A 115,343-nucleotide genomic window follows, 5' to 3' on the forward strand; every position below is an offset into this window, starting at 1 on the left:
CAACCCATCAATAATTCAAAAACTTGGCCTACGTTCATCCTACTTGGAACGCCTAGAGGATTCAGAACAATGTCCACAGGCGTTCCATCAGGTAAATAAGGCATATCTTCTCTTGGTAAGATTCTGCTAATTATCCCTTTATTACCATGCCTCCCAGCCATTTTGTCACCTACTTGAATTTTCCTTCTCTGAGCCACATAAACTCTAACAACCATATTGGCTCCTGGAGGTAATTCATCACCTTGTTCTCTAGTATAAATGCGAACATCCAAAACCCTTCCCTTTTCAGTTTTAGGTACTCTGAGGGAATTGTCTCTCACATCTCGAGCCTTTTCACCAAAAATAGCTCTTAACAGTTTTTCTTCAGGTGGTTGGTCTGATTCTCCTTTTGGAGTAACTTTTCCTACAAGAATATCTCCACTCTCCACATAAGCACCAACCCTAATAATTCCCATCTCATCAAGATTATTCAAGCTTTCTTCAGAGATATTGGGAATCTCTCTTGTTATTTCTTCAGGTCCTAGCTTCGTTTGCCTTGCTTCAATTTCATATTTTTCAATATGTACTGAAGTATATAAATCATCAGTTACCATCCTCTCGCTTACAAGTATTGCATCTTCGTAGTTGTATCCCTCCCATGGCATGTAAGCTATTAAAACGTTTTGACCAAGGGCTATTTCACCTCCTTCACATGCGGATCCATCTGCTAAAACCTGACCAGATATCACTCTATCTCCAATTTTCACTATAGGTCTTTGGTTAAGGCAGGTATCTTGGTTTGATCTTTGATATTTCTGAAGATAATGAAAATGTTCGTTACCGTCCTCATCTTTAACGACAATCTCATTAGCATCTACGTAAGAAATAGTTCCATTAACTTTTGTTATGGGAACCATTCCTGAATCCCTAGCAACTTGAGATTCTAAACCTGTACCAACTAAAGGACGTTCTGGCCTAAGCAATGGAACGGCTTGGCGTTGCATATTTGAGCCCATGAGAGCTCTATTAGCATCATCATGTTCCAAGAAAGGAATAAGTGAAGTAGCGACTGAAATTACCTGAACCGGAGAAAGCTGAACGTAATCAACTTGATGAGGAGGAACTTTTTCGAAATCCTGTCTGTATCTTACTGGTATTAGATTTGCAATTATATTGCCGTCCTTGTCAGTTGCGACGTCTCCTGGAGCTACCCTACACTCATCCTCTAAATCAGCAGAAAGATAAACAGGATTTCCTTCTTTATTAACTTTACCGTTATTAACTTCCCAAAAAGGTGTTTCAATAAAACCATACTCATTAACTCTTGCATGGGTAGCTAAAGAATTTATAAGCCCTGCATTAGGGCCTTCAGGAGTCTCGATAGGACATAATCTTCCGTAATGTGAAGGGTGTATGTCTCTTACCGCAAAGCCTGCTCTTTCTCTAGTTAAACCTCCTGGACCTAATGCTGAGATTCTTCTCTTGTGTGTTAATTCAGCCAAAGGATTAGTTTGATCCATGAACTGACTTAGTTGACTGGACCCAAAAAATTCCTTTATGGCAGCAACCAAAGGTTTGGGATTGACTAGTTGAGCAGGAGTTAAAGAATCTGTTTCTCCTACAGTCATTCTTTCTTTGATAATTCTTTCTAAACGATTAAGTCCAACCCTAACTTGATTTTGAAGAAGTTCTCCTACAGATCTAACCCTTCTATTACCAAGGTGGTCAATATCATCCAAACTTGCTCCTCCAATATCCAATTCTAGATTAATTAAATAGTCAATTGTAGAAAGAACATCTTCATGGGTAAGTGTTCTCACATCATCTGGTACGGTAAGTCTCAATTTTTTATTTATTTTATATCTACCAACTCGGCCTAAATCATATCTTTTGGGATCAAAAAATCTACTATATAATAGCTGTTGTCCTCCTGAAACAGAGGGTGGCTCACCAGGACGAAGCTTCTTGTAAAGCTCAAGCAATGCCTGGTCTTCTGAGTTTATGCCCTCGTCATTAGCTGACTCAATTGAGTTTTGATAAAACTCAGGATGCCTAAGTTTATCGACAACATCATTATCGGATAGACCCATCGCTCTCATAAGAACATGAGCATTAATTTTTCGAGTTTTATCAACTCTCACATATAGTAAATTATTTTTGTCAGTCTCGAATTTTAACCATGCACCTCTATTAGGAATAACGCTAGCGTTGTAAGTTCTTCGACCATTTTTATCCAGTTCATCTTTAAAATATACTCCAGGGCTTCGAACAATTTGATTAACAATAACTCTTTCTGCACCGTTAATGATGAAAGTTCCTCTTTCAGTCATTAATGGTAATTCGCCAATAAATACTTCTTGTTCTTTAATTTCCCCTGTCTCTTTATTAATTAACCTGCAAGTTACATACATTTGAGATGCGAAAGTAGCATCTCTTCTTTTGGCTTCCTCAACATCATGTCTTGGTCTTTTTAATCTGTACTCTTCCCCGATGAAATGTAATTCTAATTTACCCGTGTAATCAGAAATGGGAGAAAAATTTTGTAGTTCTTCTATTAAACCCTTTTCCAAAAACCATTTAAAGCTTGCTCTTTGTACTTCAACTAAATCTGGTAGATAAGTATCTGTTTTTGCTACCTGTAAAGCGCTACTGCTCATCCAAGAAAACCTGCGATTTTGTGAGATTTACCATTTACTTTTAATCTACTCAATATTTAGTTCTTTAACTTCCCATTTAATATGAGATCAACCATTAAATCTCGATTTCAACAAAAATGAATTTAGAATAAATTTTATTTATTGTTGATAAATCATTAACTGTTTAAGTTAAAGTTAAAAAATTGAGAAAAATTTCCAGTAATTCCTAATATTAACAGCTGCTAGGTCAAATTAACAAGTCAAATTTAAACAAATCTTCAGCATTCTTAGATGACTCTCTAGCAATTGTGATTAGTTCAGTAGATCTTAATTCTGCCATAAAATTGGCAACATTTTCAACAAATGCAGGTTCATTTCTTTTACCCCTATGAGGGACAGGAGCTAAAAATGGCGAGTCAGTTTCAATTAGATATTTATCATTTGGGACTATTTTGGCACACTCTTGAATTTCATATGCTTTTGGGAAAGTTACTATTCCACTAAAACTTATGTAAAATCCAAGATCCAAGAATTGCTCCATTTCTTTAGGGGTTCCTGTCCAACAATGCAGTACACCACTAGGACATTTTCCTTTTTTTGCGAGATCACTACATATCTCAATCATTTCATTTGCAGCATCTCTACAATGGATAATTACAGGTAATTGAAGCTCATATGCTAACTCCATTTGCGGAATAAGTGCTTCAATTTGCTGATTTTTATTTTCATTTTTAAAAAAATCCAAACCTAATTCCCCAATAGCTACTACTCTTCTGTCTTCTTGTACTGATTGTCTTAAAAGAGATTTTGAGCTTTCTTCCCATTTTTTTGCTTCTAGCGGATGCAAACCAACTGAATAGTAAATTTCATTAAATTCATGAGATATTTGCTTCAACTTTGGAATTTCTTTTAATTCACAACAAGCATGAACTAATTTTTTTACACCTTTAGAACGTAATCTTAGTACAACATCTTCAAGATCTTTTTCGAAATTTTCAAATATTAAATGACAGTGGGAGTCTATGAGTTCAATATCGCTCATTATTATGATCTGCTCTTTATTTTATGGTAAATGTAGTTTTTACAAAATTGTTGATTTTCGATTTTTTATTAGCACCGTTATTCTTATGAAGAACATTTTTTTTAACTGCTTTATCAATTAAACTAAAAGCTTTATTAAGACTCGTTTTCACTAAATTTTTATTATCCTCATTAGGATTTTTTTTATATTTTTCGCAATTCTCTAAGGTTTTTTTGGTTAAAGTCCTAACAGTAGATTTATATGACTTATTTATTAAACGATTTCTTTCGGCAATTTGTATTCTCTTTTTTGCTGATTTGTTATTGGCCACAGAGGGTACTTAAATATTAGATTATTATCATAACAAATAAATCGACTCCTAATCAATCATATATAATTCAGAAAGCTATTAAATTGGGTTTTGAGCCTTTCAATTTGAAAAAATAAACATATGAAGATTATAAGTAATAAAAAAGAAGCTATTGAAGAATTAAAAAGGATTTCTAGCCGAACTAATTCTGAAAACAATAATAAGATAAATACAATTGTTGAAAAAATTCTTCAAGAGGTCAAAATCTCTGGAGATAAAGCAGTAGAAAAATATACAAAAAAATTTGATGGTTTCGACCCTTACCCTATGCAAGTGAGTGCGGATCAAATAAAAAATGCATGGGATGAAATTGATAATAATTTGAAGCGCTCACTTGAGTTAGCTCATAAAAGAATTCATAAATTCCATGAAAAAGAAATTCCTCAATCTTTCACTATAAAAGGCGAATATGGTGATATAGTCCAAAGAAAATGGAGACCCGTTAAAAATGCAGGTATTTATATTCCTGGAGGTAGAGCTGCTTATCCCAGTACTGTATTAATGAATGCAATACCTGCAAAAGTAGCAGGAGTTGAAGAGATTATAATGGTATCTCCTGGGAATAAAGAAGGAGAAATAAACAAAACTGTTTTAGCGGCAGCTCACTTATCAGGGATCAATAAAGTTTTTAGAATTGGAGGAGCTCAAGCAATCGGTGCTTTAGCATTTGGCACAAATCAAATCAATAAAGTTGATGTTATTTCAGGTCCAGGAAATATATATGTCACAACTGCGAAAAAACTCATTTATGGCTCCACTGGGATTGATTCTTTAGCTGGTCCAAGTGAAATATTAATCATTGCAGATGAAACAGCTCAAAGCACTCATATATCATCTGATCTACTAGCGCAAGCAGAACATGATCCTTTAGCTTCATCAATACTTCTAACTACATCAAAGTACCAGGCAAAAGAAGTTCTAGAAGAACTTTATAAAAAAATAGATAATCATCCAAGAAAAGAAATTTGCATGCAATCAATAAAAAATTGGGGATTAATTGTGATTTGCGAGAATTATGAATCATGTGTTGAACTAAGCAATAATTTCGCCCCTGAACACCTAGAAATTCTTACTATAGATTCAAAAAAAATTCTTGCAGGCATAGAAAATGCAGGAGCGATATTTTTAGGGAAATGGACCCCAGAAGCTGTTGGAGATTATCTTGCTGGACCGAATCATACTTTACCCACATCAGGAAATTCTAGATTTAGCGGTTCTTTGGGGGTTGAAACTTTTATGAAAAATACTTCAATAATAGAATTTAATGAAGAAAGTCTAAAAGTTAATAGCCTTGATATTATTAATCTTGCTAAAAGTGAGGGCTTACATAGCCACGCTAACTCAGTACAAATAAGATTTGAAGATTAGCTAGCTCTTGAGGGCGAGTAAACAACTGGAACGTCATTTTCAATCTTACCAACTAATACTTTGTCTGTAAGATCAACGAATAATCCATTTTCTAATACTCCTGGAATATTATTAATCTTCATTTCAATGTTTTTTGGATTCTTAATACCATCATTAAATAAAACATCTAAGATAAGATTGCCTTGGTCAGTAACAACTGGGCCTGCTTTTTTAGTAGCCATTCTTAAAACAGAACTGCCATTCATTTCTGAAATAACTTCCTGAACTTGCTTCCAAGCATTTGGAAGTACTTCTACAGGTAAAGGAAAAGATTGATTTAGGTTTTGTACGAGTTTAGTTTCATCAACTACAATCAACAATTTATCAGCTTTAGATGCCACTAACTTTTCTCTAACATGGCATGCTCCTCCTCCTTTTATTAATTGAAATCCTGGATCAACTTCATCTGCTCCATCAATAGCTAAATCAATTTGAGATACAGAAGCTAAATCAATAAGAGGGATATCCAGTTCAAGCGCTAAAACTTCTGATTGAAAAGAAGTTGCAACACCTATTATGTTTTGAAGTTTCCCAAAACGAATTTCATCGGCGAGGCTTTTTATCATTAATGCAGCTGTAGATCCAGATCCCAATCCCAGGATCATGCCACTCTTTACTTCCTTAATTGCTGCATCAGCAACAATTTTTTTCATTTGAGTTTGTGAATCCAAAATCTTTTTCTCTAATGGTTATAGATTATTAAATTTCAATGGGTGATTTATGTCAAACCTGGAAGACGTTCTGGTTTAATATTTATCTGTATCTCTTTATTATCTCTCAAAATATTTAAAAGGAATACTTTTCCAATTTGAGCTTTTTCCACTTCATCAAGTAAAGCTTTAGGTTCTTTTATAGAGATATTTTCCGCTGCTATTACTAAATCTCCTCTTCTTAAACCAGCTTTTTCAGCGGGGCTATTGGGGATTACTGATTGAATTAGAGCTCCATTCCTTTCAGGTAATTGAACTATCGAATTAGGGTCTCGATTATGTTCTTTAGCAATTCTAGGATTTAAAGAAATCAATTGAACCCCTAAATATGGATGAATAACTTCACCATTTTTAAGAAGCTGATCAGAAACACTTTTAGCTAGATTGATAGGAATCGCAAAACCTAAACCAGCTCCAGGGCCGCTTCTTACTAATGTATTAATCCCTATTACTTCGCCGTTGGAATTTATGAGTGGTCCGCCAGAATTTCCTGGATTTATTGCCGCATCAGTTTGAATAAGATCCAGCCTTTTATCTGAAAATCCTAAACTATTAATATCTCTATGCAGGCTGCTAACAATCCCCAAGGTAACTGTTTTTTCAAGACCATAAGGAGTACCAAGAGCTATTGCCCAATCCCCAACTTCAAGATCTTCAGAATTTCCAAGTGGAGCAAAACCAGAGTAAGTATCTTCATCGATTTTTACTAAAGCTAGATCAGTTACTGCATCTGTGCCCAAAACATGACCATCACAAATAGATCCGTCTGCCAAAGTAACTGAAACATTATCGACTCTTTCTACAACATGAGCGTTTGTAAGAACCAAACCATTCTGATCAATGATTACACCAGAACCTTGACCCCTCTCTCTCTCAGGGGCAATTACTCCTTGCTCACCGAGTAAATCCCTCAATAAAGGATCTAGTAAAGTAGGATCAAATTGTTGTCTCTCTACCAATCTCTCAGTATCAATTTTTACAACTGCAGGGCCAACATTTTTCACTGCAGATGATACGAAATTATGGTTTTCAAAAGAAGTTAAAGCTAAAACTTCAGTATTTTGAAAAAAATTGACTAAACAAAAACAAATAATAATGAAAATATGGATTAAATTGATAAATTTAATCTTGAGAAACTTCATTTAACTAATTAATAGTTTTTGACTTTATTCAATAAATCTAATTGAAGAAATAAATTATTGTTGTTTTTTTGTTTACATCCATAAAATACAAATTTTTAAATTTTTCTATAGAAAAAACTTCTTTATATGTGACAATAATCTTAGATAAATTTATAAATAATTTGAATAAAGAAAACAAAAATAAACTAGAGGCTTTATTAGAAAAAGTTGCTAATGAAAGAGATTTAGAAATAGCAGATTTAAATATACAAACTAATCAAACTCCAATTGTTATTGAAATTATTATAAAAAAAACTAATGGAGATGACATTTCCTTAGATGATTGTGCGCTATTTAATTCCCCCGCATCTGACGAAATAGAAAAGTCAAATCTTTTAAATTGTTCATATGTGTTAGAAATTAGTAGTCAAGGGGTCAGTGATGAATTAACCTCAGAGAGAGACTTCAAAACTTTTAAGGGTTTTCCAGTTAATGTTGAGTTAAACCAAAAGAATTCAAAAATAAAATTCCTGAATGGTTTACTTTATGAAAAGTCTAATGATTATTTAGCCATTAACATTAAAGGTAGGATAAAAAAAATCCCTTTTGATGAAGTATTTAAAATTAATCTTTGTACCTTAAAAGATTAATTATTTTTCAACCATTATTCAATCTTCCCATCATAGATGGCATTAGTTATTCTCCCAGGTTTAAACAATCTTATTGAAGACATTAGTGAGGAAAAAAAGCTACCTCCTAATATCGTTGAAGCAGCCTTGCGCGAAGCTTTGTTAAAGGGATATGAAAAATATAGAAAAACTTTTTACATTGGAATTAACCAAGATCCATTTGATGAAGAATACTTTAGTAATTTTGATGTTGGACTGGATCTAGATGAAGAGGGTTATAGGATATTATCTAGTAAAATTATCGTTGAAGAAGTTGAGAGCGAGGATCATCAAATATCTTTAGTAGAAGTTAAACAAGTTGCTGATGATGCTCAAATAGGTGACACAGTTGTATTAGACGTCACTCCTGAAAAAGAGGATTTTGGGCGAATGGCGGCTTCAACAACAAAGCAAGTTTTAGCACAAAAATTAAGGGATCAACAACGAAAAATGATCCAAGAAGAATTTGCCGATTTAGAGGATCCTGTTTTAACTGCAAGAGTTATCAGATTTGAAAGGCAATCAGTAATTATGGGTGTTAGTTCGGGAATCGGTAGACCTGAGGTTGAAGCAGAACTTCCCAAGAGAGATCAATTACCGAATGATAACTATAGAGCAAATGCAACTTTCAAAGTATTTTTGAAAGAAGTTAGCGAAATAGCTAGAAAAGGGCCACAACTTTTTGTGAGTAGAGCTAATGCTGGTTTAGTTGTTTATTTATTTGAAAATGAAGTGCCAGAAATTCAAGAGGGTACAGTAAAAATTGTCGCTGTATCAAGAGAAGCGAATCCTCCTTCAAGAGCTGTTGGGCCAAGAACAAAAGTAGCTGTTGATAGCGTCGAACAAGAAGTTGACCCTGTAGGTGCCTGTATTGGAGCGAGAGGAGCAAGAATACAACAAGTAGTAAATGAATTAAGAGGAGAAAAAATTGATGTTATTAAGTGGTCATCAGACCCAATTCAGTATATTTTAAACTCTTTAAGTCCTGCGAAAGTCGATCTAGTGAGACTTGTTGATCCAGAAGGTCAACACGCGCACGTATTAGTTCCTCCTGATCAATTGAGTCTCGCAATTGGTAGAGAAGGACAAAATGTAAGACTTGCAGCAAGATTAACTGGTTGGAAGATAGATGTTAAAAACTCACATGAATATGATCAGGAAGCAGAAGATGCTGCAGTCTCTGAATTAATCATTCAAAGGGAAGATGAAGAGAATCTCCAGCGAGAAGCTGAGCTTAGATTAGAAGCAGAGCAAGCTGAACGTGCTGCCGAAGATGCAAGATTAAGAGAGCTTTATCCCCTTCCAGAAGATGATGATGAATATGGACAAGAAATATATGAAGAAGAGACCTTCTCTGAAAGTGATCAATTAGAGACTGTTCAAGATGGTGAAATTTCCGCCAAAGAGGAGAGAAAACGGTGATACGACAAATCCCTGTTATGCGTATATGCATTTCATGTAGAAAAACATATGACAGGAAACATCTTATAAAGATCACTAAAGATCATAAGCAAGGTATTTTGTTTCAAAAGGGGATGGGGCGATCAGCTTACATTTGCAAGTCAAAAAAATGTTACTCAGATTCCAAAATAAAAAAAAAGCTTCAAAAAGCTTTAAAAACATCTTTAGAACCTGAATTTATTGATATTTTTGAAAAAGAAATTACAAGCTATAATGACAATCCCAATAAGGGAATATAATTAAATTAAATCCTCTTTAATTTCCAAAAAGAGTACAAATCAGATTAAATGACTATCAGCGATAAAATCAGAATTTACGAACTTTCCAGAGACTTAAACCTGGAAAATAAGGATATATTGGATGCCGCTCAAAAACTTTCAATTTCAGTAAAAAGCCATAGCAGTTCAATAAGTACTGAAGAAGCAAAAAAAATAAAAAATCTTATTACTCAAAAAAATTCAGATAAAAAAATACTTTCTATTAAGAAACCTCCAATAAAAAAAGATAATTACAAACAAAGCGAAGAAGATAAATCTTCTGTTATCTCTTCTGTGAAAGGTAATCCTCTTAAAGATACTTCAAACAAAAAGCCATTGTTGATGAAACCTCTTAAAACTGAGAGTCAAAAAATAATCTCAAATAAACCTATAAATCTCAATAAACCCACAATTACTAATAGTTCGCAATCGCAAAAAAATCATACAAATCAAAATATAAATAGTAAAATTTCACAAAATATCAATCAAGATAAAAAAACTTTTCGAAATAACACAATCCCACCTGTAAAAAGTCCTGCAAAACCTCCTATTCAACTAATTGCGAAGCCTAAAAATATTAATAATAATATAAAATCTAATGATTCTTCCAAGAAGAACATCTCCAGTTCAGAAGAAAAAAGACAAATATCAAACAAAAGTGACCAATATTTGAACAAATCAAAAACAAAAAATATTAATAACAGAATGTCTCGCCCTGAGCTCGTAGGAGCTCCAATAAGAAGAGAGGGACCCAATCAGCAAAATAATAAGCAAAACATTTCTTTTAAACAAACTCTCCCCAAGGGGCCTGGTATGCCCAATAGGCCTGGATTAAGAAACAAACAATCAGATCAAGGCAGACCTGGATCTTTTAATAGACAAGCAAATACTACAAATAGGCCTGGTGCTCCCAACAGACCTGGCATGCCCAATAGGCCTGGATTAAGAAACAAACAATCAGATCAAGGCAGGCCTGGATCTTTTAATAGACAAGCAAATACTACAAATAGGCCTGGTGCTCCCAATAGACCTGGCATGCCCAATAGACCTGGCATGCCCAATAGACCTGGCATGCCCAATAGGCCTGGGCCCAGATTCAATGGTCAAAAGTCACCTGGGATTAGAAAGCCAGTATCACCTAATGAACTTTTACAACTTCAAAAAACTAACAAATCTGAGAATGACAAAAAATTAATAAATAATAAAGAAAAACAAAATATTGAGACAACGAAACAAAAGGCGAAAGCTCCTAATAATCGTCCACATACAGCCCCTAATTCAAAAAAAACACCCAATAGAACATTTTCAAATAATTCTAAAAAATCAGGAAGGACAGACTGGGACGATAGCGCAAAACTTGAAGCATTAAGAAGCAAAAATCCCCAAAAACAAAGACAGAAAGTTCATATTATCGGTGAGAATGATGATTCATTAACATCTGAAACCAGTGGATATTCAGGCGAAAAAATTTCAATCTTATCAGCTAGTTTGGCGCGTCCAAAGAAAGACAAGTCTGATGAATCCAAATCTCAAAAAACTATAAAGCAATTTAAGAAGAAGAAAAAAGAGAGTACTAGGCAAAGACAGAAAAGAAGAGCTATGGAGTTAAAGGCTGCTAAAGAAGCTAAACAAATAAGACCTGAAATGATAATCGTACCCGAAGATAATTTAACAGTTCAAGAATTAGCTGATAAATTGAGTCTTGAAAGTTCTGAGATAATCAAATCACTTTTTTTTAAAGGAATAACTGCAACTGTTACTCAATCACTCGACTTAGCAACTATTGAAACAGTAGCAGAAGAATTTGGAGTACCTGTTTTGCAAGATGATATCCAAGAAGCCGCTGAGAAAACAGTAAATATGATTGAATCTGAAGATATTGATAATTTAATAAGAAGACCACCTGTTATTACAGTTATGGGGCATGTAGATCATGGAAAAACAAGTCTTCTAGATTCCATTAGAGAATCAAGAGTAGCTTCGGGGGAAGCAGGCGGCATCACTCAACACATAGGAGCTTATCAAGTTGAATTTGAACATGAATCTAAAAAGAAAAAATTAACTTTTCTTGATACCCCTGGTCATGAAGCCTTCACTGCAATGAGAGCAAGGGGCACAAAGGTTACAGATGTTGCTGTTCTTGTAGTTGCTGCAGATGATGGTTGCAGACCTCAAACACTTGAGGCTATCAGTCATGCAAGAGCAGCAAAAGTGCCAATTGTAGTTGCAATAAATAAAATTGACAAAGAAGGGGCATCTCCAGACAGAGTAAAGCAGGAACTATCAGAAAAAGATTTAATTGCCGAAGATTGGGGAGGAGATACAGTGATGGTTCCAGTAAGTGCTATCAAAAAACAAAACATTGAGAAATTGCTCGAAATGATTTTATTAGTTTCCGAGGTAGAAGATCTGCAAGCTAACCCTGATAGATTTGCAAAAGGGACTGTAATTGAAGCCCACCTGGACAAAGCTAAAGGGCCTGTGGCTACTTTGTTAGTGCAAAATGGTACCTTAAAATCTGGAGATGTTTTAGCTGCGGGTTCAGTCCTCGGAAAAATTAGAGCAATGGTTGATGAACATGGCAATAGAATCAAAGAAGCAGGACCATCATTCCCGGTAGAAGCGCTAGGATTCAGTGAAGTTCCCACAGCAGGAGATGAATTCGAAGTCTACCCTGATGAAAAAACTGCTCGTTCCATTGTAGGAGAAAGGGCAACAGATGCTAGGGCCACAAAATTAGCTCAGCAAATGGCGTCTAGGAGAGTCAGCTTATCATCCTTATCAACTCAAGCAAATGATGGGGAACTAAAAGAGTTAAACTTAATTCTCAAAGCTGATGTGCAAGGTAGTGTTGAAGCGATATTAGGATCACTCGAACAATTACCTAAAAATGAAGTTCAAGTCAGAGTTCTACTCTCTGCTCCTGGAGAAATAACTGAGACAGATATAGATCTCGCTGCCGCATCTGGGTCAGTAATCATTGGATTTAACACCTCATTGGCATCTGGGGCAAAGCGAGCAGCTGATGCAAATGACGTTGATATAAGAGAATATGAAGTAATCTATAAACTCTTAGAAGATATCCAGTTGGCAATGGAAGGGCTACTTGAACCTGATCTGGTTGAAGAATCTTTAGGAAAAGCCGAAGTTCGAGCAACTTTCTCTGTTGGTAAGGGAGCTATAGCAGGCTGTTATATACAAACTGGTAAATTACAACGGAATTGTTCGCTTAGAGTTATTCGATCAGATAAAGTAATTTTTGAAGGTATTTTAGACTCACTAAAAAGGTCTAAAGATGATGTAAAAGAAGTAAATACAGGTTTTGAATGTGGAGTTGGTTGCGATAAATTCTCTTCTTGGATTGATGGAGACATAATCGAAGCATTCAAATTTGTCACCAAAAAGAGGACACTTACTCAATAATAAAATATTAAACTTATCAATCCTTATTCCTATCAAAGAACAATAAGGTGGGGAAAAGTATACAAGCACCAAATTGTATAAACAGATTATTTTGCTGTAATTCACCACCACTCGCAATTTTGGAAAGCATTATTAAGAGACCTAAAAATGCTGAACCACTAAAAGCTATCCACAATATTCTCCTTAACCCCTTGAAGGGAGACTGGGACTCTTTCAATAATTTCCTTTTTAATTCAGGATCTATTTTTGACATTTATAAACTAAATTATAAAATTAATTTTATATGAAAATATCAATATTACAGTATTGCCGATATAGCTCAGCGGTAGAGCAACTGTCTCGTAAACAGTAGGTCGTTGGTTCAATTCCAATTATCGGCATTTTAAAAGCAAATTAAATTCAACAATGTTTAATAGAATCTCAAAATTTAAATATCTTTTTAAAATAATTATTTTTATTCCTCTCATATTTTATTTTGGCAAAAGAAGTTATATTGCTTTTGATGAAGGATTTTATGCTCTACAAGCTAGATGGATACTAGATAAAGGCAACTGGACAATTCCTCTTTGGTGGGATGAATACGTATTAGATAGAACAATAGGATTGCAGTTTTTGATAGCAAAGTCCCAAGACCTCTTTGGAAGAAATATTTTTATTGCATATCTACCCACAACAGTTGCATCAATATTGATGCTATTCGTAACTTATAAATTACATGAAGAATTATTTAATAAAAAATATGCAATTATATCTCCACTAATACTCTCTACTACATATCTATGGTTTGACTACTCACACTTAGCCACTCAAGATATTATTTATTCATGTTTAGTAACTATTGGACTACTCTCTTTAGTCAAAATAAAAAGTAAAGAAAACAAATTCTATATTCTACTTTTTGGAATTTGGATTGGTTTAGCCTTTATAATGAAAACTTTTTTAGTATTTGTACCATTAATATCACTCGTACCCTATTTTTTCATTAAAAAGAATATTTTACTCAGTAAATTTTTTTGGTTTGGACTACTAATTGGATTTATTCCTTATTTATTTTGGACTTTTTCTATCAACCCTTATCTAGAAAAAAATATTATTTTTTACTTAGTCGAAAAATTTAACTTTCTATCTAATAATAATACTTTTACAAATCCTTTCTATTATTATTTTTGGAATATTCCCGCAACTTTTTTGCCATGGAGTTTTTTCGCAATTATTGGCACAATATGCAACATATCCGAAACTAAAGAGAATAAATATATACTTACTTTTTTTCCCTTAATATTAATACTAACACTGAGTATTTTCTCTACGAAAACGCCATACTATACCCTGCAAATTTCATCTATTTTTTCATTAAATGCTTATGTAGGAATAAAATATTTATTCAATTCTCAAAATTATCGCAAAATTTTTTTATTTCTAACTTCAAAAATAATTCCATTATTTATATTTGCTCTAACTTTCATATATTATTTTTTCTTGAAAAATACTATTAACTTTAGCTCTAAAGAAAATACATTTCTAATTCTAGGATTATTATTTTTCGGAGTATCTTGGTCTTTAATAAAATATAACAACTCATTCAAAGAAATATTAATAATTCTAATTATTGGACCTTACCTATTAACTTCATTTCTTTTGCAATCAGGATTATTCACTGATAGATCCAGAGAACTAAGAGAAAAAATGGAATACTTATCATCTTTTGATATAGTAAAAAATCAACCAATACAGGTTGATAAATCAGGGATCACGAATTCTCTATCCCAATCAAAAATCATAAGAATTTCTTTATTAACTCCTCAATTAGGTGAAGGATTAGAAAGTATTGATCAGCTAAAAAAATCTGAATTAGCATGGACAACTGGTCCTAAAAAGATAAAAAGCAATGATTATTCTTTTGAGGTGTTATATGAAAATGAAATTTTAAACCCATGGAAATTAATATTAAAAAAGTAATTAATATATAATGAGATGTCGTCTGTAATCTTTAATAATGAAATCTGTTAATAGTTGGAATTTAACTAATAATAAACTTCATCAATTATTCAAAGATAATAACGAATTTATTTCCATTAAAGTCCGTGGTAATACTTGGGAGCCAATTACAAGGTGGCTAAAATTAGATTCAAGAATTTTTAGAGAAACTACTAGCAAAGCAAGAATAACTTTATGCGATATTGAATCTCTAGCAGAAATTTATAACTACAGATCAATTAGATGGAAAGCAAAAAAACTAACTCCTTTGCCCACTAAGCTAATTCCAAAATCTCTAAAAAATATTTTTCGGAAGGTTCCAATTATAAAGCAACTTGCCTACGAACTAGAAATAGTATTTTATAAATATAGTGAAAATATTTCTGAACATTTAATATCGATAGTAATTCCTGCAAGAAATGAAGCTGGTAATAAAGAACTTTTAATTAATGCTTTAAATAAATTCAAAAATATACCCAATAAATTAGAAATTATTTTCGTTGAAGGCAATAGCAATGATAATACATATGACATTTTGAAAGAGTTAAAAGAAAATTTCTCAAATTTCTTCAAGATATCTCTTTTAAAACAAACCTCTAAAGGAAAAAAAAATGCAGTTGTAGAGGGATTTAATATTTCTTCAGGTGAGACCCTCGCAATAATTGATAGTGATTTTACTGTAGATATTGATGACAGTATTTCAGCAATTATAGAATCAACCAAAAATAAAAATATCCTAATTAATTGCGCCCGCACAACTTTTCCAATGGAAAAAGATGCGATGAGATGGGCAAATTATATAGGAAATAGACTCTTTGCAATATTTCTATCAATTCTCATAAATAAGCCTGTCTCAGATTCACTCTGTGGAACAAAAGTTTTTTCAAGAAAATTCTTTAAACTTATGAAACAAAATGGAAGCTGGGATTCAAAGGCTGACCCATTTGGAGACTTTACGATAATATTTGAAGCTGCTAATAATAATATTAAAATATTAAATTATCCTGTTAGATATTATGCTAGAAAATCTGGAGCACCAAATATATCTAGATGGATAGATGGACTAAAACTGCTCAAAGTATGCTGGATTTATATGATTTCTGATATCTGAATGAAATAAAATTTTCATGAGTATTTTCATAGAATTTTTAATTTCTCCAAATTAGTAATAAAGTAGTTAGATTCTTAAAGAAAATAATTTGATTAAATTTCATAACATGAATTTTAATTTGAAGTTTGAAAAATTAAATAAAAAAAATCACCACAGAAGGCACTACGGAAAAATCCTTACGGTAAGACTACCATGTAATCCAATATTTCCAATAGGACCTATTTATTTAGCAGACCATATTCATAAATGTTTCCCAGAGATAGAGCAGCAATTCATCGATTTAGCAATAATTCCATCAAATAAAGTTTCCCAAAATTTATCTAGAAAAATTGATCAATTTAGACCTCATCTAATCATTTTTTCATGGAGAGATATACAAATTTATGCACCTGTTGATGGCAGAAGTGGAAATCCACTACAAAACTCTTTTGAAGTTTTCTACTCAAAAAATATTTTAAAAAAAATTAGAGGTTCTTGGGGAGGATTAAAATTAATTGCATCTCATTATGGAGAAATATATAGAAATACTTCTTTAGTCAAGATGGGACTAAAAAGAGCACAAAAATACAACAAAGACGTAAAAGTAATTTTGGGAGGAGGGGCTGTTAGTGTCTTCTATGAACAGTTAGGTAATCTACTTCCAAAAGGAACTGTTATTTCTGTTGGAGAGGGAGAAAATCTAATAGAGAAAATCATTAGGGGAGATTCTATAGAGGAAGAAAGATGTTATTCTGCTGGACAAAAACCTCGGAACAAATTAATACATGAACAACCTTCAGGCACCATTAAAACTGCCTGCGACTATCGATATATTAAATCAATATGGCCTGAATTCAATTGGTATATAGAAGGAGGTGATTACTATGTAGGGGTTCAAACGAAAAGAGGTTGTCCTCATAATTGTTGTTTCTGTGTTTATACAGTTGTGGAGGGAAAGCAGGTTCGCGTTAATCCTGTTAACGAAGTAATCAAAGAAATGAAGCAACTATATGATCTTGGAGTAAGAGGATTTTGGTTCACTGATGCACAATTTATTCCGGCTAAAAAACATATTGAAGATGCAAAAACACTTTTGCAAGCCATCAAGGATCAAGGTTGGGACGATATCAATTGGGCTGCATACATTAGAGCAGATAATATTGATGCTGAGCTAGCTCAGCTTATGGTTGATACGGGTATGAGCTATTTTGAAATAGGTATCACTTCGGGATCTCAAGAACTTGTTAGAAAAATGAGATTAGCTTATGACCTTGAAACTGTATTGAATAATTGCAGAATGCTAGTCCAATCAGGTTTCAAGAACCATGTTTCAGTCAATTATTCATTTAATGTTTTTGATGAAACGCCAAGTACCATAAGACAAACGATTGCTTACCATAGGGAATTAGAAAATATTTTTGGTAGGGGCTTAGTTGATCCAGCTATATTCTTTATAGGTTTGCAACCTCATACTCTTCTTGAAAAGTACGCCTTGGAGCATAAAATTTTGAAGCCTAATTATAATCCAATGAGCATGATGCCCTGGACAGCGAGAAAACTTCTATGGAATCCAGGCTCATTAGGGAAAAAACTTGGTCAGGTTTGCTTAGAAGCTTTTGATAATCCAGAAGATGAATTTGGCAAAACAGTTATTAACATTCTTGAAAGAGAATATGGAAAATCTTCCCTAAGAGAATCCTTAAAAGTCCGTCCCTTATCTGAAAGGAAATTAGTTCAAGCCAAAAAATAAATTAAACCTTAATTAATCATCTTTCTCAATTGAACTAGAAATGCCCTTCGATTTTAATGATTCTGAATAGAATTCTGCTGGCTCTAAATCACAAACAATCACCAAACCTACACCCGTGTTGTGTGCCTCTAGCATTATGGCTATAGCATCTTGTTCGCTTAATTGCGGCACAACTTCTCTTAGTGAAATAGTGACATACTCCATAGAATTAACTGGGTCATTATGAAGTAAAACCTTATATTTTGGAGATTTATTTTTTAATTCAGCAGGTTTCTTTTCAATAACTGCGGAATTATTACTTACACTTTGTTCTAACTTTATAGATAGCATTAAAATTTTTGAATCTCAATAGTACCGATAATTATATACTAATTATTCTTTCCATTGCATTAATGACGTTTGATCGTGAGTTAAATGCTGACAAACGAAAATAACCTTCTCCTGATAATCCAAACCCGCTCCCAGGTGTTCCAACTACACTAACTTTTTCGAGAAGGAAATCAAAAAAGTCCCAGGATGTCATTCGATCAGGAACTTTAATCCAGATATAAGGTGCATTGTCCCCGCCATAAACTTTATATCCTGCATTCTGCAGTTTATTTTTCATGATTTTTGCATTTTCCATATAAAAATCAATTAAACCTCTTACCTCTTTCTTCCCTTCAGGAGAATAAACAGCCTCTGCTCCTCTCTGAACCACATAACTTACTCCATTGAACTTTGTAGATTGTCGCCTATTCCAAAGAGGCCATAAGTTTATTTCTTCATTTTTTGAACTCAAACCTTTGAGATTTTTAGGTATTACTGTAAAAGCACATCTAACACCAGTGAATCCTGCATTCTTTGAAAAAGATCTAAATTCAATTGCACAATCCTTTGCTCCCTCAATCTCATATATTGAATGTGGAATATCATTATCTTGAATAAATGCTTCATAAGCTGCATCAAAAAGTATTAGAGATTTGTTTTGAAGTGCATAATCAACCCACTTTTTCAATTCTTTTTTATTAATCGTTGCTCCAGTGGGATTATTAGGAAAACAAAGATATAAAATATCAACTTTTTTTTCAGGTAGTTCTGGCAAAAAATTATTCCCCTCGTTTATTGCAAGATATGTCAATCCTTGATAAATACCATTTTCAAGAGCATCTCCAGTTCTTCCTGTCATAACGTTACTATCTACATAAACAGGATAAACAGGGTCTGTTACAGCAATCGAATTATCTTTGCCAAGAATATCTAAAATATTGCTACTATCACATTTAGAGCCATCTGAAACAAATATTTCTTCAGGATCAATTTGACAGCCTCTCGAAATAAAATCATGCTCTGATATTTTTTCTCTGAGCCAATAATAACCTTGCTCTGGTCCATAACCTCTAAAACCATCTTTTGTTCCCATATCATCTAAAGCTTTACCCATAGCCTTTATGCATGCTCTAGGTAATGGTTCTGTAACATCTCCTATACCAAGCTTAATAATTTCATCATTCATATTTGATTGAGAATATATTTTTACCCTTTTTGCAATTTCAGGAAATAAATAGCCTGCTTTGAGTTTTAAATAATTTTCGTTTACTTGAACCACTTTAGATTAAAAAATTTTCACCAATATTAGAATAATGTATCAACGTGCTTTAGTGGTGATTAGATGTTAATATTATCTTAGTTATGATCAATTCAAGAGATAATCATAGCTATGAATTCAATTTCAATTAATTTGAAAATCGTTTAAAGCTCTATAAATAGCAGAATTCAATCACTATTAACTTTAAAAAGTAAACAATAATAGCTATAAAAAATTGCTTTATTAAAAGATAAAATCTAATTATTTAATTTAGATGATTTTCAAAATCCAAATCATTCAGAATCAAATATATGTCTCAGCAAATTATCATCGCTGAGCAGTCTCGAATTGCAGCACTACTCACAGATGATCGAGTTGATGAATTAATCGTCGCACAAGGTCAATATCAAATTGGCGATATTTTTTTAGGGACAGTTGAAAATGTTCTTCCTGGCATTGATGCCGCTTTCATAAATATTGGGGAAAGTGAGAAAAATGGATTTATCCATGTTTCAGATTTAGGTCCACTGAGACTCAAAAAAGGGACATTTGGAATAACTGAATTATTAGAACCAAAACAAAAAGTTCTCGTACAGGTAATAAAAGAACCCACAGGATCTAAAGGGCCGAGACTAAGCGGAAGTATTTCAATCCCAGGGAAATACTTAGTATTACAGCCATATGGCCAAGGAGTAAATATTTCAAGAAAAATAAATACAGAAACAGAACGAAGCCGTTTAAAAGCTCTTGGTGTTTTAATAAAACCACCTAGCACAGGCTTGTTATTTAGAACTGAAGCCGAAAAGATAAAAGAAGAACTTCTAATTGAAGATCTAGAAGATTTAATTCAACAATGGGAAAATATTCTAAAAGTTTCTGAAGCTTCTGATCCGCCAAACCTAGTAAAAAGAGATGATGATTTCTCTCTTAAGATTCTAAGAGATCATATTAAAGAATCGACTAAAAGTATAATTATCGATAGTAAATTTTCAGTTGAAAGGGCAAAAGATTTTTTAATAAATTATGAATCAGATATTGAAATTAAATTTCACGATAACAGTTTAAACCAACATATTTTCGAGAAATACGAAATTAAGAAAACAATTCAAAAAGCTCTCCAGCCAAGAGTAGATCTTCCTTCGGGGGGCTACATTATTATTGAACCTACTGAAGCTTTAACTGTAATCGATGTAAACTCTGGATCATTTACAAGATCCGCCAACTCAAGACAAACCGTTTTGTGGACCAACTGCGAAGCAGCAGTAGAAATCTCAAGACAAATGAAATTAAGAAATATTGGTGGAGTTATAGTAGTAGATTTTATTGATATGGAATCTAGAAGAGATCAATTTCAGTTACTAGAGCACTTTACCTCAGCAATAAAAGATGATTCTGCGAGGCCTCAAATAGCTCAGCTTACTGAATTAGGCTTAGTGGAGTTAACCAGAAAAAGACAGGGTCAAAATATATATGAATTATTCGGTAAAAAATGTTCTACATGCGATGGTACAGGACATGTAGAAAATATATTAAATCACGAAATTTCTAACTTAAAAATTAAAAATGTTGAAAATAAATCTAATCAATCAAACAACTTAAAATCTTTAGATATAGATACTTCCCAATCGACTGATGAACAGCAAAAATTTGAAAAAGAAATACTTAACTCCAAAGAACTAAGTAAAGAGAATTATTCTAATAAGAAAGAAAATGAAAATGATAATTTGAACCAATCAAATTCAAAAGAAAAAAATATAATCACAGTTTGTCTTACTAATGAAGAAAAAATTGTTTTCAGTCAATTAGGTATTAATCCACTTATAAAGTTAGGTAAAGAATATCTAACCAGCAATAATTTTGTACATTTAAAAGACAGTAACCAGAAAATCGAAAAAACCTTAGATAATAAAAAAACAAAAGAAAAACAAATAAAAAAAATATCAAAATCGGGAGAAGAAAAAATTCAAACTGAAGCAGATGCAAATTCTCAATATAAATTAACAAATGAAAATAATGAAGTTGTATTTAAAGATAAAAAGGACGAAATTGAACTTACACATGAGCTAAACAATTCAAGAAAAAAGAGAAGAAGATCTTCAGCAAGCATTGAATAAAGTATTCGAAGTTGGAATAGATGAAGTGGGAAGGGGGGCAATTTTTGGGCCAGTTTTTTCAGCAGTTATAGTATTAACTGAAAAAAATAAAAATATTTTAAAGCAATTTGGAGTAACAGATAGTAAAAAATTAACTCCCAAAAAAAGAAAATTACTTTTACCAAAAATTTTATTACTCTCTACAGATTATGGAATTGGGCAATCTTCGACTCGAGAAATAGATAAGTTAGGTATCAGAGTTGCGACAGAACTTTCAATGATAAGAGCTTTAAAAAAATTAAAAGAGATGCCAGCTGAATTATTAATTGATGGCCCCTTATTATTAAGGCCATGGGAAGGAATTCAGAAAAACATAGTATCTGGAGATTCAAAGTTTATCTCGATAGCTTCAGCAAGCATAATTGCTAAAGTTTCTCGCGACAATCTAATGGAGAGGTTAGAACAAAAATACTCAGGATACTTGATATTTAAAAATAAAGGTTATGGAACCAGAGAGCATTTTTCATTAATCAAAAAAAATGGAATAACTAAACTTCATAGAAAAAGTTTTTTAAAAAAAATCAAATCTTATTGAATTCAGACCAATCCAAAAAATCTTTTACTAGTTGCTGTTGAACCCTTGACTTTATACCCAAGAGAATCCCATTTAATACCGAATGACCAGTAGATTCCAAAATTTTCTTTGGTACCAGCTTCAGTAGGGGGGGTTGGCTTACAGATACCCCAAGAAGGGCCTCACCTTCTAACCCAATATCAGTTGCTTCCAAATTCGCTTTCAAAATTAGATTAAAATCATCTATCATCCCCAAGCCATCCAATTTACTTTCAAGGGCACTCATTTTTAAAATTCCATCTTTATTTTCTACCGCAATTGAGACAACAGGGTTAATATCTAATTGAAAAACCTTAAAACTTGTTACTGTATACTTATATCTACCTGCTCCTTCTGGTACTAATTTTTTGGAGTCAAGCATTGCTCCAACAACTCTTTCTTCTTCCAAAAGATATTTAGAAAGATATTCTTTATTACGTGTTACAGAAAGTTTTAGTTTCTGTTTAGCATCAAAAGACAATAACATTCTCTATATACCTCCAATGCTTATTTGATCTCTTTTTTTTTTACGATTAATCATGCGCAGACAAGTTGCATATTTAGGTCCTAAGGGAACATATGCAGAAAAAGCAGCTCATATATTATCAAAGCTTGCCAATTTTCAGACACCTATATTTGTACCATGTAATGGGTTACATTCGGTCATTAAATCAATAGCGTACAACAATTGTGATGCTGCTGTTGTCCCTATAGAAAATTCCGTAGAAGGGGGAGTTACCGCTACTCTAGATGCCCTTTGGAAATTTCCTGAAATTTTTATAAATAAAGCAATTGTTTTACCTATAAAACATGCATTAATTAGTGAAGGAGAACTTTCAAATATTTCAGAAGTATTATCTCATCCTCAAGCCTTAGCTCAATGTTCAGAATGGTTATCTGAAAATCTTCCAAATGCAATTACTCTTCCAACAAATTCAACATCAGAAGCTGTCAATATGGTTAAGGGAAGTAAATTCAGAGCTGCTATCGGTTCAAAATCATTAATTCATATCGAAGGACTTAAAGAATTAGCCTTCCCTATTAATGATGTTCCAGGTAATTGCACTAGATTTGTCTTATTGAGTAAGGAATCAAATTCTAATTTAGCTAATATTGCCAGTTTTGCTTTCTCATTAATATCAAATAAACCTGGTGCTTTGCTTAAAGCCATAAATAATATTGCAGATTTTGGATTTAATATGAGTAAGATTGAATCTAGACCTTCAAAAAGAGAATTAGGTGAATATATAATTTACATTGATTTAGAAATAAATAATCAAACTAACATTAAAAATTTTCTTGAATTAAAAAATATACTAAAGCCACTTTGCAAGAATTTTGTAGATTTTGGAAATTATATTTCTGAAAAAGTTGAACTAGATTAATTTATCCTCTACATTTATAAACACCAAACTCCATTAAACCTTTTCTAAATGCCCAATTCATTAGAAGTATTGTGGGAACTTCTCTAATCGACTTTACTAACGCAAATGGGCCAAGTGACAAAATTGAGAGGGGCTTTCGAATCCCTTCAATAATGGAGTCATACCATGAAGGGTTTGTATAAGAATTCCAATTTTCAGAAATAACTCTACCTGAACTATTTTTGTTAGTTCTCAGAATATTACCGAATTTTTTAATACTAATAAAATTAGGATGTACCCATTGTTCAAGTAATTGATTAAGAACTAACTTCTCAAAAAATGATGGGGGGTATTCTTCGAGGTCTCTTGAGTTCCAATCAGCCAATGCCAAATAACCTCCAGGTCTTAGAGTTCTCAGCATTTCATCTGCAAACCTATTTTTATCATTCATGTGTGCACCAGCCTCAACACTCCAGACCGCATCAAATGATCCATCTTCAAATGTTAAATCCAAAGCATCCATAACTTGGAAGTTGCAATTTAGACCATGAGGAGTAAGTTCTCTTGCTCGTTTAACTTGCGCCGGACTAATTGTAATGCCAGTGACATTATACCCATAATATTTTGCAAGAATCCTAGAACTTCCCCCTATTCCACAACCTACATCGAGTATTCTGGATCCCTTTGGCAATTTATCTAAACCACTCCATTTGACTAATTCATGAACAAACTGAACTTTAGCCTTTCTAAAATCAATATTTTTTTTCCCTGAGGGATAAAAACCCAAATGTATATGTTCTCCCCACAATCTCTCAAGTAATTTATCCTGTGTCCAAGCATCATATGCAGAAGCCACTGTACCTGAAGAAATATATTTTCTAGCATTAATTCTCCAGATTATGAATAGGACTAGAAAGAATAAAACTAGTAGAAAAAAAGGGGATAATAATTCAAACATTTAATTTTCTTTTGTATCAGGAAAACTTTCTTTCAAAGCTGTTCTTGCTGCAAGTTGTTTTCTTGTGTGGTCAAGCATTTCATATTCTCTTTGCAAACGGATAAAAGTATTTCTTTCTTCAAGAAGTCGTTGCTGCTCCTCTGCAACAGGACCGCCCAAATGAGCACCTATCCAAAATGATAAATCTATTGGGTTTTCAGGTAATTTATCAGGTAGATTCCTCTTAGTATTAGTCAATTTACTTGTTAAATTAATAACATCATTTAGTGCTTCTCTGACTGAATCTTTTAGAGAATCTAATTTTTGAAAGTCATCAATATTATCATCACTAATCCAACTAACCATAGCGGAACAAAATGGTGTCGAACGCATAATTTCTAAGACTTGAAATCTTTGTTGTCCGAGAGTAATAATATTACTTCTCCCATCTTCTGCAGTTTGATGTTTTATAATTTGTGCGCAACATCCCACGTTAGCCATACTTTTAGTTGCTGGATCCCATTTGATAACTCCAAACATAGAATCACTCTCAAGAACAGATTGGAGCATAATCCTATATCTCGATTCAAAAATATGCAAAGGCAATACTTCTTGAGGAAAAAGAACTACTTCTGACAAAGGAAATAAAGGTAATTCCCTTACTGAGAGTTCGCCCATTTAATCGTCATATCATTGCTTTTATATTAATCAATTTAGGGCTATTTCGGGTTTAATTAAAGTTTAACTTCTATATCTACACCACTTGGAAGATCTAGTTTCATTAAAGCATCAATAGTTTTTGCGGAAGGGCTGTAGATATCTATTATTCTTCGATGCGTTCTTGTTTCAAAATGCTCTCTAGAATCTTTATCTACATGTGGTGATCTTAGGACACAATAAATCTTCCTTTTTGTAGGTAAAGGGATTGGTCCTATTGCTGAGGCAGAAGTAGTATCAGCAGTTTGGATTATTTTATCGCAAGATAAATCCAGCATTCTTCTATCAAATGCTTTCAATCTTATTCTTATTTTTTGTTGTGCAATTGATGCGGTCATAGTTTCAAATAACTTCTAGTAAAGGGTCATTAATTAAATGACCCTTATCCATATACCTATATTAGATGATTGAGGTTAAATTTTTAAAATTCAAATATATTATTTGAGTATTTTAGAAACAACTCCAGCACCGATAGTACGTCCACCTTCACGGATTGCAAATCGCATACCTTGTTCAATCGCTACTGGACAGATTAATTCTCCAGTCATCTTGATTCTGTCTCCTGGCATAACCATTTCAACATTAGAACCATCATCAGAAGTAAACGCGGTTATTTGACCTGTAACATCAGTTGTTCTGATATAAAACTGAGGTCTATATCCTGCGAAGAAAGGAGTATGTCTTCCGCCCTCTTCTTTTTTAAGAACATAAACTTCTCCTTCGAACTGGGTATGAGGGGTAATAGATCCTTTCTTAACAAGTACCATTCCTCTCTCAATATCTTCTTTTTGGACACCACGTAAAAGTAAACCTACATTATCGCCAGCCATACCTTCATCAAGAAGTTTACGGAACATTTCAACTCCAGTAACAGTTGTTATTCTTGTGTCTCTTATTCCAACTATTTCTACTTCTTCTCCAACCTTAACTTTACCTCTCTCAATTCTTCCAGTAGCAACAGTTCCTCTACCAGTAATCGAGAAAACGTCTTCAACTGCCATCAAGAATGGTTTGTCAACTTCTCTTTCAGGCTCTGGAATGCTAGCATCAACTGCTTTCATTAATTCTTCAATCTTTGATTCCCAAGTTGAATCTCCTTCAAGAGCTTTTAAACCAGAAACTTGAACTATGGGAATATCATCTCCAGGGAAGTCATAACTATCTAATAGTTCCCTAATTTCCATTTCAACAAGTTCAATAATTTCTTCATCATCGACCATATCGCACTTATTAAGAGCAACTACAAGAGCTGGAACTCCAACCTGTTTAGCTAGAAGAATATGCTCTTTAGTTTGTGCCATTGGGCCATCTGTAGCTGCACAAACTAGAATAGCTCCGTCCATCTGGGCGGCCCCTGTAATCATGTTTTTTACATAATCAGCATGGCCTGGGCAATCGACATGAGCATAATGTCTGCCTTCAGTTTCATACTCGACGTGAGCTGTATTAATTGTAATACCACGCTCTCTTTCTTCGGGAGCACCATCAATGTCTCCATAGTCTTGAGCTTGAGCTTGACCTTTTTTGGCTAATACATTTGTAATAGCAGCAGTTAGTGTTGTTTTTCCATGATCAACATGGCCAATAGTACCTATGTTGACATGTGGTTTGTTCCTTTCGAACTTCTCGCGAGCCATTTTGAATTAAAGAATCGAGGGTTTAAGAGTGTTTTGGTTTAGAGATCAGGAGTTGCCCTGATTCTTGGAAATGATAGCTTCAGCAACATTACGAGGAACTTCCTCATAATTTGCGAACTCCATTGAAAATATACCCCGACCTTGAGTCATTGATCGGAGTTGAGTGGCATAACCGAACATTTCGGCTAAGGGCACTTTGGCCTGTACCTTAGACAATCCGTCATCAACAGACTGTCCTTCTACTTGACCTCTTCTAGAAGAGAGATCACCAATTACAGATCCAAGAAAGTCGTCAGGACTTTCGACCTCAACTTTCATCATAGGCTCTAGGAGGACAGGATTGCATTTTTTAACCCCATCTTTAAAAGCCATGGAACCTGCAATTTTGAAGGCCATTTCAGATGAGTCTACATCGTGGAATGAACCATCGACTAGTGTTACTTTTACATCAATAAGTGGATAACCGGCAAGAACACCGGATTCACAAGTTTCTTTCATCCCATTAGATGCAGGACCTATGTACTCTTTTGGTACAGCTCCGCCAACAATTTTGTTGACAAATTCGAAACCTTTACCAACCTCAGCAGGCTCCATTTCAATTATTACATGACCATATTGACCTTTACCTCCAGTCTGTCTTGCATATTTACCCTCACCTTTAGAACTTGACCTAATAGTTTCTCTGTATGAAACCTGAGGGGCTCCAATATTAGCTTCAACTTTAAATTCCCTTAACATTCTATCAACGAGGATTTCCAGGTGCAGTTCACCCATACCTGCAATAACAGTTTGATTTGTCTCAGGATCTGTACTTACTCTAAAGGTTGGATCTTCTTCAGACAAAGCAACTAAAGCTTTTGATAATTTTTCCATATCCCCTTTGGTTTTTGGCTCTACAGCCACTGAGATAACTGGTTCAGGGATAAACAATGTCTCCAAAACTATGGGATCTTCTGTGTTACAAAGAGTGTCACCTGTTGTTGTGTTCTTAAGACCTAATACAGCTCCTAAATCTCCTGCCCTCAATTCATCTACCTCCTCTCTTTCATCAGCCTTCAGAATTACTAATCTAGAAATTCTCTCTTTAGCGTCTTTTGTAGAATTCATGACATAGCTTCCCTTCGAAAGAACACCTGAATACATCCTTACAAAGGTTAATTTCCCATAAGGATCTGACATCACTTTGAAAGCTAATGCACTGAAAGGAGCATTATCATCTGAAGGCCTGACGTCTTCTTTACCACTGGGTAGAACACCTTGTATTGGTTTCACATCAACTGGAGCTGGCAAGTAATCAACGACAGCATCTAGTACAAGTTGGACACCTTTATTCTTAAAAGCTGAACCACACAGTACAGGGACTAATCCATGTTTTAAAACACCTTCCCTTATACCTTTTTTAAGTTGTTCTTCAGATAATTCTCCTGTATCGAGGAATATTTCAATTAACTCTTCATCATTTTCTGCTACGCTCTCCATCAACTTAAATCTCCACTCAGCAGCCTCTTCCTGCATCTCAGTTGGGATAGGAGCTTCTTCAATATCAGTACCAAGATCATTTTTGTAGAGATAAGCTTTATTAGCAACTAAATCAATAATGCCAGTGAGATCTCCTTCAGCTCCAATTGGTAATTGTATAGGAAATGCATTTGCCTTAAGTCGATCTTTTATCTGCTCATTAACTTTTAAGAAATCTGCTCCAGTTCTGTCCATTTTATTTACAAAAACCATTCTTGGAACAGAGTATCTATCAGCTTGACGCCAAACTGTTTCAGATTGAGGCTGAACTCCTCCAACAGCGCAAAATACAGCAATAACTCCGTCCAAAACTCTCATCGATCTTTCAACTTCAATAGTGAAGTCAACGTGTCCTGGAGTATCGATAATATTGATTCTATGATCTTGCCAACTAGTAGATATTGCAGCAGCTGTAATTGTTATTCCTCTTTCTCTTTCTTGAGCCATCCAATCAGTTACTGCAGCGCCATCATGAACCTCTCCTATTTTGTGGACCACACCTGAATAAAACAAGATTCTTTCAGTTGTTGTTGTCTTCCCTGCATCAATATGAGCGGCTATACCTATGTTCCTTACTCGTTCTAGGGGAAAGTCGCGTGCCAATTTTAAAGCTCCAAATAAAATAAATTTTGATAATTTTAGTTCACCAAAAGCAAACTCTTAATAATAATAAACTACTTGAGTACCTTTTTGACGAAATTAATATCTGTAATGTGCAAAAGCTTTATTAGCTTCAGCCATTTTGTGGGTATCTTCTCTTTTTTTAACAGAACTACCGGTTTCATTTGCAGCGTCCATTAACTCACCAGCAAGTTTTTGAGACATACTTTTGCCATTTCTCGCCCGTGAGAATGTGACAAGCCATCTTAATGCCATAGCTGTACCCCTCTCTTGGCGTACTTCCATAGGCACTTGATATGTGGCACCACCAACCCTTCTAGCTCTTACCTCAACAAGAGGCGTAGCATTTTTAACTGCTGTTTCAAATAATTCAACTGCATTCCCGCCAGTTCTCTCACTTATTAAAGAGAAAGCATCAGACAATATTTTTTGAGCTGTAGATTTTTTTCCATGTTTCATCAATCGAGAAATCATCATAGAAGCTAAACGGCTATTAAATTGAGGATCTGGGAGAACTGGTCTTTTTACTGCTGCATTACGACGTGACATGTTTTTAAAGAGTACTGTTTACAAATTAATCTTTTGGAGCTTTTGCTCCATACTTAGATCTGGATTGACGTCTATCTTTGACTCCAGCCGTATCTAAAGTTCCTCTTATTATATGATATCTAACCCCAGGTAAGTCCTTAACTCTTCCACCCCTAAGAAGTACTACAGAGTGTTCTTGTAAATTATGTCCAATTCCAGGAATATAAGCCGTTACTTCAAAACCAGAAGTTAATCTAACCCTTGCAACTTTTCTAAGAGCTGAATTAGGTTTTTTAGGTGTTGATGTATAAACTCTAGTACATACCCCTCTTCTTTCAGGGCAAGCCTTTAAAGCTGGGGATTTTGTTTTTCTTGTCAGACGTTTTCTTTCTGAACCTATTAATTGTGAGATGGTTGGCATCTATTATATTTTGAAAAAATAAACATTTAAATATCATAACCTTTTACGAGCACCAACTAAAAGTTTTTAAAGATATTTTTCTAAAAATTTGTGAAATTAAAATTCTTTGGTAAATATTCATTATCTTTAGATTTATTTTCGTATTTATTTTTATAATAGGAATACATAAATAACTTATATAGAATTAAATAATCCATGGGAGAGAGTATCAAAAGAATCGTTGGGCCATATCAAGATAGTTATTCCCCAAATGGAATAATTGGTGAAAAAGATGCGTGTGGAGTTGGTTTCATAGCAAATATTAATGGGATAGAAAGCAACTGGATCTTAAAACAATCCCTCAAAGGCCTTAATTGCATGGAGCATAGAGGAGGTTGTGGAGGGGATAGTGACTCAGGAGATGGGGCGGGCATTTTGTGTTCAATCCCATGGAATTACTTAGAAAAAGAAGTTAATTTTGAAAATAAAAAAGACTTTGATAAAGGTTTAGGTATGATTTTTATGCCTAATAAAAAAGAGAAAATTGAAGAATGTAAATCAATATGCGAGGAGGAAGCAGAAAAATTAAGAATCAACAAAACATCTTGGAGAACAGTACCTGTTAATAATGAAATCTTAGGTCCTTTAGCCAAAGCAAATGCTCCATTCATCTGTCAGTGGATTTTATTAATAGATAAAAAAAACCATCAGGATATTGAGAGAATTTTATTCCAACTAAGAAAAAGAATTGAAAAAAAAATAAGAGATAGTTTTAAAAACCATGTTGGGGATTGTGAATTTTATTTTGCCTCGCTAAGTTCTCAAACAGTTGTTTACAAAGGAATGGTGCGTTCTGAAATATTATCTGAGTTTTATCAAGATCTAAAAGAAAAGAGTTTTGAGGTCTCATTTTCTGTTTATCATCGGAGATTTAGTACCAATACACTTCCAAAATGGCCGCTAGCTCAACCCATGAGATTTTTAGGTCATAATGGTGAAATAAATACCCTCTTAGGTAATATCAATTGGGCTAAAGCTTCAGAAACACATATAGATGATTTTTGGGGAGATTTATCTAATGAACTAAAGCCGATTGTAGATGTTAATAAAAGCGATTCATCAAATCTTGATGCAACCCTTGAGATTAATATTCGCTCAGGCCAACCAATAACTGATTCATTATTAAAACTTGTTCCTGAAGCATTTAGAGATCAGCCAGAACTTACTCAAAGGGAGGATATTAAAGCATTTTATGAGTATTCAGCGAGCTCACAGGAAGCTTGGGATGGTCCTGCCCTTCTTGTATTTGCAGATGGAAATTTTGTAGGAGCAACGCTTGATAGAAACGGTCTCAGACCAGCAAGATATTCAATCACAAATGATGGTTTTGTAATAATGGGTTCAGAAACAGGAGTAGTAGAAATTGAAGAGGAAAGAGTAATAGAGAAAGGTCGATTAGGACCTGGACAAATGTTAGCGGTTGATTTTCATCAGAATAGAATCCTCCGAAATTGGGAAGTCAAATCAGAAGCAGCTCAAAGGCATGATTATAAAAATCTCCTTAGTAAGAGAACTATAAAAATTAAAAATATTGAATGGCTCAAAGACTGCAAACTAAAGGACCTTGAGTTGTTACAACAACAAACTGCGTACGGTTTTTCAGCAGAAGATAATGATCTTATATTGGATTCAATGGCTTCATTAGCTAAAGAGCCAACTTATTGCATGGGAGATGATATTCCATTAGCAGTGCTTTCTTCAAAACCACATATTTTATATGACTATTTCAAGCAAAGATTTGCGCAAGTTACAAATCCTCCTATCGACCCTCTGAGAGAAAAACTTGTAATGAGTTTAGAGATGCATATTGGAGAAAGATGTACACCATTTGAGATTAAAGATCCTAAACCTTTTGTTCATTTAAAAAGTCCAATTCTGAATGAAGAAGAAATCATTTCCATTAAAAACTCAAAAATTAAATCTCAAACAATTTCAAGTTTGTTTGATATAGAGGAAGGTATCCAAGGCTTAGAAAACCAATTGAAAGCAATTTGCGAACAGAGTGAGCTCTCTATAAAAGAAGGTTGCTCTTTAATTATCATTTCTGACAAGGGAATTAATCCTAAAAAAACTTTTATTCCTCCTTTACTTGCTGTTGGGGCAGTTCATCATTATCTTTTAAAAAAAGAAATAAGGCTAAAAGCTTCTCTAATTATTGAAACTGGTCAATGTTGGAGCACTCATCACTTGGCTTGTTTGATTGGTTATGGCGCGAGTGCAGTTTGCCCTTGGTTGACTTTCGAAGCGGGAAGGCACTGGTTAAAACATCCAAAAACACAAAAACTCATTGATAGCAAAAAAATAAATCCATTATCAATAATTGATGTTCAAGAAAATATTAAAAAAGCTCTAGAAGACGGTCTAAGAAAAATTCTTTCGAAAATTGGTATCTCACTTTTATCTAGTTACCATGGCGCACAAATTTTTGAAGCTGTAGGCCTTGGATCTGACTTAATAAAAATTGCTTTTGATGGTACAACAAGCCGTATCGCTGGCATAACCTTAAAAGAATTAACTAATGAAACACTTTCGATACATACGAAGGCCTATCCAGAGATCGATTTAAAAAAATTAGAATTTTTAGGATTTGTACAATATAGAAATAATGGAGAATATCACTCAAATAATCCTGAGATGTCCAAAGTTTTACATTCAGCTGTAAAACAAGGACCAGGATACGATCATTTTGAAACTTACAAAAAACTCATTAGTAATAGACCCACTACATCTCTAAGAGATTTACTAACAATTAATTCAAAAAGAAAAAGCATTCCATTAGAGGAAGTTGAAAGTGTTGAATCAATTTGTAAAAGGTTCTGTACTGGAGGTATGAGTTTGGGTGCTTTATCAAGAGAAGCACATGAAGTATTAGCAGTTGCGATGAATAGAATCGGTGGGAAAAGTAATAGCGGAGAGGGGGGAGAAGATCCAGCTCGTTTTAATGTTTTAAATGATATCGATGAAAATACCCAATCTGCGACGTTGCCATTTATTAAAGGTCTAGAAAATGGAGACACCGCATGCTCAGCTATTAAACAAATAGCATCAGGTAGATTTGGAGTTACACCTGAATATCTAAGAAGTGGGAAACAACTCGAAATTAAAATGGCTCAAGGTGCAAAACCTGGAGAAGGGGGACAATTGCCTGGTCCCAAAGTTGATTCCTACATCGCAAAACTAAGAAATAGTAAACCTGGAGTAGCTCTAATATCTCCTCCTCCGCATCATGATATTTATTCAATTGAAGATTTAGCTCAACTTATCCATGACTTACACCAAGTTCATCCAAAAGCGAAAGTGAGCGTTAAACTTGTTTCTGAAATTGGTATAGGCACTATTGCGGCTGGAGTAAGCAAAGCTAATGCAGATGTAATTCAAATTTCAGGCCATGACGGAGGTACAGGTGCTTCACCCTTAAGTTCTATTAAACATGCAGGTTTACCATGGGAACTAGGTGTTGCTGAGGTTCATAAATCTCTATTAGAAAATAACTTACGAGAACGAGTCATTTTAAGAACTGATGGAGGTCTGAAAACAGGCTGGGATGTGGTTATTGCAGCTTTACTAGGCGCTCAAGAATACGGTTTCGGTTCTGTAGCGATGATTGCTGAAGGATGCATAATGGCTCGGGTTTGTCATACAAACAAGTGTCCTGTTGGAGTTGCAACTCAAAAAGAAGAATTAAGAAAAAGATTTAAAGGTATTCCAGAAAATGTTGTCAATTTTTTCTTGTATATTGCTGAAGAAGTAAGACAGATAATGAGTAGTATTGGTGTTTCTAATTTGGAAGAACTGATTGGTAATCAAGAATTTCTTTCTGCAAGAAATATCGGTCTTCCAAAAACTTCTAATATCGATCTTTCTTCTTTAGTAAATAATGAACACTCAACCACTGACAGATCATGGTTAAAACATTCAAAAAATGCCCATAGTAATGGTTCTGTACTAGAAGACAAGTTTTTGTCTGATACTGAATTTATAGATTCAATTAAAAATCACGAAAAATTAACAAAAGAAATTGAGATAAAAAATACAGATAGAAGTGTTTGTGCGAAAATATCAGGCGAAATTGCAGAACTTCATGGAAACACAGGCTTCAATGGCGAACTCAACTTAAATTTCAAAGGGTATGCAGGACAAAGCTTTGGTGCCTTTTTATTGAAGGGAATGAATGTTCAATTAATCGGAGAAGCTAATGATTATGTCTGTAAAGGAATGAATGGAGGAATTCTCACAATAATTCCACCAAAAATAGATAAAATCTCCTCTGAACAAGTCATACTGGGAAATACTTGCCTTTACGGAGCTACAGGTGGGAAATTATTTGCATTAGGAAAATCGGGAGAAAGATTTGCAGTAAGAAATAGTGGTGCAATAGCAGTAACAGAAGGAGCAGGTGATCATTGTTGTGAATACATGACTGGCGGGAAAGTAGTGATTCTAGGTTCCACTGGAAGGAATATTGGTGCTGGCATGACTGGTGGAATAGCTTTTATAATCGATGAGAATAATGATTTAAGTAATAAAGTTAATAAAGAAATAGTTAGCATTCATAAAATAACTTCATCAAAGCAGGAAGATATTTTATTGGAAATTATTAGAGAATATCGAGCAAAAACAAATAGCTTAAAGGCTGCCGAAATAATTAAAAATTGGTCTAATTTTAAAAGTAATTTCAAATTAATTGTTCCTCCAAGCGAAGAAGAGATGCTTGGCATAAAGAAAATGTAAATGCCTTTCTTTGTAAAGACTGAAATTATAAAAAAAGAATATTTAATTAACAATGATTTAAAACGAAAAATAATTAAAGAACATATTGATTGGATAAAAAAATTAAAAAAAGAGGGAATTAATATAAAAAGTGGTTTTTTAGTAGATGAATTAAATAGGCCAGGTGACGGAGGATTACTCATTCTTGAAATGAATAATTATAAAAATGCACTAAAAATAATTAAGAATGATCCAATGATTAAGAATAATCTTGTTGAATGGAAATTAAATGAGTGGGTAGATTCGAACTAAATGAAAAAACTATCTTGGATACTTTTTCATAAGTTTTTGAATCTCTTCAGCATGGTAACTACTTCGAGTTAAAGGAGAACTAACTACTTGCATAAAGTCCAAATCTTTTTCCCCGAAAACTTTAAAGTAATTAAATTTTGAGGGACTCACAAATCTTTGAACAGGTAAATGCTTAGGGCCAGGAGATAAATATTGGCCAATAGTAACAATATCAACGAAATTACTTTTTAAATCCTTAAGAAGACTTAAGACCTCCTCATCTTTTTCCCCTAAACCAAGCATAAAGCCTGACTTTGTATAAACTTTTGAAGAATATTCTCTGGTTCTTTTAAGTAACTCAAGAGTTCTATCATATTTACCCTGAGGTCTTACTTTTTTATATAGTGAAGGTACAGTCTCAATATTGTGATTTAAAACGTTTGGATTTGAATCAAGAACTTTTTCAAGAGCTTTCCAGTTGCCACAAAAATCAGGAATTAAAAGCTCAATGGAAGTTTCAGGAGATTTTTTTCTTACTTGATAAACACATTCAAAGAATTGAGATGCGCCACCATCCTCAAGATCGTCTCTATTGACTGATGTGATTACAACATGTTTGAGGTTCATTCTATAAACGGCTTCAGCTAAACGATATGGTTCTGTTGGATCTAGTTCTCTTTTAGATCTATCAAAATCAATATCGCAATATGGACATGCCCTAGTACAGCCAGGGCCCATTATTAGGAAAGTGGCTGTTCCACTAGCAAAACATTCACCAATATTTGGACAGCTTGCTTCTTGACATACAGTATTGAGATTTAAATCATTTAACAAATTTGCAGTATTCCCAATTCTCTCAACTTGAGGAGCTTTTACTCTTAACCAATCAGGTTTTGAAATTAAACTATTAGAATTATTAGTCAATTTAAATGTTTCTGGCCTGTAAACTTATTTTACTAAAAACAATTTGAATTAACTATTAATAATTTTAAAAATGAAGTCTATTTAATAGAAGTAAAAAAATAAATAAATTCAAGTAGTCCATCGATAATTAAAAACATACCAATTAAATGTACTAGTTACATAATATTTTTGTTTCATCAACTTAAATTGAAACAGTATTAAGAACGTTATTTTTAACACAGATATCAGAACATATTAATTGCATCATAATTAACTAAAAAGTTTTTATATTAAGAATTTTTTGTACTAAAAAGTGTTTTTTTATTTATTTATTGATACAGTAAAAAATATATCTAATAAAACATTGAGTTTTAAATTTAAAAGAAAGCGTCTTTTACTATCCGAAAAATATAAAAGCTCTAAAGCAATAGGTTATGCTAGAGCTACTAATAATGAATATGAATATTTAGAAGAGCAAATAAAATTTTTAAAGGAAAAGGGTTGTAGTTTAGTTTTCTCGGAATTTATAAGTTTAGATGAAGAAATCAAACCCCAACTCAATCAAGCTATAAATTGTTTATCTGAAGGCGATCAATTAATAATGACTCAGCTTGATCGAGCATTTAAAAATAAAAAAGAATGTTTGCGGACAATAAATAAACTTATTAGTAAGGATATTAAATTGCAAACTTTGGCTGGTTTTTTTGCTGATAATCAATCCTCTAAAGCAAATTCTTCAATTTTTAAGATTTTATATGAATTAGATAATTTAGAAGAGAAAAGTTTAGTTGAAAGAAAAAAAGAAAAACTATTACGCAGAAAATTATCTGGAAATAATCTGGGAGGAAGGCCCAAAATTAGTCCTTTAAAAGAGTCTTTAGTAATCAGATTGCGTAATGAGGGATATTCGTATCGATCAATCAGATCACAAACAGGAATTGCATTGTCAACAATAAGAAGAGTGATTATGGAAGGAGAATTAATATAAAATGAAGAAGAAAGAAATTGAAAATTTAATTAAAGAAAACTTTAAAGATACAGCATTGCGTATTTATGAATTAAATAATGAAGATAGAAAAAGTTTGTTAGCAGAATATAGAGAGTGGATTATGAATGATTTAAATATTAAAGAGGTAATGATGTTACCTTATGAAGCCTATACTAATGAATTAGATTCTAATTACTTAGACGATGCACTTTAGCCTTTAATTTTATAACTCTTATTAAATTCATATACTTCTTTGGCTATTAAGGGTAAGAATGAAGTATCTTTAGCATATTTTTCTCCATTACAAAAAACAACTAACAAAGTGTGTAGTGATTGACTATTAGTCCACCAAGCTGAATCATGTCTAACTTCAGACATTAAGCCTGCTTTACTCCAAAGATTAATGTTTTCTGGTAATCCTTCACCCAAAAAACCATCTATTTGATTAAGAGAATCGTTTGTAAGCACAACTTTATTTAAATTTCTTTTTAAAAAACTTCGTAAATTCAAGTCGTTTTTTTTATAGTTAATATGAATCATAATTTCCTCCAAAACCCTTGCAGCTGAATCAGAATTCATAGCGTTTCTATTTTTATTATCATGTCCATAAAATTCTTTTTCACGACCAAATGGGCCATCATCCCAGGTCTTCTGACAGCAATTTATCCCACGCAATTCCTCCCATTTTAAATCATGTAGCCAATCGTTTATTATGTTTCTTTGATATTTCCAATTTTCCCATAATTCGCCTTCAATACAAGGTCCACTTGTTGTTCCAGTAAGTAAATCAATTAAGAAGCTTGTTGCATTATTACTCGAGAAAGATAACATTTTACTTACAGCATCATTAAGTTCGTCTGATAAAAATAAACTACCTTTTTTAACCCAATAATATGCAGCAAGGCTATAAACCAACTTGACTATGCTGGCAGGGTAAACCATTTTTTTATTATTAATACCAGCTCCAAAACCTTTATATACACTTTTATTATCGCTTTTATAATTAATCCAAGTTATGGCAATATCTTCTCTTGAAAAATCTTTATTATAAGAGCATGCTTTACCTAAAATATTATTTAAGGCTAGACCCATCTCTTTACTTAAATAGTAAAAGGACATTGTATGGAAAATTATAAAAAGCCTATCTCACTATTTAAACAAACTAATTTTTCAAAAACTATTTGGTGGAAATTAAAAGTTAATATTTCTGGATATCAAAATGAAACAGAAGATAAATTAGTGACTGAAATATTTAAAAATAGAATTTTTAAGCTACTTTATCCAAACATTTATCAACATAACCATAAATTTTCAAGAATACTAGTTCAACTATATGAAGATGGTTACGTATGTTGGATAAATTTAGATGGATTAATTATTGAGAAATACGAATTGGGAAAAACTGAAGATACAAAAAAAGAACACTTCTTTATAAAAGATAAAGTTAAATCAATTTTAAAATGGATCAAGGATCAATCTGAGTTAACTAATGAATACCTATGGGGAGGCACATTAGGGCCCAACTTTGATTGTTCCGGGTTAATTCAGACCGCTTTTTTAAAACATCATATTTATATACCACGAGACTCTTATCAAATAAAAAGTTTTTGTAAACACCTTTTTTATTTCAACGAATCTTATGCAGCTCTTCAACCAGGCGATCTTTTATTTTTTGGGAATGAAGAAAAATGTGATCATATTGGAATCTACAAAGGAAATGGATACTATTACCATTGCTCAGGAAAGGATTTCGGAAGAAATGGAATAGGATTAGATACCCTAAAACAGACTAATGATAAAATCTCATTGCATTATAAATCGAAACTAATTTCCGCAGGAAGAGTAGTTAGAAGTTATAGATGGGACAGAACAATACGTTAGTGAGTAGAGCTCACCGTTTAATTTAAAATATTACTTATTCTTTCTTTAGGAATTAAGAATTAACCAGCAGTCCAAATATTTTTAATGATTGGCATTATGGTATCTAAGTGTAATGTCCCAACAAGTAACCAAGCAAAAACAGCTCCTCCACAGCCTCCTAACCAAAATCCACTTGTAAAATCAGCCCAACCAGCTCTTGTAAATAAGTCCTTTGGAGGATTATTAACAGTCGCATCTGGAGGTTGCACATTAGGTGCTTTACCGGGTGCATTGTATAGAACAAAAAGTGCTGTCAAAATATGAACAGCTCCAATAGTAGCTAGAAGTCCAGCAGTTAAAGCAAATTCAGAATTTCTTAATGGGCCAGTCATTGTGAAAGGTCCGTAAAGAAGATATCCAAAAGCTGCTCCAGTTTCTAAACCTCTAAAATTAGGGGAAATACCTTCTCTGTAAAAAGGTAAATTATTTATAAAGGCTTTTGTAAAATAACCACTATTAACTGGAGTAGCTAAATTGCCAACAAAAGGATCAGCAACTGTTTTTACTGCCCATTGTTCTGCTACGCCAATATCATTTGGTTTTACAGAAGTATCTATGTATTTCTCATCAAACTTAATAGAACTTGTTGATTCTGAGAAAGATTTTTGAAAGTCGCTCATTTTTTTAAAAATTTAGTGTTTGATAATTTATTCAGTTGCTGTAATTAATCTTCCAATCAATACGATAAAAACAGCAGGCATTGCTATACCAATTAATGGAACAAAAATTGAGGGTAAAAGGCTTGGTAAATCAGATGGCATAGTTCTTTAAACATCTTTAAACACTTTAGTATTTATCTGCGAAATAGTGTTAATTTTATTACTGGATGATATAAAAATTATTAACTTTTTACATGATAAATTTTTTCGCAATTGTACTTATTATTTTTATAGGAATATTACTTCTAGTTTTTAAAAAAAGAAGATTTAAAAAGTTAATAAATAAAAGCAGTTTATATTCTATAAAATTAAATAAAAATAATAAATTTTCATCTAATAAAAATAGTTTTTTATTAGATGACGAAGAAAAAAAGTACTCAGTATTTTATAAAAATTCTCAAAGAAATAAAATGTTTAGTCTTTTTCAGGGTAGTACAGAAAATAAATTAAAGGCATTAAAAATTGCGGAAGAATTGGCTGATAAATCAACATTACCAATTTTACGAAAAGGCCTAAGAGATATTTCTCCTGAAGTCGTTGAAATTTCAGCTTTATTAATAAGAAAGTTCAAGTAAACAATCAATTTTTATTAGTACTGCTTATTGATCTAATTCTGTAAATTGGACGACTTTGACTTTCATGATAAGTCCTAATTAAAAGTTCGCTCAATAATCCAAAGCTAAATAATTGAACACCAGCAATTCCTAATATTAATGCAAACATTAGCAATGGACGATTTCCAATATCCTCACCCATTATTTTTAAACCTATCAAATAAGAACTCATCGCAAGGCTTATGAAAATACTTATAATTCCAACAAAACCAAATCCATACATTGGTCTTGTTAAAAATTTAGTCATAAACCAAACAGTTAGTAAATCCATTAAAACTCTAAAAGTTCTATCAATTCCATATTTACTAGATCCATATTGCCTGCTTCTATGATTTACTTTAATTTCTTTGATTCTTGCACCTTCAATATTTGCTAAAACGGGCAGAAACCTGTGAAGTTCACCATACAACTTAATATCATCTATTATTTCTTTCTTAAAAGCTTTTAATGAGCATCCGTAGTCATGCAACTTCAAACCTGTTACGTGAGCTATTAATTTATTCGCTATTTTTGATGGTATCTTTCTATTAATTAATTTATCTTTTCTATCAAACCTCCACCCACAAATTAAATCATACCCATCATTAATTTCGGAAATTAATTTAGGAATATCATTTGGATCATTCTGTAAATCACCATCCAAAGTAATGATAATATCACCTTTAGAATAATCAAAGCCAGCTGACATTGCTGCAGTTTGCCCATAATTTTTTCGAAGGGAAATTACTGACAATTCTTTAATTTTGAGAGTTAATTCTTTCAATACTTGATAAGTATTATCTTTAGAACCATCATTGACAACAATCAATTCAAAACTTAATTCATGAAATGACATTACATTTATAACTTCATCCAATAAAAAACCAATACTCTCACTTTCGTTGTAAACAGGGATAATAATAGAAATTAATTGTTTTATATCTAACATTTATATTTGATATTATTTATATAATTTTAACTTAATTTAGAACATTAAAATTAAACAAAAAAAAATCACCACAAATGTGGTGATTTAGATTATTTAAGAAAAATTTAACCAAACTTACCTGAAGTTGATGCAATAACAAATGCACCGAATGTAAGAATGTTTCCAATCGTGAAATGTGCTAGTCCAACTAATCTAGCTTGAACAATTGACAGTGCAACTGGCTTGTCTCTCCAGCCAACAAGATTAGCTATTGGAGTACGCTGATGTGCCCAAACTAATGTTTCAATTAATTCTTGCCAATAACCACGCCATGATATTAGGAACATGAAACCAGTAGCCCAAACTAAGTGACCGAATAGGAACATCCAAGCCCAAGGAGATAAAGAGTTTACTCCAAATGGATTATATCCGTTAATAAGTTGAGCAGAGTTTAACCAGAGATAATCTCTAAACCAACCCATTAGATAAGTTCCTGATTCATTAAATTGTGCTACATTGCCCTGCCATATTGCTAGGTGTTTCCAATGCCAGTAGAAAGTTACCCATGCTAGTAAATTTAATGCCCAGAACATAGCTAAGTACATAGCATCCCAAGATGAACTATCACAAGTACCTCCACGTCCAGGTCCATCACAAGGGAATGCATAACCTAAATCTTTCTTGTCAGGAATTAATTTTGTTCCTCTAGCATCAAGTGCACCTTTGATAAGAATTAAAGCGGTTGTATGAAGACCTAAAGCGATAGCATGGTGAACTAAGAAATCTGCAGGACCAATAGGTAAGAAAGCACTTAATGCATCTTGTCTATTTATCAAATCCATCCAGTAATGATTACCTGGTAATGAATTAGCAGCGAGAGTTGCTGAACTTGTAGGATCAGACAATAGAGCATTGAAGCCATACATCATCTTACCTTGAGCAGCTTGAACAAATTGAGCAAATACTGGCTCAATTAGAATTTGCTTTTCAGGATTACCAAAAGCTACAACAACGTCGTTATGAACATAAATTCCAAGAGTATGGAATCCTAGCAACATTGTTACCCAGCTAAGATGACTTATTAAAGCTTCCTTTGTCCCAAGAACTCTTGCCAATACATTATCTTTATTTAATTCTGGATCGTAATCTCTTACAAAGAAAATGGCTCCATGTGCAAATGCACCAACCATCAAGAACATTGCTATGTACTGATGATGACTATATAAAGCAGATTGTGTAGTGTAATCCCTCGCAATAAAAGCGTAAGAGGGAAGTGCACCCATATGTTGCGCTACAAGAGAAGTTGCTACACCAAGTGATGCTAATGCTAGTCCAAGTTGGAAATGTAATGAATTATTTACAGTTTCATATATTCCATCATGGTTAATTCCGAAACTACCTTTATGAGGATCATTAGGGTGTCTTGTATTATGAGCTTCTGTAATTTCTTTGAGGCTATGACCAATACCAAAAGTATTTCTATACATATGACCTGCAATTACAAAAACTGTACCAATCGCAATATGGTGATGCGCAATATCGGTAAGCCATAATGCTTCGCTTTGAGGATGAAGACCACCTAAAAAAGTAAAGATTGCTGTTCCAGCTCCTTCAGCTGTTCCAAATACTTGATCTAAAGAATCAGGATTTTGGGCATAAGCTCCCCAGTTTAAAGTAAAGAAAGGAGCTAATCCTGCAGGGTGTGGAAGCACTGTTAACCAGTTATCCCAACCTACATGCTGTCCTCTTGATTCAGGTATAGCAACATGAACCAAATGACCTGTCCAAGCGATACTACTAAAACCAAATAAGACAGCTAAATGATGATTTAATCTTGACTCTGCATTTTTAAACCAAGCAAGAGAAGGTCTGAATTTTGGCTGTAAGTGTAACCAACCAGCAAATAGAGTCCAACAAGCCAAAATACTCATGAAAATTGAAGCTTGGAAGAGTTGCTCATTAGTTCTCATTCCAATTGTGTACCACCAATGGTAGAGGCCTGAGTAAGCTATGTTTACTGGACCATTAGCTCCAGCTTGTGTCATTGCTTCTGTGATACCAGATCCAAAATGAGGATCCCAAATAGCATGAGCAATAGGACGAACGTGAGTTGGATCAAGTACAAACTGCTCGAAGTTACCTTGCCAAGCAATATGAAATAAGTTACCAGCTACCCAGAGGGCGATTATTGCTAGATGACCAAAATGCGTAGAGAAAAGCTTCTGATAAAGCTTTTCTTCGGTCATACCATCATGACTTTCAAAGTCATGAGCGGTAGCTATTCCGTACCATATTCGTCGGGTTGTAGGGTCCTGAGCTAGACCCTGGTTAAATGATGGAAATTTTGTTGCCATTGAATTAAAAAGGTGAAGTTCAGGTAGTTAGCCCAGGCCGAAAAGGCGAGCATGGAAGAAAGCCCATGTGGTAGCAATACCACCGACAAGGAAGTGTGTTACACCTACTGCTCTACCCTGAGTGATAGATAAAGCTCTTGGTTGAATGGTTGGAGCAACTTTAAGTTTGTTATGCGCCCAAACAATTGATTCAAATAATTCTTGCCAATATCCACGTCCACTAAAGAGGAACATTAAACTAAATGCCCATATGAAGTGAGCTCCTAAGAACATCAAACCGTACATGCTTATGGATTGGCCATAACTTGTTAATACTTGAGAAGCTTGCGCCCAAAGGAAATCTCTTAACCAACCATTAATAGTAATGGCGCTTTGTGCGAAATTACCTCCAGTAAGTCCCCAAACATCACTCTGCATTTTCCAAGAGAAGTGGAAAATAACTATTGATAAACAGTTATACATCCAGAAAAGAGCCAAGAACACGTGATCCCATGAAGAAACTTGACATGTACCACCTCTTCCAGGTCCATCACAAGGGAATCTAAACCCTAAAGAAGCTTTATCAGGGATCAACCTTGAACTTCTTGCGTAAAGTACTCCTTTGAGAAGTATCAAAACAGTTACGTGAATTTGGAAAGCATGAATATGATGAATCATTAAATCAGCTGTACCTAATGGAATTGGAGCTATAGCAACCTTTCCACCAACCTCTACTAAACTTCCATTAAAAACTTCGCTTAAAGCTTTGTGAGGTAAAGCTTCAGCAGTACCTGCTAAAAGAGAAGTTCCCACAGCAGATGCTTGGATGTTCTGTACCCATTGAGCAAAAATTGGCTGAAGTTGGATTGCAGAATCACTAAACATATCTTGGGGTCTACCCAAAGCTCTCATAGTATCGTTGTGAATATAGAGTCCAAAACTATGGAATCCTAACCACATACATACCCAGTTCAAATGACTGATTAAGGCATCTCTTGCTTTAAGGATTCTGTCTAATACATTATCAATATGTTTTGCTGGATCGTAGTCTCTAACCATTGCAATTCCTGCATGCGCGCCTGCACCTACTATGAATAATCCACCTATCCACATGTGATGAGTAAATAATCCAAGAACTGTCATGTAGTCAGTAGCTATGTATGGATATGGAGGCATCGCATACATGTGATGAGATACAAGTATACTTATTGATCCAAGCATTGCTAGGTTTACCGCAAGCTGGGCATGTCTACTTTCTGCCATGAACTCAAAAAGACCTTGATGACCTTTAGGAGCAGGGAATAATATTGGGTCTCCTTGCTGTGAATCTAATATTTCTTTCATACTATGACCAATACCGTAATTGGTTCTGTACATATGACCACCAATAATTGCTATAACGCCAAAAGCTAAATGATGATGTGAAACATCAGTCATCCATAAGCTTCCTGTCACAGGGTTAAGTCCACCTTTGAAAGTAAGGAAATCTGAGAAAGCTAACCAGTTTAAACTGAAGAAATTACCTGTACCACTTGCTAATCCTGGAAATATCTGACCGATAATTTGAGGATCACAGAGTTGATGCGGCATAGGCATATCTGCAATAGTTGCTATTTCTTTACCATTGATGACTAAAGGAGAGCCTGCGTCAATGGCATCTAAGAGAGCTGCAGTAGGAGCTCCGATATGAATACAATGACCAGCCCATGCTAAAGAACCTAGTCCTACTAAACCAGCTATATGATGGTTAAGCATAGACTCAATATCTTGGAACCACTCCATTTTTGGAGCTGCTTTGTGATAATGAAAAATTCCAGCATGAAGCATAAGTGCAGCCATTACTACAGCACCTATTGCTAAAGCCATCAGTTCACTCTCATTGGTAATTCCCCATGCTCGCCACATATGGAATATTCCTGAACTGATTTGAATACCGTTGTAGTTAGCACCAAGATCAGCATTAAGCATTTCTTGACCAACAATTGCCCATACTTGCTGAGCTCCGGGTTTGACATGAGTTGGATCAGCTAACCAACCTGAATAATTAGAAAATCTTGCTCCATGGAAAAATGCAGCACTCATCCATATGAAAATAACTGCAAGATGTCCAAAATGAGCTGAAAAGATTTTTCTTGTTGCTTCTTCAGCATCGCCTGTATGCACATCGAAATCATGTGCATCAGCATGCAAATTCCAGATCCAAGTTGTAGTTTTTGGACCTTTAGATAATTTACTTGACCAGAAACCTGGCTTATCTAATTTGGCAAAATCAATAGGTCTTGGATCGGCCTTAACAGGATCCTCCAAAACTTTTTTGTTTTTTTCTCCACTTTCTGGTGGGCTGATGGTCATCTAGCACCTCGAAAATAATTGACATTAAAGCCGATTGATCGGATCTTGAAACTATTTTTAAATAATAATGTTCAAGAAAACGAATGCTTCGGAACTTTAAATATTCGTTTCAAAAATAATAAGGCAAAGATTCTTTCGTTATGCATTAACGTAACAAATGTTCTAATGATTGTTACTATATGAATATTTTGTTAAATTCTAGTCTATGACACAATTATGAGTATTTTTACTCAAATTTTATGTAAATTTCTTAAATTTTTTTTTATATTTCAAAGAAAATTTTTTAAATCCAGCGACAGGATATAATTTCAACATAACTATCAATAATTTCTGATTTGAAAGGAATTGCTATAGGTCTATCTAATAATTCAAAAGAAATTTTAAAAAGGCTTAAAAAAACCGAATTTGTCAAAGATATATATATTGCAGGTTCTTCAAAAGATGATGGAGAGAAAAATGAACTTATTGAAGTACAAAAACCTAGAGAAATCTTACTTAAAAAATGGCAGGAGATAGATTTAATAATTTTTATAGGCTCAATTGCTGCATCAATACGCATAATAAATTCTTTTTTAACCTCTAAAGATCAAGATCCAGGTGTAATCGTTATAGATAAAAAATGTTCTAAAATAATTCCTTTAATTGGCTTACATCAGTCAAATACACAAAATATTGCATGTCAAATTGCTAATTTACTTGGTGGCGAAATAATAGAAACTAATAATTCCAATGATCAAAGCTTCTTAAATCTTGATGCATTTGGGGATCAATGGGGTTGGAAAAGATCTGGCAACATAAAGGATTGGTCAAAACTAGTAATTAAACAAGCTAAGAACGAAGAAATATTTTGCAAACAATTATCTGGTAATAGCTTATGGAAAACTTCAAAATCAGGGGAGATTATTAATCAAATTAATGAAAAAGAAATTGAAAAACCAGATTCAACATTTCATGTGAGTATATTCGAAAATAATCAAAGAAATTGGCATCCTCCCGTATTATGGATTGGCATAGGATGTGAAAGAAATACAAGCAAAGAATTAATAGCAAATTCTTTAAATAATTTTTTGAAGTCAGGAAATTTATCACAGCAATCAATTGCGGGATTTGCAACTATTGATATTAAAAAAGATGAGAAAGGAATTTTAGAACTTTCTGAAGAAAAAAACTTGCCTATAAAGTTTTTTAGTAAAGAAGATCTTTCAACAATAATTGTTCCAAATCCATCAAAAGTCGTGCAAAAGGAAATTGGCACACCTTCCGTAGCAGAAGCCTCTTGCTTACTAGCAGCAGGAGAAGAATCAAAATTATTAAAAGAAAAAAGAATTTTTAAAAATCAATCTGGGGCAGTAACTATCGCTGTAGCAGAATCAAAAAATCAATATAATCCAACCAATGGCGAAATACATATTATTGGAAGTGGGCCTGGCGATATCTCCTTCTTAACCAGTAATGCAAAAAAAGCACTTTCAAGATGTACTGTTTGGATCGGATACAAAATGTATTTAGATTTAATTAAGCCCTTAAAAAGGAGTGACCAAGTTTTAATTGAAAGTAAACTTACTGAAGAAAAAGAGAGGTGTAGTAAAGCAATTAAACTAGCCGAGGAAGGAATAAAAGTGGCTTTAATTTCTTCAGGTGAGTCTGGATTTTATGGCATGGCTGGTTTACTTTTAGAATTGCTTCAAAAAATCAACAAAGAATATAGACCTTACTTTAACGTACATCCAGGTATAAGTAGTGTGCAATTAGCCGCTGCGATTAGTGGTGCTCCACTAATGAATGACTTTTGTTCAATAAGCTTAAGCGATAAATTAACTCCATGGTCTTTAATAAAAAAAAGAATTGAAGGAGCTCTTATGGGTGATTTTGTAATAGCTTTATTTAATCCTCAATCCATTGAAAGAAATTGGCAGCTAAAAAGTACAATTGATCTATGTTTAAAAACCAGGAAAGGGGATACTCCCGTTTTAATAGCTAGACAGGTAGGGAGAGAAAATCAATCTAAAAACTTTTCCACTTTAAACACAATTCCTTTTGAAGAAATTGATATGTTATCAATAATTATTATTGGTAATTCTCAAACCACGTTAATAGATGAAATATTTCTTACTCCAAGAGGATATTTACAAAATTAAGTTTAGATAATTCATTATTAAGGAGAAAATATCTTTTTTGCTTTTTTCTGATAAGAATACTAATCTTTTATAAAAGAATTAAGAAAATTAATTGAAAAATATTTGTTTAATTTTGTTTGATATAGATGGGGTAATCCGGAGCGTAGAAAATAGTTATAGGCTTTCATTAAAAAAAACAGTTTACAAATTTTCTGGATGGGAGCCAAGTTATTTAGATATTGATAATGCAAAAAATGAGGGGATATGGAATAATGATTGGGATTTAAGTTTAGAGCTTATAAAAAGAAGAATAAAAAAAGAGAACTTAAACCTTAAAATCCCTTCAAGAGAAGAAATAGTAAAATGTTTTGGAGAGCTTTACTTTGGTGGAGATCCAAACAAAGATAGTAAATATTGGTCTGGATACATAACAAATGAGGAGTTATTAGTTGATAAAAAGTTTTTTGATTTAATTCAAGGCAATGGAATAATTTGGGGTTTTGTAAGTGGTGCAGAGTCTGCTTCTGCAAAATTTGTTTTAGAAAAAAGACTTGGACTAAAATCGCCACCATTAATTTCTATGGGAGATGCCCCTGACAAGCCTGATCCTAAAGGTTTTATTAACTTATCAAAAAAGCTTCTAGCAAATAAACTCGGCGAATCAAATATTCCTATTGCATACGTAGGAGATACTATTGCAGATATAAATACAGTTATAAATGCCAGAAAAGAAATACCATCTCAGAAATTCATAAGTATCGGCATAGCTCCCCCTCATTTACATTTAAATTCTCGATTAAAAGAACGTAATTCTTACGAAACAAGTCTTAGAAATGCAGGAGCTGACTTGATTTTAAATTCTATTTATGACCTAAAAGATATTAATCTTGACTTGTTTTAAAACAAGTATTAATTAAAAAATTTCTTAATTAATTACGGAGAGGGATGAGTTTAGAGTGAATCTAAATGGAAGTATATGGAACTATATGGAAGCATAAAAAAGAAAAAAGGAAGATTTCCTACCCTGAATCCTACCCTCTATGTTTTTACTGCAATTTAACCCTCTAATTTCAAAGATTTATGGAGACTAACATTCGCCCAATAGGAAAGAAATCAAAAAAACTAAATTTTTTTTACGATTGCTCTAATTTAGATATTCTTTATATTTATGGTTAGTTGAAGTAAAGCTTACAATCTCAATTAGCTAGATAGCTAGAGTTCTAATAAAATAGTAGACTAAAACTAGTTAATTTTTGTTTTTGAAAGTTCAAATCAATATTCCTGGAAAAATTTTCAAATTACTTAGATATAAAAGTAATTTGAAATTTCTTTTTATTTTTAATGTTTTGATATCTGTTTTTATATTTGACCTCGTCGAGGCAGGCAATAATAATGCAACTTTGAATAGTAATGAAGAGCTCGCAATAGATAATTTAGATTCAAGAAGTAAATTAGAAGACCTCAATCTTGATTCCGAAACTATTGAACTAATTCTGAAAAATGCAAAAAATAGAACTGAGATTGATATTAATTATTTAAATCCAAAAAATGAATTAGAAGATTATATTGTTGATACTGGAGATTCTCTTTTAATTGAATTTAAAAATAAACCAAGAGGTATAGGATTAATTGAATTGGAATATGATCCAGAAAATATATCCTATTTAAACCCTAGAAATGATTTGAGCAATTATAAATTAGATGAGGGCGATGTCCTAGATATTAAATTTACCTATATTCCTGAATTTAATCGCCAATATCCCATTGATCAAGAGGGAGAAATATATTTACCTGAATTAGGTTCAGTATATGTAAAAGGACTAAATATTTACCAAGCAAAAGATCTACTTGAGAAAAAATATGAAAAATATTTAAAATTTACTGATATGGAAATAAGAATAAATCAATTTAGATTTATGGATTCTGGAATATATTCAATTAATAACGAAGGAGAGCTTATGCTCCCACTCCTTAAAGAAACTTACGTTAGGGGGTTAACAACAAGTGAGATATCTAATTTATTAAGTAAAAAATATTTAAATTCGGAAAATATTTATACAGAAGTAGAAATTAGAATAGCTAGCTTTAAACCTCAAAGAATCTTAGTATCAGGCGAAATCAGAAATCCTGGAATCTATAAATTCCCAGGTTTTAGTTCTGGAGAGTTTCTTGCAATAGAAAATATAGAAGATGATACTTCTCAAAAAGGAGAAATAAAAAATGATGCTGAAGAATCTATTTCAAAAGAAATTTATGGCGATAATATGACTAAAGGGCAATTGAATAGAAGGGAATCTAATAGATCTTTAAATCAAAATCCACAGAATAATACTGCAAGGCAAAATTTCCAAATAAAAAGACCATCCGAAAATTTCACCACTATTTCTAATGTACTTAGAAAAGCTGGAGGAATAACTTCTAAAACTGATTTGTCTCGCATCGAAATAATAAGAGATATTCCCATTGGGAAAGGAGGTGGGAAACAAAGAGCAGTAGTCGATTTTACTTCTTTTATAAATGAAAGTGATCCTACTAACGATATTAGATTATTTGACGGAGATAGAATATTTTTACCAAAGCTCGCATCAGCCTCATTAGATATCATCCCAAAATCAATCCTAAGCGGTCTTTCTCCAAGATTTATAACAGTAGATATATTTGGTAGAGTCGAAAATCCTGGAAGTATAAAATTACCCCTAGAGGCTACCTTATCAGATGCAATTGATTTGACTGGACCAATAAGACCTTTATCAGGAAAAATTGTTTTGATAAGGTATAACAAAGATGGGACGGTTTTAAAGAAAAATATTTCTTATTCTGCTAGAGCAAAAAGAGGTTCTAGAAGGAATCCTTTTGTAAAAGAAGGAGATCTAATATCTGTTAAAAATAGTTTTTTAGGAAAAAGTACAGGCGTTATTCAAGAATTTACAGCTCCATTCATTGGGATTTATTCAACCAAAGAAATAATTGAAAGTTTTAATGATTAATTCATCCTTTTGTAGTCATATCTGTCGGGTGGTTTTTTCATGATGCAGGTATAACTTGTAAAGAATTGGATTTCGCAAAAAATTCCCTACACTCTGCACTTTATATTCCTACCCCATTTCCTACCCCCAAACATGAAATTCAGTGATACTCTGTGAATGTCTCTAATTTTCCTATTTCTGCAAAAGTATTAGTATCACTAGTTTCAGGAACATTATGAACTTCCATGCTCTACCAAAAACACGGAGAGGGAGGGATTCGAACCCTCGACAAAAGTTACCTCCTGTAACTCCTTAGCAGGGAGCCGCTTTCAACCACTCAGCCACCTCTCCAGTTCTTATACATTATCAATTTTTTTGCAAACATTCAAAATTTTTTATTTAATCGAAATGTCTAATCAATTTGAACTCTAGGTAATCTATTTTTAAAAGAACAAAGAATTTCCCACGGGATAGTATTAGATTTTCTTGCCCATTCAAGAGGAGAAATTGTTTTGTCTCCATCAGATCCTAGTAATATCATCGTACTACCAATTCTAATTTCATTTGAGCCTGTTATGTCCACCATCATTTGATCCATAGTTATGGATCCAACTTGGGGATAAAGTTTATTATTATATATAACGTTTATCTTGCCTGAAAGGTTTCTTGGAACTCCATCTGCGTAACCAATACTTAAAATAGCTAACTTAGTTTTTCTACTAGTTACAAACTTTCCTCCATAACTTACACCAACACCTGAATCAAGAGTTCTAATAAAAGCTACTTTAACTTTCAAAAATAAAGCTGGTTTAAGTAATAAATTTTTTTCTATTTTGTCTAAAGGACTGTATCCATACATAGAAAGCCCAACACGTACCATGTGAAAATGAAAATCTTTTTTAAGAAGCATTCCTGCAGAGTTAGCCAAATGAATCTTAATTTCATGATTTTTTTGAAGATTAATTTGCTTTAATAATTGATTAAACTTGAGTCTTTGTAATTGTGTAATACTTTTAGGATCTAATGCATTATCTTCATCTGCAGACGATAAATGACTATATATTCCTTCTATTGAAATGTTCTCAAAAGATTTTATTTTTTCAAATTGCTGAACAAATTTATTAGATTCAAATCCTAATCTTGACATACCAGTATCAACCTTAAGATGCAAAGAAAATTTGAAGCCAAAGTGTTTCCCGATATTATTGCAAATTAAACACTCTCTTATACTACTGATAGTTGGCATAAGATCATTTCTAAAGGATATTATTAAATCTCTTTTTGTATATAGATTTCCGAGAATGAGAATTGGTTTTTTAACTCCAAAAGAACGTAGTTTAATCCCTTCTTTTAAAGTGGCAACGCCTAATTGAGAAGCTCCACCTTTTATAGCGAAATCAGATACCACTTTTGCATCATGTCCATATCCATCAGCTTTGACAACCGCCATAAATTGACAAAATTTACTTAGTTTAGTTCTTAACTGCCTTACATTTGTCTCTATTGCTTTGCCTTTAACTTCTATCCATGCTCTTTGTTTTGGATCTATATCTTTTTTAAAAGTTGGATATTGATCAAAATTAAATCCCTGATCTTTTTGCTGAATTTGCATTAACTTTGCACAACTATATGCGCTTATTGAAATATACAGTTAGCATGACATGTAAATTGTATTTTGGCATGGGCCAGACTCTAGTTTTAAATGCATCTTATGAACCTTTAAACATCACTTCTTGGCGAAGGGCTGTTATTTTAATGATCAAAGGTAAAGCAGAAAGTTTAGAGGAGGATAACTCATATTCAATACATAGCGGAAGAAAATTGCCGACAGTTATAAGACTTCGTTACTACGTGAAGGTGCCTTTTAGAGAGGTTTCTTTAACAAGAAAAAATATTCTTCTGAGAGATAATAATGCTTGCCAATACTGCAATTATAGAGGTGGCGACTTATCAATAGATCATGTTTTACCAAGAAGCAGAGGTGGGACAGATAACTGGGAAAACGTGACTACAGCATGTCTCAGATGTAATGTACAAAAAGGTAACCGAACCCCAGAAGAGGCGAATATGCCTTTAATGCGCAAGCCTTATCGTCCGCTTAGTAATCTCAATTTTGAGGCCACAAGACAAATTGACTCTGGCAGACATAAAGAATGGAGTAAATACGTAATAGGAATTTCAATCTAATAAAAATTAAATCTTAATTTACTTCGTTATTAAAATCTTCCATCATTCTTTTTTGTTCTTGGGCAATGCATGCATCAATCACTTCATCCAATTGACCAGCAAGAATTGGCTCTAATGAAAAATTGGAACCTAATCTATGATCAGTTGTCCTGTTATCTTTAAAATTGTAAGTTCTAATTTTTTCACTCCTATCACCTGTTCCAACCTGGGAAAGTCTTTGTGATCTTTCTTTAGCATTAGCTTCTTTTAATTGAATTTCATATAATTTAGCTCTTAAAATTTCCATTGCTCGTTCGCGATTTTGCAATTGTGATCTCTCTTGAGTACAAAAAACTCTTATTCCTGTAGGCTTATGGAGAAGATCAATAGCTGTCTCTACTTTATTAACATTTTGTCCCCCTGCACCTCCTGATCTTGCTGTACCAACTTCTAAATCAGTTGGCTCAATCTTAACTTCAACAGGATCAGCCTCAGGCATGACCGCCACTGTAGCAGTAGAGGTGTGGACTCTACCTTGCGATTCAGTAGCTGGAACTCTTTGGACTCTATGCACACCAGCCTCAAATTTAAGTTGACTATATACAGAATCTCCCTTAACGGAGATAACTAACTCCTTAAATCCTCCCATATCTGACTCGGAAGCACTAACAGGTTTTACAGACCATCCAATTTTTTGTCCATATCTTTCATACATTCTTGCTAAATCACCCGCCCAGATACAAGCCTCGTTACCTCCAGCACCGGCTCTGATTTCTAACATTACACTTCTCTCATCTCTTGGATCTTTTGGTAATAAAGCGATTGTGGTTTTTTGAATCAGTTCATTCTTACATTCCTCTAAAATTATTAACTCTTCATTAATCAAAGATTCCATTTCTTTATCATTTCTATTCTCTCTAAGTAGATTTTTTGAATCTTCAATTTCTTTATCAGTTTCAAGCAACTTATTAAAATCAATCACCAAAGGTTCCAGTTTTGACCTTTCTCTTGCTATTGATTCTAATTTTTTGGGATCATTAGCTATATCTGGATCTGCAAGCTGCACTTCCAAATTTTCAAAACTTTCTGAAGCAGTTTTCAACCTTGCAATTAATGTTGAGTATTCCAATTGAAATTATGCTTTATTTTTGAAAATTCTATTTTTTAGAATCTTTTTCTTCTTTTTCCTCTTTTGATGTAGCCGTATTAGCTGAACCCATTCCATATTTTTTCATAAACCTATCTACCCTACCTTCTGTATCAAGAATCTTTTGAGTTCCAGTGAAGAAAGGATGATTACCACTCCATACATCAACATGTAATTCAGGCTGCGTGGAGCCAGTCGTCATTACAACTTCACCATTACAAATAACTTTTGCATCTGGATACCATTTTGGGTGTATTTCTGATTTTGGCATAATTAAAATTCCTTTAACGTTTGGAGAATTGAGGAGCTTTTCTTGCTTTTTTAAGACCATATTTTCTTCTTTCCTTCGCTCTAGGATCTCTACTGAGATGGCCTTCAGTTTTTAGCGGTTTCCTATTGTCAGGAGATAATTCGCAAAGTGCTCTAGCTGCTCCTTGCTTGATAGCATCTGCTTGACCTGTCAACCCACCACCAAAAACATTTACCAGAATATCATAAGAATTTTCAAGGCCTAATGTTTGCAAAGGTGATTTTATTGAATTTAAGTGCAGAGGATTAAAGTTTAAGTAATCATCTCCAGAACGACCATTAATTTTGATTAGTCCATTTCCTGGAATCAAACGAACTCTAGCTACTGAAGTTTTTCTTCTCCCAGTTCCCCAATACACAGCTTTGTTTTTTATTTGACTATTCATTTTAATAAATTAACTATTTAATAATACAGGATTCTGAGCAGCATGAGGATGATCAGCACCTTTATAAACTTTTAGTTTTTTAAATTGCTGTCTTCCTAAAGAGTTATGTGGCAGCATACCCTTAACAGCTTGCTCAATGATTCTTTCAGGAATTCTTTCTTGGAGAGACTCAAATTTTTCAATTTTCATTCCTCCTGGTCTTCCAGAATGTCTCCTATACAACTTCTGAGATGCTTTTTTACCTGTTACCTCAACTTTTTCGGCATTTACTACAATGACAAAATCTCCAGTATCTAGATGAGGTGTAAATGTTGGTTTATTCTTACCTCTCAATACAGTTGCAATTTCTGTAGCAAGTCTCCCAAGTGTCTTATCTTTTGCGTCAACTAAAAACCAATTTCTTTCGATGGTTTCTAAAGATGGAGTAATTGTTTTATTCATTTACCAAATTTATGCAAATAAATTTATAGTTGGTTCTAAATTCTACCTTATTGAATGAATATTAAACAACAGTTTTGAATGATTTACACAAAAAATTCGCTTACTTAAACTTTACTTAAGAAAAACCCTTAATTAAAAATACAGGGAAAAAATCATTGTTATTAATCTTTTTAAAGACATTTTTTTCATAAACTGCATTGACAAAACATAACCCCTTAGCTGGAGCAGATTCTTTAACATCATTTTTCTTTTTGTTTACCCATCTATCTGTAAAAATTTCTGGCGATATTTTTTTTTCTCCAACTAAAACTAATTGACCAATAATTAAACGGACCATTCCATATAGAAAACCAGTAGCTTTAATATCAACTAAAATCAAATCTTCTACTCTTTTAATATCTATATTTTTTATTTTTGTAATAGCGTCTGTTCTATTACTACCACTTTTCTGAAAAGCAAAAAAATCATGTTCCCCTACCATTGTCTTGGATGCATTTAACATTAAAACTTCATCTAATACTTTTTGATATCTATGCCATGACCAATTATTGATAAACAAGTTAGGGAATTTACTGTTATTAATGACATATCGATAATGTCTATACATTGCTGAATAGCATGCATGCCAATTATCTTTAACCTCAACTGATTCCAAGATCCTAATTGTTGAAGGTAAAACTCTATTTAAGACATCAGAATAGCTATTTCCTGGAATAACATAATCAACATCAAAGTGTACTACTTGACCTGATGCATGAACCCCAGCATCAGTCCTGCCTGCTGCAAAAGTCTTTACTATATGATTTGTAATCTTTAAAAGAGCTCTTTCTAAAATTTCTTGAACAGTAGTTGCATTTTTTTGTTTTTGCCAACCTGAATAATGAGATCCATCATATTGAATTAGTAAAGCTACTCTTTTCAAAAGTTATTTTTTAGCAAAAGCTCCTTTATTAACTAACTTAAACAAGCTCGATTATGGCCATCTGAGCGTTATCGCCTTTTCTAGATACAGTTCTGACTATGCGTGTATATCCACCATTTCTGTCTCCATATCTTTCCTTTGCTTTTTCAAATAATGAATGAACTAATTTTTTATCATAAATATATCCAATAGCCCTTCTCCTGGAAGCTAAACTTCCCTCTTTGGCGAGTGAAATCATTCTTTCAGCTTCATTTCTTAAAGCTTTTGCCCTAGCTTTTGTTGTCGTTACTCTACCTTCCCTAATTAATTGTGTAGTTAAACCTCTTAGGAGTGCTTTCCTCTGGTCAGCAGGTTTACTTAATAATGGAATTCTAAGTTGATGTCTCATAATCTTAAAAATTTGTTAAACAGATGTTCTACTTTGTGGAATAGAAATACCTATGCGCTCTAGAGCCTCAATAACCTCATCTGCAGATTTAGAGCCAAAGTTCTTAATTTCAAGAAGATCTTCATAGCTGAAACCCATTAAATCCGAAACTGAGTTAACTTGAGCCCGTTTCAAACAATTATATGCTCTAACGGACAAGTTTAGTTCCTCGAGAGGAATTTGAGCTTCAGGAGATGGTTCAGGTTCCTCAGGAATTTCCTCAACCATTGTGACAGTAGCAAGAGGTTGAAAGAGTTCTATTAATTGATTTGCAGCTTCAGCAATAGCATCGTCAGGACTTGTTGAGCCATCTGTTACTACTTCCATTTTTAATCTTTCTCTTCCTGTTCCGCCTTCTGCAACAGCGGTTTCATCAATCGTAAAATTCACTCTCTTCACAGGCATAAATACAGCATCTATTTGAAGCAAATCAATAGCAGTTGTCTCTTCACTCTTTCGGTCGACGGGTCTATATCCAACACCTCTTTCAACGTGGATTTCCAACTCTAAGTTATGACCCTCCTGGATAGTTGCGATCGGTTTTTCGCCATCAACAATTTCAACTTGAGAAGAGAATTGGATGTCATTCGCCTTCACTTCCATTGGACCACTCGCTACTAGTCTGCCGATTTCAAGCTCTGGATTAGAGCTATTTATTGATAGTTGCTTGCAATTGAGAAGAATATCTAAAACGTCTTCTCTAACTCCAGGAATAGTGGCATATTCATGATTAATTCCTGCTATTCTTACGGCAGTGACTGCACTCCCTTCAAGTCCTCCCATAAGGACTCTTCTTAGAGAATTACCCAAAGTTGTAGCTTGTCCCCTTTCTAGAGGGCCAATTAAAAAAGTTCCTGTTTGGGAGCGATCATCTGCTATTTGATGGTCGATTCTGTCAATCTGGTATTGCAACACGGAAAATAATGAGGTTAAGAGTTTTTTTTGGGGGGGGGGGTTGAGAATGATTAAGACCTAAACGCGTCTCCGTTTAGGTCTTCTACATCCATTATGAGGTAATGGGGTTACATCTCTTATTAGAGTTATTTCTAATCCAGCCACTTGTAAAGCTCTTATGGCCGTTTCCCTACCTGCGCCAGGCCCTCTAACTAGTACTTCTATTTGTCTCATTCCTTGATCAAGTGCTCTTCTAGCTGCAGCTTCAGCAGCAGTTTGAGCAGCAAATGGCGTGCCTTTCCGAGCGCCTTTAAATCCACTTGCACCTGCAGAAGACCAAGAAATTACGTGACCAGAGGTATCAGTAATTGAGACAATAGTATTATTAAATGTGCTTTGAATGTGTACCACACCATTAGGTACATTACGTTTAGATTTCTTTGAACCTGTTTTTTTTACTGTGGCTGCCATGATGGTTTAATTTAATACTTCAATTTGTAGATAGATTTAGTTAATTATTTTTTTCTTCCAGCAACTGTTTTCCTAGAACCCCGTCTTGTTCTTGCATTGGTTCTAGTTCTTTGACCTCTTACTGGAAGACTCATTCTGTGTCTTCTTCCTCTTACACATCCTATATCTTGTAGACGTTTTAAAGCCATTCCCTCTTTTCTTCTCAAATCCCCTTCTAAAGTGAATTCTTCTGTGGCACCTCTAAGTTTTTGCACATCAGAATCTGAAAGGTCTTTGACACGAGTATCTGGGTTTACACCCGTATTAGCAAGAATTAGCTTTGATCTCGTTAAACCAATTCCATAGACGTATGTAAGTGCAATTTCAACTCGCTTTTCGCGAGGTATGTCAATTCCTGCAATCCTGGCCACGTGTTTTGAATAAGTAAAAGTTTGAATTTAAGGGTTGAAATTTAACCCTGACGCTGTTTATTGCGAGGTCTTTTCTTGTTGATAACATAGATTTTACCTCTTCTCCTCACGATCTGATCGTCAGGACTAATTTTTTTGACTGAAGATCTGACCTTCATAGGTGTTTAACAAATAAAACGTTAATACTATATTCTACATCATCATCAAGCCATTTTTTGTTTGATATCAGAGGAAATGGTTTTTAAATCTCTATCAGCATCAATATATTCTAACAATGATAGAGCTTTAAAATATTGAATCAATGGTTCTGTAGTTTTTTTATAAATATCAACTCTTGTTCTAATTGTCTCTTCTGTATCATCTTTTCTCCCTCTTAAAAGCAAACGTTTAATTAGCGCTTCTTCTGGAATATCTAAATAAAAAACCACTTCTAAAGGTTGATTTATTTCAGTTAAGACTTCATTCAATGAATTTGCTTGAGATAAATTTCTTGGGTAACCATCTAGAATCCAACCTTTATTATCCTTAATTAGATTATGTCTTACTATCTTTAATACGAGTTCATCATTAACAAGTTCCCCTCGATTCATAATATCTTTTACCTGGATACCAAGGGAGGTATTCATTTCGATTTCTTTTCTTAATAATTCACCAGTAGAAAGGTGTAAGTAAGAATTAGTTTGACTTAGCAATTCCGCTTGAGTCCCTTTCCCTGCTCCAGGAGCTCCTAAAAATAGTAAATGTTTCTTCATTAATTGTTAATTAGTCCCTCATACCTTTGTGAAATAACATAAGTTTGAATTTGCTTAGCAGTATCTATAGCAACACCCACAAGAATTAGTAATGAAGTTGCTCCTAAACCTTGAAAGGTCTGAACATTTGTGGCTCTTTCTACTGCAGCTGGGATTATAGCTACTGAACCAAGAAATAATCCTCCCAAGAATGTCAACCTATTTTGTATACCTGATAGGTAGTTTGCTGTATTAGTTCCTGGTCTAACTCCTGGTATCGCTACTCCTCCTTTTTTTAAATTTGAAGCTACATCAACTGGATTGATAGTAAGAGATGCATAAAAATAGGAAAACCCCAAAATCAAAGAGAAGAATGTAAGAGCATATGGCCATGGATTAGAAGATCCTGGATTTAAACTACTGGCTAACTTGATTAAGACTGGATTGCCCGTGACATTTGCAATAGTTATAGGTAAAAATATTAAAGCAGATGCAAATATAATCGGCATGACTCCTCCTGCATTTAATTTCAAAGGTAAATAACTTTGCCTTGTAGGTAGTAGTGTTGAATTTCCTATCTGCCTTTTTGCGCTAACAATAGGAATGCGTCTTGCTCCCTCTTGGACAAAAATTATCCCAACAATTGTCAGTAAAAATACTCCAAGTAAAACTGCTATACCTAAAACATCTGCTCTATCGCCAGTTTGAGCTTTTTCAATGGTTGAACTTAGAGCCTTAGGTAAAGTGGAAACAATATTCAAAAAAATTACCAGTGAAGCCCCTTGACCTATCCCTTTCTCCGTAATAATTTCACTAAACCACATTACTAACATTGAGCCAGTAACCAAGGCAATTGAGGTTTGCAAGACAAATGTTGTTTCACTTATCCCCTGAATAGCATATTGTCTGAGAATTAAGGAAAAAATTATACTTTGCAAAAAACCCCATCCTAATGAAACATATCTAGTTATTTGAGCAATTTTTCTTCTTCCCGCTTCTCCTTCATTTTTTTGTAAATCTTCAAGCACAGGCAATGAAGCTGTGAGGAGCTGAATAATAATTGATGCGTTGATAAAGGGAAGTATGCCTAATGCGAATATTCCTAAGGTTGAAATTCCTCCTCCAGTAAAAATATCTAAAAAACCTATTAATTGCCCCCCTTGATCTATAAAACTTTTAAAAGCAACCCTATCAATACCAGGCATAGGGATATATATACCAAGTCTTACTAAAAGTAGAAGACCTAAAGTAGTTAAAACTCTACTCCTTAGCTCTTTATTTAAAAATAATTGGGAAAGTATTTCAGAAGAGCTAGGATTTCTACTTTTGTTGACAAACATTTTGAAGCTTTCCTAAATTTTTAGTAAATTTATTTATTATTTATAAGCTCGCAGGATCCACCTGCGTCCTCAATTTTTTGTTTTGCAACTTTTGTAAATGCATGAGCTTGGACATTTAACTTTACATTAAGTTTTCCATTACCAAGAATTTTTAAAGGAAATTTTGGCTTGAAAATTAATCCTTTTTTGACTAGTGAATCTAGGTTAACAGTTTCATTTTCTTTGAAATCGTTTAATTTTTCTAAATTAATTATGGAAAAGTTCTTTTGATTAATTATTTCAAAGTGCTTTAATTTTGGAACTCTTCTATATAGAGGCATTTGGCCACCTTCAAAACCTGGACGTGTGGGTCTTCCAGAACGTGACTTTTGTCCTCTCATTCCGAAACCACATGATGCACCCTGACCGGCTGCAATACCTCTACCCTTTCTTAATTTTTTCTTTCTCGAGCCAGAGTTTGATTTAAGTGTATTTAATGTTGAAGTCATAATTTTCAAGAATAGAGCTGTTCAAGTGAGATGCCTCTTTCCCTTGAGGCAGATTTGTGTGTTCTTAATTGAGAAAGAGCTACCATAGCAGCTCTTGCATTATTCAAAGGTGTTTTACTACCCAATCTTTTAGCTAAGACATTTTTTATGCCGGCTAATTCTAAAACTGTTCTTATTGAACCACCAGCAATTACACCTGTACCTGGGGCAGCTGGTCTGATTAGTACATTAGCAGCACCATCTCGACCTTTAGATAAAGTCGGTATTGAATTATTTGGGGTTAAGGGAACCCTAACAAGATTCTTTTTACCATCTGAAACTCCCTTTCTCACCGCACCAATGACATCTCCTGCTTTACCAACTCCAACTCCAACTTGACCTTTCTCATTACCTACAACAACAATTGCTCTAAAACTCATTTTTTTTCCACCCTTAACAGTCTTAGAAACGCGTCGAATTTGAACAACTCTTTCTTGCCAATCAGAATCTCTCTCTAGATTTTTTGAATCACCTCTTCTATTTCTTTTTCGATCATTACGATTATTCTTTTTTTGTTCTACAGGAATAGCTCCAGGAACGTTATCGTTCATGGATTGAATTTCTTTTTTTGTTGGAGTGTCAGTCATAGTAAAAAATTAACAGTTAGAATTCTAGGCCAGCTTCACGAGCAGCGTCTGCAAGTGCCTTTACTCTGCCGTGATATAAATTACCTCCACGGTCAAAAATTACTTGCTTAATCCCTTTTTTAATCGCTCTCTTTGCTAATAATTTTCCAACAATGGAAGAAGAATTACAATCAGAAGATAATTTCTCAGATTTTTCTCTTAGTTCCTTATCAACAGTTGAAGCTGAGCAAATAGTTGTTTGAGCACTATCATCAATAACCTGGGCATAAATATGGTTATTAGAGCGAAAAACAGACAATCTTGGACGCGTTGCATCTCCAATTAAGAATCTCCTTAATCTTCTATGTCTTTTTTGGGTTTGTAATTTCCTGGAAAGTTTGGTCATTTTTTTAATTGGAATTATTTTTTGCCAGATTTACCAGCTTTTCTGAGAATTCTCTCATCATGGTATTTAATTCCTTTTCCTTTATAAGGCTCTGGAGGTCTAATTGATCTGATTTTTGCTGCTTCATTGCCAACAATTTCCTTATCAATTCCAGATACAGTAACGTTTGTATTACTCTCAACTTTGTATGTTATACCATCAGGGGGGATCATTTCTACAGGATGACTATATCCTGCACTAACAACTAGATTTTTACCTTTTACTTGCGCTCTGGATCCAACGCCTACAATTTCAAGTTTTTTTGAAAAACCTTGACTAACCCCTTCAACCATATTTGCAATTAAGGCTCTGCATAAACCATGTCTTTGCCTTGAGAATATTTTGGTAGTAGTGGGACTTACGACAACAGTATTATCTTTTTTATCAAAACTAACTCCCTCTGGCATCTGACGTTTTAACTCACCTTTAGGGCCTTTAACTGTAACTGTTAATCCATCAAAATCAACAGTTACTTTATCTGGTATTAGTACTGGTGTTTTTCCAATTCTTGACATGATTAATCCTCCTTAATAAACATAGCAAAGTACTTCACCACCTATACCTTGCTTCCTAGCATCACGATCACTCATGACACCTTTAGAAGTAGATATAATAGCAACTCCAAGACCTCCAAGAACTTTTGGTAAACCTCTAGTATTTTTATATATTCTCAAACCAGGTTTACTAACTCTTTGCATAGATCGAATAGTAGGAAATTTATTTTTTCCACTATATTTGAGGCCGAGTATTATTTGTGATTTATAACCTTCACCTTCCTCATTAATATCAGAAATGAACCCCTCTTTTTGAAGTACTTTAGCGATACTTAAGGACATTTTTGAACCTGGGATTGTTGTGGTTGTATGCTTTTTTTGACTCGCATTTCTAATTCGAGTTAGCATATCTGAAATAGGATCGTGATTTGACATAGTTTTAATTTAATTCTTACTAAAAGGCATTCCTAACTCCTGCAAAAGAGCTTTACCTTCTTGATCTGATTTTGCACTAGTGACAATAGTTATATCCATACCTCTTATTGAATCTATTTTATCAAAAGAGATTTCAGGAAAAATCAATTGCTCTTTCACGCCAACGGTGTAATTACCTCTCCCATCAAAACTTTTTGGATTAACTCCTCTAAAGTCTCTTATTCTTGGTAAAGCTAGATTTATAAATCTCTCCAAAAAAGAATACATCCTGTCTCCTCTCAAAGTTACAGTACAACCAATAGGCATGCCCTCACGAATTTTAAAACCCGCAATAGCTTTTTTGGCCCTAGTTACTAAAGCCTTTTGTCCTGTAATTGTTGCCATTTCATTTAAAGAGGCTTCAAGAGCTTTCGAATTCGAAGCTGCTTCACCAAGACCTCTGTTAACGTTGACTTTGACAACTTTAGGTACTTGATGAATATTTTTAAGACCAAGGTCCTTTAAAAGTTTTGGTCTTATTGATTCTTTGTAGCGATTTTTTAGAGTCATAATTTCTTGTTAATTCTGGTCTTTGTCAGAATTGATAAATTAGAAAAAGTTGAAATCTGGTTTCTGATGAAAAATTAATCAATTACTTCACCAGTTTTCTTCAATCTTCTTTTCTTAACCCCCTCTTTATCAATAAAGTATTCAATCTTACTTGTAAGATTTTTTTCCTTTGAAAAAAACATTACATTTGATGCATGTAAAGATGCTTCTTCTGTAAGAATTCTTCCAGTTTCTCCTTCCTGAGTTGGTTTTACATGTTTGGTCCTAAGGTTAATTCCCTTTACAACTACTCTATTTTCAAGAGGGATAGTTTTTAAAACTTCACCAGTTTTCCCTTTGTCCTTGCCATTAATTACTTTTACCAAATCTCCAGTTTTGATTCTCATTTTTATTCTCTGGAAATTTTTCTTTTGCTTTAATGAATCCAACATTTAAATCACCTCCGGAGCAAGAGAAACAATCTTTGTATAATTTTTATCCCGCAGTTCTCTAGCTACAGGACCAAAGACTCTAGTACCTTTTGGATTCTTATCTTCATTAATCAATACTGCCGCGTTGTCATCAAATCTGATTGAATTACCAGTATTTCTTCTTAATGTTGCTTTAGTTCTGACGATAACAGCTTTAACAACTTCAGATTTCTTAACTCCCATGTTAGGAAGAGCATCTTTTACAGTTGCTACGATTACATCCCCGACATGTGCATACCTTCTATTAGAACCTAAAACCCTAATACATTGGAGTCTTTTTGCTCCGCTATTATCGGCAACTGTTAAATAAGTTTCTTGTTGAATCATTTTTGAACCTCATTAGCCTGACTTGTTTTATTGAGAATCTCTTCTATGGCCCATCTTTTATGAGCACTAAGCGGTCTAGTTTCTCTAATTTTAACTCGATCACCTAAAACGCATGTATTTTCTGGATCATGCGCCTTATATCGAGTAGTTCTACTTACAATTTTTTTATAAGTGGGATGTGGATATCTGTTAATAACAGCAACAACAACTGTTTTATCCATTTTGTCGCTGACAACAGTACCAATTCTTTCTTTAAGTGCCATAACTAATAATTAATCAGAAGTTGTTTTAGAAGCAGATTGACTCTTACTGAGAGTGAGTAATTGCGCAACTTGTTTCTTGATAATTTTAAATTTATGAGTTTCATTCAGCTGTCTTGTAGCTTGCTTGAATCTCAAGTCAAAAAGATCTTTTCGTAATTGGTCAATCTTTTCAGTAATTTGTTCAGAATTTAATTTTTTAAATTCCTTTAGTGACTCTGAGTTTTTCATTGTTTAACCTCCTCTTGAGATTTTTTACTATTTTTTGTATTTTCTTGGGAGGAATTTTCTAGATTTTTATCAATGGAGATAAATTTAGTTTTTACAGGAAGTTTGTATTGAGCCAGACGCATAGCTTCTTTTGCAGTTTCCTCAGTGATATCCTCACCACCCATTTCAAAAAGTATTCTTCCAGGTTTTACAACTGCGACCCAAAACTCTGGATTACCTTTACCAGAACCCATTCTGGTTTCGGCAGGTCTCATGGTTACTGGTTTATCAGGAAATATTCTTATCCAGATTTGACCACCACGTTTGATATATCTAGTCATAGCTCTTCTGCTTGCTTCAATCTGACGTGCAGTTACCCAGCCACAGTCTTGAGCTTGGAGAGCAAATTGACCGAATGCAATAGTATTACCCTTTGAGGCTACACCCCTCATTCTGCCTCTATGTTGTTTACGGAATTTAGTACGTTTTGGACTAAGCATTTTTATACCTCCTATGAATTCTCATTTGAACGATCCTCAAATTGCTGAGGTCTTCTACTAGCTTTCCTCTTAGGGCTCGCACCCACAGGGATAGTTTGTTCTTCTTTAGGGAGAACTTCACCTTTGAAAACCCAAACTTTAATGCCTAGAACACCGTAAGTTGTATTAGCTTCACGTGTTGCGTAGTCAATTTCAGCTCTCAAAGTATGTAAAGGTACTCTACCTTCTCTAGTCCATTCAGTTCTAGCTATTTCAGCACCATTCAACCTTCCCCCTACTTGAATTTTAAGACCTAGAACTCCAGCCCTTTGAGCCCTTTGTAAGGCCATCCTAATAGTTCTTCTAAAGGCGACTCTTTTTTCTAGTTGTTGAGCAATATATTCAGCTAGTAAAAAAGCATCAGCGTCTACGCGTTCAACTTCAACAACGTTTATTCTGACTTGCCTTGTTCTATCACCTATAGTTTTTTGAATGCCAGATCTTAATTCTTCAATACCACTTCCTTGTCTTCCAACTATAACTCCTGGTCTTGCTGTTTTTAATTCAAGTTCCAGTTGGTCAGCTTTTCTTGCTATTAAGACATCGCTAATTCCTGCTGCTCCATATTTTTTTTGTATAAAGGTACGAATTTTAAAATCTTCTTGGAGAAGAATTGGATATGTTTTAGAAGTAGCAAACCACTTAGAGCGATGCTCTTGTGTAATCCCTAATCTTAGTCCAGAAGGATGTATTTTATGTCCCATTAGTTTTGTACCTCCGCATTAGTTTGAGTAGGAGCAGACTCTACAGAAATACTGATGTGGCAAGTCTGTTTTTTAATTGAAAAAGCTCGACCTTGAGCTCTGGGTCTATACCTTTTCATTACTGGACCACTATTAGCCCATGCAGAGGAAATAACTAGGGTAGATGGATCCATTCCAAGGTTATGTTCTGCATTAGCAACAGCAGATCTTAGAACTTTAGTAATGGGGTCTGTTGATCTGTAAGGCATAAATTCCAACATAATCAATGCATCTCTATAAGATCTACCCCTTATCTGATCCAAAACTCTTCTCACTTTAGAGGCTGATCCGCGAACATAATTCCCATGAGCAATTGCTGTTTTTGTTGTTTCAGGTGTTTTTGTCATGATTTTGCTCCTTTCTTATCTCTTATATGACCTCGGTAAGTGCGTGTAGGAGCAAATTCCCCGAGTTTATGACCAATCATTTGTTCAGTAATAAATACTGGAATGTGAGTCTTGCCATTATGTACAGCGATTGTGTGACCGATCATTAAAGGTAAAATCGTAGAGGATCTTGACCAAGTTTTGATAACAGACTTGTCATTATCGGTATTTTGTTTTTCTACCTTCTTGAGCAGGCTATCTGCTATAAAAGGTCCTTTTTTTAGTGAACGTCCCATGATTATGTAATAGAAATTGAAATAATAAATGAAGTAATCAAGAGTCTCTTCCTCCTCTACTCCTCTTAGAAACGCGACGGCGTCTTCGAACAACTAATTTATTACTTGGTTTGTTCTTTTTACGTGTCTTTAGTCCAAGAGCTGGCTTACCCCATGGAGTAACTGGGCCTGCTCTACCAATTGGTGCTTTTCCCTCTCCTCCTCCATGTGGATGATCACATGGGTTCATTACACTACCTCTTACTTGAGGCCTTCTTCCAAGCCATCTTCTTCTTCCTGCTTTACCTAAGCTAGTATTTCTTATTTCAGAATTACCTACTTCACCAAGAGTTGCGTAGCATTCTTTTCTTACAAGTCTTACCTCAGTAGATGGGAGTTTTAAAGCAACATAATCTCCCTCTTTTGCCATAACTTGAGCACTAGCTCCTGCGGATCTAACCATTTGAGCACCCCTACCTGCGTATAACTCAACACAATGAACACTAGATCCTAATGGCATAACAGAAAGCGGCATTGCATTTCCATCTTCAATTGGAACACTTTCTCCAGAAATGACATTTTGTCCGACTTTTACTCCTGCTGGAGCGATAATATATCTTTTCTCTCCATCTTCGTAAAATAAAAGTGCCAACCTTGCATTTCTATGAGGATCGTAGTGTATAGCTGCAACTTTAGCGTTGATATTTCTTTTATCTCTTCTAAAGTCGACCAATCTATATTGCCTTTTGTGACCACCTCCACGATGACGACAAGTGATAACTCCACGATTATTCCTGCCTTTAACTCTATGTTTTGAAACTATTAGTGATCTTTCAGGTTTTGCACTTGTGATTTCACTAAAGTCAGTAACTACTCTCTGCCTAGTGCCAGGTGTATAAGGTTTAAATTTACGTATTGCCATGATTAAAACTCCTTAAGATTCTGGAAATAGTTGGATTTTGTCTCCTTCAGCAAGACGTACAATTGCCTTCTTGACCTGAGAACGTTTACCGGAAAATTTCCCGACTCTTCTTGTTCTCCTAGGAGGATTCATAGTGTTAACTCCTATGACTTTAACACTGAACAAGGCTTGAATAGCTGCCTTTATTTGTGGTTTAGCCGCTCTATGATCTACTTCGAAAGTATATTGGTTAAGATCTAGTGCATTTGTAGCTTTTTCAGTAATAACTGGCTTTCGTATTACATCGGCTAAACGAGAATCGAATAATTTACTCATGATTCATAAACCTCCTGAATTTTATCTATCGCTGATTGACCTATTACCAATTTATTGGCATTGAGGATATCAAATACATTTAATTGATCGGCGGCGATTAATTTTACTTTCTCAATATTATTAATGGATTTTTTTATAATGTCGGAAGGGCTATCAAGAATAACCAAAACTTTTTCAGTTTTTTGTATACCTAATCGAGCAAGGCCATTGATGATATCACTTGTTTTAGGCTGCTTTAAAGTAGATCCAAAATCTTCAACAGCCTTCATATCAGATACTCTGGACATAAGAGCTGTTCTAAGAGCTAATCTACGTTCCTTACGATTCATATCAAGATTATAAGAACGTGGCTTCGGTCCAAAAATAATTCCGCCACCAGGTCTTAAGGGTGTCCTTATTGATCCTTGACGAGCTCTTCCTGTACCTTTTTGTTTGTATGGCTTTCTACCTCCCCCGCGCACTTCAGATCTTGTCAAAGTTGATGCTGTCCCTTGTCTTTTATTTGCTAGCTGTCTAAGGACTGCTCTATGGATTAAGTCTGCCGAAGAAGTTTCTTTAGCAACTGCTAAATCAAGAGTAACTTTGCCTGATTTTTTACCATCCCACTTTAAAGTTTCAAGTGTTGTCATGATTTTTCACCTCCTTTTTTGCCTACAACATTATTTGGCTTAATGTTGACAATTGAGCCGGGCTTACCTGGAACAGAACCCTTTACTACAAGCAAATTATTCTGATCATCAATTTTTAGAACTAACAATCCTTTGGTAGTTATCTGTTTTCCTCCATATCTTCCTGCCATTCTTTTCCCTGGATAAATTCTACCCGGAGTTGTTCCTGCTCCTGTAGATCCTGGTGCTCTATGATTTTTTGAACCATGACTCATAGGACCTCTGCTAAAACCATGTCTTTTCTGGTAACCTGCAAAACCTCTACCCATAGATTTGCCACTGATATCAACTTTTTGACCAACCTCAAAGTTTTTTACAGTTATTTGTTTTCCGATTTCATAAGATGAAGTTTCTTCAACCCTATATTCTTTCAAATGCTTTAAAAGTTCTTCACCTGATTTCAATAAGTGTCCCTTTTCAGGTTTGCTTAAATGCTTCTCTTTGGACAAGCCATAGCCTATCTGAACGGCGGTATAACCATCCAACGCAGTTGTTTTCAATTGAGTGACGCGGCACGGACCAGCCTCTATAAGAGTAACTGGTACCGAGTTACCTTTATCATCGAAAAGTTGGGACATGCCCAATTTCTTTCCTAAAATTCCGATAGACATAAGACTAAATTAGGCTAGCTCGTAATAATTTTTCAATTATCTAAACCTTTCAGTTATTAAGGTGAAGTTAATAAAAAAACAATTAGTAAGGTCGAGACTTATCTGAAATAATAGATAGTTTCTCTCGGGATAAACCCACCTGAGTTTTTTAACGAAACGCTAAAAAATGTGAAATTTTCAGAGGCTCGGCTAGCTTGCGAGCTTAAAAATTCACTGAGTTACAATTGTACATCATCAAGTACCATAAAATAAAATAAAATAGAAATAAAGGAAATTTTTATGCCATTACTTCTCTCAGGGAAAAAGTTTCATAACGATTTAAAAACTAACAAATGTCTCGCAATATTTGCTCCTCTTGAAGGTGGTTATGAAACTCGTCTTTTGAGGAGAATGAGGGCCAAAGGCTTTAAAACTTTTATAACTTCAGCAAGAGGGCTTGGAGATCCAGAAGTTTTCTTGCTCAAATTGCATGGCGTTAGACCACCTCACCTTGGTCATCAAAGTGTAGGAAGAAACGGAGCGCTTGGGGAAGTTCAACAAGTAATCCCACAAGCTTCTGAGTTATTTAATGAAAATGATAAAAATAAATTACTTTGGTTATTAGAAGGTCAAGTATTATCTCAATCTGAATTAGAGAGCTTAATAGAGATTTGCACTAACGATAATAAACTAACAATAGTTGTTGAAATGGGAGGTTCAAGAAAACTTGAATGGAAACCATTAAGTAATTATATTTTGGATGAATTTGAAAGTTAAATTGTTTGATTAAAACCAAGAATAAAAAAGATAAATGGATTAAGTTAATTTGTGGTGCCAGTAATGAAGATATTGTTGCCATAGAAGATTTATGTGCAATTTATACTGCTGCTGGTGTCGACTACATAGATGTTGCAGCAGAAGAATCTATAGTTTATGCAGCAAAAAAAGGAATCGATTGGGCAAAAAAAGTCTTTAAAAACTCCCCTGGATTAATGATAAGTATTAGTGATGGTAATGATATCCACTTTCGAAAAGCAAAATTTGATCCTTTAAAATGTCCCCCTAGTTGTCCAAGACCATGCGAAAAAGTATGCCCCACCTTTGCAATTGATAATTTCGGAATTAAAGAGAGTAAATGTTATGGATGTGGAAGATGTTTAAATAGTTGTCCTCTAAATCTAATTAGTGAATATGAATATAATTTGTCAAAAAATGATTTAGCATCAACACTTCAAAAAATAAGGCCTAATGCAGTAGAAATTCATACAGAAATCAATCGCCTAGATTCTTTTACAAAAGTTGTAAGTATCCTTAAAAGTTCTGGAATGAAATTAGACAAGATATCTATTAGTTGTGGATTAAATCAATCTTTCAAAAAAGCCCAAGAGCCCGAAGATCTTTTGAAAGCTCTTTGGGAAAGATATGAAATTCTGAATGAGCTAGATATTCCCCTTATTTGGCAACTAGATGGAAGGCCAATGTCTGGAGATCTTGCTCCTACAACAAGTAGAGATGCTGTTAAGTTGTTTGAAAAAATCGGTTCAGATCTTCCACCAGGATTAATTCAATTAGCAGGAGGAACAAATGAAAAAACTCATGAATTGTTGAATTCAAACAATCTCCCAGACGGAATAGCATTTGGAAGTGCTGCAAGAAAAATTATGCAGCCCCATATTGAATTTGCTCACAAAAATAACAAAAAACTTTATGAGTATCCTGAAAAAATGGCTTTAGCGATCAAAAAAGCTCAGAAATTTCTAGAGCCATGGAAATCGAGCTCGTTCAAATAATATTTTTATTTTTCAAAACTAGCGCCATGTTTATAAAAACTTTGTATTTTTTGGATAGAAAAAAATCTTTTCATGTATTAAAATAGAAATTCATTGGGCCGTCGCCAAGTGGTAAGGCATCGGGTTTTGGTCTCGACATTCCTAGGTTCGAATCCTAGCGGCCCAGTTCTAATATTTTATTGGTGTCTTCTCAAAAAATATTTCTATTTGATTTCGATGGAGTAATAGTCGATGGAATGCAAGAATATTGGCATAGCTCCTTGCTGGCCTGTGAAAGATATTTAAATTCACCCTATATCTCTTTTGATCAAAAACTTTATAAAAGAGTACCAAATTCTTTCAAAGAAATTAGGCCTTGGGTTAAATATGGTTGGGAAATGATTCTAATTGCTCACGAAATTTTAAAAAAAGAAAATCCATTAAAAATTGATAATAAAGATGATTTTATTAATAATTATCATCAAAATTGCCAGAGGATATTAAATGAAAATTCCTGGATAGCAGAAGATTTACAAAAAATGTTAGATAAGTCTCGCAAGTACCAAATTGATAAAGATTTTAAATCTTGGGTAAATTTACATAATCCTTTTTTTGAAATTATAAATTTTATGAAAGAATTGAGGAATAGAGGAATAAAAACTGGAGTTATAACAACTAAAGGAAAAGTATTTGCAGAAAAAATTCTTAAACAATTAAATATTTTTCCTGAATTTATTTTTGGTTATGAATCCGGAACTAAAATCAAAATAGCTGAAAAGCTTACACAAACTTATGAAATTTTAGGCTTTATAGAAGATAGAAAAAATACTCTAATAGATATTAAACAAAATTCAGAAACTTCTCACATTCCATGCTTCCTAGCTGATTGGGGATATTTGAAAGGATCAGATAGATATACTTTAAGTAATGAAATTAAATTATTAAAATTAGAGAAAGTTGAGGAATTAGTTGCAATTTAAAGATAATCAGCTAGAGTACAGATGTACTATAGTTTGTATTTATGAAGTTTGGTTTAAATAAAAATTTCCAAATTTAGAATAATTACAAGAACTTTAACCGATAAATCAAACAATGAGCCTTGAAGAAAAGAAAAAAACTGAATCAAAAGAAAAAGACAAGGCATTAAGTCTTGTCTTAGGTCAAATAGAAAGAAATTTTGGACGAGGTTCAATAATGAGACTTGGTGACGCCTCAAGAATGAAAGTAGAAACAATATCAACTGGAGCGCTCACCTTAGATTTAGCATTAGGAGGAGGCTATCCAAAAGGAAGAGTAGTAGAAGTTTACGGACCAGAAAGTTCAGGAAAAACTACATTAACGCTTCACGCGATTGCGGAAGTCCAAAAAAATGGAGGAGTAGCTGCATTTGTAGATGCTGAGCATGCACTCGATCCAGTTTATGCGGCCTCTTTAGGTGTTGATGTTGAAAATTTGTTAGTTTCACAGCCAGATACTGGTGAAATGGCTCTAGAAATAGTTGACCAACTTATAAGATCGAGTGCGGTAGATCTTGTAGTTGTTGACTCGGTCGCAGCACTAACCCCAAGAGCCGAGATAGAAGGAGAGATGGGAGATCACGTAATTGGAAGCCAAGCAAGGCTAATGAGCCAAGCAATGAGGAAAATAACAGGAAATATTGGCAAATCTGGATGTACGGTAATATTCCTGAATCAATTACGCCTAAAAATTGGCGTTACATACGGCAATCCAGAAACAACCACAGGAGGTAATGCATTAAAATTTTACGCCTCAGTAAGACTTGATATCCGAAGAATTCAAACTCTTAAAAGAGGTACTGAGGAATATGGCATAAGAGCAAAAGTGAAAGTAGCAAAAAACAAAGTTGCACCACCATTTAGAATTGCAGAATTTGATATTCTCTTTGGGAAAGGTATTAGTACAACAGGATGCTTATTAGATTTAGCAGAAGAGACCAATATCATCATAAGGAGAGGTGCTTGGTATAGTTATGAAGGAGAAAATATTGGACAAGGAAGAGATAATACAATTATTTGGCTTGATCAAAACTTAGAAATCAGGAATAAAGTAGAATCTATGGTTAAAGAGAAATTAACAGAAGGAACTGAAGTCAGTTCTAATTCAATGAAAGCATTAAATAGCAATCCTGCTAATACAATCGCTGTTAATGATATAAAAACAGTAGCTTAGATTTATAAAGAATCAGCTAAAGTCCACCACCCAGCAGCAGGGCCTATAAATCTCACTACAATCCATAAGATTACTAACCCTCCGATTCCAAACCAACTGGCCTTAATACTTAATTTAATTAGGTTATCTCTTTGATTGATTGTAAAGGGAAGCCATTCAAATAATCTTGGAGACTCATCAATTTTAGTTTTAGTATTGTTTTTTTTTGGAGGTAAACCAAGTGTTTTACGTCTTTTTGCTTCTCCCATATTTCTTTAGTTATTTACAAAATCATAACCTAATCAAAAGGTAGCATATAGTTAATTTGTTTTGAGGGTTGAATGTTTTGCAAAAGTAATCTTCCCCAGTTTCTTTTATTTGCTCTTCCATCTAGGATTATTAACTTACCTGAATTTCTTCTTAAAGGAGAAATAGATCTTTCAAGTTTAATTCTAGCTTGAGGAAGAAAGAAGTCTCTAAACCAATCTTGAGAAAGCTTCTTCTTATGAGAGACAGTAATTGCATTAATGGGTTCTGACATATTCGGAATCGGAAGTAAAGGAATGATAATTTGTTCTGGAATTTGAATTAAATAAGAATTCATAATCCACCAGTCAAAACTAGAGCAAAGAATTTCATTTTTACCAGAGGGAATTGTCTCTAGCAATACTCTCTTCCCGTAAGTAGAAGCTAATTCTGTAGCAAGATTAGTTTTTAAATCAATATCATCAGACAACACTAAAGTTAAACCCTTTCTAAAAAGTATTAACTTTTTGCATTTGTCCAAGATTGAATTGGTAAAAAGAGGATTATTAGGAAGCAACTGTTTAGAGGGCATATATAAAGAAATCTTTTTCTCTTCAAAATTACTCTTAAAATTAATAACCAAGTCAATATCTAAACTATGTTTTTTAAAATACATTTGGAAAAAATTATCTTTTCTCAATGTTGATAAAAAAACAAATTTATTATTTGAAAAAAATTCCTTAATTTGAAAAAGTTCATCTATTGGCTGTAAATACAAATTCCAATCTAAATTTGTATCGTTTAACTTTACCCAGCATGCCCAACCTTGAGATAATGCTTTGTTGACACTTAAAAATTTATCAGAAAAAAAAGAATTTTCATGAAAAAAGTTTGACAAGAACCTAATTTCTTTTTCATTTAAATTGATATAACTATTTCCTAAGACCTTTCTCAAGAAGAACTTTTTCTTCAACGAATCATATACTTTTATAAATTTTTGATTGATTAATTCAAATTCTTTAAAATTTTTTGTCCAATCCTTTTTAAGTAAAGAAATCCTAAAATGATTTTTTAAATCCTGTTTTATATCCTCAATTCCTGAATAAACTATTCGATGATTTCTAAGATTACGAGAATTGGGATCATTAAGAAAATTTTGGATAGTTATCAAGTGAACATGATGATTTGCAAAAATAAATTGATCATTTTTCAAAATAAAATTAAAACCTAGATTTTTCAATGAATCAATCTGAAATTGGCTTATAAATTGGATTTTTTCTTTAGATAAAATAAAAGTTGAATCCTCTTCCTTTAAAAATAAAGAAATCAAAATTGGAGGTAACCAATCATAGCTAGAGAAAATTTCTGAATTAATTAGATAGGTAGAATCATTTTCAATACATTTGGAAACTATCCTCCCAAAAGAATATATGTGCTCCCAATTAATACTTTGATCTCTCAAAAAATTTTTCAAATATTGATGACTTAAAATTTCAAGCATTTATAATTAATTTAATTTCAAAAATATACAAAATTTATGAACCTAATATACAAAAAATTGGTATCAATAAAAGAGGGTCTTGAATTAATTAATTTATGAAAATTGGAATAGTAGGATTAGGATTAATTGGTGGTTCTTTAGGATTAAAACTCCAAAGTCTAAATCATACAATTTATGGAATAGCAAATAATGAATTTAATGAAAAAAAAGCTAAGGATAAAAAACTTGCAAATTTTATTAGCTGTGATCTGAGCTTGTTAAAAAAATGTGAGCTAATAATTTTGGCATTGCCTATCAAAGATTTGATCAGTCCGTCGCAACAATTAGTAGCATCAATACCTCAGGAAGCAATACTAACTGATGTCGGCTCTGTAAAAGAACCAATTGTAAATACATGGGAAAATTCACATCCTCTATTTATTGGATCTCATCCAATGGCAGGAACAGAAAAAAAAGGAGTTGATTCAGGTTTTGAAGGTCTTTTTAAAAATGCAAAATGGATTATTACCCCAACACAAAATAGTGATTTAAATTCAGTCAGAACTATTTCCGAGCTCATAAAATCAATTGATTGTGAAATTTGCCAAGCTTCGCCAAAAGAGCATGATGAAGCAGTATCTCTAATTTCTCATTTGCCTATATTTTTAGCTTCTGCCCTCATAGAAACTGCGCAAACAAAAAATAATCAATCTTTATTAGATCTCTCGCAAAAATTAGCTGCTACAGGATTTGCTGACACTTCGAGAGTTGGCGGAGGCAATGAACAACTAGGCTTAGATTTGGCTATTAATAATCAGATTAATGTTTTAAATTCCATTAATAATTTTAAAAATAAGCTGAATATACTGGAATCTCTTATTAAAGAAAAAAATTGGGATTTACTTTCTCAAAAACTTGCTGAAGCAAAAGAAAACAGACAAAATTTTATAAACTAAAATTTTCTATACCTTTGGAAGCTAAAATTTGTCTTGAAACCATTAATGCAGACTGACTAACACCTGCAGTCCCCTCTCCTGGATAAATCGAATCTCCACATAACCATAAACCTTCAAAAGGTGTCCTACTTGATAATCCAAATAAACCAAAAATATCTGGATTTTGACCAAGCCCGCCTACTATTCCATTAGGTCTTTTTGTCCATTTTTCAAAGCCCAATGGAGTTGCTAATTCTCTATGTAGCCATTTTTCAGGATCAATATCAAATTGACTTTCCAATTCAAGTGATATTTTTTTCATGAAACCATTTTTTTTCTTTAAGTAAGTTTGTTTATCTAGATCAAACCAATCTTTAGTTTTGGTAAAGATACTGGCAATTAAAGTAACCTCACCTTTTGGCGCTCTTCCATCACCATCATCACTAATTGATACAAATAACGAACAAAATTCTTTTGAAACAAATTGATAATGATTAGAGAATGTTTTTTTAATATGTTCCTTTTTTAAGGCTGAATAAAAAACTACAGCTCCACTTGGATCAGGCAAATTATTAAGTCGATTTTTATAATTTTTTTTTCTTTCTAAAGGATCTTTCAAATGCTTGAGCAAAGATTGTGGAGGTGCGGTATAAATCACATCTTTTGCATGATAAATAAATGATTTTTTTTTCGAATTAGCAGATAGTTGCCAACACATATTTACGTCGTCAAAAGTTATAGAATTGACTTCCTGTCCAAAAATTAAATTAACTCCAGTTTTAATTAATGAACTTTCTAATGATTCACTTAAAGACTGCATAGATTTTTTAAGATGCCACAGACCATGTGGCTGTTGACACATCTGAAGAACAGTAGATCCATATAATGCTGCAGTACTATAAACGTCCTCTTGAGAATAAAGTTTTAATTGAAGATTTAAGAATTTAATCAAGCGCTCATTCTTGGATAATCCACATATCCGCAATAGATCAAAAATAGTAGATTTAAGTAAGATACCTGTGACAAGGTTTGAAGGTACTAGTGCTTTGAGAAGTTGAGAAAAATCCCAAAAATTACTTATTGGTAATACAGGATTATTATTAGCAAATATCCAATTACTTTCATGTATTAGGGTACAAAGCTTCCAAAATCTTTGACTCCCAGGAAACTGCATTTCTCGTTCAGCAATCCATTTACTTTTTTCATACCAAATAGGTATAGGATTACCACCATCATTTAAATCAACAATGCAAGCAGGGTCTAAAATTGTGGCTTCTGGGGATGGAATATCTAAAAAATTAAAAATTCTAGAATGTATTCCTCCCTTCTCTAAACCAGCAACCTGAGTTGCGCCAACATCGAAAGTATAATTCTTTCTTTTAAAAGTACCGGCACATCCTCCGGCTTGAGTATGAGATTCGATTAAAGTCACTGATAAGCCTTGTTTTGATAAAATCGCTGCAGAAGTTAGTCCTGCTATACCGGCGCCTACAACAATAACTTCAGACTTTCTCATTAAAAATGCAAAAATTATCCTCTATTGAAATTAACGAAATTTGTGAAGAATTAGGTGAAACCTATCCAAAAAATATTGAACAAGTACATGGTGGTGATATTCATAGTGCCTGGCGAATAGAATTCTCAAACAAAAAGTTATTCCTTAAAAGAAACATCAGAAACAAAAAATTTCTCGAATTTGAAAAATATTGTCTTCTAGATTTGAGAAAATACATTAATCAAGAAAACTTAGTTATTCCAGAAGTTATTGCATATAAAAATATAAACAATATAGAAATTCTTTTAATTGAATGGATAGATATGCATAACTTTGACCAAAAAAAGCTTGGAAAAGGTTTAGGTGAATTACATTTAAAATCAGCTGAATCTAATCCCAAAATGTTTGGTTTTCCAGTTGAGGGTTTTATCGGAACAACAGATCAGAAGAAAGGGTTGGAAGATAATTGGATAGATTGTTTTTTAAACTTAAGGATAATACCTCAACTATTAATTCTTAAATCAACGACTTTAGATAAAGAAATTATAAATAAAGTTAAAGAAAAAATTAAATCAGAATTGCTGAATCACAATCCAATAAATGCTTTAGTTCATGGTGATTTGTGGTCAGGTAATGCAGGAATGGACAAAAGTGGAAAGGGGGTTATTTTTGACCCAGCATCTTGGTGGGCAGATAATGAAGTAGATATAGCTATGACAAAACTATTTGGAGGTTTTAGAAAAGAATTTTATGATGAATATCATAAAGTTTTTCCTATAAAAAACGGATTTGAAAAAAGAATTATTATTTATAATTTTTATCATATATTGAACCATGCCAATATGTTTGGGGGGGGGTACTTAAAACAAGTTGAAGATTACATAAAAGCAATACTCAACATGTAATTTTAACTAACCTAAATATGTCTTCTTAAGATTTTGTACCTTATCTAAAACAGCTTCACGGTTTTCGCTGGTACGAAGATTTTGCCAGCTCCATTGACCGACCACAATTACGCCTAGTAGTTCTAGTAAACCAGGGAGAATTGGGAAAAAGTTTATCGTGTCAATGACAACTTTAATTATTATCTGTGCTATTACGACAACAGCAATAATGCCTGCCGCCTTGCCGTACTTACCCATTTGAGTCCAATCAACATTACCAAGGGTTTCGTTGACTTTTCCCATAACATCAGAGTACTTCTCTGAAAAACTTTTGGTTTCTGAGCTTGTATCGGAGCCGGAGTCTTGGTTTGACTCTGGAGTGTTATCACTCATGAATTCAGTAAACTTAATATATGAACCAGACAGTATCGGAAAAAACGTCTGTTGACTACCTTTTTGTTGTGCAAAATTCCGAACCGAAACAATTTGTATTTTTTTAGAAGCCTTGGTATATAGGGTTTCTGAAGATATTTAAGCTTAAAATTGATTTATAAAAACTTCACATTATCGTCTAGTTCTAACAAAAACATTAATAAATAACTGTAATAAGAAAAATTTAAAAGGCTAAAATTTTTATTTTAATTATTATGTTTTCATAGTTTAGCTCGCAAAAATTAAGGGATCGAAATGTCCAAAGATATCAAATTTAATTTCTTAAACTCTGATGAAGAAGAAAGATATCAAAAACATTTCACTCTCAAAGAGATAGGTTATGAGGGTCAACTATATCTTAAAAACAGCTCAGTATTATGCATTGGTGCAGGTGGGCTTGGGTCTTCCGTTTTGCTTTATTTAGCTGCAGCAGGAATTGGGAGAATTGGAATAGTTGATAACGATCAAGTTGAAAAGTCTAATCTCCAGCGACAGATAATTCATGAAACAAATACTATTGGTAATCTTAAAATTGATTCTGCCAGGGAAAGAATTAAAAAATTCAATCCTAATTGTGAAATATTAACCTTTTCAAAGAGAATTAATCCTAAAAATGCTCTTGAATTAATAAAGGAGTTTGATGTTATTTGTGATTGCTCGGATAACTTTGGCACAAGATATTTAATAAATGATTCATGCCTGATATTAAATAAACCCTTAGTCTTTGGAAGTGTACAAGGCTTTGAAGGGCAAGTGAGTGTTTTCAATTTATATAAAAATAGTCCTAATTTAAGAGACTTACTTCCAGAGTCTCCTTCAAAAAATGCTGCCCCTAGTTGTGCAGAATACGGGGTTGTGGGTGTTTCAACAGGTTTAATAGGAATTCTTCAGGTTAATGAAATTATCAAAATAATTTTGAAAAAAGGTGAAATTTTAGATGGGAAGATGTTAATTTTTGATCTATTGAATATGAATATGAAAAAATTACATCTAAAAAGTGATCAGTTAAATAAACGAATAAAAAATCTGTCTCAGTTTGAGAGCTTTTATTATAGTGATGAATATTGTGAGAAAAACGATACAATTAACAGTATTAATGCTAATGACTTTAATATTTTATACAAAGCAAAACCCAACAAAATTCTTTTAATTGATGTTAGAGAAAATGAAGAATTTTCTACATCTGCAATAGAGGGATCTATCTCAATTCCCTTAAGTAATTTGAACCAAGAATCTGACTTAAAATTTATTCAAAAAGAAAGTTTAGATAAAGAGGTTTTCACTATATGTAAATCGGGGAAACGCTCTGAAAAAGCTTCAAGAATCTTGTCTAAATTCAAAATTCAGTCAAGATCTATTGAAGGCGGCATTGAAAAGGTAAAAAAAATATTGTGCAATTAATTTTTTAAGAATAGTTAGTAATCTACACCTCTTTTCAAATCAACTCCTACATTTGCGTAATGCTTATGACAAACCATTTCAGAGTAAACATCAGCTAGTTCAAAATAGGAAGGTTCATTTTTACACCTCCCAGTAATTATAACTTCTGTATCTGCTGGTTTTTTTAAGAGCGTTTGATGTATTGATTCCACAGGCAACAACTCTAAATCAACAGTTGGATTCAATTCATCTAAAATGATTGTTTTATACAAGCCCGACAAAATAGCAGCTTTAGCAATTTCCCATGCTCTTTCAGCCTCAACATAATCAATTGGTTGTTGCTGACCTCTCCATACGATGGCATCTCTGCCTGAACGCAAATGATCTACTAAATGAGGGTAACTCTCTCTTAAAGCTTCTATGGCAGCATCTTCTGTATATCCATTTCCACCTTTTAACCACTGTAATATTAAAACTCTATGACTTTTATCTTGAGATATTCCTTTACCGATAGCTTGAAGAGCCTTACCGAGTGCACTTGTGGATTTACCTTTTCCTTCACCTGTATAAATCTCAATTCCACCATTAGAACTACTTTCTTTGGTTGGTTCTGATAAGTCTCCTATTAAACGTGGTCTCATTTCTGAATGGAGTTGAGATATTCTTACCAAAGAGGGCGGGGCTGCCCTTCCAGTAATAATTATTTCTAATCCATCTGGACGATTTTGAAGAGAATCAACTACTTCATTGATATCAAGCATTCCTAAATCAAGAACTGGATTCAACTCATCGAGTACAACTACAGAATAAAGAGAACTAGCAATTGCGCCTTTAGCAATATTCCATCCTCTCTCTGCCTCACCAACATCAAACTTTGTCACTTGGTCAGCAGTAAAGAATTCAGATCTTCCTGTCCTTACATGGTCAATTAAATGTGGAAAGCCTCTTTGTAAAGCCTCTATAGCTGAATCCTCGTCATATGACCTCTCAGGGCCTTTTAAAAATCTTAGAAGTAAAACTCTTGACTGTCTTTTTTCGCATATTCCTAATCCTATTGTCCTGAGAACTACTCCCAATGCAGCCTGGCTTTTTCCCTTACCCTCTCCATCATAAATATGTAATTGACCTTTTGATCTCTCTTGACTGTCACTTGCTGTGACAATTCCAATTCCTCTATTTCTACTCGTATTCGTCAATTGAACAAAATTAGTAAATTTAATCTAAGATATAGATAAGAATATTATTAAAAATTTAATAATAAATTCAACCTATTCATAGGTAATTTGAATTTTAAAGTAATTAGCATGTTCAATCAACTAGAAATTCTCTCTGATGAACAAAATGAAAAGCTTTATACAATTAGAAGATACATTAAGAATCTTGATAGTGTTTGTATTGCTTACTCCGGAGGAGTTGACAGTACACTAGTAGCATCATTGGCATTCGAGCAATTAGGTAGGAAAGCAATTGCTATAACTGGTATTTCTCCTGCATTAGCCAATACTCTTCGCCAAGAAGCAAGAAGGCAAGCAAAATGGATTGGAGTAAAGCATTTAGAAATTAAAACATCAGAATTAGAGCAATCAAGTTACACCAAAAATCCTAAGGATAGGTGCTTTGCATGCAAAAAAGAGCTACACAAACATACAACCTACCTCTCAAAAAAACTTAATTACAAGATTGTTTTAGATGGAGTCAATCTAGATGATCTTAAAGATTACAGACCAGGTATACAAGCCTCAAAACAAGCAGGAGTTATCTCTCCCCTTGCAAAATTTAAAGTCTCAAAACAAGACATTAGGGATATATCAAGAGCATTGGGGTTTCCTTGGTGGGATAAACCTGCTCAACCTTGCTTATCATCAAGATTTCCTTATGGCCATGAAATAACTAGTGAAAGGCTAAAAATGGTTGAGAAAGCAGAAGAATATCTTAAAGAATATGGATTATCAGAGGTTAGAGTTAGATGCCAAGGTTCAACTGCAAGAATAGAAATTCCCCAAGATGAATTAAATTATTTTTTTAGCAAATATAATTTTAGTGAGTTAGTTCAATATTTTTCTAATTTAGGATTTAATTGCACAAGTTTAGATCTTGAGGGACTAGTAAGCGGAAAATTAAATAGATAAATATTCTCAAACAACCGTTCTGATCTGGTTAGAGACTGTTGAAGGTGGATTTCGTTCAATGACACGCAAAGAATGTTCTTTAGCCATCAAAGATTCAATTAAATATTGACTAGCTAGTGCAGGCATCATATTTTGACCACATGTAAAAATATCGACTGCCGAATAATTAGATTCAGGCCAAGTATGTATTGAAATATGAGATTCTGCCAGTAATGCAATTGCCGTAACCCCCTGAGGCTCAAATTTATTACTTATCAAATTCAAAACTGTTGCATTTGCCAATTTAGCAGCTCTATTTAAAATACAACGCAAAAAGGATTCGTCATTTAATTTTTCGCGATCGCATCTATAAAGTTCCAACAAAAGGTGTTTACTTTGATGACTTAATTTTTGCTCATCACTTAACGAACTTAAAATTTGATTTTTTTTGTAGATTTCCATTTAAGAAATTTATATGAAATTAAAATTAGCTAAAAATCATGCCTTTTTTAAATTATAAGTGAATCATTTGTGACGAGCCTAAGAAAGACTGATTAAATTTATCTAAATGTGTCGCACTTATAAAACATTGACTATCTTTACCAACAGAATTTAATAACAAATTTTGCCTGGTTAAATCTAATTCCGCCAAGACATCATCTAATATAAGTATTGGAGGAACATTTAATGTTTTAGTTAATAAATCGAGTTCAGCCATCTTTAAAGCCAAGATAAAAGTCCTTTGCTGTCCAGAAGAACCATATTTTCTAACTGAAACATTATTGATTAGAAACTCAACATCATCACGATGAGGGCCAAAATTACATTTACCAGTCAATGCTTCTATTGAACGCTGATTAAAGAGTTGTTCTTCTATTTTTTTACTAATAACTTCTTCTTCTTCTTCTTCTGGACTTATATTTTGTATCCCCGAAAGGTAATTTATGTCTATTTGCTCTTGAGATTTACTTAAATGATTATGCCAATATTCAACATATGGTTTTATTTTTAATAAAGCTCTTCTTCTGCGCCTAAAAATTCTTGTACTTATTATTGACATTTGAATATCAAAGCTTTCAACAATATCTGTGGATTGAGTTTTTAAGAAACTTTCCGAACGCCAAAAATGACTTCTTTGTTTTAAAAGCCTATTAAATCTACTTATCAGGTCTAAATATACTGGTTCAAGCTGAGATACGACTTTATCAATCCATGTTCTTCGATAACTGGGTTCACTTCTAACAATATCTATATCATTAGAACAGAAACATACACTCCTTATATAATTCTTTATTTCACTCTGTTTTTTCAAGATTGATTCATTGACATAAATTCTTTTAGGGCCTTTTCGGAATAAATGTAACTTTAAATCGTCTTTAAAATTTATCTGCCCTATGACTACAGCCATATCACTGTCATTCTCTATTAAATCTTTATCACTTAATGCTCTGTTTGATTTTAATTGACTTAAAAACTCAACCGATTCAAGTAAATTTGACTTGCCAATACCGTTACAACCAAGAACAATTGCTCTTTGCTCCTTTAAATCAATTTCAAAACTTTTATGGTTCCGAAAATTTTTAATTTTTAATTTATTTAAAAAAATTTTTTTTGTGCATTCATTAATTAAATTAGCTAAGTTTAAAATGTTTAGATTTTCTTTAAAGAAATTGAAAAATTAGAGGGCATGTAGCTCAGTTGGATAGAGCATCAGATTCCGGTTCTGAGAGTCGGGGGTTCGAATCCCTCCATGCTCGTAACATGATTTTAAAGTTTATATCCCATTACTCGTATTCCATTTGGATCTAATATGAATCCATTTTCCTCCAAACTTAGGAACGAAGATATAGGGGCCTGTACGGAAATACTGCATCCAGGCATTTCTCTATTTATTTTCTCAAGAGTGACTTGAAGCAATATTGAATAATATAGTTGCTGATTATTACCTGGCAATGCACTTAAATTCCACAAGTTAGCATTCAATCCCCTGTCGGAAGTAACCCTTACAAAGCCATATAAATTATTTTTTAATTCACTCTGTATGGTAAAAAAGAAATTACTTTTCTGAATAGCCTCATAAAGAGGTTTTATTGGAAATGTCTCACAACCACAATTTGCTAAAAGTTTGTTAACTTCTTTAGCTAATGGGATTTGCGAAGAGTTAACAAAATAACCTTCTGGAAGAATAAGTTTTTTTTTAGAAAAATATTGCAATTATCAACCTGTATTTCTCATACCAGCTGCTATCCCATTAATAGTTAAAAGTGCTCCCCTCAATAGTTCACTCCTACTGTAAGCTCTCCTAGATTCATCTTTATCAAGAAGAAATTCGCTTATTGGGGGTTGTCTTGTCTGGTCTCTTAGTCTTCTTAAAAGTGAAACCTGCAAAAATCCCAATGGGATGATTGTCTTATTTCTCAAGCTTACTGATGATTTCAAGTCCCTATCAGATTCGAGGAGCTTATTTTTACCAGTAATCTCAAGTATTAAAGATTTTGTAAGATTATATTCTTTAGAAATTACTTCAAAAATATCATCAAAAGAATCTTTATTTTCCTTACTGCCAAGAGTATCAACGTAATATCTAGCAACTTCCAAATCCACCTTAGATAATGTCATTTCTACCTTAGATATAAGCATCCTGAAAAATGGCCATCTTTGATGTAAAACTCTTAATAATTCAATTTGTTCTGGATCTGAATTTAATTCAGAAGACAATGCAGTCCCTACTCCAAACCAACTTGGCAAAAGAAATCTACTTTGTGTCCAACCAAATACCCATGGAATAGCTCTTAAACTTGACAAATCTTTCGCACCTTTTTTTCTTCTAGCAGGTCTACTAGATATCTGTAATTTACTTATTTCTTCTATTGGAGTGACCTCTTGAAAAAAATTTAACAAATCAGGATTCTCATGCACTAATTTTCTATAGTGAGACCTTGATGTTTCTGCCAACCTAGACATTAATTGATTCCATTCTGGAGTATCGTCAAGTCTATTATTTACCAAACTATTTTGAATTACCGCTGTCGTAACAGTCTCAAGATTGTACAAAGCCAGTTCAGGAAGACTATATTTAGACGCTAAAACTTCACCTTGTTCTGTTATTTTTATTCGTCCATTTAAAGTGCCGCTTGGTTGGGCCAATATTGCCTGATAGGCTGGACCTCCTCCTCTACCTACAGAACCACCTCTTCCATGAAACAGTCTTAGCAATATGTTGTTTCTACTTGAAAGATTTTGAAGAGCTATTTGAGCTCTATGAATTTCCCAATTACTAGAAACAAATCCCGAATCTTTATTGCTATCTGAGTATCCAAGCATTAATTCTTGCAGAGGTTTAAAAGATTCTCCCACTTTTGGCAATAATGATCTATAGAAATCTAATTTAAACAACTTTTCCATTACCTCTGGTGCTCTTTTAAGGTCTTCTACAGTTTCAAAAAGAGGAACAACTAATAATTTTGACTTTTGTGAATTTTGATCAAGAAGTCCCATTTCTTTGGCTAGTAAGAGAACTTCAAGCAAATCAGATGCACTATGACTCATTGAAATTACATAAGAATGACAAATACGACTTCCAAATTCTTGCTGTAGTCTCCTAACCATTTTAAAAACTGAAAAGGTTTCTTCTGTATTTTTTGTCCATTGAACGTCAGATGGTATTAGAGGCCTTTTTGTATTTAATTCATCTATAAGCCATTTAATTTTCTCTTCTTCAGACATTTGGTCATATTGCACAGATAAATCAAGATAATTTGTAAGCTCGTTTATAGCATCACTATGTCTTGTACTCTCTTGACGAATATCCAAACTTGCTAAAGAAAATCCAAAAATATGAACCTGAGTAAGTAAAGTGTTTACAGACTCGCAAGTTAAATCTGTACTAATCAGGCTATTTTTAATTAATTCGAGGTCATAAGTAAATTCGTAAACTGACTTGTAATATAAGTTTTCAACTTTATCTAGATCTTTGTTATCAATTTCACCCTCTAAGTCAAATTTCCACCCATTATCAGCTAATAAATTATTTCTTTCTTGTGTTAACCTTAATTTTTCTAAAATATAACTTAATTTCAATCTGTAAGGTTCTGATCTATATCTTGTAGCCCTAGCTTCATAGATTTCTGGGAACTTAACCCTGTCCGTTTCAAGTGACTCTAATAGAGAAGAACTGACTTGACTCCATTGCATCGAGACACTTAATTGATCTTTAAGATTAGATATCGCAACAATATATCTTTCCAACATCAACTGCCTTTGGTAGCAAGCAGTTCTCCATGTTATCTCAGGAGTGACCGATGGGTTGCCGTCCCTATCGGAGCCTACCCAAGAACCGAAATTACAAAAAGATTCGGAGGGTAACTGAACATCTGGATAATTTTCAGTGAGTGCTTCAGTGATCCTGCACCTCAATTGAGGCATCGCATTAAATAAAACTTGCTGAAAATAATGCAAGGCATAATCTACTTCGTCTAAAACTGATGGTTTAAATTGATGCAATTCATCTGTTCTCCACCAAAGTCTTACTTCCTCTTTTAATTGGGTTTTTAAAGAATTTTTTTCTTCTTTTGTTAGAAATTGCTCAATTTGTATTTTTTTTAACAAATTTGCTACTCTTGTTTGCTTATGTCTAATCGTATGTCTTACTATCTCAGTCGGATGTGCAGTAAAAACTAAACGGATATCCATTTCTTGCAATAACTCTTCTAATTTACCTGGGGGTACATTTAATTTCCTCAGCCTGTAAAATAATTCTCTAAAAGTTACTGGAGCATTTTGCCTTGCCAATGCTGGAGCAAAAGGATCAAGATTGTCTGGAGATTTTTGAACATTCTTATTAGTAAAGCTTTGAATATATCTATCTTCCTCAACTCTTTGTTCCAAAATATTCACGAGTTGAAAATACAATGAAAACGCCCTTGCTGCTGCAATGGATTCTGCTAAATCCATAGAATTCACAATATCAACTATTTCATGTTTAAAAGTTTTTGAACTATTACCATCAATTTGTTTTGAATAACTTAATTCTTTAAGCTGTATCAATCTCTCTGCTTGATCATCTGGGCATTCTTCTCTGAGTACAGATTCCCATAGATCTTCTATTAAAAGACGATTTTTATCGAGCGGATCAATGTTACTTATCAGATCCACGTTATTATTTTTTATCTGTCGAAAAGATTCCATATAATCATTATGTCACAAGTGAAAATGTTCAGATCAAATGTTTATTTAAATAATCAAACATTCTCGCCTTCGCTCCTAATCATATCTTCGATAGAAATTTTCATTATTTGCTCAATAGAAAGACCTTTTTCATATTGATTTATCCATTTCATAGATTGATTACCTTCTTCAAGGACTTTATAGATAGGATGCAAAAGATGTTTCATACCAAAATTGTCTGCTGTGGATGACAAATCTGATAATAAGTTTTGAATCCACTCTCTACAAACAACTTTTTTGCCATCTTGCCAGTGAATTAATTCTGAATTCAGACTATCTTTAGCAGCATTAGTTTCATTTTGATCACATATTTCTGATAATTTTTCAATAGAGAAAAAACTGGCATTCAAAGGATCTAAAGTATTTATATTTTCAAAAAGATTTAAAATCCTTAGTTCTATCATGGCTGTTATCCCTAAAAGCAAGTTTAAATCATAAACAAAATCACAAATTCTTAATTCTAAACGATCAAGAATCAAAGGTCTTTGTGGACCATTTGGTCGGATTGAAGACCAAAAATGCCTAATATTCTGCATATTTTTATTAGCTATATTTTCCTCGATCCAATCTATATAAGAATTATGATTTATAAAAAAAGGTACCTTACTTGGTGTTTTAGGGAACTGCATCCATCTCTGAGAGTGATTCTCCGTAATTTTATTATTTAAAAAAGGTGAACTAGCACTTAGGGATAGATATAAAGCAGCCTCAGATCTTATTAGTCTAATAGCTGCAAAAAGCTTATCTAAATCATCTATTCCAACGTTTATATGTACACTTGAAGTAGCAATAGTGGTTCCATAATTATCTTGTATAAATTGATGATAAACATTTTCAATATCAGATCTTTGTAATTGAATATCGTGTTTAAAACAAAGAGTGGATGAAGGAATAATTGTTAAATCTTTTTTGTTTAGCCATCGTCTTAACTTTTTTCTTGGAGTTATTAATTTCTCATATAAAAAATTGTAGTCTTTTTCAGGTGTTGTTATGTATTCAACGTTTCTGATATCTGGCTCTTTGACAAAATCAGGAAATTCTTTCTCAATTTCAGCCGAAACACCAATATGAGAATTTAAAGAACCTGTAAAAAGTTCCACCTCAAAACCCTTATAAAGATTATTTTGACTCATTTATTTATCCAAACAGGCTAATGCTTTTAGTATCCCCTTTGCTTTATTTATCGTCTCTTGATATTCATTTTCAGGAAAAGAATCAGCAACTATTCCAGCTCCTGCTTGCACTGAAACATCATATTTCCCATCTCTTGAGGGTTTAACTATCATAGTTCTTATTGTAATTGCCGTATTTAATGCACCATTAATATCAATAGATCCGTAAACACCAGCATAAGGTCCTCTAGCATCTTTTTCAAAGTGCTTAATCAATTGCATAGCTCTTATTTTTGGAGCACCAGTTACTGTCCCAGCAGGAAAAGATGCTTTTAGTAAATCCCATACATCAGCATTGTTTTTTAAGATTCCCTCAACTTCACTAACTATATGCATAACATGTGAATATTTCTCAATAACCATTAAATCCTTGACCTTCACAGTACCAATTTCACAAACTCTTCCAAGATCATTTCTCCCAAGATCAATTAGCATTACATGCTCAGCTATCTCTTTTGGATCATTTAATAAATCCTTTTCTAATTCCAAGTCTTGTTTATTATCGATACCTCTAGGTCTTGTGCCAGCTATTGGTCTTAAGCTTGCAACAATTTTACTATTTTTATTTTTTTCAGCTTTAACCATTACTTCAGGACTTGAACCTATCAAATACCATGAGCCGAAATCAAAAAATGACATGTATGGAGATGGATTAACCATCCTCAAACTTCTATATAAATTAAAGGGCTCATTATTGACTTGAGTTTGGAATCTCTGACTTATAACTATTTGGAAGATATCTCCCTTTCTTATGTATTCTTTTGCAGAGAGAACTGCATCCTCAAAATCTTTTTTCTTCCAATTACTTTCTAGATCTAAATTCAAATTTTCATTTTCATTCCAATCTAAAAACTCATTTTCTTTTAGAGGAACTCTCATCAAATCTCTAGTTTTCTGAATTTTAGAAATTGAATTTTCATATAACTCTTCAATCGAGCACTCTTTTGAAGAAGTTATATCTACATAAACCACTGCAGTAATACATCTTTTTATTTGATCAAAAACAACTAACTGATCAAAAAACATCCAAGAACCATAAGGTATATCGTTTTCTGGCATTTTATTTATTGGAACGCTTTGTTCTATCTGATTTATTAATTCATAACCCCAAGAGCCATATAACTGTCCAATTGATGGTAAATCATCAAGCATGGTTGACTTATATTCCTTTGTCCAACTTCTTAAAATATCAAAAGGATCACCTTTATGTATTTCAGTTTTGCCATTATTCCAAGTTTTAATTATTTCTTCTCCATAACAAACGGCTTCCCAAAGAGGTTTAGTAGCGACAATACTCCACCTACCCAAACTTTCCCCACCTTCAACAGATTCAAGAAAAACACCATGGGAATCTTTTGAGGATAATTTTAGCCAAGTCGTTAATGGGGTCTCCAAATCTGCTGGCCAAGTTTGAATGATAGGTATAAAATTTTTACCTTCTTCGTAAGCCTTTAAAAAATTATCTTTCTGTGAGCTGATCATATTAATAATGTCAACCCAAATTATAATTATTTTCTTCTTTTATATCAACTTTGAGGAAGTTAATCAAAAGTATTCTTCGTTGTAAATTTCAAACCAGCTGGATTAGGGTTCTCACCTATTCTTCTAGGATTATGTCCTACTTTCTCTCTGCCTTCATTTACTTTTTCAGGGAAAACACCATCTTTTGGGTGTAAAAATTCAATATCGCCACCTGGAAAAATTCGGTAGATTTTAAAATCTTCAATTCTTGGTTTGAAGGCTCTTAATTGTGTCCCTAATGCAAGGCATTGTTCTTTTCTTGCAAAGTACATTAAATTATCACCTTCATGCATAATAGCTGCTCCACCTGTGGGCAATTCAAATGCTTGTTCCTTTGAACTTTTCCATACAATTGCATATTTTTCTTCGGTTTCTGCTGAGTTTAATAAACCCCCAGTACTTCCTATATGCTTTGGAAATTGACCAACTAAAGTTTCAGTCATCCTTGATTTTGAGTTATTTATAATAAGAAATTAGCATTCATATTTTGCAAAATTCGACATTTACAGGAAATTTTCTACATTATTTAATATATGGAAAAATTTGTTTCTCATTCTATTTTGCATCTGAAATCGGAAAAAATACTGTTAAACCTGTATCACGCCTTTGTGTGACATGCCCTCCTAAACTAGCTAACAACTTATGAGTAGCATTTTGACTAAGTTGTAAACTACCTGTTTGAGGGTTCCAATTTAAAACAGGACCAATATCAGAACCGTTATCTTTTGAAAGAATTTCTTTTTGATTACTTTCTAATTTTTTTACTTTTAATTGAAGTCTAAGTTTTTGACCAGCTGGTCTTAATTCTAAAATTAATGTACTACCTTCTTTTAATCCTCTAGTATTTTTATCAATTAATCCACTTAACATTAATTCCAATTTTTCAGAATCACTCAAAATTTGCGGAAGTTGATTGGGTATATCAATCTTTAAAGAAATCCCACGTCGATTTAGTTGTTTCTTCCATAAAGGAGAAAGCTTTTTAAAAATTTCGGCTAAATTAATTTTTGCCAAGTTATTTAGTGAAGGAACTTCATTACTTACTAATTCTGCTGCATTAAAGATTAAACCAAACCTATCAATTTGTTCATTACATTCATTATCTATTTGAATTAAACGATTTTTCATAGATTCGTCCATCTTATATTTTTTTAAAGTAGAACTTATGAGGGTTCTTATTGTTGCCAAAGGCGTTCTTACTTCATGAGATATTGCACGTAATAATTTTGCTTCAGTTATTTGCACATTTTTTTCATCATTTTTTACAGAATTTTGTATGTTATGATTTGGGGCAAAATTTGCTAATTTTGCCGATAATATTGGCCAAAATAATTTTTCAAATTGATTATTAATACTAAGGTTACCTAAATTATTGATTGCATTACGAAATTTTATTCCTTCCTCATAATTTTCTTGATTTAATTTTTCATGGATTAATTCAATTGAAAGTTTTAGGCTTTCTTCATCACACTTCATTAATAGACTTTTCTTATCTTTTTCTCCAACAATTGATAATATACATTGAAAATTTGGGGTGATTAACATTAAAAACGGTTCATAACCATCTTCTTGAGTCAGATTTAAGACTTTATAATTACTAACTAAATCGAAATTTTTTTTTATCTTTTCTGAATTATTGACTGGTAAAAAACCTGCATTCTCATTTTTAAAGTATGGAAATCCCTCAGGAGACCAAAGCCATCCGTGAAGTTGATTTAAAAATTTTTTATCATTAAAAGTTGGCAAAGGCGATGCAACCCAAATCCCCCCATTTTTATAATTTTTAGATAGGAAATCTTTTTGAATAACTTCTAAAGAAGCCCACCACATTCTTCTGGATGTATCATCATCTACATATATAGTTTGAACTCTTTTAATCAAAAGGTCTTGAATTTTTTTTATAGTTATTTGTGATTTCATCAACTTCTTAGTGATCTAGAACGTTTTAATATAGATAAAATAAATCCAATAGATATAAAATTAGTCACTAACGACGTTCGACCATAGCTCATAAAAGGAAGGGGAATTCCAGTAACTGGTCCTAATCCAATAGTCATAAATAAGTTAATAATTATTTGGAATAAGAAAGTTGAGGCTATTCCAATAACAATTAGAGATTCAAAGTTAGTACTAGCAATTGTTGCAGTATTAATAATTTTTTTAATCAAAAAAAAGAACAAAAATAAAACTATTATGCACCCCACAAAACCCAATTCTTCGCCTAATGCACTGAATATAAAATCAGTATGTTGTTCTGGAATAAATTGCAAATTAGTCAGCTTTCCTCGTAGCAGCCCAGTCCCAAATAATCCTCCAGAACCAATTGCAATTTGACTCTGTATCAAATGATATCCACCACCTAATGGATCTCTATTTGGATCTAAAAATAAAACTAATCTATCTTTTTGATATTCTTTTAAGCCATATTGCCACAAAATTGGTGTCAATTTTGCCACTAATAAATGAAACGAAATAGCTAGAGCAGGAAAAATAATTTTCTTTTTCGAAGATCTATAAGCAAGATATCCTATAACTGGAATCCAAAAAATAAGAAGAGTTGGTAAGGTTAAATATAATATAGAAGAGACAATACAAAACACCAATAACAAAATCCACTCTATCGGCATATGCGACCAATAGAGCATAACACCTGTCAAAACCAATAAAACTAAAGATGTACCTAAGTCTGGTTGAAAAAAAATCAATAACCAAGGAATGACTACTAATAATAAGGGCAATACTAAATCTCTTATTGTTAAAATTATTTTTTTGTCCAGTACTAAAGCAAGTGTTAATACAGTACTTAGTTTAGCTACTTCTGAAGGCTGAAAAGAAAAGATGCCCAAGTTTAGCCATCTTTGAGCTCCAGAAACTGAGATCCCAAAAAAATAAACTAATAATAAGGATATTAAAGTAAACAAATAAAATGGAACCAAATACTTTCTAAGTATCCCTAACGGAATATAAGAAATAAAAAATGCTAAGAAATAACCTAAAAAACCTGTTAAAATATGACTTAAATAATTAGATGTAACTAAATCTCCCTGAATACTTTTTATTAATAAGCCCGAAATGATAACTAAAAACAGGGGAATTAAAAGTAGTGGAGAAAATAAAAAACCTCTCCTTAAGTTGTCTTTTTTTGATAAAAATTCTCTCTTATTTAATAAAGAAATTCTCCTAAACATCAATTATCTAGTAACAAATTGATTCTTAATTAATTGAGCTAAATTACCAAATGCAATAGAACTTTCTTTATCAGGCTGACTGATTGAGATTGGTACACCTTTATTGCTTTCATCAACGAGAGGGATTTCAATAGGAATTTGGGCTAATAATGGTAAATTATTTTCTTTAGCTAATGTTTGTCCACCACCTTTACCAAAAATTTCATATTTTTTATTTGGCATATCCGGCGGAATAAATACTGACATATTTTCTACAATTCCCAGCAAAGGTACTGCGAGTTGTTTAAACATTGCTAATCCTCTCCTTGCATCTTGCAAAGATACTTGTTGAGGAGTAGTGACAACAATAGCTCCAGAAATAGGAACAGATTGAGAAAGGGATATTTGAGCATCTCCTGTTCCTGGAGGCAAGTCAATAACCAAAAAATCAAGATTATCCCATTCAACTTGGTATAAAAATTGTCGGATAATACTATTAAGCATTGGTCCTCTCCATATAACTGGCTGACCTTCTTCTATGAGGAAACCCATTGATACCAATGAAATTCCATATTTATTTATTGGTATTAACCTTTGATCACTGCCACTACCTTCTGTAACCTTTGGATTCTGTTCGGCAACTCCCATCATTGAAGGAGTATTAGGTCCATATATATCCGCATCAAGCAAACCAGTTTTTAAACCTAATTTAGCTAGAGAACAAGCGAGATTAACTGCAATGGTACTTTTCCCAACTCCCCCTTTACCACTGCTAACAGCTATAATATGGCGAATTCCATCAATCTTCTGCAACTCAGGAGCATTACTTTGAGTTTTAGATTCTGTTTGAGAAAGATTATTATCTATCTCTATTTGAACATCATCAATATCTTCAAAATCCAGAAGTACTTTTCGAACCTCTTGTACAATTCTATCTCTCTGAGAATTTGCGAATGATGGTAATGATAGTGTTACGATTACTCTTGGTATAGTTACCCTTACGTTTTTAATCCAAGCTAATTCAATTACATTTTTCTTTGATCCAGTGTCTAGAACCTTTTGTAAAGCAAAATTCGCATCTTCTATTGTGGTCATTAAATTTTTTTATATTTTGACAAGTTAGTCGACAGTTTAAAAGATTAAGAACTATGTCGAACTATCAAATAATAGGAAATAAGGTCCCCCTAAGAGAAATTATAAAGGGAAACTTATAATTAACCAGAAAATTTTTTTCTTCAAGATTTACTAAATACATGTTCAAAGAACCTCCTAAAAACTCGAGAGAAAAAACTAAAAATCTCTTATTAACTCTACAAGACAAAATTTGTTTAGGCCTTGAAAATGTTGATGGCAAAGGGAAATTCATCGAAGAGTCCTGGGTAAGAGACGAAGGTGGTGGGGGAAGATCAAGAGTATTGAAAAACGGTTCTATTTTTGAGCAGGCAGGAGTAAATTTTTCTGAAGTACATGGGAAAGAATTACCTCAATCAATAATCTCTCAGAGGCCCGAAGCAAAAGGTCATGAATGGTTTGCCACAGGAACTTCTATGGTATTGCATCCAAAGAATCCTTATATTCCTACAGTTCATTTGAATTATCGATATTTCGAGGCTGGTCCTGTTTGGTGGTTTGGAGGAGGTGCAGACTTAACCCCTTTTTATCCTTATCTTTGTGATGTGAGAAATTTTCATAACGAGCATAAAAAAGCTTGTGAGGTAGTTGATAAAGACTTGCATAAAGTTTTCAAACCATGGTGTGATGAATATTTCTTCCTGAAGCATAGAAATGAATCTAGAGGCATAGGAGGTATTTTTTATGATTATCAAGATGGTTCAGGCAATATTTATAAAGGAAATAACAAAAATGGAGAGGCATCAAAAGCTTCGCAAAATCTTGGCAAATCTAATTTAAATTGGGATAATTTATTTTCTTTAGCAGAGCACTGTGGGGAGGCATTCCTCCCCTCATATTTGCCCATTATTGAAAACAGGGCTAGTCAAACATATTCATCGAAGGAAAGAGAATTCCAGCTATATCGAAGAGGTAGATATGTCGAATTCAATTTAGTTTGGGATAGAGGGACAATTTTTGGATTACAAACAAACGGGAGAACTGAATCAATATTAATGTCGTTGCCGCCTTTAGCTAGATGGGAGTATGGATATAAAGCTAAAAAGGATTCTAGAGAAGAATTTCTTACATCAATTTTTACAAAACCTCAAGATTGGTTAAATGATAAAGATTTAGAAAATTTCTGTAAAGAGAATGATATCTTTGATTAAAAATTATCGATTTACTTTTGTAAATTATATTAAATAGGAGTTTTAAATAAAGAACCGTCGCTTTTCAATTGAAGTTTTTCTCCAAGTTCATTTTCTAAAGAAATTAATTCATCCCTATGCGCTCTTAATCTCATTAAAGTTGAATCATTTTCATTTTCTTTGATCAACCTTAATTCAAATTTCTCCTCTCTTGCCGATTTTTTAAAATAAACAATGCCAGACAAAGGGCCGCCAATTAATCCTAAAAGAATAGGCCACCAACCTAATTCAGGATATATTTGAATAATTACTAATCCCAAAGCACAAGAACCAAAACCTCCAAGAAAACCTAAAAAAATTGCTAAATATTTACTAGAAACAACTTGTCCCTTAAATATTAAAATTCTTTGTTCAAAATCTCCTCCCGTTTGCTTCCATCCCCTCAAATCAAGCCACTCACATAAACCATTTAAAACCTTAATTGGCTGTAGAGAAGATGAAATCTCAACGATGGTTGTTCTATCTTTACTAGAAGCCCTAAGAAAAAAAAATAATCCTATGGACAAAAGAATTGTCAGCAATAATGTTGAATTTAAGGAATAGGACATTAAATAAATTTTTCTTAGTAACTCGAAAATAAAAATTTAAGTTACATCTCATTATAATTTTTTAGATTTATTCTGTAAAATATTTTTATTAAATAAAAATTCTTAATTAAATAAAACCTTCAGTAATATTATAAATCTTAAATTACTCTAACTACTTATTAAAAATGACTATTGAAAATAATAATATTGATCTTCTTTATAGCGATTTATCAGCAGATTTATATAATCTTTATAAAAAATCATCCTACCTAGCTATTGATACTGAAGCGATGGGGTTGATTCATGGAAGAGATAGACTCTGTTTAGTACAAATATGCAATGAACTTCAAAGGACATCCTGCATAAAAATCGAACTTAATAAATCTTCTGCACCTCATTTAAAAGCACTTCTTGAAGATGACAAAATTACTAAAATCTTTCACTATGCGAGATTTGATGTAGCAGCTCTCAAATGTAATCTTGAAATTAATACAAAAAATATTTTTTGTACAAAAATTGCTAGTAAGTTGGCTAGAACTTATACAAATAAACATGGTTTAAAAGATCTAATTAATGAATTGTTAGGTGTAGAGTTAGACAAAAGCTCACAAAGCAGTGATTGGGGTAGCAATGAAGATTTAACAAAAGATCAATTAGATTATGCCGCAAATGATGTTAGATATTTAATTGAAGCTATGCATAAACTAAAAGTCATCTTAGAAAGAGAGAGTAGATATGAATTAGCTCAAAAATGTTTCGAAACAGTTTCTGTACATGCTGATTTAGACATACTAAAATTTTCAAATGTATTTGAACATTAAGAATCAATCTTCAGTTAAAAAATTATCTTCACCATCAAGAGTTTCCATAAGCTTATCAAGTATTCTTGAAGAACTTAATTTATCTTCATCATTTTTTTCACAAATATCTAAGACATTTTGGGCAACTTGTATTTTTTCTTGAATAGTTTTGGAGCCTTCTTTTGCAATTTGAATTTCTACTTTCTTCTTAGCAGAAGATAAACTTATGCTCATAAGTTTTGCAATCTCTGCACAAATTTTTAGATATTGCCGATCATTTATTGGATACATAAAAGAATTAATAATTAAGACGCTAGTGTCATTTACTAAGATAACAAATGAAGGTTTATAGAATCTACGATTTTCTTACTTGCTCCGGATTTCCCCATTCTTTTTTTTCCAATTTTCGCTTGCTCAAATCTAAGAATTTTTTCTTTCAAAAGCAAACTTAAACGTTCTAAAAGAATTTTTTTACTGTTGCAGACAAAAACACTACCTCCTAATAATCTTGATTGCCTCTTTGCAAATGATTGTGTAAATTGAGGTCCTGATCCTGGGAAAGAAAGAGATGGGATTCCAAGGCCAGCAATTTGCTCTGTAGCAGTTCCTGCATTAGACAACCCAACTTCAGCCATACTTGCCCATAAATTGAATTTACCTTTTCCAATTACTACATATTGATCTTTCTTTCTCCATACTGAATCTTCATCAATCGAAAATTGAACTTTACTCTGTTTTAAAAAACCGTATTTAATTAAATAACTCTCAACTTTAACCATATTCGCATTAATGCTCAGTGGCAAAAGTACTACCAAATTCTTAGAAAAATGGAAATCTTGCAAGCAGTCAAGAAAATTATCAAGATTTTTTAATGCTTCTGGGTATCTACTTCCAACTAATAGAATAATCCTTGTAAAAGAAATAATATTTGATATCTTCTCATTTTTTGCATTAACAAAATCCATCATTGGATTACCCAAGTATTTTGCATTAATATTTTTTCTATTTAAATTATTAGCTGTAATTTTATCTCTCATAATTAAATTTTTACATCTTGGAGATGTCATTAAAAACATTTCCCATGGGTCCCATTCAGAACATTTCCACTTATGATAAAAATCGCTTAAAGCCCAACCGGGCTTACTACTCCAAGTATGGTCACTTTTAGGAGTTCCAATAAAACTAAATTCGCATCCTGAACTCCATGCGTAAAGTAATGGTAAAAAATCACCTACAGCAATAATTTTGCAATTTTGTTTTGCCTTTTGTTTTACAATTAAAAAATTTTTTAAAATATCAATTAAAAAGCCTGCAAATAAATCAAGTAAAAATCCCTTTAGACTTTGATTACTAAATCCACCACTAGGCAGCTCTTTTAAATATCCTATTTTACTAACTTTCTTTGATTTTATTGAATCAAATACATCTCCATTACCTACTAAAGGCAAAACTTCAATATTTTTATTTTTTATTTTTTTTAGTAATCTTTTTATTATTTCTGATGCGATTACATCTTCTCCATGACCATTGCATATAAACAATAGGGAATGAGTCCCCTTACTGTTAATATCATAAAAAGACTTAATTGAATCTTTTCCGGCGGCATGGCCAAGTGGTAAGGCAGAGGATTGCAAATCCTTTATCCCCAGTTCGAATCTGGGTGCCGCCTTCTTTAATTTTGATACTAAATCCCCTATAAACCCTTCCAAACACTTGAGTTTTGTATACTTGTTATACATTTCTTGGGGGAAATTTAGTCAAATTCTTGGTCGGCAATAGGTCAGCAAGTTGACCACATTTTCATTACAAAATATTTGTAGTAATTTTATTATCTCATTTCCTGACTACAGAGAAAAATCTATCTTTGATTAAATATGAAAATTTGTAGTTTCTTAAATGATTTATAAGATTCTTAGAAATAAAATTCAATGGATTTTTTAATTATTTTCATCAGATTATTTATATATACATTTGAACTAATTTAATAATCATTATCTGCTACACACATTCCTAAACATCTAACACCATTTGATGCAGTCCTTTTGCAATGATCACATAAAATTTTATCTTTCTTTGAAGTAAGATTAATTTTTGAATTATTATGGTCCTTTAAACTTATTAACTCTTGTATCGAATCAAATCGAGCCATTCTCGGAATCCTCACTTGAGTCGATACTAACAACAAGTGAAGCATTTGTGTTGGAAGAGGGTATATCCATGATTTTTACAGTTTCTTTGGGTTCATCAATAATTTGATTTTTTTTAGTACTCTCATCGACTGAGCAGGCTTCAAGAGCCTCACGAAGTAGTGAATCAAAAGTTGCTCCAGGCAATCTATGTCTAGCAACCTCAAGAAAAGTTCTGGGTAAAGATTCAGATGCAGCATCTCTTAAAGCAGGATTGTTCTTTCTATGTTCTTGTTCTTCTTCTATGGATTTAATAAACCTCAGTGTGACATCTCTTTTGGTAGAGGCTTTTATCAGCGTATCATTTTCAGGATTACTTAAATTCGGTTCATTTTCAAGATCACTAAGCCTTTTTTCCAAACTATTTAAAACTTCATTAGCTTCTTTACTAATATGCGACAATTGACCATCAGATAAATTAGGTAAATCAGCGACAAACACTTTCCCATGATCCCTTAGTGTCAAAAAAGTAGGTCTTGGACCTTGAGACTGTCTACCGCTAAATTCGGAATTATTAGCCATTGGTCTTTTTGGAGGTGTAGGTCCAGCTGAACTACGTCTACGTGTAATTCTTTGATTATTTGCAAAAGGCATTGAATAAACTGTTAATTCTTAATACTTAAACTTCCGATATAACTCGGCGGTAATTTTATTATATTACACTTAACTTTTTCATTTGTGTATAAAAAATAATTTTTTAAAACTCATTTTTAAAAAATACAAAAAAATTTAAGTTAAAATTTCAGGCAAAAATTTACCAATTGTTGAATTATTTTTTCGAACTATTTTTCCAATCTCCCAGCTATCTAAATCATGATCTTTACAGACATTTAATATTGCTTCCTTAAACTGTTTATCAACAATTAAACAAAATCCCACTCCAAGATTGAAAGTATTCCAAAAATCTTTTTCAGGAATCATTCCTTTCTCTTTTAGAAATTTAAATAGAATCGGTATTTCCCAAGAATTGGTATCTATGTAAGGAATAAAATCAGAAGGAATACATCTTGGTAGATTCTCTGGAATTCCTCCACCAGTAATATGGGACATTGCTTTAATCCCAATATTTTCAGATAACATTTGGTTAATCACATTATTATAAATTTTTGTAGGTTTCAATAACTCATCATAAAAATTTAAGTTATAAACTTTTTGAAATTCTTTATCTATTTGATTATTATTTTGAATTATTTTTCTTACTAAACTAAAGCCATTACTATGAACGCCATTACTTTTTAAAGCAATTATTAAGTCATTTTCAGATATTTTTTTACCATTAATAAGGTTATCCTCATCAACTATTCCTACACAAAATCCTGCAAGATCATACTTATTTTTTGAATAAAATCCTGGCATTTCAGCAGTTTCTCCACCGAGTAATGAACAGTTATTTTCTCCACAGCCATATGAAATGCCCTGAACAACCTTCAATAATTGTTTCTTATCAAGCTTACCAGTAGCAATATAATCAAGAAAAAATAAAGGTTTTGCGCCGCAAGTAATAATATCATTCATGCACATTGCAACTAAATCAATACCAACCTCAAAGTGAAAGTTTTTACTTTGGGCTAATTCTAATTTTGTTCCAACTCCATCAGTACCTGAAACAAGAACAGGTTTTTTAAAACTATGAGTAGGAATTCTAAACAAGCCTCCGAACCCGCCAATACCCTCAATCACATTAGATGTATGAGTACCTTCAACTGCCTGTTTAATTTCTGAAACAAATTCTCGGCCAGCTTTTATATCAACACCTGATGTTTTGTAATCCATGAAATAAAAATGATAGACTTTCCCTATATAGATATTCCTCCGAAGATTGCTTTTGTCCAGTAATTATTTATCAAATAGATTTATTTTTTAAAAACAAAGTGAAAAAAGTAATCATAAGGAAAACTGAAGAAATTGAAAATTGGAGAAGAAATATTAATCGTGAAATTAACTTTATTCCAACGATGGGTAATCTTCATAATGGACATATAAAACTAATATCAACCGCAAAAAATGACAACTCTAATATTAATCTAGTAAGTATTTTTGTTAATCCACTTCAATTTGATAATAAGTTAGATTTAGAGAACTACCCTAAAACAATTGACAATGATGTAAAAATCTCCTTTGCTAATGGCGCAGATGCAATCTTCATCCCAAGTACTGAAGATATATATCCTCCGAATAATAAAAATATTAAATTCCTGAAAGCTTCCATAGAATTATCTTCCACATTATGTGGATTAAATCGAATTGGACATTTTGATGGCGTTTGTACTGTAGTTTATAGATTACTGAATCTCATCAAGCCAAAAAATCTTTACTTAGGAGAAAAAGATTGGCAACAACTTTTAATTTTAAAGAATCTTATCCTAACGAAGAAATTAAATGTTGCTGTTAAATCTATTCCTACAGAAAGAGATTTTGATGGAATTCCTTTAAGTTCTCGTAATATACATTTATCTAGAAAAGAAAGAAAATTAATTAGATTTTTTTCAAATGAGTTGTTAGAAGCAAAAACAATTTTTCAACAAGAAAAAAAGATCAGTTTAAAAGCAATAATTAAAAAGCTGTCAGCAGAAAAAATTTCAATTGAATATTTAGAACATTTAAACCCTTATACCCTCCAAAAAGTAAGAGTTGAAGATAATATTTCATTACTAGCTGGTGCGATAAGATGTGGTGAGACAAGACTAATTGATCACGTTTTTCTAATGAAAAGAAGGCCTATTATTGCAATTGATGGCCCAGCAGGGTCAGGCAAAAGTACTGTAACAAAGTTAATAGCAAAGAAACTCAAACTTTTATATTTAGATACTGGTGCAATGTATAGGGCATTAAGTTGGCTTTTAATAAAAGAAAATATTGATTATAAAAAGTGTGGAAATTTGCAGAATATTTTTAAAAATATTTCTATTGTTTTCAAATCAAATAACAATTCACATCACGATGTTTTTATTAATAACTACTGTGTTACCGAAGAAATTAGGTCGCAAGAGATAAATTCTATCGTTTCTAAAATTTCCTCAATTAAAGAAGTAAGAAAATTCTTAGTTGAAGAACAAAGAAAAATTGGAGAATCCGGTGGACTTGTGGCTGAGGGAAGAGATATAGGAACTACTGTTTTTCCTTATGCAGAACTTAAAATATTTTTAACTGCAAGCATCGATGAAAGAGCAAAAAGAAGAAAATCTGACAAACAAAGTAAAGACTCGCAAGAAATAGATCTTGATACGTTAAAAGAACATATAAAAAAAAGAGATTTTGACGATTCTAATAGGGAAATTTCACCTCTCATAAAAGCGAATGACGCAATAGAAGTTATTACGGATGGATATTCAATTAATGAGGTCGTAGATAAAATAATTGATCTTTATAACAACAAGATTCCCAAAGAGACTCAGATCTAATAAATTCAAGAAATACTTTCCAAGAAGCCGCTTACAGAGTCTTCTAATATATCAAGGACATAATCAAATCCGTCATCACCGCCAAAATATGGGTCAGGAACTTCATGCTCATTAAACACTGATCTAAAATCTTGTATTTTTTTAATTGATGCCAATTTAGTTGAAGGTGTTCTATTTTTAAGATCTTGAATATCTCTAAAATTCGAGTCATCCATCGCAAGAATATAGTTATATTTTTCAAAATCTTTGATATTAATTTGACGAGCCCTGCTTAGGATATTTATATCTCTTCTTTTAGCCGCAATTCTCATTCTAGAGTCAGCTTTTTTTCCAATATGCCAACTACCAGTTCCAGCAGAATCTACAATAAAGGCATTTTTTAAACCTTTTTTTTCAAGTAGACTTATAAAAATAGCTTCTGCAGCAGGAGACCTACAAATATTTCCCAAACATACAAAAAGAACAGAAATTTTTTTCATATGGTTTTCTATCTAAACAAATTATAAGTCTTTTAAATAGCAAATAAAATTTCTTTAATTAAAGATTCGGTAAATTCCTTACCAAATAAACTCGATAACATTGGTCTTGCTGGATCGTTATCTCTTCTATATTTCAGATAATTGTTTTGACCATTTATTAATTCTTTTTGGAGATCCATATTGACTTCCTTGCTTTCAAAAAGAATTTCCAAATACAAATTTAGATATTCCTTAAATGAATCATAAAGCTGATTAGTAATTAAAAATTCGCTCCTTTCTTCTTTTGGTAATTTTGACCAGATTACTCCTGGAGAAAAAAATCTACCTAAATCAGCAGACATTTTTTCAGCTAATGGGATTGATGAATGACAACGCTTTTTGAGGTTTATAAGTTTTTCTAATAACTCATTGCTATATTGATTTTGTATCTTTAATGAAGGCTGAAAATCTAATACTAATAAATGAATATTAGGTAGAGAAACAAAATCTACGCCAAAAAATGGGACATTATAAGTAGTATTTGGAATAATTAAAAAATTTAAAACAGAATAATTTGGACTATTAATACAAACTGCTCTTGCAACTTGAATCCTTTTTTTATGAGTTACACCCCAAGTAAAAAGATTCACATTTTTTTTTGATTTTTTTGAACCATAAGTAGAATCTTTATAAGAATATTCGGAAGGTATTGTTTTTTCTATACAGTTATATTTACTTAAATTGTTGATTAAATATTTTAGAAAATTATGCCATATCCAATTTGGTCTATAAAAAATAGTATCTTGTATTAACATTCAATATATAGTCTCACTATTTAATGTAAAAAGAAATTTATCAATAAATTTTTTTGTCCATTTTTCTCCAAAAAAAGATTTAAACAATTTATCTGCAGGGTCTTTTTCAAAACTGTACTTATCATATTTAATTTGATTAATCTTTATTTCTTCTGCATTTAAAAATTGATTAACAGGATTCAATTTATAAATATTCAAATAATTATTTACAAATGAATGAAATATATTATTTAAATCTCTATCAAGATTTAATCTATTTCCTCTACATATAATTACCCATGGTGAGAAATACATTTTTGAATCATAGATATTCTTCATTTTATTATTATCAAATCCAGGATATTTTTTCTTAATACTAGCTAAACTTGAACAATATTTTTCAAGATACTTTCCCTCTTGAATTAAAGGTTGATAATCAAGAATTGCTAATAACTTTTGAGAGGTTCCAAACCATAAAATATCGGCGCCTAGGATAGGTAATTCACTATCAAAATTTGGATATGCGACCGTATTGAAGACTTGCAGTTTTTTGCCACCGTCTAATCTAGTTATTCGCCACTTTCGATATTCCGCAGATGAAAAAAGCCAATTTTTAATAACATATTTTGAGTCTTCATTGTTATATTCTTTGAATTCGCCAGATATTTGAACTTCGTGACCATTTAATTCATCAATTTTGGTTTTAAGGAGATCAACTAATGAATCAAACATAAATACTAGGTCTCAGTACTGCCTTTCCTAACTTTTTTTGTAATGTAATTAAATACAATCTTGCCTAAAACAGCAATCAAGTTACCTTCAAGCTCTTTAAACATTTTCATATTGTAAGTAAAAGCTTGATTAGCTTCATCAATAATTTGATCAGCAGTTTTTTGGTTTATTGGAAGTTGATTCAAAGTAAGGGAATATTCTTCCTTAAATTTCTTTTCATCAGCAATTAATTCAAATTCATAAAAATTTAAACCGTCATTTCCCTTCAAATTTAATGCTTTTTTGGCAATCCTTTTTAAAATTTGACCACCAGATAAATCCCCTATATAGCGTGTATAGTGGTGACCAACCAGTAACTCTGGTGATTTTTTTGCAACCTCACGAATTCTTTCAACGTATACTTTTGCTGATTGAGAAATATTAATTTCACTCTTCCAATTATCACCAAAATAAAATATAAGATCATTTTCAAGAGTTTGTTTTCTAAATAATGATTTAAAACCAATAGGTTTTATTACGGGATGTTCCTCATAAACCAATCTTTCGATTTCTTCTTCCATAGCCTCATAAACAAAATATAAATCACTAATTAATTTTCTATAAGATTTTTTTTCAACAACTCCTTTTAAAAAACAAGCAACAAAGCCAGTATTTTCTGCCATAGTGTGGGATTTTTTTGTCCCTTCTCTTAGTTGTCCTGCAAGAGCGACTGCCATATATTTTGAATTAATTTTGTAAGTGTATTTAATCTACAAGGAAAATACATAAAACAGCTAATTTTTGTTACCAGAGGATGTTGTAGAGAATAACTTATAAAGTTCTTTACAAACCAAAAAAAGATTATCTTTCTGTTCCTTTTGTGGTAAGTGAGTGCCAGTCATTTCCCACTCTCCGATAGTAGCTACTCTCCATCTCTCAGAGGGAACTATCATCCCTCGCATTATTATTCCTAACAATTTTGGGACTCTTTTTTTATTATCATTATCAATTCTTAATTGTAAAAGAATTGCTCTACATTCAATGAGAGGACTCCACCCAGGAAAATGAAATGCAAAATCAATAGTATCTGGCATAGATTCATTATTTGAATTTTCCCAGGGACTAAAATTTACGATTGCATCTGGAAAATATTTCCGAAACAATGATGCAGTGGAAGCAATTTTATTAGCTATTTCAACATTACTTACATTTGAACTAGCATTCATAAATAGCTAAGTGTTTTTTTGAAAATGACATAATTTCCATTAAGTTGCTTATTAACTACTTTTTCTTTTAATAAAGATGTTGAAATGCTGATCAACAAAGTATTCCCTATTCACATTTGAATAATAAATTTCTAGCTTTTAAAGAAAATAACTCATCGCAAATTACAATACGAAGAACTTAAAGAAGTTATCTTTGTTATTCATTCAATGCTATGCCAAACTTTGAAAAATTAAATTTACCTAATGAAGGAGAGATTATAACTTTTAATCAAGGCAAGCCGAATGTTCCTAATAATCCAATTGTCCCATTTATCAGAGGTGATGGAACTGGAGTTGATATATGGCCAGCAACTCAAATCGTTCTTGATGCAGCCATTAAAAAAAGCTATGGAGATGAAAGAAAAATTAATTGGTTTAAAGTCTACGCAGGAGATGAAGCTTGTGAACTGTATGGAACATATAACTATCTGCCTCAAGATACTATTGAAGCAATCAGACACTTCGGAGTAGCTATCAAAGGTCCTTTAACGACTCCCATCGGTGGAGGTATTAGATCTCTTAATGTTGCATTAAGACAAATCTTTGATTTATATAGCTGTGTTAGACCATGCAGGTATTATTCAGGGACTCCAAGCCCTCACAAAAATCCTCAAAATTTAGACGTTATTGTCTACAGAGAAAATACTGAGGATATCTACATGGGAATTGAATGGGAAGCCGAGGATAATAATTGTCTTGAATTAATTAATCACTTAAATAATGTTGTAATACCAAATAGTAAAAATCTAAAAAATAGATCTATACCAAACGGATCAGGAATTGGTATAAAACCAGTAAGTAAATCTGGTAGCCAAAGGCATATCAGAAAGGCTATTGAACATGCTAAAAGATTATCAGGAGATAAAAGGCATGTAACTCTTGTACATAAAGGGAATATTATGAAATATACCGAAGGTGCATTTAGAGATTGGGGATATGAATTAGCAGTAAACGAATTTAGGAAAGATTGTATTACAGAGAGAGAAAGTTGGATTTTAGATAATATTCAGAAAAATCCAGAAATTACAATTGAAAATAATGCTCGAAAAATCGAACCAGGTTTTGACAAGCTTACAAATAACAAGAAAGCATTCATTTGCGAAGAAATTAAAGAAGTTATCGCATCAATATTAAATTCTCATGGAGATGGGAAATGGAGAGAACTTATTCTTGTTGATGATCGTATAGCTGACAGTATATTTCAGCAAATTCAAACTAGACCACAAGAATATTCAATTCTTGCAACATTAAACCTCAATGGAGACTATGTTTCTGATGCTGCTGCTGCAATTGTTGGTGGCCTAGGTATGGCTCCTGGCGCAAACATTGGAGATAATGCAGCAATTTTCGAAGCTACGCATGGTACTGCGCCAAAACATGCAGGCTTAAATAAGATTAATCCAGGCTCAGTAATTCTTAGTGGTGTAATGATGCTTGAATATTTTGGTTGGGATGAAGCCGCCAACTTAATTACTAATGGTTTAAGTAAAGCAATAGAGGGGAAAAAAGTCACCTATGATCTAGCACGTTTAATGGAACCGAAAGTAGAACCCTTATCCTGCAGTAGTTTTGCTGAAGAAATTATCTCAAATTTCTAATTTTAAAAATTATTTTTATTTTCAAAAGCTTTCCAAATATTAACTAGTGAATCTTTAGTACCAATGTTGCCAGGATGTGTAACAATAGGAAGTTTTTCGCCATTTTTTAGGTTGTAAGTCACCACTGAAATACCAGTTAAAATCTGTCCCTCTAGATAAACATAATCTGCATTAAGTCCATTACTAAGAATCACATTTGTTGTTATTCCACCTTTTGAAATCAAATATCCTATTTCATATTTCAACTCTGCGACTAATTCGGAAATAAAAGAAGCAAGTGAGTGATAAAAATTAAATTGTTCAGAATAATCTAAGGACATAAATTTTCTTGAAGTAAACAATACAGGAGTTTTTCCTATCTCAAAAGAAAATCTAATTTCTTTCAAAAAACTATTTTTAAAATTATTTATTCGATTCTGATTATTCTCCGATGAAGTTATTTTAAAAAATTCAAAAACATCTAATTCAATTGGCTTGCAATTACTTATCTCTAATAAATTTTTCAATTGTATTGTTGAAAGTTCCACATAGGATCCAACAATTATCAGTCCTGGAAGATAACTCTTTCCGTTATTTCTTAATCTTAAATGAGAGCAAAATGTCTGAAACTTAGGGACACTTTTTTTATCAGAAATTGAACTTATAAAACTTGCTGCAGTTCGAAAAAGGAATTTTTTTTGTTTAGTTAATTTTTTAATTACTAAAGAAAATTTTTTTAGTTGAGAATAATTTTCTACATCTACAATTACATGTTTATTATTCTTCAAATTCTTTAGTGTTTTAAAAACAATATTATTTTCTTCATCGTTTAAAATTTCGATATCTGACAGTAAAAGATTTTGAATATCTTCAATATTTAATTGCGATTTACTATTCTGCAATAAAAGGTTCTTGACATTACTTGTCTCATATCCAAAAATTTTATCTCTTGCATAAATTGTTTTATTAATAGGGGTTTTATCAACAAAGTGTGATCCATTAATTGTGAATCTTTTACCCTCAATAAAAGCTGGAATATGAAAAGTAGCATCAAAGGGACCTAAGCAATTATTTAAAGCACTTGGCTCTAAAAAGTTATGTCCTCGAAGAGTAGAGTCTCCTCTACTTATAAAAATAATTTTTTCTCCATAAGCTTGAGAAGCTATAACGGTCTTAAGATTTTTACAAATTTCCTCTATTGTTAATTTCGCATCATTTTCCGAAAGTGACCTTGTATTAGCCAAAATAAAAAATAAATTAGATTTAGATTCAAAACCTTTGACTAAAGTTGAAACGTCCCACTTTAGAAGTAATAAGCAATCATGAACAGTTTGAGAGCCTGTTGGATCATCATCAATAACAACAAATTTCATAAGTATTGCATAATTACTTAAGAGATTTTATTTGTATTGAAAAATCAAACCTTTGACTACAATTTGGAGGAATCATCAATTTTCTGAAACCATCAACAAAAGAATTTCGGGGACTCGTCCAAGGTTCAAGACATATCATTTTTCTTGGAGGATCACTCCAAATAACACCTAAGTCAAAGGGATATGGATGATTTAAAGTTACCTCTCTTTTAAAAATTTTATCTCGAAAAGCACTCCTACCCGAAGTATACATAAGTAGATCAATTCCTAAATCAATATTATTTAATTCATCCAAAGTATTACTTATAATGTTTTTTGCCTGATTCTGACAATTAAGAGGATTATCAATAAACTCTAAATTTTTGAAATCTGATACATTAAAGTAAGGATGTAATCCAAAATTTATAGGCATAGAATTATCTGTTTTATTATAAATCGAAATTTCAAATTCTAAACAGTTAATCTTCAGGGTAACTTCTATTCTTAGTTCGAAATCGAAAGGATAATATTTTTTAGTTTTTTTAGATTCATTTAAAAATAAGCATAAAGATTTTTTATTTTCATTAAAAGAATATTGCCATTGCAAATCCCTAGCGAAACCATGTTGTGTAAATTGCAAATAATCTATTCCAAATACAGAATTAGAGGAATTTAAATTTCCACAAATTGGAAACAAGATTGGAATACCTCCCCTAATACTTTTTGTCTTATCCAAAAATCTTTTTTCATCAAAATAAAGTATCTCCTTACCATCCGAAACCCAATTTGTAATAACACCTCCTCTTTCAGGACAAAATTTAATATAGTTGTTTTGATCTAATTGAAAAACAAAAATTCCTTTGTCTTTATTAGATAACTTAATTTGCACAATTAATTGTTACTTAAAGAGAATCAACCCAGTCCAAAATATGCTGATTGACAAGTTCAGGTATTTCATCATGAGGACAATGTCCGGCATCAAGAATGATTTCTTTTGTATTCTTTGGTGTAAATTTTTTATATAGATTTCTTTTTTTTGGAGTGTTCATCCAAGGATCTTTCCCTCCCCAGAGCAATAGTAATGGAGAATCGAGTTTTGCGAATAACTTATCCAAAGGCAATCCCTGAGGACCTGATGGGTTAAATACGCTTCTAAAAACATTAAAAGCACCATAATCTAGAGAAGGCTTTCTTATTGACTCAACAAGGAAATCATCAACATTTTTTTTATCAAGATAAACTTGATTCAAAGTTTTTTTAATATTTTTTGGATTTCTCATATTCTCAAAAATCAAACGTTGAAGAACAATATTTTTCAAAAATATACCGGCAACTGTTTCAATAGAAGTCTGTAACATATTCTTTTTGATAGTTTTTTCTTCACTAAAATATCCTGCAGCATTAAGTAATATCACTCCTGCATTTAGCTCATTTAATTCTGAACCAGCAGCTAATGCTGCATAACCACCTAATGAATTTCCAACAATAATTGTAGGTTTTTTTATTTTCTCTTTTACATAAGCGATAACCTGGTCTTTCCATAAAGATCCCGAGTATTCAACATCTTGAGGCTTAGGACTTTTTCCAAAACCGAGAAGATCCATAGCATGAACTTCGTATTTGTTACTCAAAATAGGTATATTGAATCTCCAGTGATCGGTAGAGGCCCCGAAACCATGAATTAATAAAATCGCACATTCTTTGGATGTTTTCTCAGACTTAACAGAAACAGTATGTATTGGGTAATTTAAAAAATTCCAGTCGTAATTTACATCACTATCTGTAAGAGCTGTTTTTTCCATTTATTAAAGTAACTTTGTTAATTAATTCTAATAAACTTATTTCCTAAAGAAGACCAACAGGATCAGCTGCAACATCATCTGAAATTTTATTGCCATCATTTGGAGGCTTATCTTTTAGGACAATTCTCAAGAGAACAGGTGCAAGAAATGTCGTTCCAATAACCATTAATAAAATAGCTGCTTCAAGAGAAGGAGTTAACAACTTAGCACTTGTTCCTAATCCAAGGAATATTAAACCAACCTCTCCTCTGGGCATCATACCCAAACCTACAACTAATCTATTTGTAGGTTTATCACTTGAGAATACCCATCCTGCAGCAATTTTTCCAATAATTGCCACAACTAATAAAAATCCTGCAACTACAAGAGCTGATCTACTGGTTGGATCAAGTGGATTGATAACTGATAAATCCATTCCAGCACCTACTAGCACGAAGAAAATAGTTGCGAATAAGGATACTAAAGGTAAAACGGATTGTTGAATTGCGTGATTATTTTTCGAACTACTTAGGATTAATCCAGCTGCAAAAGCACCTAAAGCTGCTTCCAATCCAATGGCAGTTGCAACAAAACAACACAATACAAGTATCACAAAAGAAGCTACCACTACAGCACCGGGGGCCTTTAATCTATCTAATAACCAATCAAAACCTGGGGCTGCTGTTCTACTTAATGCGATAGCAGCAATAACAAATACTACAGCTGCTGCAACTAATTTAACGATAGGAGCAATTTCTAAAGAACCTCCGGCAGCAAGAGCGACTACAACTGCAAGAATAACAATACCCAAAATATCATCCAAAACAGCTGCTCCAATAACAATCTGTCCTTCTCTAGTTTTTAAATATCCCAACTCACCAAAAACACTTGCAGTAATTCCTATACTTGTTGCTGTCATAGATGCTCCAGCAAAAACTGCTGGAATTAAATCCACTTGAAAAATAAACATTAATCCAAGAGTTCCGAAGGCAAACGGTAAAATTACGCCAGCCATGGCAACAGTGAAAGCCTGGGCTCCTACAGCTACTAATTCCTCTAACTCACTTTCTAATCCTGTTAAAAATAAAAGAGCGTATAACCCGAGAGTTGCTACTGCTTGAAGGGATGGAAAACTTTCGAAATAAACATCAGGTACAGCTTCTGGGGGGATTGACGCTAATGAACTAATAACATTTACGAGTCCTTCATTTAATTCTGTTCCAGCTGAGGGCGGTATCAACAAATGGAATCCTGATGCCCCTATTACAACCCCTGCAAGAAGCTCACCTACTATCGTTGGCAAACTTAGTCTTACTAATACTTCTGCTAATGCTCTTGCAGCTAAAAATATCAATAGAAATCTTATAACTCCTATCAATGTCTCAGCAACTTCTAAATCATGTGCACTTAATTCAGCAAGTAAAGAATACATATGAAATGAGAGAAAAAATAAACTACCTAATTGGAAGATAGTTTATTGAGGGCCCACTTTAAGAAATATGTAAGAAAAAAGCAAAAATACTCAACAAGTGTGGATCTGAAGTTACAACAAAGAAATTTTCTTAAAAATGGCTATTGTCTGTTATATGGCCAATCCAATGAATTCCAACAAACCCTTCGATCTACGTTTGCCTACTCCAGGCTGCTACTTAGATCCTGAGAAAGCTGGCATGGATTCTGATGCTGTTTTCCAAGGAATGACAGCCCATCTCTTTTATACTCTTGGCAAGCTAGCTACATCTGCAAGTTCACACGACTTGTACATGGCTTTAAGTTACGCAGTTAAAGACAGGCTAATGACAAGATATTTAGCCAGCCAAGAAGTCATAAGAAAAAAACCACAAAAAACAGTCGCCTACTTATCAGCAGAATTTTTAATAGGCCCTCAATTAAGTAATAATCTGCTCAATCTTGGAATAACTAAAGAAGCAGAAGATGCTCTAAAGAGATTTGGAGTTGAATCATTGTCAACAATTCTCGAAGTTGAAGAGGAGCCTGGATTAGGTAATGGTGGACTTGGTAGACTTGCAGCTTGTTACATGGAATCATTAGCATCTCTACAAGTTCCAGCAGTTGGTTATGGTATTAGGTACGAATTTGGTATATTCAATCAGTTAATTAGGGATGGTTGGCAAGTTGAAGTAACTGATAAATGGCTAAAAGGTGGATGGCCATGGGAACTTCCACAACCTGACGAATCATGTTTTGTTGGTTTTGGAGGCAGAACTGAAAGTTATAGAGATGACAAAGGAAACTACAGATCAAGATGGATCCCTTCAGAACATGCGATTGGAGTACCTCATGATGTTCCAGTTTTAGGATACAGAGTAAATACATGTGACAGATTAAGATTATGGAGAGCTGACGCAACAGAAAGTTTTGACTTTTATGCATTCAATATTGGTGATTATTATGGTGCAGTAGAAGAAAAAGTTGCATCTGAGACTCTTTCAAAAGTTCTATATCCCAATGATGGAACTGACGAAGGTAGAAGATTAAGACTCAAACAACAACACTTTTTTGTAAGTTGTTCTCTTCAGGATATGTTGAGAAGCCTTGAAAAGAGATCAATACCAATTACAGAATTCCCTAAGCATTGGACAGTCCAATTAAATGATACCCATCCGGCTATTGCAGTTGCAGAATTAATGCGACTTCTTATTGACCAATATCAAATAGGTTGGGATAAAGCGTGGAACATAACAACATCCTCTGTTGCTTATACCAACCACACATTACTACCAGAAGCTTTAGAGAAATGGGATTTAGGTTTATTTAATGATCTTCTTCCTCGTCATCTAGAAATTATTTATGAAATTAATTGGAGATTTCTACAACAATTAAGACTACGATATCCTGGTGATGACAAGATCCTTCAAAAACTCTCAATAATTGATGAAGAAGGCTCCAAATCTGTTAGGATGGCCCATTTGGCTACAATTGGAGCACATCACATAAATGGTGTTGCAGCTCTTCACTCAGATCTAATAAAAAGACAACTTCTTCCGGAATTTGCAGCACTATGGCCTGAAAAATTTACAAATGTAACTAATGGGGTTACTCCAAGGAGATGGGTTGCCCTATCTAATCCATCATTATCTAACCTGCTAGAAGAAGAAGTTGGTCCAAATTGGATAACAAATATGGAACTTCTTAAAAAGTTAGAAGAAAAAAAAGATGACAACAATTTTTTACAAAAATTTGAAGAAACGAAGCTAGAAGGAAAAAGAAAATTAGCTAGTTTTATTCATTCAAAAACTGGAATACTTGTAGATCCATCAAGTTTATTTGATGTTCAGGTAAAAAGAATTCATCAATATAAAAGACAACATTTAAACGCCCTTCAAATTATTGCCCAATATTTGAGAATCAAAAATGGTATAAACAAGTTTGAAGTCCCAAGAACAATAATATTCGGAGGTAAAGCTGCGCCAGGTTACTTTATGGCAAAGCTAATGATTAGATTTATTAATGGAATTGCTGATGTAGTTAATTCTGATCCAGATATGGATGGTTTATTAAGAGTTGTTTTCCTACCAGACTATAATGTTAAACTTGGCGAAATAGTTTATCCTGCAACGGATCTTTCAGAACAAATTTCAACTGCTGGTAAAGAGGCATCTGGAACTGGAAATATGAAGTTTGCTATGAATGGAGCATTAACGATTGGAACCTTAGATGGAGCTAATGTTGAATTAAGGGATCTTGTGAAAAAAGAGAATTTCTTTCTTTTTGGTAAAACTGAAAGTGAAATTATGGCTCTAAAAAATAATAATTACTCCCCAAAAACATTTATTAATCAATGCCCAGAGCTGAAAGAGGTTATACGTCTAATTGAAATTGGCCACTTTAGCAATGGGGATAAAGAATTATTTAAACCTTTATTAAATAGCTTGACTGGACATGACCCATTTTTTGTTATGGCTGACTTTGAAGATTACTTAAATAAACAGGATGTAGTCAGTGAATGCTGGAATAATAAAAAATCTTGGAATAAAATGGCATTATTAAATACTGCTAGATCAGGATATTTTTCTTCAGATAGATCTATTAGAGAGTACTGTAAATCTATCTGGAAAGTCTCTCCAATGCCCGTTGAAATTACTTGTGATGTCGAAGAATTAACTAATTAATATTTTTCTTATCTGGTGAATCTGGGGTTTGATGAAATAATCTATTTAAAATTAATCGATCCATATTTAATGGGTCTGGGGCTAATTCATTTGCAATTTCTTTAAATTTTGATTCAATATTGTCCGAAATTTTTATATCAAATATTCTTTCCATTAATGCTTCAATTGAATATAAATAGGCATTAACACTTTCAAGCTCATTTAAAGCTTCAGTAATTTCTATATCAGAAATATGTTTTTCTTTTGGATTAATATTTTTATCTGTTTCTCTTTCACATAATTCTTTCTGCAACTCATCAGTAACTTTAGTACAAAGAGTTCTGAAAGCTTGAATAGATGCCCAATTCAACTCTTGCTGCTGCTTAAAAGTGGGAAATTCTCTAATCAGACGATCATGCTCTTTATAAAATCTCTGACAGTCAGAGCATTGACATGGTTCTTCAGCCAAAAGAAAATCTAATTCTTTTTATATCATCTCACTATTTAGGCAAAATTGTAGGGCCATCCAATAATTCGTCATTTTCATCAAGTGAATCTGGACTATCTGGCAAAGGTATCTCAATACTAGTAACCAAATTAATAACATCTCTTAGTCTCATGGAATCAGCAAACCATCCCATTGCTTGCTCGGCATCGCCTCTTTTTTCAGCATCATTTGCTTGATCTTCGTGGGCTTCTGCTAATAAAGCAAGCCAGCAAAGGCATCTTGCTTGAACTATTGAAAGATCTAAATCATTAGGTTGGGATTTAGAAATGTGTTCATGCTCTTGCTGAATTAAGAGCTTTAAACGCATATCATGCAACTTAGCCATAAAAGATTTATTACTAACTATACGCTAGCTAGAGAGTAGCAAGTTTGCACACATACTACATATAGTTTTTCATTTTTACGGGACTGGCGGGAGTCGAACCCACGACCTACGGTTTAGGAAACCGTTGCTCTATCCTGCTGAGCTACAGCCCCAATAGATGATTTTTGGAGTAATAAGCATTATGCTAGATGAAAGCAGGAGAGGCAATCGCAAGAAAGTTTTATTTTGTTTCCAAAATAAAACTTTCTTGA

General features: G+C 33.0%; 120 protein-coding genes, 6 tRNA genes and 1 other RNA gene (2 of these 127 cut by a window edge). 39 read left to right on the plus strand and 88 right to left on the minus strand.

Going from position 1 to position 115,343, the window contains the following annotated elements; translation table 11 throughout:
• From rpoB to rpsT, 3 genes are all read right to left on the minus strand, one after another.
• Window positions 1–2,636 carry the 5' portion of a DNA-directed RNA polymerase subunit beta gene (gene rpoB, locus HA149_RS08275; protein WP_209114766.1) on the minus strand. It extends 658 nt beyond the left edge of the window, so the window shows 2,636 of its 3,294 coding nt (coding positions 1–2,636); its start codon is at window positions 2,634–2,636; its stop codon lies off the left edge, out of view.
• A 226-nt stretch (window positions 2,637–2,862) separates the two neighbouring features.
• Complete coding sequence (locus HA149_RS08280) at window positions 2,863–3,657, minus strand: TatD family hydrolase (RefSeq protein WP_209114768.1); 795 nt, start codon at window positions 3,655–3,657, stop codon at window positions 2,863–2,865.
• Window positions 3,658–3,673: 16 nt separating this feature from the next.
• Window positions 3,674–3,967 (minus strand): 30S ribosomal protein S20, encoded by a 294-nt coding sequence (gene rpsT, locus HA149_RS08285; protein WP_209114770.1) that lies wholly within the window; start codon window positions 3,965–3,967, stop codon window positions 3,674–3,676.
• 120 nt (window positions 3,968–4,087) lie between these two features.
• On the opposite strand from rpsT, the gene hisD reads away from it, so the two are divergent.
• On the plus strand, window positions 4,088–5,374 hold the full coding sequence (hisD, locus tag HA149_RS08290) for a histidinol dehydrogenase (RefSeq protein ID WP_209114772.1): 1,287 nt from the start codon (window positions 4,088–4,090) through the stop codon (window positions 5,372–5,374).
• Here hisD and rpiA read toward each other — a convergent pair.
• Window positions 5,371–6,084 carry a ribose-5-phosphate isomerase RpiA gene (gene rpiA, locus HA149_RS08295; RefSeq protein WP_348535643.1) on the minus strand — a complete coding sequence of 238 codons (714 nt, stop codon included), beginning with the start codon at window positions 6,082–6,084 and terminating at the stop codon, window positions 5,371–5,373. The two genes, hisD and rpiA, sit on opposite strands and share 4 nt — an antisense overlap.
• A gap of 47 nt (window positions 6,085–6,131) precedes the next feature.
• Complete coding sequence (locus tag HA149_RS08300; RefSeq protein WP_209114777.1) at window positions 6,132–7,265, minus strand: trypsin-like peptidase domain-containing protein; 1,134 nt, start codon at window positions 7,263–7,265, stop codon at window positions 6,132–6,134.
• A gap of 161 nt (window positions 7,266–7,426) precedes the next feature.
• Here HA149_RS08300 and rimP point away from each other — a divergent pair, with 161 nt between their 5' ends.
• From rimP to infB, 4 genes are read left to right on the plus strand one after another with little or no spacing between them, the layout of a single operon-like run.
• Entirely contained in the window at window positions 7,427–7,894 is a 468-nt protein-coding gene (gene rimP, locus HA149_RS08305) for a ribosome maturation factor RimP (RefSeq protein ID WP_209115363.1), read from the plus strand.
• Window positions 7,895–7,930: 36 nt separating this feature from the next.
• A complete protein-coding gene (gene nusA / locus HA149_RS08310) occupies window positions 7,931–9,334 on the plus strand; it encodes a transcription termination factor NusA (protein ID WP_209114779.1) in 1,404 nt (467 codons plus the stop codon).
• The gene (locus HA149_RS08315) at window positions 9,331–9,612 is read left to right on the plus strand and encodes a YlxR family protein (RefSeq protein ID WP_209114781.1); all 282 of its coding nucleotides are present in this window, start codon (window positions 9,331–9,333) and stop codon (window positions 9,610–9,612) included. The genes nusA and HA149_RS08315 overlap by 4 nt, the downstream gene beginning before the upstream one ends.
• 48 nt (window positions 9,613–9,660) lie before the next feature.
• On the plus strand, window positions 9,661–13,053 hold the full coding sequence (gene infB, locus HA149_RS08320) for a translation initiation factor IF-2 (RefSeq protein WP_209114783.1): 3,393 nt from the start codon (window positions 9,661–9,663) through the stop codon (window positions 13,051–13,053).
• 16 nt (window positions 13,054–13,069) lie between these two features.
• Here the strand turns inward: infB and HA149_RS08325 are convergent, their stop codons facing one another.
• Complete coding sequence (locus HA149_RS08325) at window positions 13,070–13,306, minus strand: DUF3493 domain-containing protein (protein ID WP_209114785.1); 237 nt, start codon at window positions 13,304–13,306, stop codon at window positions 13,070–13,072.
• Window positions 13,307–13,361: 55 nt separating this feature from the next.
• On the opposite strand from HA149_RS08325, the gene HA149_RS08330 reads away from it, so the two are divergent.
• From HA149_RS08330 to HA149_RS08345, 4 genes are all read left to right on the plus strand, one after another.
• Window positions 13,362–13,433: transfer RNA gene (locus tag HA149_RS08330), tRNA-Thr, on the plus strand.
• A 25-nt stretch (window positions 13,434–13,458) separates the two neighbouring features.
• Window positions 13,459–15,012 (plus strand): ArnT family glycosyltransferase, encoded by a 1,554-nt coding sequence (locus HA149_RS08335; protein WP_209114787.1) that lies wholly within the window; start codon window positions 13,459–13,461, stop codon window positions 15,010–15,012.
• Window positions 15,013–15,049: 37 nt separating this feature from the next.
• Complete coding sequence (locus HA149_RS08340) at window positions 15,050–16,141, plus strand: glycosyltransferase family 2 protein (RefSeq protein ID WP_209114789.1); 1,092 nt, start codon at window positions 15,050–15,052, stop codon at window positions 16,139–16,141.
• 106 nt (window positions 16,142–16,247) lie between these two features.
• A complete protein-coding gene (locus HA149_RS08345; protein WP_209114791.1) occupies window positions 16,248–17,870 on the plus strand; it encodes a photosystem II high light acclimation radical SAM protein in 1,623 nt (540 codons plus the stop codon).
• Between the two features lie 12 nt (window positions 17,871–17,882).
• Here HA149_RS08345 and clpS read toward each other — a convergent pair whose 3' ends face one another.
• Window positions 17,883–18,200, minus strand: coding sequence for an ATP-dependent Clp protease adapter ClpS (clpS, locus tag HA149_RS08350; protein WP_209114793.1), 318 nt, complete (start codon window positions 18,198–18,200; stop codon window positions 17,883–17,885).
• Window positions 18,201–18,231: 31 nt separating this feature from the next.
• Window positions 18,232–19,458 carry an LL-diaminopimelate aminotransferase gene (locus tag HA149_RS08355; RefSeq protein WP_209114795.1) on the minus strand — a complete coding sequence of 409 codons (1,227 nt, stop codon included), beginning with the start codon at window positions 19,456–19,458 and terminating at the stop codon, window positions 18,232–18,234.
• Window positions 19,459–19,748: 290 nt separating this feature from the next.
• Between HA149_RS08355 and HA149_RS08360 the strand changes: the two genes are divergently transcribed.
• Together HA149_RS08360 and HA149_RS08365 are read left to right on the plus strand one after the other, a co-directional pair.
• The gene (locus HA149_RS08360; RefSeq protein WP_209114797.1) at window positions 19,749–21,551 is read left to right on the plus strand and encodes an Rne/Rng family ribonuclease; all 1,803 of its coding nucleotides are present in this window, start codon (window positions 19,749–19,751) and stop codon (window positions 21,549–21,551) included.
• Complete coding sequence (locus HA149_RS08365; protein ID WP_209115365.1) at window positions 21,508–22,125, plus strand: ribonuclease HII; 618 nt, start codon at window positions 21,508–21,510, stop codon at window positions 22,123–22,125. Before HA149_RS08360 ends, HA149_RS08365 begins: the two co-directional genes overlap by 44 nt.
• Here HA149_RS08365 and HA149_RS08370 read toward each other — a convergent pair.
• The gene (locus HA149_RS08370) at window positions 22,112–22,630 is read right to left on the minus strand and encodes a DUF1997 domain-containing protein (RefSeq protein WP_209114799.1); all 519 of its coding nucleotides are present in this window, start codon (window positions 22,628–22,630) and stop codon (window positions 22,112–22,114) included. The two genes, HA149_RS08365 and HA149_RS08370, sit on opposite strands and share 14 nt — an antisense overlap.
• Before the next feature lie 52 nt (window positions 22,631–22,682).
• Here HA149_RS08370 and pheA point away from each other — a divergent pair, with 52 nt between their 5' ends.
• Window positions 22,683–23,528: a prephenate dehydratase gene (gene pheA, locus HA149_RS08375; RefSeq protein WP_209114801.1), complete on the plus strand. Its 846-nt coding sequence runs from the start codon at window positions 22,683–22,685 to the stop codon at window positions 23,526–23,528.
• Window position 23,529: 1 nt separating this feature from the next.
• Here pheA and HA149_RS08380 read toward each other — a convergent pair whose 3' ends face one another.
• The 7 genes from HA149_RS08380 to rpsL form a co-directional block, all read right to left on the minus strand.
• Window positions 23,530–24,465, minus strand: coding sequence for a methyltransferase domain-containing protein (locus HA149_RS08380; protein WP_209114803.1), 936 nt, complete (start codon window positions 24,463–24,465; stop codon window positions 23,530–23,532).
• Window positions 24,466–25,122, minus strand: a complete 657-nt coding sequence (locus tag HA149_RS08385; RefSeq protein WP_209114805.1) for an LON peptidase substrate-binding domain-containing protein — start codon at window positions 25,120–25,122, stop codon at window positions 24,466–24,468.
• Between the two features lie 56 nt (window positions 25,123–25,178).
• Window positions 25,179–25,499, minus strand: a complete 321-nt coding sequence (gene rpsJ, locus HA149_RS08390) for a 30S ribosomal protein S10 (protein WP_002807536.1) — start codon at window positions 25,497–25,499, stop codon at window positions 25,179–25,181.
• A gap of 99 nt (window positions 25,500–25,598) precedes the next feature.
• Window positions 25,599–26,798 carry an elongation factor Tu gene (tuf, locus tag HA149_RS08395; RefSeq protein WP_077142137.1) on the minus strand — a complete coding sequence of 400 codons (1,200 nt, stop codon included), beginning with the start codon at window positions 26,796–26,798 and terminating at the stop codon, window positions 25,599–25,601.
• A 45-nt stretch (window positions 26,799–26,843) separates the two neighbouring features.
• Entirely contained in the window at window positions 26,844–28,919 is a 2,076-nt protein-coding gene (gene fusA / locus HA149_RS08400) for an elongation factor G (protein WP_209114807.1), read from the minus strand.
• Window positions 28,920–29,015: 96 nt separating this feature from the next.
• Window positions 29,016–29,486, minus strand: coding sequence for a 30S ribosomal protein S7 (rpsG, locus tag HA149_RS08405; RefSeq protein WP_209114809.1), 471 nt, complete (start codon window positions 29,484–29,486; stop codon window positions 29,016–29,018).
• A 25-nt stretch (window positions 29,487–29,511) separates the two neighbouring features.
• Window positions 29,512–29,886 (minus strand): 30S ribosomal protein S12, encoded by a 375-nt coding sequence (gene rpsL / locus HA149_RS08410; RefSeq protein WP_025915119.1) that lies wholly within the window; start codon window positions 29,884–29,886, stop codon window positions 29,512–29,514.
• A 195-nt stretch (window positions 29,887–30,081) separates the two neighbouring features.
• Between rpsL and gltB the strand changes: the two genes are divergently transcribed.
• Together gltB and HA149_RS08420 are read left to right on the plus strand one after the other, a co-directional pair.
• Window positions 30,082–34,656: a glutamate synthase large subunit gene (gltB, locus tag HA149_RS08415; protein ID WP_209114812.1), complete on the plus strand. Its 4,575-nt coding sequence runs from the start codon at window positions 30,082–30,084 to the stop codon at window positions 34,654–34,656.
• Window positions 34,657–34,947, plus strand: a complete 291-nt coding sequence (locus HA149_RS08420) for a YciI family protein (protein WP_209114814.1) — start codon at window positions 34,657–34,659, stop codon at window positions 34,945–34,947.
• Window positions 34,948–34,956: 9 nt separating this feature from the next.
• Here the strand turns inward: HA149_RS08420 and lipA are convergent, their stop codons facing one another.
• A complete protein-coding gene (lipA, locus tag HA149_RS08425) occupies window positions 34,957–35,850 on the minus strand; it encodes a lipoyl synthase (RefSeq protein ID WP_209114816.1) in 894 nt (297 codons plus the stop codon).
• 292 nt (window positions 35,851–36,142) lie between these two features.
• On the opposite strand from lipA, the gene HA149_RS08430 reads away from it, so the two are divergent.
• Together HA149_RS08430 and HA149_RS08435 are read left to right on the plus strand one after the other, a co-directional pair.
• Window positions 36,143–36,817 (plus strand): recombinase family protein, encoded by a 675-nt coding sequence (locus tag HA149_RS08430; protein WP_209114818.1) that lies wholly within the window; start codon window positions 36,143–36,145, stop codon window positions 36,815–36,817.
• Window position 36,818: 1 nt separating this feature from the next.
• Window positions 36,819–37,031: a hypothetical protein gene (locus HA149_RS08435; RefSeq protein WP_209114820.1), complete on the plus strand. Its 213-nt coding sequence runs from the start codon at window positions 36,819–36,821 to the stop codon at window positions 37,029–37,031.
• On the opposite strand, the gene HA149_RS08440 is transcribed toward HA149_RS08435, so the two are convergent.
• A complete protein-coding gene (locus HA149_RS08440; protein ID WP_209114822.1) occupies window positions 37,028–37,936 on the minus strand; it encodes a serine hydrolase in 909 nt (302 codons plus the stop codon). The two genes, HA149_RS08435 and HA149_RS08440, sit on opposite strands and share 4 nt — an antisense overlap.
• A gap of 3 nt (window positions 37,937–37,939) precedes the next feature.
• Between HA149_RS08440 and HA149_RS08445 the strand changes: the two genes are divergently transcribed.
• The gene (locus HA149_RS08445) at window positions 37,940–38,698 is read left to right on the plus strand and encodes a C40 family peptidase (protein WP_209114824.1); all 759 of its coding nucleotides are present in this window, start codon (window positions 37,940–37,942) and stop codon (window positions 38,696–38,698) included.
• Window positions 38,699–38,757: 59 nt separating this feature from the next.
• Here HA149_RS08445 and HA149_RS08450 read toward each other — a convergent pair whose 3' ends face one another.
• Together HA149_RS08450 and HA149_RS08455 are read right to left on the minus strand one after the other, a co-directional pair.
• On the minus strand, window positions 38,758–39,357 hold the full coding sequence (locus HA149_RS08450) for a photosystem I reaction center protein subunit XI (protein ID WP_209114826.1): 600 nt from the start codon (window positions 39,355–39,357) through the stop codon (window positions 38,758–38,760).
• A gap of 27 nt (window positions 39,358–39,384) precedes the next feature.
• Window positions 39,385–39,498: a photosystem I reaction center subunit VIII gene (locus tag HA149_RS08455; protein WP_011863629.1), complete on the minus strand. Its 114-nt coding sequence runs from the start codon at window positions 39,496–39,498 to the stop codon at window positions 39,385–39,387.
• 92 nt (window positions 39,499–39,590) lie between these two features.
• On the opposite strand from HA149_RS08455, the gene HA149_RS08460 reads away from it, so the two are divergent.
• Complete coding sequence (locus HA149_RS08460) at window positions 39,591–39,971, plus strand: annexin (RefSeq protein WP_209114828.1); 381 nt, start codon at window positions 39,591–39,593, stop codon at window positions 39,969–39,971.
• A 4-nt stretch (window positions 39,972–39,975) separates the two neighbouring features.
• On the opposite strand, the gene HA149_RS08465 is transcribed toward HA149_RS08460, so the two are convergent.
• From HA149_RS08465 to psaA, 3 genes are all read right to left on the minus strand, one after another.
• Window positions 39,976–40,938 carry a glycosyltransferase family 2 protein gene (locus HA149_RS08465; RefSeq protein WP_209114830.1) on the minus strand — a complete coding sequence of 321 codons (963 nt, stop codon included), beginning with the start codon at window positions 40,936–40,938 and terminating at the stop codon, window positions 39,976–39,978.
• A gap of 104 nt (window positions 40,939–41,042) precedes the next feature.
• Entirely contained in the window at window positions 41,043–43,271 is a 2,229-nt protein-coding gene (psaB, locus tag HA149_RS08470; RefSeq protein ID WP_025923584.1) for a photosystem I core protein PsaB, read from the minus strand.
• 27 nt (window positions 43,272–43,298) lie between these two features.
• Window positions 43,299–45,602, minus strand: coding sequence for a photosystem I core protein PsaA (gene psaA, locus HA149_RS08475; protein ID WP_209114833.1), 2,304 nt, complete (start codon window positions 45,600–45,602; stop codon window positions 43,299–43,301).
• Between the two features lie 335 nt (window positions 45,603–45,937).
• Here psaA and cobJ point away from each other — a divergent pair, with 335 nt between their 5' ends.
• From cobJ to HA149_RS08490, 3 genes are all read left to right on the plus strand, one after another.
• The gene (gene cobJ, locus HA149_RS08480) at window positions 45,938–47,740 is read left to right on the plus strand and encodes a precorrin-3B C(17)-methyltransferase (protein ID WP_209114835.1); all 1,803 of its coding nucleotides are present in this window, start codon (window positions 45,938–45,940) and stop codon (window positions 47,738–47,740) included.
• Window positions 47,741–47,831: 91 nt separating this feature from the next.
• On the plus strand, window positions 47,832–48,620 hold the full coding sequence (locus HA149_RS08485) for a TIGR01548 family HAD-type hydrolase (RefSeq protein ID WP_209114837.1): 789 nt from the start codon (window positions 47,832–47,834) through the stop codon (window positions 48,618–48,620).
• A gap of 358 nt (window positions 48,621–48,978) precedes the next feature.
• Entirely contained in the window at window positions 48,979–50,706 is a 1,728-nt protein-coding gene (locus HA149_RS08490; protein ID WP_245154722.1) for a polysaccharide biosynthesis/export family protein, read from the plus strand.
• Window positions 50,707–50,947: 241 nt separating this feature from the next.
• Here HA149_RS08490 and HA149_RS08495 read toward each other — a convergent pair.
• A tRNA-Ser gene (locus tag HA149_RS08495) sits at window positions 50,948–51,036 on the minus strand.
• 61 nt (window positions 51,037–51,097) lie between these two features.
• On the minus strand, window positions 51,098–52,297 hold the full coding sequence (gene alr / locus HA149_RS08500) for an alanine racemase (RefSeq protein WP_209114841.1): 1,200 nt from the start codon (window positions 52,295–52,297) through the stop codon (window positions 51,098–51,100).
• 17 nt (window positions 52,298–52,314) lie between these two features.
• On the opposite strand from alr, the gene HA149_RS08505 reads away from it, so the two are divergent.
• Window positions 52,315–52,872, plus strand: coding sequence for an HNH endonuclease (locus HA149_RS08505; protein ID WP_209114843.1), 558 nt, complete (start codon window positions 52,315–52,317; stop codon window positions 52,870–52,872).
• A gap of 13 nt (window positions 52,873–52,885) precedes the next feature.
• On the opposite strand, the gene prfA is transcribed toward HA149_RS08505, so the two are convergent.
• From prfA to rplC, 30 genes are all read right to left on the minus strand, one after another.
• Entirely contained in the window at window positions 52,886–53,980 is a 1,095-nt protein-coding gene (gene prfA / locus HA149_RS08510; protein ID WP_209114845.1) for a peptide chain release factor 1, read from the minus strand.
• Window positions 53,981–54,008: 28 nt separating this feature from the next.
• A complete protein-coding gene (rpmE, locus tag HA149_RS08515) occupies window positions 54,009–54,269 on the minus strand; it encodes a 50S ribosomal protein L31 (RefSeq protein WP_209114847.1) in 261 nt (86 codons plus the stop codon).
• A 13-nt stretch (window positions 54,270–54,282) separates the two neighbouring features.
• The gene (gene rpsI, locus HA149_RS08520; RefSeq protein WP_209114849.1) at window positions 54,283–54,693 is read right to left on the minus strand and encodes a 30S ribosomal protein S9; all 411 of its coding nucleotides are present in this window, start codon (window positions 54,691–54,693) and stop codon (window positions 54,283–54,285) included.
• 9 nt (window positions 54,694–54,702) lie between these two features.
• A complete protein-coding gene (rplM, locus tag HA149_RS08525) occupies window positions 54,703–55,134 on the minus strand; it encodes a 50S ribosomal protein L13 (protein ID WP_011863640.1) in 432 nt (143 codons plus the stop codon).
• Between the two features lie 115 nt (window positions 55,135–55,249).
• Window positions 55,250–56,056, minus strand: coding sequence for a tRNA pseudouridine(38-40) synthase TruA (gene truA / locus HA149_RS08530; protein WP_209114851.1), 807 nt, complete (start codon window positions 56,054–56,056; stop codon window positions 55,250–55,252).
• Window positions 56,057–56,093: 37 nt separating this feature from the next.
• The gene (gene rplQ / locus HA149_RS08535; protein ID WP_011863642.1) at window positions 56,094–56,444 is read right to left on the minus strand and encodes a 50S ribosomal protein L17; all 351 of its coding nucleotides are present in this window, start codon (window positions 56,442–56,444) and stop codon (window positions 56,094–56,096) included.
• 15 nt (window positions 56,445–56,459) lie between these two features.
• Complete coding sequence (locus tag HA149_RS08540; RefSeq protein ID WP_025937644.1) at window positions 56,460–57,398, minus strand: DNA-directed RNA polymerase subunit alpha; 939 nt, start codon at window positions 57,396–57,398, stop codon at window positions 56,460–56,462.
• A 57-nt stretch (window positions 57,399–57,455) separates the two neighbouring features.
• Window positions 57,456–57,848, minus strand: a complete 393-nt coding sequence (rpsK, locus tag HA149_RS08545; protein ID WP_002805825.1) for a 30S ribosomal protein S11 — start codon at window positions 57,846–57,848, stop codon at window positions 57,456–57,458.
• Window positions 57,849–57,892: 44 nt separating this feature from the next.
• A complete protein-coding gene (gene rpsM / locus HA149_RS08550; RefSeq protein WP_002807728.1) occupies window positions 57,893–58,258 on the minus strand; it encodes a 30S ribosomal protein S13 in 366 nt (121 codons plus the stop codon).
• A 41-nt stretch (window positions 58,259–58,299) separates the two neighbouring features.
• Window positions 58,300–58,416 carry a 50S ribosomal protein L36 gene (rpmJ, locus tag HA149_RS08555; protein ID WP_011377173.1) on the minus strand — a complete coding sequence of 39 codons (117 nt, stop codon included), beginning with the start codon at window positions 58,414–58,416 and terminating at the stop codon, window positions 58,300–58,302.
• Between the two features lie 45 nt (window positions 58,417–58,461).
• A complete protein-coding gene (locus tag HA149_RS08560; RefSeq protein ID WP_209114853.1) occupies window positions 58,462–59,010 on the minus strand; it encodes an adenylate kinase in 549 nt (182 codons plus the stop codon).
• The gene (secY, locus tag HA149_RS08565; RefSeq protein WP_209114856.1) at window positions 59,010–60,329 is read right to left on the minus strand and encodes a preprotein translocase subunit SecY; all 1,320 of its coding nucleotides are present in this window, start codon (window positions 60,327–60,329) and stop codon (window positions 59,010–59,012) included. The genes HA149_RS08560 and secY overlap by 1 nt, the downstream gene beginning before the upstream one ends.
• A 29-nt stretch (window positions 60,330–60,358) precedes the next feature.
• Window positions 60,359–60,817 (minus strand): 50S ribosomal protein L15, encoded by a 459-nt coding sequence (rplO, locus tag HA149_RS08570; protein ID WP_209114858.1) that lies wholly within the window; start codon window positions 60,815–60,817, stop codon window positions 60,359–60,361.
• A 5-nt stretch (window positions 60,818–60,822) separates the two neighbouring features.
• The gene (gene rpsE, locus HA149_RS08575; protein ID WP_209114861.1) at window positions 60,823–61,443 is read right to left on the minus strand and encodes a 30S ribosomal protein S5; all 621 of its coding nucleotides are present in this window, start codon (window positions 61,441–61,443) and stop codon (window positions 60,823–60,825) included.
• A 16-nt stretch (window positions 61,444–61,459) separates the two neighbouring features.
• A complete protein-coding gene (rplR, locus tag HA149_RS08580) occupies window positions 61,460–61,828 on the minus strand; it encodes a 50S ribosomal protein L18 (RefSeq protein WP_025893589.1) in 369 nt (122 codons plus the stop codon).
• A 14-nt stretch (window positions 61,829–61,842) separates the two neighbouring features.
• Window positions 61,843–62,382, minus strand: a complete 540-nt coding sequence (gene rplF / locus HA149_RS08585) for a 50S ribosomal protein L6 (protein WP_209114863.1) — start codon at window positions 62,380–62,382, stop codon at window positions 61,843–61,845.
• A gap of 12 nt (window positions 62,383–62,394) precedes the next feature.
• Window positions 62,395–62,796: a 30S ribosomal protein S8 gene (gene rpsH / locus HA149_RS08590; RefSeq protein ID WP_011819159.1), complete on the minus strand. Its 402-nt coding sequence runs from the start codon at window positions 62,794–62,796 to the stop codon at window positions 62,395–62,397.
• Window positions 62,797–62,805: 9 nt separating this feature from the next.
• Complete coding sequence (gene rplE / locus HA149_RS08595; protein WP_011819160.1) at window positions 62,806–63,345, minus strand: 50S ribosomal protein L5; 540 nt, start codon at window positions 63,343–63,345, stop codon at window positions 62,806–62,808.
• A 74-nt stretch (window positions 63,346–63,419) separates the two neighbouring features.
• Entirely contained in the window at window positions 63,420–63,776 is a 357-nt protein-coding gene (rplX, locus tag HA149_RS08600) for a 50S ribosomal protein L24 (protein WP_079321213.1), read from the minus strand.
• Window positions 63,777–64,142, minus strand: a complete 366-nt coding sequence (gene rplN / locus HA149_RS08605) for a 50S ribosomal protein L14 (protein WP_002807235.1) — start codon at window positions 64,140–64,142, stop codon at window positions 63,777–63,779.
• Entirely contained in the window at window positions 64,139–64,405 is a 267-nt protein-coding gene (gene rpsQ / locus HA149_RS08610) for a 30S ribosomal protein S17 (RefSeq protein ID WP_209114865.1), read from the minus strand. Before rpsQ ends, rplN begins: the two co-directional genes overlap by 4 nt.
• A gap of 9 nt (window positions 64,406–64,414) precedes the next feature.
• The gene (gene rpmC / locus HA149_RS08615) at window positions 64,415–64,633 is read right to left on the minus strand and encodes a 50S ribosomal protein L29 (RefSeq protein ID WP_025895061.1); all 219 of its coding nucleotides are present in this window, start codon (window positions 64,631–64,633) and stop codon (window positions 64,415–64,417) included.
• The gene (rplP, locus tag HA149_RS08620; RefSeq protein ID WP_025938709.1) at window positions 64,630–65,112 is read right to left on the minus strand and encodes a 50S ribosomal protein L16; all 483 of its coding nucleotides are present in this window, start codon (window positions 65,110–65,112) and stop codon (window positions 64,630–64,632) included. The genes rpmC and rplP overlap by 4 nt, the downstream gene beginning before the upstream one ends.
• Before the next feature lie 11 nt (window positions 65,113–65,123).
• Window positions 65,124–65,855, minus strand: coding sequence for a 30S ribosomal protein S3 (gene rpsC, locus HA149_RS08625; RefSeq protein ID WP_011819165.1), 732 nt, complete (start codon window positions 65,853–65,855; stop codon window positions 65,124–65,126).
• Window positions 65,855–66,241, minus strand: a complete 387-nt coding sequence (gene rplV / locus HA149_RS08630) for a 50S ribosomal protein L22 (protein ID WP_025895064.1) — start codon at window positions 66,239–66,241, stop codon at window positions 65,855–65,857. The genes rpsC and rplV overlap by 1 nt, the downstream gene beginning before the upstream one ends.
• Window positions 66,238–66,516, minus strand: coding sequence for a 30S ribosomal protein S19 (rpsS, locus tag HA149_RS08635; protein WP_011819167.1), 279 nt, complete (start codon window positions 66,514–66,516; stop codon window positions 66,238–66,240). Before rpsS ends, rplV begins: the two co-directional genes overlap by 4 nt.
• 37 nt (window positions 66,517–66,553) lie before the next feature.
• The gene (gene rplB, locus HA149_RS08640; RefSeq protein ID WP_002807290.1) at window positions 66,554–67,417 is read right to left on the minus strand and encodes a 50S ribosomal protein L2; all 864 of its coding nucleotides are present in this window, start codon (window positions 67,415–67,417) and stop codon (window positions 66,554–66,556) included.
• A 12-nt stretch (window positions 67,418–67,429) separates the two neighbouring features.
• Complete coding sequence (locus HA149_RS08645; protein WP_209114867.1) at window positions 67,430–67,732, minus strand: 50S ribosomal protein L23; 303 nt, start codon at window positions 67,730–67,732, stop codon at window positions 67,430–67,432.
• Window positions 67,729–68,361, minus strand: a complete 633-nt coding sequence (gene rplD, locus HA149_RS08650; protein WP_209114869.1) for a 50S ribosomal protein L4 — start codon at window positions 68,359–68,361, stop codon at window positions 67,729–67,731. The genes HA149_RS08645 and rplD overlap by 4 nt, the downstream gene beginning before the upstream one ends.
• The gene (rplC, locus tag HA149_RS08655) at window positions 68,358–69,011 is read right to left on the minus strand and encodes a 50S ribosomal protein L3 (protein WP_209114871.1); all 654 of its coding nucleotides are present in this window, start codon (window positions 69,009–69,011) and stop codon (window positions 68,358–68,360) included. Before rplC ends, rplD begins: the two co-directional genes overlap by 4 nt.
• Before the next feature lie 279 nt (window positions 69,012–69,290).
• Here rplC and ndhN point away from each other — a divergent pair, with 279 nt between their 5' ends.
• The 5 genes from ndhN to recA all read left to right on the plus strand — a co-directional run bounded on the left by ndhN (window position 69,291) and on the right by recA (window position 72,949).
• Complete coding sequence (gene ndhN / locus HA149_RS08660) at window positions 69,291–69,767, plus strand: NAD(P)H-quinone oxidoreductase subunit N (RefSeq protein WP_011819171.1); 477 nt, start codon at window positions 69,291–69,293, stop codon at window positions 69,765–69,767.
• Window positions 69,768–69,772: 5 nt separating this feature from the next.
• The gene (locus HA149_RS08665; protein WP_209114873.1) at window positions 69,773–70,780 is read left to right on the plus strand and encodes an LdpA C-terminal domain-containing domain; all 1,008 of its coding nucleotides are present in this window, start codon (window positions 69,773–69,775) and stop codon (window positions 70,778–70,780) included.
• A 94-nt stretch (window positions 70,781–70,874) separates the two neighbouring features.
• Window positions 70,875–70,946 (plus strand) — tRNA-Gln (locus HA149_RS08670).
• Window positions 70,947–70,962: 16 nt separating this feature from the next.
• The gene (locus HA149_RS08675; RefSeq protein WP_209114875.1) at window positions 70,963–71,739 is read left to right on the plus strand and encodes an HAD family hydrolase; all 777 of its coding nucleotides are present in this window, start codon (window positions 70,963–70,965) and stop codon (window positions 71,737–71,739) included.
• A gap of 112 nt (window positions 71,740–71,851) precedes the next feature.
• A complete protein-coding gene (gene recA / locus HA149_RS08680; protein ID WP_011819174.1) occupies window positions 71,852–72,949 on the plus strand; it encodes a recombinase RecA in 1,098 nt (365 codons plus the stop codon).
• Between the two features lie 2 nt (window positions 72,950–72,951).
• Here recA and HA149_RS08685 read toward each other — a convergent pair whose 3' ends face one another.
• The gene (locus HA149_RS08685) at window positions 72,952–73,197 is read right to left on the minus strand and encodes a DUF2839 domain-containing protein (RefSeq protein ID WP_025895071.1); all 246 of its coding nucleotides are present in this window, start codon (window positions 73,195–73,197) and stop codon (window positions 72,952–72,954) included.
• A 29-nt stretch (window positions 73,198–73,226) separates the two neighbouring features.
• The gene (locus HA149_RS08690) at window positions 73,227–74,675 is read right to left on the minus strand and encodes a DNA helicase (RefSeq protein WP_209114877.1); all 1,449 of its coding nucleotides are present in this window, start codon (window positions 74,673–74,675) and stop codon (window positions 73,227–73,229) included.
• A 95-nt stretch (window positions 74,676–74,770) separates the two neighbouring features.
• Between HA149_RS08690 and HA149_RS08695 the strand changes: the two genes are divergently transcribed.
• The gene (locus tag HA149_RS08695) at window positions 74,771–75,610 is read left to right on the plus strand and encodes a prephenate/arogenate dehydrogenase (RefSeq protein WP_209114879.1); all 840 of its coding nucleotides are present in this window, start codon (window positions 74,771–74,773) and stop codon (window positions 75,608–75,610) included.
• Here the strand turns inward: HA149_RS08695 and crtD are convergent.
• The gene (gene crtD, locus HA149_RS08700; RefSeq protein WP_209114881.1) at window positions 75,600–77,105 is read right to left on the minus strand and encodes a C-3',4' desaturase CrtD; all 1,506 of its coding nucleotides are present in this window, start codon (window positions 77,103–77,105) and stop codon (window positions 75,600–75,602) included. The two genes, HA149_RS08695 and crtD, sit on opposite strands and share 11 nt — an antisense overlap.
• Window positions 77,106–77,110: 5 nt before the next feature.
• Here crtD and HA149_RS08705 point away from each other — a divergent pair, with 5 nt between their 5' ends.
• Entirely contained in the window at window positions 77,111–77,989 is an 879-nt protein-coding gene (locus HA149_RS08705; protein ID WP_209114883.1) for a fructosamine kinase family protein, read from the plus strand.
• A gap of 6 nt (window positions 77,990–77,995) precedes the next feature.
• Here HA149_RS08705 and HA149_RS08710 read toward each other — a convergent pair whose 3' ends face one another.
• Complete coding sequence (locus tag HA149_RS08710; protein ID WP_011819180.1) at window positions 77,996–78,361, minus strand: CAAD domain-containing protein; 366 nt, start codon at window positions 78,359–78,361, stop codon at window positions 77,996–77,998.
• 294 nt (window positions 78,362–78,655) lie between these two features.
• Here HA149_RS08710 and moeB point away from each other — a divergent pair, with 294 nt between their 5' ends.
• The gene (gene moeB / locus HA149_RS08715) at window positions 78,656–79,801 is read left to right on the plus strand and encodes a molybdopterin-synthase adenylyltransferase MoeB (protein WP_209114886.1); all 1,146 of its coding nucleotides are present in this window, start codon (window positions 78,656–78,658) and stop codon (window positions 79,799–79,801) included.
• A gap of 14 nt (window positions 79,802–79,815) precedes the next feature.
• On the opposite strand, the gene HA149_RS08720 is transcribed toward moeB, so the two are convergent.
• Window positions 79,816–80,976: a cob(I)yrinic acid a,c-diamide adenosyltransferase gene (locus tag HA149_RS08720; protein WP_209114888.1), complete on the minus strand. Its 1,161-nt coding sequence runs from the start codon at window positions 80,974–80,976 to the stop codon at window positions 79,816–79,818.
• Between the two features lie 108 nt (window positions 80,977–81,084).
• Here HA149_RS08720 and larE point away from each other — a divergent pair, with 108 nt between their 5' ends.
• Window positions 81,085–81,909 carry an ATP-dependent sacrificial sulfur transferase LarE gene (gene larE / locus HA149_RS08725; protein ID WP_209114890.1) on the plus strand — a complete coding sequence of 275 codons (825 nt, stop codon included), beginning with the start codon at window positions 81,085–81,087 and terminating at the stop codon, window positions 81,907–81,909.
• A 6-nt stretch (window positions 81,910–81,915) separates the two neighbouring features.
• Here the strand turns inward: larE and speD are convergent, their stop codons facing one another.
• Both speD and recF read right to left on the minus strand, forming a co-directional pair.
• Window positions 81,916–82,350: an adenosylmethionine decarboxylase gene (gene speD / locus HA149_RS08730; RefSeq protein WP_209114892.1), complete on the minus strand. Its 435-nt coding sequence runs from the start codon at window positions 82,348–82,350 to the stop codon at window positions 81,916–81,918.
• Between the two features lie 52 nt (window positions 82,351–82,402).
• Window positions 82,403–83,494, minus strand: a complete 1,092-nt coding sequence (gene recF / locus HA149_RS08735; protein WP_209115367.1) for a DNA replication/repair protein RecF — start codon at window positions 83,492–83,494, stop codon at window positions 82,403–82,405.
• A 77-nt stretch (window positions 83,495–83,571) separates the two neighbouring features.
• Between recF and HA149_RS08740 the strand changes: the two genes are divergently transcribed.
• Window positions 83,572–83,645, plus strand: a tRNA-Arg gene (locus HA149_RS08740).
• 10 nt (window positions 83,646–83,655) lie between these two features.
• Here HA149_RS08740 and HA149_RS08745 read toward each other — a convergent pair.
• The 8 genes from HA149_RS08745 to HA149_RS08780 all read right to left on the minus strand — a co-directional run bounded on the left by HA149_RS08745 (window position 83,656) and on the right by HA149_RS08780 (window position 94,069).
• The gene (locus HA149_RS08745; RefSeq protein ID WP_209114894.1) at window positions 83,656–84,102 is read right to left on the minus strand and encodes an N-acetyltransferase; all 447 of its coding nucleotides are present in this window, start codon (window positions 84,100–84,102) and stop codon (window positions 83,656–83,658) included.
• Window positions 84,103–84,105: 3 nt separating this feature from the next.
• The gene (gene ppc, locus HA149_RS08750) at window positions 84,106–87,075 is read right to left on the minus strand and encodes a phosphoenolpyruvate carboxylase (RefSeq protein WP_209114896.1); all 2,970 of its coding nucleotides are present in this window, start codon (window positions 87,073–87,075) and stop codon (window positions 84,106–84,108) included.
• A gap of 53 nt (window positions 87,076–87,128) precedes the next feature.
• Window positions 87,129–88,247, minus strand: coding sequence for a glutamate--cysteine ligase (gene gshA, locus HA149_RS08755; RefSeq protein ID WP_209114898.1), 1,119 nt, complete (start codon window positions 88,245–88,247; stop codon window positions 87,129–87,131).
• Entirely contained in the window at window positions 88,248–89,768 is a 1,521-nt protein-coding gene (locus HA149_RS08760) for an anthranilate synthase component I family protein (RefSeq protein ID WP_209114901.1), read from the minus strand.
• A 59-nt stretch (window positions 89,769–89,827) separates the two neighbouring features.
• Entirely contained in the window at window positions 89,828–90,250 is a 423-nt protein-coding gene (locus HA149_RS08765) for a photosystem I reaction center subunit II PsaD (RefSeq protein ID WP_011863680.1), read from the minus strand.
• Window positions 90,251–90,362: 112 nt separating this feature from the next.
• Complete coding sequence (locus HA149_RS08770) at window positions 90,363–91,727, minus strand: sensor histidine kinase (RefSeq protein ID WP_209114903.1); 1,365 nt, start codon at window positions 91,725–91,727, stop codon at window positions 90,363–90,365.
• Window positions 91,727–92,995: a rod shape-determining protein RodA gene (rodA, locus tag HA149_RS08775; protein WP_209114905.1), complete on the minus strand. Its 1,269-nt coding sequence runs from the start codon at window positions 92,993–92,995 to the stop codon at window positions 91,727–91,729. The genes HA149_RS08770 and rodA overlap by 1 nt, the downstream gene beginning before the upstream one ends.
• A gap of 3 nt (window positions 92,996–92,998) precedes the next feature.
• Window positions 92,999–94,069 (minus strand): Mrp/NBP35 family ATP-binding protein, encoded by a 1,071-nt coding sequence (locus HA149_RS08780; RefSeq protein WP_209114907.1) that lies wholly within the window; start codon window positions 94,067–94,069, stop codon window positions 92,999–93,001.
• A 158-nt stretch (window positions 94,070–94,227) separates the two neighbouring features.
• Between HA149_RS08780 and hemF the strand changes: the two genes are divergently transcribed.
• Window positions 94,228–95,256, plus strand: coding sequence for an oxygen-dependent coproporphyrinogen oxidase (gene hemF / locus HA149_RS08785; protein WP_209114909.1), 1,029 nt, complete (start codon window positions 94,228–94,230; stop codon window positions 95,254–95,256).
• Window positions 95,257–95,285: 29 nt separating this feature from the next.
• Here the strand turns inward: hemF and HA149_RS08790 are convergent, their stop codons facing one another.
• On the minus strand, window positions 95,286–95,843 hold the full coding sequence (locus HA149_RS08790) for a cofactor assembly of complex C subunit B (protein ID WP_209114911.1): 558 nt from the start codon (window positions 95,841–95,843) through the stop codon (window positions 95,286–95,288).
• Window positions 95,844–96,007: 164 nt separating this feature from the next.
• Between HA149_RS08790 and HA149_RS08795 the strand changes: the two genes are divergently transcribed.
• Window positions 96,008–96,643, plus strand: coding sequence for a ribonuclease D (locus HA149_RS08795; RefSeq protein WP_209114913.1), 636 nt, complete (start codon window positions 96,008–96,010; stop codon window positions 96,641–96,643).
• A gap of 3 nt (window positions 96,644–96,646) precedes the next feature.
• Here the strand turns inward: HA149_RS08795 and HA149_RS08800 are convergent, their stop codons facing one another.
• A complete protein-coding gene (locus HA149_RS08800) occupies window positions 96,647–96,913 on the minus strand; it encodes a hypothetical protein (RefSeq protein ID WP_209114915.1) in 267 nt (88 codons plus the stop codon).
• A 35-nt stretch (window positions 96,914–96,948) separates the two neighbouring features.
• The gene (locus tag HA149_RS08805; protein WP_245154723.1) at window positions 96,949–98,163 is read right to left on the minus strand and encodes a lipid-A-disaccharide synthase-related protein; all 1,215 of its coding nucleotides are present in this window, start codon (window positions 98,161–98,163) and stop codon (window positions 96,949–96,951) included.
• A 57-nt stretch (window positions 98,164–98,220) separates the two neighbouring features.
• Here HA149_RS08805 and HA149_RS08810 point away from each other — a divergent pair.
• Window positions 98,221–98,291 (plus strand) — tRNA-Cys (locus HA149_RS08810).
• 312 nt (window positions 98,292–98,603) lie between these two features.
• Here the strand turns inward: HA149_RS08810 and HA149_RS08815 are convergent.
• The 3 genes from HA149_RS08815 to purM form a co-directional block, all read right to left on the minus strand.
• Window positions 98,604–98,771, minus strand: coding sequence for a hypothetical protein (locus tag HA149_RS08815; RefSeq protein WP_209114917.1), 168 nt, complete (start codon window positions 98,769–98,771; stop codon window positions 98,604–98,606).
• Complete coding sequence (locus HA149_RS08820; RefSeq protein ID WP_209114919.1) at window positions 98,758–99,402, minus strand: histidine phosphotransferase; 645 nt, start codon at window positions 99,400–99,402, stop codon at window positions 98,758–98,760. Before HA149_RS08820 ends, HA149_RS08815 begins: the two co-directional genes overlap by 14 nt.
• Before the next feature lie 135 nt (window positions 99,403–99,537).
• Window positions 99,538–100,581 carry a phosphoribosylformylglycinamidine cyclo-ligase gene (purM, locus tag HA149_RS08825; protein ID WP_209114921.1) on the minus strand — a complete coding sequence of 348 codons (1,044 nt, stop codon included), beginning with the start codon at window positions 100,579–100,581 and terminating at the stop codon, window positions 99,538–99,540.
• Window positions 100,582–100,679: 98 nt separating this feature from the next.
• Here purM and HA149_RS08830 point away from each other — a divergent pair, with 98 nt between their 5' ends.
• Entirely contained in the window at window positions 100,680–102,209 is a 1,530-nt protein-coding gene (locus HA149_RS08830; RefSeq protein ID WP_209114923.1) for a bifunctional pantoate--beta-alanine ligase/(d)CMP kinase, read from the plus strand.
• A gap of 5 nt (window positions 102,210–102,214) precedes the next feature.
• Here the strand turns inward: HA149_RS08830 and HA149_RS08835 are convergent, their stop codons facing one another.
• The 5 genes from HA149_RS08835 to HA149_RS08855 are packed head-to-tail and all read right to left on the minus strand — an operon-like array spanning window position 102,215 to window position 105,398.
• Window positions 102,215–102,688: a low molecular weight protein-tyrosine-phosphatase gene (locus HA149_RS08835; protein ID WP_209114925.1), complete on the minus strand. Its 474-nt coding sequence runs from the start codon at window positions 102,686–102,688 to the stop codon at window positions 102,215–102,217.
• A gap of 32 nt (window positions 102,689–102,720) precedes the next feature.
• A complete protein-coding gene (locus HA149_RS08840) occupies window positions 102,721–103,482 on the minus strand; it encodes a phycoerythrobilin:ferredoxin oxidoreductase (protein WP_209114927.1) in 762 nt (253 codons plus the stop codon).
• Window positions 103,483–104,193 carry a 15,16-dihydrobiliverdin:ferredoxin oxidoreductase gene (locus HA149_RS08845; protein WP_209114929.1) on the minus strand — a complete coding sequence of 237 codons (711 nt, stop codon included), beginning with the start codon at window positions 104,191–104,193 and terminating at the stop codon, window positions 103,483–103,485.
• A 5-nt stretch (window positions 104,194–104,198) separates the two neighbouring features.
• The gene (locus tag HA149_RS08850; RefSeq protein ID WP_209114931.1) at window positions 104,199–104,909 is read right to left on the minus strand and encodes a heme oxygenase (biliverdin-producing); all 711 of its coding nucleotides are present in this window, start codon (window positions 104,907–104,909) and stop codon (window positions 104,199–104,201) included.
• Between the two features lie 57 nt (window positions 104,910–104,966).
• Entirely contained in the window at window positions 104,967–105,398 is a 432-nt protein-coding gene (locus tag HA149_RS08855; protein WP_209114933.1) for a hypothetical protein, read from the minus strand.
• Between the two features lie 212 nt (window positions 105,399–105,610).
• Between HA149_RS08855 and HA149_RS08860 the strand changes: the two genes are divergently transcribed.
• On the plus strand, window positions 105,611–107,035 hold the full coding sequence (locus HA149_RS08860; protein ID WP_209114935.1) for an NADP-dependent isocitrate dehydrogenase: 1,425 nt from the start codon (window positions 105,611–105,613) through the stop codon (window positions 107,033–107,035).
• A gap of 2 nt (window positions 107,036–107,037) precedes the next feature.
• On the opposite strand, the gene HA149_RS08865 is transcribed toward HA149_RS08860, so the two are convergent.
• Genes HA149_RS08865 through HA149_RS08880 form a run of 4 tightly spaced genes read right to left on the minus strand, consistent with a single transcriptional unit; the run spans window position 107,038 to window position 111,579 of the window.
• Complete coding sequence (locus HA149_RS08865; RefSeq protein ID WP_209114937.1) at window positions 107,038–108,387, minus strand: four-carbon acid sugar kinase family protein; 1,350 nt, start codon at window positions 108,385–108,387, stop codon at window positions 107,038–107,040.
• A 13-nt stretch (window positions 108,388–108,400) separates the two neighbouring features.
• Window positions 108,401–109,255 carry a galactose mutarotase gene (locus HA149_RS08870; protein ID WP_209114939.1) on the minus strand — a complete coding sequence of 285 codons (855 nt, stop codon included), beginning with the start codon at window positions 109,253–109,255 and terminating at the stop codon, window positions 108,401–108,403.
• A gap of 13 nt (window positions 109,256–109,268) precedes the next feature.
• Window positions 109,269–110,168: an alpha/beta fold hydrolase gene (locus tag HA149_RS08875; RefSeq protein ID WP_209114941.1), complete on the minus strand. Its 900-nt coding sequence runs from the start codon at window positions 110,166–110,168 to the stop codon at window positions 109,269–109,271.
• Between the two features lie 43 nt (window positions 110,169–110,211).
• On the minus strand, window positions 110,212–111,579 hold the full coding sequence (locus HA149_RS08880; protein WP_002805629.1) for a cation:proton antiporter: 1,368 nt from the start codon (window positions 111,577–111,579) through the stop codon (window positions 110,212–110,214).
• 154 nt (window positions 111,580–111,733) lie between these two features.
• Between HA149_RS08880 and HA149_RS08885 the strand changes: the two genes are divergently transcribed.
• Complete coding sequence (locus HA149_RS08885; protein WP_209115371.1) at window positions 111,734–114,280, plus strand: glycogen/starch/alpha-glucan phosphorylase; 2,547 nt, start codon at window positions 111,734–111,736, stop codon at window positions 114,278–114,280.
• Here the strand turns inward: HA149_RS08885 and HA149_RS08890 are convergent.
• From HA149_RS08890 to HA149_RS08900, 3 genes are all read right to left on the minus strand, one after another.
• On the minus strand, window positions 114,273–114,728 hold the full coding sequence (locus tag HA149_RS08890; protein ID WP_209114943.1) for a hypothetical protein: 456 nt from the start codon (window positions 114,726–114,728) through the stop codon (window positions 114,273–114,275). The genes HA149_RS08885 and HA149_RS08890 overlap by 8 nt on opposite strands.
• A 31-nt stretch (window positions 114,729–114,759) precedes the next feature.
• Window positions 114,760–115,092, minus strand: coding sequence for a hypothetical protein (locus HA149_RS08895; protein WP_209114945.1), 333 nt, complete (start codon window positions 115,090–115,092; stop codon window positions 114,760–114,762).
• A 78-nt stretch (window positions 115,093–115,170) separates the two neighbouring features.
• Window positions 115,171–115,244, minus strand: a tRNA-Arg gene (locus HA149_RS08900).
• 38 nt (window positions 115,245–115,282) lie between these two features.
• Between HA149_RS08900 and rnpB the strand changes: the two genes are divergently transcribed.
• Window positions 115,283–115,343: RNase P RNA component class A (gene rnpB, locus HA149_RS08905), an RNA gene on the plus strand (it continues 319 nt past the right edge of the window).

It is taken from the genome of Prochlorococcus marinus XMU1406, from assembly GCF_017696055.1.
Classification (GTDB): Bacteria; Cyanobacteriota; Cyanobacteriia; order PCC-6307; family Cyanobiaceae; genus Prochlorococcus_A; species Prochlorococcus_A marinus_W.

Bases quoted from the DNA above. Each gene is read 5' to 3' on its own strand.
- HA149_RS08280 (WP_209114768.1), bottom strand. From the start codon at position 3,657: ATGAGCGATATTGAACTCATAGACTCCCACTGTCATTTAATATTTGAA.
- hisD (WP_209114772.1), top strand. From the start codon at position 4,088: ATGAAGATTATAAGTAATAAAAAAGAAGCTATTGAAGAATTAAAAAGG.
- HA149_RS08300 (WP_209114777.1), bottom strand. From the start codon at position 7,265: ATGAAGTTTCTCAAGATTAAATTTATCAATTTAATCCATATTTTCATT.
- nusA (WP_209114779.1), top strand. From the start codon at position 7,931: ATGGCATTAGTTATTCTCCCAGGTTTAAACAATCTTATTGAAGACATT.
- infB (WP_209114783.1), top strand. From the start codon at position 9,661: ATGACTATCAGCGATAAAATCAGAATTTACGAACTTTCCAGAGACTTA.
- HA149_RS08325 (WP_209114785.1), bottom strand. From the start codon at position 13,306: ATGTCAAAAATAGATCCTGAATTAAAAAGGAAATTATTGAAAGAGTCC.
- HA149_RS08335 (WP_209114787.1), top strand. From the start codon at position 13,459: ATGTTTAATAGAATCTCAAAATTTAAATATCTTTTTAAAATAATTATT.
- HA149_RS08340 (WP_209114789.1), top strand. From the start codon at position 15,050: ATGAAATCTGTTAATAGTTGGAATTTAACTAATAATAAACTTCATCAA.
- HA149_RS08345 (WP_209114791.1), top strand. From the start codon at position 16,248: ATGAATTTTAATTTGAAGTTTGAAAAATTAAATAAAAAAAATCACCAC.
- clpS (WP_209114793.1), bottom strand. From the start codon at position 18,200: ATGCTATCTATAAAGTTAGAACAAAGTGTAAGTAATAATTCCGCAGTT.
- HA149_RS08360 (WP_209114797.1), top strand. From the start codon at position 19,749: ATGTCTCAGCAAATTATCATCGCTGAGCAGTCTCGAATTGCAGCACTA.
- HA149_RS08370 (WP_209114799.1), bottom strand. From the start codon at position 22,630: ATGTTATTGTCTTTTGATGCTAAACAGAAACTAAAACTTTCTGTAACA.
- pheA (WP_209114801.1), top strand. From the start codon at position 22,683: ATGCGCAGACAAGTTGCATATTTAGGTCCTAAGGGAACATATGCAGAA.
- HA149_RS08380 (WP_209114803.1), bottom strand. From the start codon at position 24,465: ATGTTTGAATTATTATCCCCTTTTTTTCTACTAGTTTTATTCTTTCTA.
- HA149_RS08385 (WP_209114805.1), bottom strand. From the start codon at position 25,122: ATGGGCGAACTCTCAGTAAGGGAATTACCTTTATTTCCTTTGTCAGAA.
- rpsJ (WP_002807536.1), bottom strand. From the start codon at position 25,499: ATGACCGCATCAATTGCACAACAAAAAATAAGAATAAGATTGAAAGCA.
- tuf (WP_077142137.1), bottom strand. From the start codon at position 26,798: ATGGCTCGCGAGAAGTTCGAAAGGAACAAACCACATGTCAACATAGGT.
- rpsG (WP_209114809.1), bottom strand. From the start codon at position 29,486: ATGTCACGTCGTAATGCAGCAGTAAAAAGACCAGTTCTCCCAGATCCT.
- rpsL (WP_025915119.1), bottom strand. From the start codon at position 29,886: ATGCCAACCATCTCACAATTAATAGGTTCAGAAAGAAAACGTCTGACA.
- gltB (WP_209114812.1), top strand. From the start codon at position 30,082: ATGGGAGAGAGTATCAAAAGAATCGTTGGGCCATATCAAGATAGTTAT.
- HA149_RS08420 (WP_209114814.1), top strand. From the start codon at position 34,657: ATGCCTTTCTTTGTAAAGACTGAAATTATAAAAAAAGAATATTTAATT.
- HA149_RS08435 (WP_209114820.1), top strand. From the start codon at position 36,819: ATGAAGAAGAAAGAAATTGAAAATTTAATTAAAGAAAACTTTAAAGAT.
- HA149_RS08440 (WP_209114822.1), bottom strand. From the start codon at position 37,936: ATGTCCTTTTACTATTTAAGTAAAGAGATGGGTCTAGCCTTAAATAAT.
- HA149_RS08445 (WP_209114824.1), top strand. From the start codon at position 37,940: ATGGAAAATTATAAAAAGCCTATCTCACTATTTAAACAAACTAATTTT.
- HA149_RS08450 (WP_209114826.1), bottom strand. From the start codon at position 39,357: ATGAGCGACTTTCAAAAATCTTTCTCAGAATCAACAAGTTCTATTAAG.
- HA149_RS08455 (WP_011863629.1), bottom strand. From the start codon at position 39,498: ATGCCATCTGATTTACCAAGCCTTTTACCCTCAATTTTTGTTCCATTA.
- HA149_RS08460 (WP_209114828.1), top strand. From the start codon at position 39,591: ATGATAAATTTTTTCGCAATTGTACTTATTATTTTTATAGGAATATTA.
- HA149_RS08465 (WP_209114830.1), bottom strand. From the start codon at position 40,938: ATGTTAGATATAAAACAATTAATTTCTATTATTATCCCTGTTTACAAC.
- psaB (WP_025923584.1), bottom strand. From the start codon at position 43,271: ATGGCAACAAAATTTCCATCATTTAACCAGGGTCTAGCTCAGGACCCT.
- psaA (WP_209114833.1), bottom strand. From the start codon at position 45,602: ATGACCATCAGCCCACCAGAAAGTGGAGAAAAAAACAAAAAAGTTTTG.
- alr (WP_209114841.1), bottom strand. From the start codon at position 52,297: ATGCAAATTCAGCAAAAAGATCAGGGATTTAATTTTGATCAATATCCA.
- HA149_RS08505 (WP_209114843.1), top strand. From the start codon at position 52,315: ATGCGCTTATTGAAATATACAGTTAGCATGACATGTAAATTGTATTTT.
- rpmE (WP_209114847.1), bottom strand. From the start codon at position 54,269: ATGCCAAAATCAGAAATACACCCAAAATGGTATCCAGATGCAAAAGTT.
- rpsI (WP_209114849.1), bottom strand. From the start codon at position 54,693: ATGAATAGTCAAATAAAAAACAAAGCTGTGTATTGGGGAACTGGGAGA.
- rplM (WP_011863640.1), bottom strand. From the start codon at position 55,134: ATGAATAAAACAATTACTCCATCTTTAGAAACCATCGAAAGAAATTGG.
- rplQ (WP_011863642.1), bottom strand. From the start codon at position 56,444: ATGAGACATCAACTTAGAATTCCATTATTAAGTAAACCTGCTGACCAG.
- rpsK (WP_002805825.1), bottom strand. From the start codon at position 57,848: ATGGCAGCCACAGTAAAAAAAACAGGTTCAAAGAAATCTAAACGTAAT.
- rpmJ (WP_011377173.1), bottom strand. From the start codon at position 58,416: ATGAAGGTCAGATCTTCAGTCAAAAAAATTAGTCCTGACGATCAGATC.
- HA149_RS08560 (WP_209114853.1), bottom strand. From the start codon at position 59,010: ATGAAGAAACATTTACTATTTTTAGGAGCTCCTGGAGCAGGGAAAGGG.
- secY (WP_209114856.1), bottom strand. From the start codon at position 60,329: ATGTTTGTCAACAAAAGTAGAAATCCTAGCTCTTCTGAAATACTTTCC.
- rplO (WP_209114858.1), bottom strand. From the start codon at position 60,817: ATGACTTCAACATTAAATACACTTAAATCAAACTCTGGCTCGAGAAAG.
- rpsE (WP_209114861.1), bottom strand. From the start codon at position 61,443: ATGACTGACACTCCAACAAAAAAAGAAATTCAATCCATGAACGATAAC.
- rplR (WP_025893589.1), bottom strand. From the start codon at position 61,828: ATGACCAAACTTTCCAGGAAATTACAAACCCAAAAAAGACATAGAAGA.
- rplF (WP_209114863.1), bottom strand. From the start codon at position 62,382: ATGTCAAGAATTGGAAAAACACCAGTACTAATACCAGATAAAGTAACT.
- rpsH (WP_011819159.1), bottom strand. From the start codon at position 62,796: ATGTCAAATCACGATCCTATTTCAGATATGCTAACTCGAATTAGAAAT.
- rplE (WP_011819160.1), bottom strand. From the start codon at position 63,345: ATGACTCTAAAAAATCGCTACAAAGAATCAATAAGACCAAAACTTTTA.
- rplX (WP_079321213.1), bottom strand. From the start codon at position 63,776: ATGTTGGATTCATTAAAGCAAAAGAAAAATTTCCAGAGAATAAAAATG.
- rplN (WP_002807235.1), bottom strand. From the start codon at position 64,142: ATGATTCAACAAGAAACTTATTTAACAGTTGCCGATAATAGCGGAGCA.
- rpsQ (WP_209114865.1), bottom strand. From the start codon at position 64,405: ATGGCACTTAAAGAAAGAATTGGTACTGTTGTCAGCGACAAAATGGAT.
- rpmC (WP_025895061.1), bottom strand. From the start codon at position 64,633: ATGAAAAACTCAGAGTCACTAAAGGAATTTAAAAAATTAAATTCTGAA.
- rplP (WP_025938709.1), bottom strand. From the start codon at position 65,112: ATGCTTAGTCCAAAACGTACTAAATTCCGTAAACAACATAGAGGCAGA.
- rpsC (WP_011819165.1), bottom strand. From the start codon at position 65,855: ATGGGACATAAAATACATCCTTCTGGACTAAGATTAGGGATTACACAA.
- rplV (WP_025895064.1), bottom strand. From the start codon at position 66,241: ATGACAAAAACACCTGAAACAACAAAAACAGCAATTGCTCATGGGAAT.
- rpsS (WP_011819167.1), bottom strand. From the start codon at position 66,516: ATGGGACGTTCACTAAAAAAAGGACCTTTTATAGCAGATAGCCTGCTC.
- rplB (WP_002807290.1), bottom strand. From the start codon at position 67,417: ATGGCAATACGTAAATTTAAACCTTATACACCTGGCACTAGGCAGAGA.
- HA149_RS08645 (WP_209114867.1), bottom strand. From the start codon at position 67,732: ATGAGTAAATTATTCGATTCTCGTTTAGCCGATGTAATACGAAAGCCA.
- rplD (WP_209114869.1), bottom strand. From the start codon at position 68,361: ATGACAACACTTGAAACTTTAAAGTGGGATGGTAAAAAATCAGGCAAA.
- rplC (WP_209114871.1), bottom strand. From the start codon at position 69,011: ATGTCTATCGGAATTTTAGGAAAGAAATTGGGCATGTCCCAACTTTTC.
- ndhN (WP_011819171.1), top strand. From the start codon at position 69,291: ATGCCATTACTTCTCTCAGGGAAAAAGTTTCATAACGATTTAAAAACT.
- recA (WP_011819174.1), top strand. From the start codon at position 71,852: ATGAGCCTTGAAGAAAAGAAAAAAACTGAATCAAAAGAAAAAGACAAG.
- HA149_RS08685 (WP_025895071.1), bottom strand. From the start codon at position 73,197: ATGGGAGAAGCAAAAAGACGTAAAACACTTGGTTTACCTCCAAAAAAA.
- HA149_RS08690 (WP_209114877.1), bottom strand. From the start codon at position 74,675: ATGCTTGAAATTTTAAGTCATCAATATTTGAAAAATTTTTTGAGAGAT.
- HA149_RS08695 (WP_209114879.1), top strand. From the start codon at position 74,771: ATGAAAATTGGAATAGTAGGATTAGGATTAATTGGTGGTTCTTTAGGA.
- crtD (WP_209114881.1), bottom strand. From the start codon at position 77,105: ATGAGAAAGTCTGAAGTTATTGTTGTAGGCGCCGGTATAGCAGGACTA.
- HA149_RS08705 (WP_209114883.1), top strand. From the start codon at position 77,111: ATGCAAAAATTATCCTCTATTGAAATTAACGAAATTTGTGAAGAATTA.
- HA149_RS08710 (WP_011819180.1), bottom strand. From the start codon at position 78,361: ATGAGTGATAACACTCCAGAGTCAAACCAAGACTCCGGCTCCGATACA.
- moeB (WP_209114886.1), top strand. From the start codon at position 78,656: ATGTCCAAAGATATCAAATTTAATTTCTTAAACTCTGATGAAGAAGAA.
- larE (WP_209114890.1), top strand. From the start codon at position 81,085: ATGTTCAATCAACTAGAAATTCTCTCTGATGAACAAAATGAAAAGCTT.
- speD (WP_209114892.1), bottom strand. From the start codon at position 82,350: ATGGAAATCTACAAAAAAAATCAAATTTTAAGTTCGTTAAGTGATGAG.
- ppc (WP_209114896.1), bottom strand. From the start codon at position 87,075: ATGGAATCTTTTCGACAGATAAAAAATAATAACGTGGATCTGATAAGT.
- gshA (WP_209114898.1), bottom strand. From the start codon at position 88,247: ATGAGTCAAAATAATCTTTATAAGGGTTTTGAGGTGGAACTTTTTACA.
- HA149_RS08760 (WP_209114901.1), bottom strand. From the start codon at position 89,768: ATGATCAGCTCACAGAAAGATAATTTTTTAAAGGCTTACGAAGAAGGT.
- HA149_RS08765 (WP_011863680.1), bottom strand. From the start codon at position 90,250: ATGACTGAAACTTTAGTTGGTCAATTTCCAAAGCATATAGGAAGTACT.
- HA149_RS08770 (WP_209114903.1), bottom strand. From the start codon at position 91,727: ATGAAATCACAAATAACTATAAAAAAAATTCAAGACCTTTTGATTAAA.
- rodA (WP_209114905.1), bottom strand. From the start codon at position 92,995: ATGTTTAGGAGAATTTCTTTATTAAATAAGAGAGAATTTTTATCAAAA.
- HA149_RS08780 (WP_209114907.1), bottom strand. From the start codon at position 94,069: ATGACCACAATAGAAGATGCGAATTTTGCTTTACAAAAGGTTCTAGAC.
- hemF (WP_209114909.1), top strand. From the start codon at position 94,228: ATGTTCAAAGAACCTCCTAAAAACTCGAGAGAAAAAACTAAAAATCTC.
- HA149_RS08790 (WP_209114911.1), bottom strand. From the start codon at position 95,843: ATGTCCTATTCCTTAAATTCAACATTATTGCTGACAATTCTTTTGTCC.
- HA149_RS08795 (WP_209114913.1), top strand. From the start codon at position 96,008: ATGACTATTGAAAATAATAATATTGATCTTCTTTATAGCGATTTATCA.
- HA149_RS08800 (WP_209114915.1), bottom strand. From the start codon at position 96,913: ATGTATCCAATAAATGATCGGCAATATCTAAAAATTTGTGCAGAGATT.
- HA149_RS08815 (WP_209114917.1), bottom strand. From the start codon at position 98,771: ATGGCTCGATTTGATTCGATACAAGAGTTAATAAGTTTAAAGGACCAT.
- HA149_RS08820 (WP_209114919.1), bottom strand. From the start codon at position 99,402: ATGCCTTTTGCAAATAATCAAAGAATTACACGTAGACGTAGTTCAGCT.
- purM (WP_209114921.1), bottom strand. From the start codon at position 100,581: ATGGATTACAAAACATCAGGTGTTGATATAAAAGCTGGCCGAGAATTT.
- HA149_RS08835 (WP_209114925.1), bottom strand. From the start codon at position 102,688: ATGAAAAAAATTTCTGTTCTTTTTGTATGTTTGGGAAATATTTGTAGG.
- HA149_RS08840 (WP_209114927.1), bottom strand. From the start codon at position 103,482: ATGTTAATACAAGATACTATTTTTTATAGACCAAATTGGATATGGCAT.
- HA149_RS08845 (WP_209114929.1), bottom strand. From the start codon at position 104,193: ATGTTTGATTCATTAGTTGATCTCCTTAAAACCAAAATTGATGAATTA.
- HA149_RS08850 (WP_209114931.1), bottom strand. From the start codon at position 104,909: ATGGCAGTCGCTCTTGCAGGACAACTAAGAGAAGGGACAAAAAAATCC.
- HA149_RS08855 (WP_209114933.1), bottom strand. From the start codon at position 105,398: ATGAATGCTAGTTCAAATGTAAGTAATGTTGAAATAGCTAATAAAATT.
- HA149_RS08860 (WP_209114935.1), top strand. From the start codon at position 105,611: ATGCCAAACTTTGAAAAATTAAATTTACCTAATGAAGGAGAGATTATA.
- HA149_RS08865 (WP_209114937.1), bottom strand. From the start codon at position 108,387: ATGAAATTTGTTGTTATTGATGATGATCCAACAGGCTCTCAAACTGTT.
- HA149_RS08875 (WP_209114941.1), bottom strand. From the start codon at position 110,168: ATGGAAAAAACAGCTCTTACAGATAGTGATGTAAATTACGACTGGAAT.
- HA149_RS08880 (WP_002805629.1), bottom strand. From the start codon at position 111,579: ATGTATTCTTTACTTGCTGAATTAAGTGCACATGATTTAGAAGTTGCT.
- HA149_RS08885 (WP_209115371.1), top strand. From the start codon at position 111,734: ATGGCCAATCCAATGAATTCCAACAAACCCTTCGATCTACGTTTGCCT.
- HA149_RS08895 (WP_209114945.1), bottom strand. From the start codon at position 115,092: ATGGCTAAGTTGCATGATATGCGTTTAAAGCTCTTAATTCAGCAAGAG.